101 protein-coding genes, 5 pseudogenes and 2 other annotated features (2 of these 108 only partly in view) are annotated in these 115,343 nt (G+C 38.9%); of the genes and pseudogenes, 67 read left to right on the forward strand and 39 right to left on the reverse strand.

Annotated features, from left to right (window positions below):
- The 9 genes from NSS70_RS01575 to rhaB form a co-directional block, all read left to right on the forward strand.
- Window positions 1-511, forward strand: the final stretch of a protein-coding gene (locus NSS70_RS01575) for a sensor histidine kinase (protein ID WP_066250437.1). 1,310 nt of this gene lie to the left of the window's left edge; only the last 511 of its 1,821 coding nucleotides appear in the window; its start codon lies off the left edge, out of view; its stop codon occupies window positions 509-511.
- Window positions 511-2,115: a response regulator transcription factor gene (locus tag NSS70_RS01580; RefSeq protein WP_340880828.1), complete on the forward strand. Its 1,605-nt coding sequence runs from the start codon at window positions 511-513 to the stop codon at window positions 2,113-2,115. The genes NSS70_RS01575 and NSS70_RS01580 overlap by 1 nt, the downstream gene beginning before the upstream one ends.
- Window positions 2,116-2,396: 281 nt before the next feature.
- Window positions 2,397-3,077, forward strand: coding sequence for a ribulose-phosphate 3-epimerase (gene rpe / locus NSS70_RS01585; protein WP_311067313.1), 681 nt, complete (start codon window positions 2,397-2,399; stop codon window positions 3,075-3,077).
- Between the two features lies 1 nt (window position 3,078).
- Window positions 3,079-4,014, forward strand: a complete 936-nt coding sequence (gene rbsK / locus NSS70_RS01590) for a ribokinase (protein WP_340880829.1) — start codon at window positions 3,079-3,081, stop codon at window positions 4,012-4,014.
- Window positions 4,015-4,029: 15 nt separating this feature from the next.
- Window positions 4,030-5,559, forward strand: a complete 1,530-nt coding sequence (locus tag NSS70_RS01595; protein ID WP_144596907.1) for a sugar ABC transporter ATP-binding protein — start codon at window positions 4,030-4,032, stop codon at window positions 5,557-5,559.
- Window positions 5,556-6,539, forward strand: a complete 984-nt coding sequence (locus NSS70_RS01600; protein ID WP_063386514.1) for an ABC transporter permease — start codon at window positions 5,556-5,558, stop codon at window positions 6,537-6,539. The genes NSS70_RS01595 and NSS70_RS01600 overlap by 4 nt, the downstream gene beginning before the upstream one ends.
- An 11-nt stretch (window positions 6,540-6,550) precedes the next feature.
- Entirely contained in the window at window positions 6,551-7,519 is a 969-nt protein-coding gene (locus NSS70_RS01605) for an ABC transporter permease (RefSeq protein WP_117017010.1), read from the forward strand.
- 59 nt (window positions 7,520-7,578) lie between these two features.
- Window positions 7,579-8,628 carry an autoinducer 2 ABC transporter substrate-binding protein gene (locus tag NSS70_RS01610; RefSeq protein ID WP_094244946.1) on the forward strand — a complete coding sequence of 350 codons (1,050 nt, stop codon included), beginning with the start codon at window positions 7,579-7,581 and terminating at the stop codon, window positions 8,626-8,628.
- A 376-nt stretch (window positions 8,629-9,004) separates the two neighbouring features.
- Window positions 9,005-10,450 (forward strand): rhamnulokinase, encoded by a 1,446-nt coding sequence (rhaB, locus tag NSS70_RS01615; protein WP_340807395.1) that lies wholly within the window; start codon window positions 9,005-9,007, stop codon window positions 10,448-10,450.
- A 475-nt stretch (window positions 10,451-10,925) separates the two neighbouring features.
- On the opposite strand, the gene NSS70_RS01620 is transcribed toward rhaB, so the two are convergent.
- The 7 genes from NSS70_RS01620 to skfA all read right to left on the reverse strand — a co-directional run bounded on the left by NSS70_RS01620 (window position 10,926) and on the right by skfA (window position 17,197).
- The gene (locus tag NSS70_RS01620) at window positions 10,926-11,348 is read right to left on the reverse strand and encodes a TlpA disulfide reductase family protein (protein WP_066250455.1); all 423 of its coding nucleotides are present in this window, start codon (window positions 11,346-11,348) and stop codon (window positions 10,926-10,928) included.
- Between the two features lie 13 nt (window positions 11,349-11,361).
- Entirely contained in the window at window positions 11,362-11,868 is a 507-nt protein-coding gene (locus tag NSS70_RS01625; RefSeq protein ID WP_063386519.1) for a HEAT repeat domain-containing protein, read from the reverse strand.
- Between the two features lie 43 nt (window positions 11,869-11,911).
- The gene (gene skfF / locus NSS70_RS01630) at window positions 11,912-13,360 is read right to left on the reverse strand and encodes a sporulation killing factor system integral membrane protein (protein ID WP_066250457.1); all 1,449 of its coding nucleotides are present in this window, start codon (window positions 13,358-13,360) and stop codon (window positions 11,912-11,914) included.
- On the reverse strand, window positions 13,353-14,075 hold the full coding sequence (locus NSS70_RS01635; protein WP_066250460.1) for an ABC transporter ATP-binding protein: 723 nt from the start codon (window positions 14,073-14,075) through the stop codon (window positions 13,353-13,355). Before NSS70_RS01635 ends, skfF begins: the two co-directional genes overlap by 8 nt.
- Before the next feature lie 15 nt (window positions 14,076-14,090).
- A complete protein-coding gene (locus tag NSS70_RS01640; protein ID WP_339193954.1) occupies window positions 14,091-15,590 on the reverse strand; it encodes a CPBP family intramembrane glutamic endopeptidase in 1,500 nt (499 codons plus the stop codon).
- Window positions 15,587-16,822, reverse strand: coding sequence for a sporulation killing factor system radical SAM maturase (gene skfB / locus NSS70_RS01645; RefSeq protein ID WP_117017014.1), 1,236 nt, complete (start codon window positions 16,820-16,822; stop codon window positions 15,587-15,589). Before skfB ends, NSS70_RS01640 begins: the two co-directional genes overlap by 4 nt.
- A 207-nt stretch (window positions 16,823-17,029) precedes the next feature.
- The gene (skfA, locus tag NSS70_RS01650) at window positions 17,030-17,197 is read right to left on the reverse strand and encodes a sporulation killing factor (protein WP_063386524.1); all 168 of its coding nucleotides are present in this window, start codon (window positions 17,195-17,197) and stop codon (window positions 17,030-17,032) included.
- 544 nt (window positions 17,198-17,741) lie between these two features.
- Between skfA and NSS70_RS01655 the strand changes: the two genes are divergently transcribed.
- The 4 genes from NSS70_RS01655 (at window position 17,742) to NSS70_RS01670 (ending at window position 22,816) form a co-directional block, all read left to right on the forward strand.
- Window positions 17,742-17,885: a hypothetical protein gene (locus tag NSS70_RS01655; RefSeq protein ID WP_339210820.1), complete on the forward strand. Its 144-nt coding sequence runs from the start codon at window positions 17,742-17,744 to the stop codon at window positions 17,883-17,885.
- Window positions 17,886-18,819: 934 nt separating this feature from the next.
- Window positions 18,820-20,031 carry an MFS transporter gene (locus tag NSS70_RS01660; protein ID WP_340880832.1) on the forward strand — a complete coding sequence of 404 codons (1,212 nt, stop codon included), beginning with the start codon at window positions 18,820-18,822 and terminating at the stop codon, window positions 20,029-20,031.
- Between the two features lie 411 nt (window positions 20,032-20,442).
- Window positions 20,443-21,816 carry an IS1380 family transposase gene (locus tag NSS70_RS01665; RefSeq protein WP_339211605.1) on the forward strand — a complete coding sequence of 458 codons (1,374 nt, stop codon included), beginning with the start codon at window positions 20,443-20,445 and terminating at the stop codon, window positions 21,814-21,816.
- A 583-nt stretch (window positions 21,817-22,399) separates the two neighbouring features.
- Entirely contained in the window at window positions 22,400-22,816 is a 417-nt protein-coding gene (locus NSS70_RS01670) for a GRAM domain-containing protein (RefSeq protein ID WP_033013771.1), read from the forward strand.
- Between the two features lie 287 nt (window positions 22,817-23,103).
- Here the strand turns inward: NSS70_RS01670 and ltrA are convergent, their stop codons facing one another.
- On the reverse strand, window positions 23,104-24,363 hold the full coding sequence (ltrA, locus tag NSS70_RS01675; protein ID WP_094245397.1) for a group II intron reverse transcriptase/maturase: 1,260 nt from the start codon (window positions 24,361-24,363) through the stop codon (window positions 23,104-23,106).
- Between the two features lie 694 nt (window positions 24,364-25,057).
- Between ltrA and NSS70_RS01680 the strand changes: the two genes are divergently transcribed.
- Complete coding sequence (locus NSS70_RS01680) at window positions 25,058-25,486, forward strand: SRPBCC family protein (RefSeq protein ID WP_066250478.1); 429 nt, start codon at window positions 25,058-25,060, stop codon at window positions 25,484-25,486.
- A gap of 171 nt (window positions 25,487-25,657) precedes the next feature.
- Here the strand turns inward: NSS70_RS01680 and NSS70_RS01685 are convergent, their stop codons facing one another.
- Genes NSS70_RS01685 through NSS70_RS01695 form a run of 3 tightly spaced genes read right to left on the reverse strand, consistent with a single transcriptional unit; the run spans window position 25,658 to window position 28,987 of the window.
- Window positions 25,658-26,749, reverse strand: coding sequence for a hypothetical protein (locus tag NSS70_RS01685; protein WP_063386529.1), 1,092 nt, complete (start codon window positions 26,747-26,749; stop codon window positions 25,658-25,660).
- On the reverse strand, window positions 26,730-27,947 hold the full coding sequence (locus tag NSS70_RS01690) for a glycosyltransferase family 4 protein (protein ID WP_117017019.1): 1,218 nt from the start codon (window positions 27,945-27,947) through the stop codon (window positions 26,730-26,732). The genes NSS70_RS01685 and NSS70_RS01690 overlap by 20 nt, the downstream gene beginning before the upstream one ends.
- Complete coding sequence (locus NSS70_RS01695; protein WP_339210830.1) at window positions 27,944-28,987, reverse strand: NDP-sugar synthase; 1,044 nt, start codon at window positions 28,985-28,987, stop codon at window positions 27,944-27,946. Before NSS70_RS01695 ends, NSS70_RS01690 begins: the two co-directional genes overlap by 4 nt.
- Before the next feature lie 372 nt (window positions 28,988-29,359).
- On the opposite strand from NSS70_RS01695, the gene NSS70_RS01700 reads away from it, so the two are divergent.
- The 22 genes from NSS70_RS01700 to NSS70_RS01805 all read left to right on the forward strand — a co-directional run bounded on the left by NSS70_RS01700 (window position 29,360) and on the right by NSS70_RS01805 (window position 57,096).
- The gene (locus NSS70_RS01700) at window positions 29,360-30,760 is read left to right on the forward strand and encodes a zinc ribbon domain-containing protein (protein ID WP_158640151.1); all 1,401 of its coding nucleotides are present in this window, start codon (window positions 29,360-29,362) and stop codon (window positions 30,758-30,760) included.
- The gene (nagZ, locus tag NSS70_RS01705; protein ID WP_340880837.1) at window positions 30,757-32,070 is read left to right on the forward strand and encodes a beta-N-acetylhexosaminidase; all 1,314 of its coding nucleotides are present in this window, start codon (window positions 30,757-30,759) and stop codon (window positions 32,068-32,070) included. The genes NSS70_RS01700 and nagZ overlap by 4 nt, the downstream gene beginning before the upstream one ends.
- 103 nt (window positions 32,071-32,173) lie before the next feature.
- Entirely contained in the window at window positions 32,174-33,013 is an 840-nt protein-coding gene (locus NSS70_RS01710) for a zinc ribbon domain-containing protein (protein ID WP_339198402.1), read from the forward strand.
- 362 nt (window positions 33,014-33,375) lie between these two features.
- A complete protein-coding gene (locus NSS70_RS01715; RefSeq protein WP_066250491.1) occupies window positions 33,376-33,852 on the forward strand; it encodes a flavin reductase family protein in 477 nt (158 codons plus the stop codon).
- 322 nt (window positions 33,853-34,174) lie between these two features.
- Window positions 34,175-35,530 (forward strand): branched-chain amino acid transport system II carrier protein, encoded by a 1,356-nt coding sequence (brnQ, locus tag NSS70_RS01720; RefSeq protein ID WP_340880839.1) that lies wholly within the window; start codon window positions 34,175-34,177, stop codon window positions 35,528-35,530.
- Window positions 35,531-36,000: 470 nt separating this feature from the next.
- Complete coding sequence (locus NSS70_RS01725) at window positions 36,001-36,474, forward strand: PCYCGC motif-containing (lipo)protein (protein WP_063386536.1); 474 nt, start codon at window positions 36,001-36,003, stop codon at window positions 36,472-36,474.
- Between the two features lie 499 nt (window positions 36,475-36,973).
- Window positions 36,974-38,050 (forward strand): dimethylsulfone monooxygenase SfnG, encoded by a 1,077-nt coding sequence (gene sfnG / locus NSS70_RS01730; protein WP_063386537.1) that lies wholly within the window; start codon window positions 36,974-36,976, stop codon window positions 38,048-38,050.
- A gap of 266 nt (window positions 38,051-38,316) precedes the next feature.
- The gene (locus NSS70_RS01735) at window positions 38,317-38,649 is read left to right on the forward strand and encodes a hypothetical protein (RefSeq protein ID WP_340880841.1); all 333 of its coding nucleotides are present in this window, start codon (window positions 38,317-38,319) and stop codon (window positions 38,647-38,649) included.
- A 66-nt stretch (window positions 38,650-38,715) separates the two neighbouring features.
- On the forward strand, window positions 38,716-39,900 hold the full coding sequence (locus tag NSS70_RS01740; RefSeq protein ID WP_340880843.1) for an acyl-CoA dehydrogenase family protein: 1,185 nt from the start codon (window positions 38,716-38,718) through the stop codon (window positions 39,898-39,900).
- A gap of 42 nt (window positions 39,901-39,942) precedes the next feature.
- Window positions 39,943-40,485, forward strand: coding sequence for an NADPH-dependent FMN reductase (ssuE, locus tag NSS70_RS01745; protein ID WP_063386539.1), 543 nt, complete (start codon window positions 39,943-39,945; stop codon window positions 40,483-40,485).
- A 443-nt stretch (window positions 40,486-40,928) separates the two neighbouring features.
- Window positions 40,929-42,317 carry an LLM class flavin-dependent oxidoreductase gene (locus tag NSS70_RS01750; protein WP_066247175.1) on the forward strand — a complete coding sequence of 463 codons (1,389 nt, stop codon included), beginning with the start codon at window positions 40,929-40,931 and terminating at the stop codon, window positions 42,315-42,317.
- Between the two features lie 214 nt (window positions 42,318-42,531).
- A complete protein-coding gene (locus tag NSS70_RS01755) occupies window positions 42,532-43,908 on the forward strand; it encodes an LLM class flavin-dependent oxidoreductase (protein WP_340732507.1) in 1,377 nt (458 codons plus the stop codon).
- Between the two features lie 106 nt (window positions 43,909-44,014).
- Complete coding sequence (locus NSS70_RS01760; RefSeq protein WP_339193974.1) at window positions 44,015-45,247, forward strand: acyl-CoA dehydrogenase family protein; 1,233 nt, start codon at window positions 44,015-44,017, stop codon at window positions 45,245-45,247.
- Window positions 45,248-45,269: 22 nt separating this feature from the next.
- Window positions 45,270-46,478 carry an acyl-CoA dehydrogenase family protein gene (locus NSS70_RS01765; RefSeq protein WP_144596892.1) on the forward strand — a complete coding sequence of 403 codons (1,209 nt, stop codon included), beginning with the start codon at window positions 45,270-45,272 and terminating at the stop codon, window positions 46,476-46,478.
- A 983-nt stretch (window positions 46,479-47,461) separates the two neighbouring features.
- Window positions 47,462-48,487, forward strand: a complete 1,026-nt coding sequence (locus NSS70_RS01770; RefSeq protein WP_130157495.1) for a methionine ABC transporter ATP-binding protein — start codon at window positions 47,462-47,464, stop codon at window positions 48,485-48,487.
- The gene (locus tag NSS70_RS01775; protein WP_066247161.1) at window positions 48,477-49,139 is read left to right on the forward strand and encodes a methionine ABC transporter permease; all 663 of its coding nucleotides are present in this window, start codon (window positions 48,477-48,479) and stop codon (window positions 49,137-49,139) included. The genes NSS70_RS01770 and NSS70_RS01775 overlap by 11 nt, the downstream gene beginning before the upstream one ends.
- A 31-nt stretch (window positions 49,140-49,170) precedes the next feature.
- Window positions 49,171-50,061: a MetQ/NlpA family ABC transporter substrate-binding protein gene (locus tag NSS70_RS01780; RefSeq protein WP_063386546.1), complete on the forward strand. Its 891-nt coding sequence runs from the start codon at window positions 49,171-49,173 to the stop codon at window positions 50,059-50,061.
- A 108-nt stretch (window positions 50,062-50,169) separates the two neighbouring features.
- Window positions 50,170-51,540, forward strand: a complete 1,371-nt coding sequence (locus NSS70_RS01785; protein ID WP_327873205.1) for an LLM class flavin-dependent oxidoreductase — start codon at window positions 50,170-50,172, stop codon at window positions 51,538-51,540.
- Between the two features lie 48 nt (window positions 51,541-51,588).
- Window positions 51,589-52,581, forward strand: coding sequence for an aldo/keto reductase (locus NSS70_RS01790; protein WP_327873204.1), 993 nt, complete (start codon window positions 51,589-51,591; stop codon window positions 52,579-52,581).
- A 360-nt stretch (window positions 52,582-52,941) separates the two neighbouring features.
- Window positions 52,942-54,201, forward strand: coding sequence for an acyl-CoA dehydrogenase family protein (locus tag NSS70_RS01795; RefSeq protein WP_339198420.1), 1,260 nt, complete (start codon window positions 52,942-52,944; stop codon window positions 54,199-54,201).
- A gap of 42 nt (window positions 54,202-54,243) precedes the next feature.
- Complete coding sequence (locus NSS70_RS01800) at window positions 54,244-55,458, forward strand: acyl-CoA dehydrogenase family protein (protein WP_063388388.1); 1,215 nt, start codon at window positions 54,244-54,246, stop codon at window positions 55,456-55,458.
- 615 nt (window positions 55,459-56,073) lie between these two features.
- The gene (locus NSS70_RS01805) at window positions 56,074-57,096 is read left to right on the forward strand and encodes an LLM class flavin-dependent oxidoreductase (protein WP_339193979.1); all 1,023 of its coding nucleotides are present in this window, start codon (window positions 56,074-56,076) and stop codon (window positions 57,094-57,096) included.
- Window positions 57,097-57,815: 719 nt separating this feature from the next.
- Here the strand turns inward: NSS70_RS01805 and NSS70_RS01810 are convergent.
- The 7 genes from NSS70_RS01810 to NSS70_RS01840 all read right to left on the reverse strand — a co-directional run bounded on the left by NSS70_RS01810 (window position 57,816) and on the right by NSS70_RS01840 (window position 63,981).
- Complete coding sequence (locus NSS70_RS01810; protein ID WP_339194000.1) at window positions 57,816-58,649, reverse strand: extradiol ring-cleavage dioxygenase; 834 nt, start codon at window positions 58,647-58,649, stop codon at window positions 57,816-57,818.
- A 22-nt stretch (window positions 58,650-58,671) separates the two neighbouring features.
- On the reverse strand, window positions 58,672-58,905 hold the full coding sequence (locus NSS70_RS01815) for a 4-oxalocrotonate tautomerase (RefSeq protein ID WP_257790172.1): 234 nt from the start codon (window positions 58,903-58,905) through the stop codon (window positions 58,672-58,674).
- A complete protein-coding gene (locus NSS70_RS01820; protein WP_063388384.1) occupies window positions 58,906-59,691 on the reverse strand; it encodes a 2-keto-4-pentenoate hydratase in 786 nt (261 codons plus the stop codon). It lies immediately after the preceding gene.
- Between the two features lie 14 nt (window positions 59,692-59,705).
- Entirely contained in the window at window positions 59,706-60,752 is a 1,047-nt protein-coding gene (dmpG, locus tag NSS70_RS01825; RefSeq protein ID WP_063388383.1) for a 4-hydroxy-2-oxovalerate aldolase, read from the reverse strand.
- Window positions 60,745-61,629: an acetaldehyde dehydrogenase (acetylating) gene (locus tag NSS70_RS01830; RefSeq protein WP_339210850.1), complete on the reverse strand. Its 885-nt coding sequence runs from the start codon at window positions 61,627-61,629 to the stop codon at window positions 60,745-60,747. Before NSS70_RS01830 ends, dmpG begins: the two co-directional genes overlap by 8 nt.
- A 20-nt stretch (window positions 61,630-61,649) precedes the next feature.
- Window positions 61,650-62,435, reverse strand: coding sequence for a 2-keto-4-pentenoate hydratase (locus NSS70_RS01835; protein ID WP_063388381.1), 786 nt, complete (start codon window positions 62,433-62,435; stop codon window positions 61,650-61,652).
- 85 nt (window positions 62,436-62,520) lie between these two features.
- Window positions 62,521-63,981 (reverse strand): aldehyde dehydrogenase, encoded by a 1,461-nt coding sequence (locus NSS70_RS01840; RefSeq protein WP_063388380.1) that lies wholly within the window; start codon window positions 63,979-63,981, stop codon window positions 62,521-62,523.
- A gap of 211 nt (window positions 63,982-64,192) precedes the next feature.
- Here NSS70_RS01840 and NSS70_RS01845 point away from each other — a divergent pair, with 211 nt between their 5' ends.
- Together NSS70_RS01845 and NSS70_RS01850 are read left to right on the forward strand one after the other, a co-directional pair.
- Window positions 64,193-64,972 carry an IclR family transcriptional regulator gene (locus NSS70_RS01845; protein WP_311066782.1) on the forward strand — a complete coding sequence of 260 codons (780 nt, stop codon included), beginning with the start codon at window positions 64,193-64,195 and terminating at the stop codon, window positions 64,970-64,972.
- A gap of 20 nt (window positions 64,973-64,992) precedes the next feature.
- Window positions 64,993-65,931, forward strand: a complete 939-nt coding sequence (locus NSS70_RS01850) for an amidohydrolase family protein (RefSeq protein WP_117017460.1) — start codon at window positions 64,993-64,995, stop codon at window positions 65,929-65,931.
- Between the two features lie 190 nt (window positions 65,932-66,121).
- Here NSS70_RS01850 and NSS70_RS01855 read toward each other — a convergent pair whose 3' ends face one another.
- Window positions 66,122-66,889, reverse strand: coding sequence for an inositol monophosphatase family protein (locus NSS70_RS01855; protein WP_066247136.1), 768 nt, complete (start codon window positions 66,887-66,889; stop codon window positions 66,122-66,124).
- 316 nt (window positions 66,890-67,205) lie between these two features.
- Between NSS70_RS01855 and NSS70_RS01860 the strand changes: the two genes are divergently transcribed.
- The 3 genes from NSS70_RS01860 to NSS70_RS01870 are packed head-to-tail and all read left to right on the forward strand — an operon-like array spanning window position 67,206 to window position 70,101.
- Window positions 67,206-67,922, forward strand: coding sequence for a FadR/GntR family transcriptional regulator (locus tag NSS70_RS01860; RefSeq protein WP_063388391.1), 717 nt, complete (start codon window positions 67,206-67,208; stop codon window positions 67,920-67,922).
- Window positions 67,923-67,941: 19 nt separating this feature from the next.
- A complete protein-coding gene (locus NSS70_RS01865; RefSeq protein WP_066247132.1) occupies window positions 67,942-69,150 on the forward strand; it encodes a CaiB/BaiF CoA transferase family protein in 1,209 nt (402 codons plus the stop codon).
- Complete coding sequence (locus NSS70_RS01870; protein WP_340880847.1) at window positions 69,151-70,101, forward strand: hydroxymethylglutaryl-CoA lyase; 951 nt, start codon at window positions 69,151-69,153, stop codon at window positions 70,099-70,101.
- A 725-nt stretch (window positions 70,102-70,826) separates the two neighbouring features.
- Here NSS70_RS01870 and NSS70_RS01875 read toward each other — a convergent pair.
- From NSS70_RS01875 to NSS70_RS20725, 7 genes and pseudogenes are all read right to left on the reverse strand, one after another.
- Window positions 70,827-71,756: a response regulator gene (locus NSS70_RS01875; RefSeq protein ID WP_339229996.1), complete on the reverse strand. Its 930-nt coding sequence runs from the start codon at window positions 71,754-71,756 to the stop codon at window positions 70,827-70,829.
- Window positions 71,757-71,789: 33 nt separating this feature from the next.
- A complete protein-coding gene (locus tag NSS70_RS01880) occupies window positions 71,790-73,055 on the reverse strand; it encodes a sensor histidine kinase (protein WP_144596868.1) in 1,266 nt (421 codons plus the stop codon).
- Between the two features lie 61 nt (window positions 73,056-73,116).
- A complete protein-coding gene (locus tag NSS70_RS01885) occupies window positions 73,117-73,767 on the reverse strand; it encodes an amino acid ABC transporter permease (protein WP_117017463.1) in 651 nt (216 codons plus the stop codon).
- A 122-nt stretch (window positions 73,768-73,889) separates the two neighbouring features.
- Entirely contained in the window at window positions 73,890-74,543 is a 654-nt protein-coding gene (locus NSS70_RS01890) for an amino acid ABC transporter permease (protein WP_340732552.1), read from the reverse strand.
- A gap of 63 nt (window positions 74,544-74,606) precedes the next feature.
- Window positions 74,607-75,473, reverse strand: coding sequence for a glutamate ABC transporter substrate-binding protein (locus NSS70_RS01895; protein ID WP_066247116.1), 867 nt, complete (start codon window positions 75,471-75,473; stop codon window positions 74,607-74,609).
- Window positions 75,474-75,494: 21 nt separating this feature from the next.
- A complete protein-coding gene (locus NSS70_RS01900) occupies window positions 75,495-76,223 on the reverse strand; it encodes an amino acid ABC transporter ATP-binding protein (protein WP_340880849.1) in 729 nt (242 codons plus the stop codon).
- A gap of 350 nt (window positions 76,224-76,573) precedes the next feature.
- Window positions 76,574-76,820, reverse strand: a pseudogene (locus NSS70_RS20725) (IS256 family transposase); the annotation flags it as partial.
- 120 nt (window positions 76,821-76,940) lie between these two features.
- Between NSS70_RS20725 and NSS70_RS20730 the strand changes: the two are divergent.
- A pseudogene (locus tag NSS70_RS20730) lies at window positions 76,941-77,353 on the forward strand (transposase); the annotation flags it as partial.
- Window positions 77,354-77,950: 597 nt separating this feature from the next.
- Here NSS70_RS20730 and NSS70_RS01905 read toward each other — a convergent pair.
- Complete coding sequence (locus NSS70_RS01905) at window positions 77,951-78,130, reverse strand: SE1832 family protein (RefSeq protein ID WP_063388738.1); 180 nt, start codon at window positions 78,128-78,130, stop codon at window positions 77,951-77,953.
- Window positions 78,131-78,351: 221 nt separating this feature from the next.
- Here NSS70_RS01905 and NSS70_RS01910 point away from each other — a divergent pair, with 221 nt between their 5' ends.
- From NSS70_RS01910 to NSS70_RS01920, 3 genes are all read left to right on the forward strand, one after another.
- A complete protein-coding gene (locus NSS70_RS01910) occupies window positions 78,352-78,555 on the forward strand; it encodes a hypothetical protein (RefSeq protein ID WP_063388739.1) in 204 nt (67 codons plus the stop codon).
- Between the two features lie 93 nt (window positions 78,556-78,648).
- Window positions 78,649-79,509: a fructosamine kinase family protein gene (locus NSS70_RS01915; protein ID WP_144596863.1), complete on the forward strand. Its 861-nt coding sequence runs from the start codon at window positions 78,649-78,651 to the stop codon at window positions 79,507-79,509.
- 573 nt (window positions 79,510-80,082) lie between these two features.
- Window positions 80,083-80,607 carry a type 1 glutamine amidotransferase domain-containing protein gene (locus tag NSS70_RS01920; protein ID WP_063388741.1) on the forward strand — a complete coding sequence of 175 codons (525 nt, stop codon included), beginning with the start codon at window positions 80,083-80,085 and terminating at the stop codon, window positions 80,605-80,607.
- A 120-nt stretch (window positions 80,608-80,727) separates the two neighbouring features.
- Here NSS70_RS01920 and NSS70_RS01925 read toward each other — a convergent pair.
- The 3 genes and pseudogenes from NSS70_RS01925 to NSS70_RS01935 all read right to left on the reverse strand — a co-directional run bounded on the left by NSS70_RS01925 (window position 80,728) and on the right by NSS70_RS01935 (window position 84,159).
- Window positions 80,728-82,211: pseudogene (locus tag NSS70_RS01925) on the reverse strand (peptide MFS transporter).
- 280 nt (window positions 82,212-82,491) lie between these two features.
- On the reverse strand, window positions 82,492-83,490 hold the full coding sequence (locus NSS70_RS01930; protein WP_063388743.1) for an LLM class flavin-dependent oxidoreductase: 999 nt from the start codon (window positions 83,488-83,490) through the stop codon (window positions 82,492-82,494).
- A gap of 24 nt (window positions 83,491-83,514) precedes the next feature.
- The gene (locus tag NSS70_RS01935; RefSeq protein WP_340732557.1) at window positions 83,515-84,159 is read right to left on the reverse strand and encodes an SDR family oxidoreductase; all 645 of its coding nucleotides are present in this window, start codon (window positions 84,157-84,159) and stop codon (window positions 83,515-83,517) included.
- A gap of 235 nt (window positions 84,160-84,394) precedes the next feature.
- On the opposite strand from NSS70_RS01935, the gene NSS70_RS01940 reads away from it, so the two are divergent.
- Entirely contained in the window at window positions 84,395-85,594 is a 1,200-nt protein-coding gene (locus tag NSS70_RS01940; protein WP_063388745.1) for a CynX/NimT family MFS transporter, read from the forward strand.
- 299 nt (window positions 85,595-85,893) lie between these two features.
- Here NSS70_RS01940 and NSS70_RS01945 read toward each other — a convergent pair whose 3' ends face one another.
- Window positions 85,894-86,124, reverse strand: coding sequence for a hypothetical protein (locus tag NSS70_RS01945; protein ID WP_066247105.1), 231 nt, complete (start codon window positions 86,122-86,124; stop codon window positions 85,894-85,896).
- Between the two features lie 22 nt (window positions 86,125-86,146).
- The gene (locus tag NSS70_RS01950) at window positions 86,147-86,335 is read right to left on the reverse strand and encodes a hypothetical protein (protein ID WP_340880853.1); all 189 of its coding nucleotides are present in this window, start codon (window positions 86,333-86,335) and stop codon (window positions 86,147-86,149) included.
- Window positions 86,336-87,206: 871 nt separating this feature from the next.
- Between NSS70_RS01950 and NSS70_RS01955 the strand changes: the two are divergent.
- Window positions 87,207-87,739, forward strand: a pseudogene (locus NSS70_RS01955) (IS4 family transposase); the annotation flags it as partial.
- 180 nt (window positions 87,740-87,919) lie between these two features.
- Here NSS70_RS01955 and NSS70_RS01960 read toward each other — a convergent pair.
- Together NSS70_RS01960 and NSS70_RS01965 are read right to left on the reverse strand one after the other, a co-directional pair.
- A complete protein-coding gene (locus NSS70_RS01960; protein WP_339230004.1) occupies window positions 87,920-88,591 on the reverse strand; it encodes an ABC transporter ATP-binding protein in 672 nt (223 codons plus the stop codon).
- A 17-nt stretch (window positions 88,592-88,608) separates the two neighbouring features.
- On the reverse strand, window positions 88,609-90,045 hold the full coding sequence (locus NSS70_RS01965; RefSeq protein ID WP_063388211.1) for an ABC transporter permease: 1,437 nt from the start codon (window positions 90,043-90,045) through the stop codon (window positions 88,609-88,611).
- 175 nt (window positions 90,046-90,220) lie between these two features.
- On the opposite strand from NSS70_RS01965, the gene NSS70_RS01970 reads away from it, so the two are divergent.
- The 6 genes from NSS70_RS01970 (at window position 90,221) to NSS70_RS01995 (ending at window position 97,102) form a co-directional block, all read left to right on the forward strand.
- Window positions 90,221-90,919, forward strand: a complete 699-nt coding sequence (locus NSS70_RS01970; RefSeq protein ID WP_063388212.1) for a response regulator transcription factor — start codon at window positions 90,221-90,223, stop codon at window positions 90,917-90,919.
- Window positions 90,909-92,318 carry a sensor histidine kinase gene (locus NSS70_RS01975; RefSeq protein ID WP_063388213.1) on the forward strand — a complete coding sequence of 470 codons (1,410 nt, stop codon included), beginning with the start codon at window positions 90,909-90,911 and terminating at the stop codon, window positions 92,316-92,318. The genes NSS70_RS01970 and NSS70_RS01975 overlap by 11 nt, the downstream gene beginning before the upstream one ends.
- Before the next feature lie 29 nt (window positions 92,319-92,347).
- Window positions 92,348-93,211, forward strand: coding sequence for a VOC family protein (locus NSS70_RS01980; RefSeq protein WP_340880856.1), 864 nt, complete (start codon window positions 92,348-92,350; stop codon window positions 93,209-93,211).
- A gap of 123 nt (window positions 93,212-93,334) precedes the next feature.
- Window positions 93,335-94,531: a Ger(x)C family spore germination protein gene (locus NSS70_RS01985; protein ID WP_340880859.1), complete on the forward strand. Its 1,197-nt coding sequence runs from the start codon at window positions 93,335-93,337 to the stop codon at window positions 94,529-94,531.
- Window positions 94,532-94,557: 26 nt separating this feature from the next.
- A complete protein-coding gene (locus NSS70_RS01990; protein ID WP_153028100.1) occupies window positions 94,558-95,694 on the forward strand; it encodes a GerAB/ArcD/ProY family transporter in 1,137 nt (378 codons plus the stop codon).
- Window positions 95,687-97,102, forward strand: a complete 1,416-nt coding sequence (locus NSS70_RS01995; RefSeq protein WP_340880861.1) for an FMN-binding glutamate synthase family protein — start codon at window positions 95,687-95,689, stop codon at window positions 97,100-97,102. The genes NSS70_RS01990 and NSS70_RS01995 overlap by 8 nt, the downstream gene beginning before the upstream one ends.
- Window positions 97,103-97,108: 6 nt before the next feature.
- On the opposite strand, the gene NSS70_RS02000 is transcribed toward NSS70_RS01995, so the two are convergent.
- Window positions 97,109-97,588: a ferritin family protein gene (locus NSS70_RS02000; RefSeq protein WP_066247086.1), complete on the reverse strand. Its 480-nt coding sequence runs from the start codon at window positions 97,586-97,588 to the stop codon at window positions 97,109-97,111.
- Window positions 97,589-97,776: 188 nt separating this feature from the next.
- Window positions 97,777-98,026 (forward strand) — a binding site (T-box leader).
- 54 nt (window positions 98,027-98,080) lie between these two features.
- Window positions 98,081-98,333, forward strand: a binding site (T-box leader).
- A 185-nt stretch (window positions 98,334-98,518) separates the two neighbouring features.
- Between NSS70_RS02000 and NSS70_RS02005 the strand changes: the two genes are divergently transcribed.
- Together NSS70_RS02005 and NSS70_RS02010 are read left to right on the forward strand one after the other, a co-directional pair.
- Complete coding sequence (locus NSS70_RS02005) at window positions 98,519-99,589, forward strand: branched-chain amino acid aminotransferase (protein WP_063388219.1); 1,071 nt, start codon at window positions 98,519-98,521, stop codon at window positions 99,587-99,589.
- A gap of 141 nt (window positions 99,590-99,730) precedes the next feature.
- Window positions 99,731-100,525 carry an HAD family hydrolase gene (locus NSS70_RS02010; RefSeq protein WP_339199943.1) on the forward strand — a complete coding sequence of 265 codons (795 nt, stop codon included), beginning with the start codon at window positions 99,731-99,733 and terminating at the stop codon, window positions 100,523-100,525.
- Window positions 100,526-100,748: 223 nt separating this feature from the next.
- On the opposite strand, the gene NSS70_RS02015 is transcribed toward NSS70_RS02010, so the two are convergent.
- The gene (locus NSS70_RS02015; protein WP_063388220.1) at window positions 100,749-101,069 is read right to left on the reverse strand and encodes a thioredoxin family protein; all 321 of its coding nucleotides are present in this window, start codon (window positions 101,067-101,069) and stop codon (window positions 100,749-100,751) included.
- 160 nt (window positions 101,070-101,229) lie between these two features.
- Here NSS70_RS02015 and NSS70_RS02020 point away from each other — a divergent pair, with 160 nt between their 5' ends.
- Window positions 101,230-102,327 (forward strand): D-alanine--D-alanine ligase, encoded by a 1,098-nt coding sequence (locus NSS70_RS02020; RefSeq protein WP_339198457.1) that lies wholly within the window; start codon window positions 101,230-101,232, stop codon window positions 102,325-102,327.
- Window positions 102,328-102,383: 56 nt separating this feature from the next.
- Entirely contained in the window at window positions 102,384-103,748 is a 1,365-nt protein-coding gene (locus NSS70_RS02025; RefSeq protein WP_339198460.1) for a UDP-N-acetylmuramoyl-tripeptide--D-alanyl-D-alanine ligase, read from the forward strand.
- A gap of 63 nt (window positions 103,749-103,811) precedes the next feature.
- Here the strand turns inward: NSS70_RS02025 and tnpB are convergent, their stop codons facing one another.
- Window positions 103,812-104,933, reverse strand: coding sequence for an IS200/IS605 family element RNA-guided endonuclease TnpB (gene tnpB, locus NSS70_RS02030; protein ID WP_339210888.1), 1,122 nt, complete (start codon window positions 104,931-104,933; stop codon window positions 103,812-103,814).
- Between the two features lie 88 nt (window positions 104,934-105,021).
- Between tnpB and NSS70_RS02035 the strand changes: the two genes are divergently transcribed.
- The 4 genes from NSS70_RS02035 to NSS70_RS02050 all read left to right on the forward strand — a co-directional run bounded on the left by NSS70_RS02035 (window position 105,022) and on the right by NSS70_RS02050 (window position 108,949).
- Complete coding sequence (locus tag NSS70_RS02035; protein ID WP_339198465.1) at window positions 105,022-105,165, forward strand: ribbon-helix-helix domain-containing protein; 144 nt, start codon at window positions 105,022-105,024, stop codon at window positions 105,163-105,165.
- A 371-nt stretch (window positions 105,166-105,536) separates the two neighbouring features.
- The gene (locus NSS70_RS02040; protein ID WP_063388241.1) at window positions 105,537-106,916 is read left to right on the forward strand and encodes a DEAD/DEAH box helicase; all 1,380 of its coding nucleotides are present in this window, start codon (window positions 105,537-105,539) and stop codon (window positions 106,914-106,916) included.
- A 136-nt stretch (window positions 106,917-107,052) separates the two neighbouring features.
- On the forward strand, window positions 107,053-107,532 hold the full coding sequence (locus tag NSS70_RS02045) for a PH domain-containing protein (protein ID WP_063388223.1): 480 nt from the start codon (window positions 107,053-107,055) through the stop codon (window positions 107,530-107,532).
- On the forward strand, window positions 107,522-108,949 hold the full coding sequence (locus NSS70_RS02050) for a PH domain-containing protein (RefSeq protein ID WP_063388224.1): 1,428 nt from the start codon (window positions 107,522-107,524) through the stop codon (window positions 108,947-108,949). Before NSS70_RS02045 ends, NSS70_RS02050 begins: the two co-directional genes overlap by 11 nt.
- Before the next feature lie 172 nt (window positions 108,950-109,121).
- Here the strand turns inward: NSS70_RS02050 and NSS70_RS02055 are convergent.
- Window positions 109,122-109,706: pseudogene (locus NSS70_RS02055) on the reverse strand (rhomboid family intramembrane serine protease); the annotation flags it as partial.
- 97 nt (window positions 109,707-109,803) lie between these two features.
- Here NSS70_RS02055 and acpS point away from each other — a divergent pair.
- From acpS to ndoA, 5 genes are all read left to right on the forward strand, one after another.
- Entirely contained in the window at window positions 109,804-110,166 is a 363-nt protein-coding gene (acpS, locus tag NSS70_RS02060) for a holo-ACP synthase (RefSeq protein ID WP_063388226.1), read from the forward strand.
- Window positions 110,167-110,289: 123 nt separating this feature from the next.
- A complete protein-coding gene (locus NSS70_RS02065; protein WP_165381955.1) occupies window positions 110,290-111,306 on the forward strand; it encodes a LolA family protein in 1,017 nt (338 codons plus the stop codon).
- Between the two features lie 113 nt (window positions 111,307-111,419).
- Window positions 111,420-112,574 (forward strand): alanine racemase, encoded by a 1,155-nt coding sequence (alr, locus tag NSS70_RS02070; RefSeq protein WP_144596845.1) that lies wholly within the window; start codon window positions 111,420-111,422, stop codon window positions 112,572-112,574.
- A 147-nt stretch (window positions 112,575-112,721) separates the two neighbouring features.
- Entirely contained in the window at window positions 112,722-113,003 is a 282-nt protein-coding gene (locus NSS70_RS02075; protein ID WP_063388229.1) for a CopG family ribbon-helix-helix protein, read from the forward strand.
- Window positions 113,004-113,007: 4 nt separating this feature from the next.
- Window positions 113,008-113,358 carry a type II toxin-antitoxin system endoribonuclease NdoA gene (gene ndoA, locus NSS70_RS02080; RefSeq protein ID WP_063388230.1) on the forward strand — a complete coding sequence of 117 codons (351 nt, stop codon included), beginning with the start codon at window positions 113,008-113,010 and terminating at the stop codon, window positions 113,356-113,358.
- 169 nt (window positions 113,359-113,527) lie between these two features.
- On the opposite strand, the gene NSS70_RS02085 is transcribed toward ndoA, so the two are convergent.
- Complete coding sequence (locus tag NSS70_RS02085; protein ID WP_003352762.1) at window positions 113,528-114,643, reverse strand: IS4 family transposase; 1,116 nt, start codon at window positions 114,641-114,643, stop codon at window positions 113,528-113,530.
- 502 nt (window positions 114,644-115,145) lie between these two features.
- Between NSS70_RS02085 and NSS70_RS02090 the strand changes: the two genes are divergently transcribed.
- On the forward strand, window positions 115,146-115,343 hold the 5' end (the start) of the coding sequence (locus tag NSS70_RS02090) for an STAS domain-containing protein (protein WP_144596843.1). 636 nt of this gene lie beyond the right edge of the window; 198 of the gene's 834 nt are visible here — the first part of the coding sequence; the start codon lies at window positions 115,146-115,148; its stop codon lies off the right edge, out of view.

Raw genomic sequence — 115,343 nt, forward strand, 5'->3', positions numbered from 1 at the left:
TAACAAAGATAAATTAGTCACGATACGGAATGAACTGCAGCATATTGAAGATTATTTACGCATACAGAAGTTCCGGTTTGAAGAACGACTGCACTTTGAAATTGAAAAAGAAGAGAAATTACTAGAATACTATATTCCTAAATTTGTGCTGCAGCCAATCATTGAAAACTCAATCAAATACGGACTTGAAAAACAGAGAGAGCTAAAAGTGAATATTTCAGTTTGTGAAGAGCATCCGGACCTCATTTTAACTGTTTTGGACAGCGGTCCTGGAATCGCCAAGGAAAAGCTGGAAGAGTTAAATGAAAGATTGATGGCTGATCCAATGTTAGGAAGGGATTCCGGCATAGGAATTATCAATGTAAATGCCAGAATTACAATGATTTTTGGGGATCATTACAGATTATCGATTACTAGTCATGTAAATAAAGGTACTATGATTAAAATTCGAATACCAAAAATAAACGCCTATCAAGCAAACCAGCTTCTTTTGAAAGGAGGAGGTGATTAATGATCACGGATCAGATAAAGGTTGTAATTGTCGATGACGAGCCGCGGATTAGACAGGGGCTGGAAAGACTAATTAAAAAGTTTAGGCCAAACTGGCACATTTGCGGGGTATTCTCAGACGGAGATGAAGCTTTTAGAGAAATTCATGAAAAAATTGGCGCCTTCGATCTTATATTTACCGATGTGCAAATGCCGGTTATAAACGGATTGGAATTAATTAGTCTACTGAAAGAAAAAGGGTATAACTTTTATTCCATTATTGTCAGCGGGTATGATGATTTTAAATATGTCCAGACAGCGCTGCGGGAAGGGGCAATTGATTACATTTTAAAACCGATAGATCGAGAGAATTTTGAATCCCACTTACAAAAAGTAGAGGAGCTTATAGTAACTGACAAGAAAAACAAAAGACTAATCGAAGAGGCTGAAGAAATTCAAACAAAATTGACGTATGAAAAGCAAATCCAATTATTAAGCGATACAACGGCAGTTGAAAATATGGATGTGTCGTATTTGGACTGGACACGTGATTTTCCAGATGGAAAGTATAACTTGCTTTATATCGGTATAGATAATGCGTTTTCTAGAAACGGCTTCGAAAATAAGGATGAATGGAAGAAATGGGATGTCACCATCAAAGAATCGATTCGAAAATCGTTTATGCAGGAACGCAATTGGATTTGGAAAAACAACCAATATTCGTATTGGGTGCTTATTTATAACGGGGAAGAAGCGAAAATTGAACAAAGCTGTTTGTCGCTCAAAACAACCATTCAGAGGACAACGCCTTTTACGGCATCGATTGCTTTAGGACAGCCATTTGTGGATTTATCAATGTTAGTGGATGTGAAGAACGAGCTGCGAGAGGCAATGAAATATAGGATGATTCAAGGAGGGAATAAGCTTTTTAAAACGGAATCTTTAAAGCACCTTACCTATAATAAGATTACGGATGTTCCGCCGGCAGTGTACAAATGGGCTGAACAAACGGTTGAAGCAATGAAATATGAAGAGCAAAATGCTTTAACAGCAATCAACTCATTTTTTGACGAGCTTAAAAAAATGACCTCACCTTTTTTGCTTCAAGAATCAGTTCGTTATTTGTGCATCCGGGTCATAAACCAATGGATACAGGATGATGGGATTAGCGAGCTTCCTACACTGCTTAGCGAGGCGTTTTCGATTACGGATGAACCGGCTTCCTTTTCTGTTTTGAGACAGGAAATGATTAACTGGATCATGAAAATTAGAAAAATGAGAGAATATTATCGGAAAAATACAATTGACCCAATTGTTAAAGCAAAAGAATGGATTCATTCTAATCTTGGCGAAAATATTACCATTAAACGTATTGCGGAACATGTTCATTTAAACCCAACCTACTTTTGCGAATACTTTAAAAATCAGACAGGAGAAACAGTTCTGGATTATGTAACGAATGCGAGAATTCAAAAGGCGAAACAATTATTGGCTGCTACGGAAATGAAAATTTATGATATAGCTGTTCATGTCGGATATCAAGATGCAAAATATTTCAGCAGATTATTTAAACAATGGACCGGTTTATTACCGTCGCAATACAGGGAAAAACGGGGGAGCTTTTAAGAGGACGCACTGAAGGCGTTGAAAACTGATCGTTGAAATACAAAAATACTTGAAACCTTTTTAAAAGAACGTACTGAAGACGGTTGGCACATACCGAACTTTGTATCGGCAGCTGTGCTGAATTTGTTTTCAGTACGTTTTTTATTTTTTTAAAATTTACTGAATATTGTCACACCAATCCGAATTTTAACCCCTATCCATAAGTAAGCGATTTCATTAATATGTTTATAAAAAGATAACACTTGAATTTATCTGTGAAAACGGGGGAATTTTCAGTGACGATGATAGGGCCGTCGCTAATGTGTGCAGACATGGGAAATTTAAAAAGGGATGTGCAAGAACTTGATCAGGCCGGGGTCGATTTTTTTCACATTGACATTATGGACGGTTCGTTTGTTCCGAATTTTACGATGGGGCCGGATATGGTCAACGTCATCCGTGCGGCAACGGATAAGCCGTTAGATATTCATCTCATGATTATGAGGCCGGAGGAGCATATAAATTTATTCGCTGATGCCGGTGCAGATATGATTTCGGTTCATATTGAATCAACTATTCATTTGCAGCGCGTTTTGCAAACGATCAAATCTAAAGGCATAAAAGCGGGAGTGGCCTTAAACCCCTCCACTCCAATTGAATCGATTGAATATGTGATGGATGTGATTGATTATGTCACATTGATGACAGTGAACCCCGGTTTTGCCGGTCAAAAATTCATACCGACGATGTATAACAAAATCAAGAAACTTCATCAATTGATTGAAAAAGAAAGCTACAATATTTTAATTCAAGTTGACGGCAATATAGGTTATGAAACGATCCCAAAGGTTTTGGAAAATGGAGCAAAAATGCTCGTTTGCGGCACATCCAGCTTGTTTAAATCCAAAGGGTCTCTTCATGATGCTGTTATTCATCTTCGTCAATTTATTGAAGGAACAGCCAAGGTAAAAACGGGGGATTAATATGTCTTCAATTACAGTAGTTGGCAGCATTAATATGGACATTGTTGCGATGACAGACAAATATCCGAGCCATGGTGAGACAGTTTTCGGGAACAGCATGGTTTTGTTTAGTGGAGGAAAAGGCGCCAACCAAGCAACAGCTTGTGCAAAGCTTGGAAAAAAAGTTTATTTGATTGGTGCGATCGGAGAAGATGCTTTTGGCGCCGAACTAACAAAAAGACTAGTGCAAAACTGTGTCGACACGACATTAATCAAAATAGTGCCGAACGTTCCTACAGGCAGCGCCTTAATTACAGTTGATTCATCAGCTGAAAACACAATGCTCGTTATAAAAGGCGCAAATGATTCATTAACCGCTGAAGATATATTGGAAAGGATCAATACGATTGAGGACAGCAAGGTGCTTCTCATTCAAATGGAAATACCTGTTGAAGCCGTTATCCAGGCGATGAAAGCAGCAAAACGAAAAGGGATGTTTGTTATATTAGATCCGGCTCCTGCAGAAGGCATAGTACTCGAGGCTCTCCAGTATGCCGACATTATAACGCCGAATTTACAGGAAACCTATACATTGACAGGCATTAAAGCTGATTCAGAAGAAAGCGCAATCAAAGCAGTAGAACATTTCCACCTTCATTTTGGAATGAAAAAGAGCATTATTAAAATGGGCGGAAGCGGTCTTTTGCTTTATGATGAAGGCAAGACTTTATTCATACCTCCGTTAAAGGTAAAAGCTATTGATACGGTTGGAGCTGGAGATTCCTTTGCCGGGGCTCTTGCATGCGCAATTGCTGATGGAAAAACATTAGAGGAAGCTGCCAAATTTGCTGTTATTGTTTCCGGCATCAAAGTAACTAGAAAGGGTGCGCAAGACGGCATTCCGACACTTGAGGAAGTAAAGCAATATTGCAAAGAAAATGGAATAACAACTGGTTAGAAATAAGGTGATAGCATGAGTGAATACTTGCTTCAAATGTTAAATATCAGCAAAACATTTCCTGGTGTAAAAGCATTAGATGACGTGAAGCTTGAAGTAAAGAAAGGGGAAGTTCATGCCCTTATTGGAGAAAACGGCGCCGGTAAATCCACACTCATTAAAATACTAGCTGGAGTTTATCAGCCTGATCCAGGAGCCCAGTTTTTCTTTGAAGGAAAGGAAGCAAAAATACGAAGACCAATTGATGCCACTATGCGCGGCATATCAATTATTTACCAGGACTTAAGCTTATTTCCGAATTTATCGGTAGCAGAAAACATTTATATAGGAAGAGACAGCGATAAGCATTCTTGGAAAAAAGTTGATTGGGCTCTTATGGAAAAAACGGCCAAAAAGGCTTTAAAAGAGCTTGATTTTGAGATTGACGTTTCAACACCGGTAGAAAAACTGAGCATAGCCCAGCAGCAGATGGTCGAAATAGCGAGGGCGCTTGCGTTTGATGCGAAATTAATCGTCATGGATGAGCCGACATCATCACTTTCCGCCGGTGAAGTAGAGAAGCTGTACGAAGTTATATTTTCTTTGAAAAAAAGAGGGATTTCAATTATTTTTGTAAGCCATAAATTAAAAGAACTTTTTACAGTTTCTGATCGATTCACCGTTCTAAGAGATGGCAAATATGTCGGTACGTATCATGCAAATGAATTAACAGAAGAAAAACTAATTACGTTAATGGTTGGCCGGAAAATTTTATATGAAAAAAATAAAGAAAAGGCAGCCTCAGGCAAAACATTGCTTGAAGTAAGAAACCTTGCGAAAGAAGGAAATTTCAAAGATATTTCATTTGAACTGAGGGAAGGGGAGGTTCTTGGAATTACAGGGCTTGTAGGCTCTGGTCGCACCGAGCTGGCGCAAGCTATTTTCGGCATTAATCGTCCTTACAAAGGGGACATCATCATTAACGGTCAAAAGACTGTGATCAAGTCTTCAGAAGAGGCAGTAAAAAAAGGAATTGCTTATATTCCTGAAAGCCGGAAGACACAAGGGCTTATTTTAAGGCAATCAATCATTAACAATATTTCGCTTCCTGTGTTGAAAAAATTAAAAAATAAATTTTTGCTGATTAATCGAAGAAAAGAAATAGAATTAGCTGAGCATTATATACAATCATTAGATGTCAGACCGCCGCTGCCATACAGGGCTGCCGGCGATTTGTCAGGTGGAAATCAACAAAAGGTAGTCATAGGAAAGTGGCTGTCAACAAATCCTAAAATTTTGATTATCGATGAGCCGACTAACGGAATTGACATCGGTGCCAAGTCAGAAATCCATAAGCTTTTAAGAGGATTAGCGGCAAATGGAATGGGAATCATTGTGATTTCTTCTGAACTTCCTGAGGTGCTTGCTGTTAGCGATCGCATTATCGTTATGCGCCATGGACGAATTGCAGGCGAACTCGGGATTCATGAAGCGACACAGGAAAGCATCATGAACCTTGCATTGCTTGGGCAAAAGGGTAAGATCCGCGAGGAGGCACAATTATGAAAGCGTTTTTAAAATCAAAAGAAATGAGCGTTGCTGTCATTATTTTACTTCTATGCATCATATTGGCCTTCATTAGCCCGGTATTTTTAACAGCAGATAATTTGTTGGATGTTGTGAAAGGAAATGCAGTATTAGGCATTTTGGCTATTGGAATGACGCTTGTCATCATTACAGGGGGGATTGATGTATCTGTTGCAGCAGTGACAAGCGCGGTATGTGTCGTTTTGGGCAAGACGATGATGTTTTTGCCTGATAGCCCACTGACCATTGTGTTAATTTTTGTCATTGCTCCGCTTTTCGGAGTGCTGTTAGGCTCCATCAATGGAATTTTAGTTGCAAAAATTCAAATTCCGGCGATTGTCGTTACTTTAGGGATGATGAGTATTATTAACGGACTTGTTCTGTATATTACAAACGGCCAATACTTGAACAGCAGCAACTTCCCAACTGTTTTCTTAAAATTTTCGAATTTCTCTGTTTTTGGAATATCCATTATTATTTGGCTTTTTATCATTACAGCAGCTTTGACATGGTACATTCTTAAATACACATTAATCGGCCGCGAAGTAATGGCTATTGGCGGAAACAAAGAATCGGCTGTCCGAGTCGGAATTAACTACAGCAAAGTTCAAATATTTGTTTTTTCTTATATGGGCTTTTTAGCAGGGATTGCTGCGATTGCTCAAACTTCTTATACAAAAGCGGTAGATCCGAACGGAATGCTTGGCTTGGAATTAATGGTTATTGCTGCAGTGGTGCTGGGAGGAGCCAATATAATGGGAGGACGCGGAACAATATTTGGAACGATATTAGGTGTTCTTCTGCTAGGAATTATACAAAATGGATTAATATTAGCGAAAATTGATACTTTCTGGCAAAAGGTTTTTACAGGGGCAATTATTTTAATCGCTGTATCGTATGACCATATTCAATATAAACGCTCGCAAAAGCAGCTTTCAAAAATTGAAGTGGAAGCATAAGGGGGGAGAGGATGAAACAGGTTACGCTTTCAAAAGAAAATATACTCGGACTCATTGCCATCGGTCTATTTGTTTTGATGAGCATAAGTGTTCCGGGATTTTTATCAAGCAATAACTTGACAAATATGATGTTTCAGCTGCCTGAGTTCGGTTTGTTTGCTTTAGCCATGATGGTGGTGATCGTAACAGGCGGAATCGATTTGTCGATCACGTATACGGCAGCGCTGGCAGGGGTAGCAATTGCGATATTATCAAGCAATGGATATCCGATGATCATTGCGATTTTAGGAGGCATTGCAGTTGGACTTCTTTGCGGTTTTATGAATGGATTTATTATAGCCAAGATCGGAGTATCACCGATTCTTGTAACCCTTGGGACAATGGTATTGTTTGAAGGGCTTATTCTCAGCATTACAAAAGGAAATTCAATATCCGGATTCAGCCCTGAGTACACGCTGATTGGAAATGGTTATTATCTGGGGCTCATTCCGCTTTCGATTATAATCTTTCTCTTTGTCGCTATTTTGACTTCCGTACTGCTGAATAAAACAGTATGGGGAAGATCAGTTTATATGGTTGGAAGCAATCCGGTTGCATCCTTGTTTTCAGGGGTTAATAACAGCAAGGTTTTAATGAAGGTGTATTTATATAGTGCTTTGTTAGCAGCAATTGCTTCTATCATCATGACATCAAGATATAACACAGTAAAAGTTGATCTTGGATCATCCTATTTATTGCAAAGCGTTGCAGCAGCCGTTCTTGGCGGTACTGAAATCCAAGGAGGCTATGGGAAAGTGATCGGCACGTTATATGCAGTTATGATTTTTCAAATGATATCCAGCGGCTTAAATCTAATGGGAGTGCCGAGACCGATTGTGACAGTGATTATGGGGGTTATTTTAATCGCGGTGTTAATTATTAACTTTATTAAAGTAAAGGCTGATGAAAACAAGCAAAAAAAGCTTGCAGAAACAGCATAATGACTTTTCTTTAATTGGTTAAAAGATTTATAAACTATAAATTTACAAGGAGGAACAGTATGAAAAAAATTGCAGGTTTATTTGTCGCTTTATTGCTTGTATTTGGTCTTCTTGCAGGATGTGTTTCTCAGCAGGGTGCAGGGGGGAATTCAAATTCATCTAAAGATGGAAAAGATGAGGCTGGCGGGGGCGATGGAAAAATCAAAATTGCCGTTGTTCCTAAACTAATTGGCATTCCTTATTTCAATGCATCTGAAAAAGGAGCAATTCAAGCGGGAAAAGATCTTGGAGTCGAAGTGATTTATACAGGTCCAACAGAGGCAGATGCTGCCCAGCAGGTTAAGGTGATTGAAGATTTAATTAGTCAAGATGTGGATGTAATTGCTGTTGCACCGAATGATGCAGCTGCATTATCGCCTGTATTACAAAAAGCGAAGGATAAAGGAATTATCGTGATGGACTGGGATACACCAGCAGATCAATCTTTAGTTGAACTTTCTGTCCACCAAATTGATGACGAAGCTTATGGCCGTCATATCGCAAAATCATTAATTGAACAAATGGGGACTGAAGAAGGGGAAATCGCCATTCTCACAGGTGGTCTTGCGGCAGCAAACTTAAATTCATGGATCGATGCAGCGAAGAAGGAGCTTGAAGAAAATTATCCAGGAATAAAGCTAGTAACAGATAAAATTGCGACTGATGAAAAGCAGCAAGTGGCATACCAAAAAACGCTGGATTTAATTAAATCATATCCGAACCTTAAAGGGATTATGGCATTTTCAACTCCTGCTCCTCTTGGCGCAGCTCAAGCTATTCAAGAGAAAGGTCTTCAAGACAAAATCGCTGTTGTCGGAACAGCACTTCCGAAGGATTCAGCTCCATTTTTAGAGGATGGCTCATTAGATGTAGCAATCCTTTGGGAGCCTGACAAATTAGGATATTTGACAGTCGCTTTAGCTAAAGATCTTGTTGATGGCAAAAAGCCTGAAAACGGCCAAAATATAGATGGTGTAGGAGAAGTGGAAGTTTGGGAGGATGGTAAAACGGTCATTATGGGACCGCCTACAGACTTCACAAAGGATAATGCTAAAGACTATGACTTTTAATTTTCGTTAAAGAGATTACCCCTCTCACATTTTTGCAATTGGAGAGGGGTTTCGTTATTTTAGAAAGTATTGCTATTTTTGCAGATCCGGTAAGTTCTTTGCCTTGCAATAAAAAAGTGAAGGCTAAAATATCAATATTTTTATTGGCAGGAAACGTAAAGAGATTTTTCTTGCTTTGTGGAAAGGGAAAACTTTTTTAATGGTTACTGCCAATGAATTTTTTGAAGAATGGAAGAAAAGTTGTTTGCAAATGTTTACTCAGATTTTGACCTGCTGCATGAGCAGCAAGAAAATGTCTAGTTATGGAACGCTATCCTAATTTTTAAGCGAAACATTTAGCAGCTTCATAGATTGTGTGAATTTTAGGAGGGATAAAATGACACATATCGCAGTTGACATCGGTGCATCAAGCGGACGGCTTGTCATAGGGGATATAAAAAATGGAAAATTGACAATTGAAGAAATACACCGATTTGCCAATGGTTTTACGGAACGAAATGGAACGTATTATTGGGATATTGATCATTTGCTGACGGAAATTGTAAAGGGATTGGCATATGCCAAAACATTGGGAGTGAAAAGGTGTACACTTGGAATCGATACTTGGGCTACAGATTATGTGCTGGTCGATCAAGAAGGAAAAAGGGTGCAAGAGGTCATAGCATACAGAGATAAAAGAACAGAACGGACGATTGAGAAAATTACGAAGCATATTTCCAAAAAAGATATATATGAAAAAACAGGCATTCAGTTTTTATCCTTCAACACCTTATACCAGTTATATGAAGAAAAAAAAGAAAATCTTGAAAAAACGAAAATGATTATGACAGTTCCTGATTACTTAGGATACAAACTGACTGGATGTGCAGTGACGGAAGTGACAAGCGCATCTTGTACTCAGCTTTTAAACGTGAAAGAAAAAGATTTTGATCAAGATTTGCTTCAGCTGCTGTCAATTGAGCGTGAGCAGTTTCCGCCGTTTTCTTACCCCGGGGACATGCTCGGATATGTTAGAAACGAATATTTTCCTGATTACGATCTTCCCGAAACAAAAGTGATTATAGTTGGTTCTCATGATACTGCTTCCGCAGTTGCAGGAGTACCTGCTGCTGAAAAAAATTGGGCGTATTTAAGCAGCGGAACTTGGTCTTTGATTGGGATTGAATCGGATGCGCCAATCATTACGGAAAAATCATTATTTTACAATTATACAAATGAGTGGGGAGTGTTTGGGACATACCGTTTTTTAAAAAATATTATGGGCATGTGGATTATTCAAGAAGTGAGAAGACATTTAACGAAAGATTACAATTTTGCCCAAATGGTTGATGAGGCAAGAAAGGCGCCTCCGTGCATACAATTTATCAATTTTAACGATCAGCGATTTTTTAATCCGGACAATATGGTAGAAGAAATTCAGAAATATTGCAGGGAAACGCTTCAGCCTGTGCCGCAATCAACAGGAGAAATTGCGAGATGTGTATTTACAAATCTGGCTATACTATATTCCTTGTCAATGGATGAAATTGAAAGTATATCGGGCAGAACAATCGATTCATTATATATTGTCGGAGGCGGCTCGCAAAATGATTTCATAAACGAAATGACCGCTGCTGTAAGCGGAAAAACGGTTTTTGCCGGTCCCTCTGAAGCAACGGCTGTAGGAAATATTTTAATTCAGCTAATAGCGGAGAAAAAGCTTGCAAATTTACAGGAAGGACGGAATCTAGTCTTGAACTCTTTTTCTATTAAGCGTTTTGATCCAAGAGAAAGCGGAAACGATGCATTAAAAGAACAATTTAAACAAGCTGTTTTCTCCTAGATATGTACAGAGTACCGGCTCCATAAGAAAAATTGATCATAACACAATAACTCATAGTGCCTATGTTACATCAGGAATGAGCGGCGCTCCAATTTGTGTTCACCAGCAATTGGAATGCATTATCATTAAAAAGTACATCGAGTTGGGGAATAGCATTTCCAACAGCCTCAAAAAATTTCATTTAAACTTGGGAGCGCAAAATGAAACAGAATATGGAAAGGTTCCTTTTGATGGTCTTAATAGATTAGCTGCTGTTTTATCGGATCATGTACAATAAAAGAGATTTTAGAATAAAGACACTATTCCAAAAGGCAAATAAATGAACTTCAAAAGGAACCAAAAAAATTTTTCTCTCAATTTATTGCTCCAAGAAAAATGTTAACGGAATGTTGAACATAAGTTTTAATAGAGAAATATTTGAAAAAGGTAAACCGATTCTTTACAGTGAAAAAGTCAAGAAAAAAGCGGTAAGACTTTACTTTAGCTGTTTAATTTTTTTCATCATTTTGTGAAAACCTTCCTCTCCCATTGTTAATAATTCTTTCTTCATTTGTTGATTGACTAGGCAAAAAGCAGGGATTCCTTGAATACCAAAAGATTGTGCGATTTCATAGTTTTGATCTAAAACTACAGGAATTGTAATCTTTTTTTCCTCTACTCGTGTTTTCACAAGCTCCAACGATTTCTCTTCAACTGTATAAGGTACATGAACGGCAATGACATGAAAGGTTTCAAGATTAACTGTTTCTTCTAATAACTGATCCGTTAATTCACTGCAATACGGGCAGCTAATTGACCAAAAATAAAACAAAAGCCGATTGGATGATGGGAAATCATGGCCGTTTTTTGGAACGTTCAGCCACGGCAAGTCTTTTGTCATTGTTTGTATTAAATCCATGTGCTGTTCCTCCTCATTGATCCTTTAGTTGCATAGCGATAATTTTACCAATTGCTTCCTCCGCGGCAAAAGGACTGACCATTCCGGACGGCTTATCCAGTTCTTCTTTTAGACACTTCAACATAAGAGGTTCAATTTTAGACGGATCGATCAAGGAGATTGCCCATGATGCCCAAAAACGCGGTTTTCCTTCTGTATTTCGTGCAACTTCAACGAGGGCGTTCAGACTGTGATGTCCGATTCTCATTAAGGATAAAGCAGCTGACATTCTTATATCTTCGTCGTCATCTTTTAAAAGCGAAGCGAGTTCGGGAACTGCTTCCTTTGCATCTGCACCAAATTCCCCCAGCACAACGGATGAAATCATTCGGAGGGATTTCTCATCTTTTAAGGCTTTTATGAGTATTGGGACAGCGGCTTTTCCCGTTTTTTTTAGCTCTTTCACTCCTTGAAATACCGTTGCTTCATCGCTGCTTTTTAGTTTCGTTAAGGCTTGAGAGATTATTTCATTTGAACTCATGAAAATTCATCTCCTTAAGAAAAAGTATTAAATCCCTTCTGATTCAACGTTCATATTGATAGAAAGATAAGAATAAAATCGTGCTTAACACGATCATGAAAAGAGGCAGCCAATAGAAAAGAAGGTTTTTGAAAAGAAAAAACAAAAGGATGTAACAAAGGGTGCTCCCCATACAAATGAAAGCAAAATTTTTATAGTATGAAATCAGGCTGAGAGAGGGGTCTTTTTTATATGTTCTAACAAATGCCGCCCAGCGGATGGAAAGCATGAGCATGTATCCTCCAAGCCCGTACAAACTAAATGAAAGGAAATCTGTAAAAGCAGTGTTGAAATGGAAATGCCACATACCCACGCAATAAAGATAAAATAGAAAGATCCAAGCGGTATTCGATCCTTCCAGCAGCAATGCTTTTTTCCATAGTTTTCCCGGCAGCAAAAAAAGATCTCCAGACTTTGCATGTCTAATTAATCCTGAATAGTAGGAACTGCTGAAAAAAGCTCCGATTGTAAAAACGACCAAAATATAAAACCAATAAATGTTTTTTGCAATGAAAACGGGAACTAAGATGAGAAGAACAAACAAATGAGTAGCATGAAAAAAAATGTATTTCTTGGCAAGCAATATTTCGAGCCAAAGGAAAGAAAAAATACCGTTTAATCCTTTCAGCCCCCACCATGTGTGCATCTCTTTCAGGCTGTTTTTAAAAAAATCGGTTTGATGATCTTGAAACTCCGCCCAAAAATCAGCTTCTTTTACCAATTTTTCTTTGCATTCCGATTTTTTCGTTGTTATTCGAATAATCATGAACGAAAGGGCGATCATGATTAGAAAGGCAAGAAACCCTTGCAGCAAAAAGCTGTTTGTAAATAAATAGCCGATAAAGCCGATATGGTAGCTAATATACTTCTGCCAAATCAATTCATTGGCTTGAAAAAAAGAACCATAGAGAGCAATACCATATATAACGGTGAGAATGAAGGCAACAAAGGAGAAAGCAATTTTTGTTCCTTTTACAGTTCTGGCACAGGACATAGCCATTATCCATGATTCTAATAAAACAATGAGACAAAGTAATCGGATTGATTGTGCTGTTAACCGGCCAAATGGATTTCCTGCCAAAAAATAAACGGCATCAGCTGTGATTCCTGAGAGAAGACAGAGCAACCCTTTCCAAGACAATCGCCATAATAATATGGAATAAGCGATTTTAGTGAAAGAATAAGGGGCGGTATAAAGCCATATGACGTCTTGCATGAGCCCAGGTATGCGGTTGGAAAGCAGCCCAAAAATGGTCATGACAATAAAAATTCCTGAGCAAATCCATCCTGTATAGGCAATGTCCCAACTTCTGGAATTAGCCCCCCATTCAAGTTGAAACAGAAAAAACCATATAAATAAAACAAAAATGAACAGAAAGAATTTTATCCCGTGTTTTTGGCTATCGATTTCTCTTTTCGCTTGAAGGAACAAAAATGACCAAATATTAATCATTTGACCAATCCCCTAAACTGCGTATGACTTCTTGCTTCCAGGCTGGATATTCTTCGTTGTTTTTTGGTACGGCCATTTCTTTTACAATACGGCCTTCTCGAATTAATAAAACTCTGTTAGCCGTTTCCAATACAAATTCGAGGCTGTGGGTGGATATGAGAATGGCGCTATGATGTTTTGATTTACGGACAAGCCAGTTGGCAAGCCATTGTTTGGAAGAAATATCCAAACCGATTGTTGGTTCATCCAATATATATATAGAAGCGTTTTGTATAATGGCGCCAGCCAAAATAACCCTTTGCTTTTGTCCCCTTGACAATTGCCCGCTTAATCGATCCGCCAACGATTCAATATTTACCTCTTTTAAAGCTTCATAAACTTTTTTTTGAAGGTCTTTTTTTTCAACTTTGAAGGCTCTGGCGCGAAATTGCAAATGTTCCGCTACGGTTAAGGTAGGGTACAAATATGGGTGATCCGGAATTAGCGAAGCGGATTGCTGCGCTTCAACCGTACCAGGGGTATGCCCCGCAATTTTGATCGTCCCATCATCAGGGGTGTATAATCCAGCGAGACACCTAATGGTTGTTGTTTTACCTGCCCCGTTTGGCCCTAATAAGGCTACGATTTCTCCTGAATGAACGGAAAAAGTTATATCTTCTACACCATCGCCGTTACGATATTTTTTCTTCAAATTGGTTACTTGGATGATCTTCATGCCTCTCCTCCATTGTTATACTGAGGGTTGTTTGAAGGTTTCACTGGCCTTCAATTTTTTCTGGAAAGTGTAATCCCAAAGCGGCTTCATGACAAGAATAAAATTATAAATAAAATGAATGGTTAAGGAGGACAGAAAACCGAACTGGATGAAAAAGAATCCCAGTATAATGCCAAAGATTACTAATTGGATCCATCTGATCCATCTGGGATGAAATCCTGTTCCTTGGTGCATAATGGCCCATAGAATGGAGGAAATGATGATCGCCAAAGCCCAATTGCCGCTCAACCACCATATCGTCGGAATGATCAACAAACGGTAGACTGTTTCCTCTGCAATGGAGCTTTGCAGGCCGATGCTTAATCCTTGTTTAAATGTAAAGCCTGACAAGTAAATGGTACGATTGGACAACTCGGGAGAAATTCGCAGCCAATTTTTCTCTTCCAGCCATGAAAAAATTGCTGAAAAAAAACCTAAGCAGCCGATGCCGACACTTAAGCCGACGAAAAACTGCCATACAGCATTATCAAAAAAAGCTATTTGGAGAACATTACTCAAAGAGTGCCCTGCCAATGAACATATATATACGACGAAACCTGTGGCCAATCCTGCTAAAATTGCCGATAAGATTCCAAGAGCATAAACCGTTTTTATGCTGAGGCGGGAATCATAAGTATTGACGATGCTCAGTTGAATGTCTTCTTTTATTGTTATGATGTTACAAAAGAATAGAACCGCCCCCAGCAAGATGCTTGCAGTGATGCCGGCATTTTGGCGAAGGTTGATAAGGATGATGATCGCTGCAATAACGGCCAGGCATGACGCTAATACTCCCGTCATATTTAAGGTAGATTCCATTTGCTCTTTCTTAACCGCTGTTTCGATGTCTTCTGTCAATATCTCTTGTTCTGAACCGATATAGAATATTTGCCCGTTATGGATTTCAACCGTTATTTTCATTCTTACTGGTTGAGATTCGGCAATATACCAGTACGTTTCAATATTTTCCAAGTCTTCTTCTTTTCTGCCTGCACCTGTGAATTGAGATGCAGCCCATAATCCATTATCTGAGACGGCAAGCTCTTTTTTTAATTGTTCCGGAGAGGAAAAAGCGCCTTTATGTTTCGCCATTTCTTTCTTTGACAGGTTCGCGGTGTAAAACGTAATTTCTCCATTTGAATTGATGCCAATGATGACTGATCGGTTTTCTCGAACGAATCTAATTCTCCATGATTCGACTAAACCCCAATGATATAAAATATGGCGAACTTTGTTTAACAATCCTAGGTGATGCAGCATATTGACGGTATTTCGGTCGTACCAATACATCGCATAAAAATCCCAATCTGATACATCAATGCCGGAATACCGTTTAATGAATTGCACTGCCAATTCCCGAGCTTCTTTTTTATGTAATAATAGCGATTCGTACGTTTTTGGTTTGAATTTGTAAAACAGAAAGGTTCCTGCAATAGGAAGGATGATCCATAATAAATGGATGATGGTCGTCATCATGGTTTAACCTCAGCTTCTTTTTGAATGGTAAAAGGCAAATCGGCTTCAGGTAATTCTATCTTTCCTATACATCTACATTGTTTAGCAAGTCGCTTCGCTTGCATTAGCCTTTCCGGTGAACCGATCTCCTGCATGCTGTTTTTTAAGACGTTTCCAAGGGATGTATCTTCAATTTGACAAGGTGTAACTTGTCCATCCGCACGAATATACCATGACAAAAATCCCGGCGTGCAGAAATCTGTAAGACTATCATTTTGATGGTGGTCTTCCCAATCCATAATAATGATTTGATCACTCCATCTTTTTTTGGCGTCTGCCAACTGCTGCTTTACTTTCTCCTTCATTTCGCTTGTCATGTCTTGATATTCAGATGCTCTGCCTACGGGAATAGTTTGACCCGCACGAAATACAACTGCGCCAACTTCCACCGATTTTTCGATTACTTCATAAACTTCTTTGTAGTTGAGTTGGTTAACAGTCATAGCAATGAGGACGGGAACCGATGATTGAGCAAAACGTTCGGCATTTTTCAAGCTTTCGGAAAATCCTCCTTCTCTCCCTCTTAACTTGTCATGGGTGCTGCTGTTTCCATCTATACTTATTTGGACACTGACATTTCCCAAGTGGCTGATCAGTTCAATCTCATCGTCGCGCCAATTTAGGCCATTGCTAAAAAGGTTGACGTTCGTAAATAAAGAACTGGCTGTGGCAATGATTTTCAAGAAATTTTTTGTTAGCTTTGCTTCTCCGCCTGTAATGGTGATGTCAGCTACACCGTGAGATGCGAGTTTTTGCAACACTTTTATCCATTGGGAAGATGATAGTTCATCTGGATACGGTTTTCCTGAGCTTGCATAACAGAAAGGACACTTCAAATTGCACATATTTGTTAATTGAAGGGTGCAGCTGATTGGCAAATAGTACTCTGTAGATCCGGTGATCATCAAAGGGTGATTTAGCAGGCCTTTTTTCCACGCTGATGTAAATGGATGTGAATCTAGCTCGTTATTTAATTCTTCCTCACTTACCTTTTCTTTTGAAAGAATCTCCCAAATTCTTGCCGTTTTTTGAACACTGTTATTTTTGGCAAGCATTAAGGCTAATTCTGTTCCCCTGCCGCTAAGTCTAAAATAGAACATGCTTTTTCTGTCAAGCAAAATGGCCCCATGAGGTTGGAAGTGGATCGCAAATTCTGGTGAAGTGTTAGTTGCCGTTTCTAACAATTTTGACATAAAATCCTCCCTCTATAAATGTTGATATATCAATGGTTGTAGCCATTTTAAGGGGTGTCAAAAAATTTTTTTTCGACACGTTTTCTAACTTTGTTTCTCAAATCTGTATATATATGACATTGGATGGGTGCGCTTCACTGCCACTACTCCTTTACTTTAGGGAGCAGTTAAAAAACTGCTCCATTGCAATCCTTTTGAATATAATGGTTATAGCAGGCGCATTGCCGGATGTGGGAGCCAGCAGACTCTAGTCATCGAGATACTTTTTGAGGCCCAGCAGCTCATACATCCAGCCGCTTTCACAATCGAGGTGCCTGCTGGCTTTTTCAGTTCCTTGATAGCTGTTGGCTCCCACTGTTTTTTTTGCTTCTCCATAATCCCATCTCCTTCCAATTAAAAATGGTCATTATTGGAATAAAATATAACTGTTTAAAATTTAGCATAGCGATAATGTCGAAGTAAGAAATAAATTGTCATTTTGTTATAATTTTTTGAAAATTTAATATAAAGATTTCATAACAGCTTGTATTGGTGCAAGAGCTGTTTATTATTGATACAAGTTTCATGCTTATTAGCCTTTTGATACAGGATGTCCGTTTCAGCAACCGGTAAGCCTTATCATCCAACCAGCGATTAGCGATTTACGCTACGGTTTTTGTATAAACTCAAATCCATATGAAGACCTTGCCACTTCCTTCACCTCAGCCCTTTCAGTTACAAAGCGTTTCATTGATGAAAGGCATTTAGAGCGCCGCATCAGGAAAATGAAAAAAATATATAAAGCGCGGCGTGACTATGTAAAAAAATGTTTGACTGAACAATTTGGCGACACAGTTAAAATTTTTGGCGATTCCACCGGTTTGCATTTAGTCGCAGAATTTCAAAATATCGTGTTTTTAATCAAGTAGTAAATGAAATAATGAAGAAGCATAAAGTGAAAATTTATCCTGTAGAAGTTCATGCTATTCAAAAAGGAATCCATCAAAACAAAATTATTTTAGGATATGGAAATTTAACAAAAGAAGAAATTGCGGAAGGCATTTTTAGATTAAGGCAGCTCTAAATTAGGAGGTGTTCATCGTGGGGCATCTAAACGTTTGATGAAGATGAAAACATGTAGGATATTCATTTTAAATGTCGATAATAAAATTGTCCAAACATGCCCATGAAACGATAATATTGACCAAATACAAAATTTGATGAGAGCGCTGTTTATGGAGGTAAGTTTGCTGGGACTTTAAGTCATGCAGGGTTTTAATCAAACGTTTGTTTAAGGGGTTAAACTCTCTCACAACTTTGAGGGGGTTTTTTTATGTGCTAAAAATTCGTTTCAAATGAATCAATTTCAGAGGATTTTATTTCATCAAATGAATTATCATAGACAGCCCCCGAACAAAACGGGGAAAAAGTTGGTATCATGCAAAACCACATGTATTTTGCCCTTTTGAGTTTTCGCTGGATCTTCAAATTCTAAGCGAATACATTTTACTTCAAGTAGAATGAAAGACAGCGGATCTTAAAGCATGCCGGATAGTGCGTCTGCTAAGTTTAAATGCCTGTATTGATTATAATATACGTTAGTTTTTATGTTGATGGCACATCATTTTGCTTTCATTCGTACCGTCTATGCCGAGTTTCTTTTTCAACGCTCGGATTTTTTCCTCAGGCTCTCGGTCGGGATTTCTGTTTTTTCCCTTTTCAGCATTATGTTGCCTGCATTGAATTTAAATTTTTATTTGATTTGTTTGATGTTATAAGATATTATAAATCTGTAAAAAAGCGGAAGGATGATGGTTTGGATATGACTAACTAATTCTATCTTTAAGCTGCATTTTTAAGGAAGCGAATATATTTTCTGGATAGGATTAGTATGTGTTTGAAAATGCTAAATACAAATCACCGCAGTATGCCTGTAGAATAAACCTGCTGTCCAGAAAACGGAATAGCAGGTTTTCTATGTGCTTGAAATAGACCGGAAGAAAGCGTAGGTACTCACTATGTCAATGTCTCAGTGGAGAAAAATGGTTATTTTAATGATTAACATGTTTATAACTATTGGAAGCTTCGGCATTATTATCCCCATATTGCCTGCTTATTTGGAGTCCATTGGTCAAGGCGGTACGGCAGCTGGTTTAATGGTCGCAATATTTGCAGGAGCCCAGCTTGTGTTTTCTCCAATTGCAGGGAAATGGACAGATCAGTATGGACGGAAAAAAATGATTGTTTTAGGATTAATCGGTTTAACTGTTTCTATGTTTATCTTTTACGCATTTGATTCCATTTGGTGGCTGTACGCTTCGCGTGTAGTCGGAGGGATAGGCTCCGCGCTTCTGGTACCCGCTATTTTTGCTTATATTGCCGATATTACGACAATTGAGCAGCGGGCTAAAGGCAACAGTTTCATATCAGCAGCCATGTCGCTTGGGATTGTAATAGGACCAGGGGTTGGTGGTTTCTTTGCTGATTTTGGGTTGAAAATGCCTTTTCTTGTTGCAACGATCGTCTCTTTAGCTGCTGTTATTTTTTCATTAACAGTTTTAAAAGAAAGTGTTGAACAACAACATACCCCGGAACAAAAAACGCAAATCAATGATGAGCCGATGTTAAAAAAATTGGTTTCGTCCGCTCATAAGCCGTATTTTATGCTGTTGATTATTACTCTTGTTATGAGCTTTGGTTTAATGGCTTATGAATCTGTCATCGGGTTATATATGGATGATCAGTTTGGGGCAACACCGCAAGAAATTGCTTGGATGGTTACATTAACTGGACTGATAAGTGTGATTGTGCAGTTGTTTGTGGTCGATAAGCTTGTCGGCCGCTTTGGGGAAGGAGCCGTTTTAAATTTCTTTTTAGGCGTAGTTGCAATTGGATTTTTCCTTTCATTGTTTGCCGACAGCTATTCTCTGTTTTTTGTCATCACCCTCTTGATTTTTCTTGCAACATCCATCTTGCGTCCTGTTTTGAACACTCTTATTTCAAAGATGGCTGGAAATGAACAAGGCTTTGCCATGGGGTTAAACAACGCCTATATGAGTATAGGAAATATATTGGGGCCGATGTTGGCGGGAATATTATATGATATTCAAATTTTGTATCCTTTCATTTTAGGATGTATTTTATTAGTGTTTACACTTTTTATTACTGTCTTTTGGCAAAACAAGTCATTGAAAAATACGAAACTGGCCAAATCCAAGTCGTCTAGTTAACGCTAAGAACTGTTGTTATTTCTCACCTTTTTTAGACCGAAGTGACAAGATGAATAGGCTTGTAAAAATCTATTCTCGTTGGGAAAATTGATTCCAACCTGTAACTTTTTTAAACAGTGCGGGAATGGATCATTTGCTGGCGCCGAAGTTCAATTGAAGCCGTCGTACAAGGAAAATAAAGCGCGATCGCTTGGGCGTTTACGGATTTTTGGACAGCCTCTTTAATCAAAGGCTGTCCTTTTTTTGTATTTTGGCATGCCATTCGCATGAAACGTATTCGACCAGCTTGAAATAATTGGTATTAGAAATTAGTTACCTGAATCCGTGACAAAACATCTTTACAATGGTCGCAAACCGTTGATACGATAAGGGAAAACGACGTTGACGATTCTTCATCAAGTAGGTGATGTGATGAAAGATTTCCCGATTCGGTTTGTATTGACAGATGAAGCGATTACCCCAAGTGCTGGGCTTGCTCTCGTTGGCTACTTACTCCATCGAACGAAACTGGATAAACGGGTAAACGCACTTCGGCTTCCAACGGTTCGTCGAGAAGTGCACATTTCCCATAGCGATGTCATTCGCTCGATGATTGGCTTGCTTGCCACAGGAAAAACGGATTTCGATCATATCGAAGCGTATCGTCAGGACGATATCTTTTCGGCATCGATGGGGATTCAGCACGTGCCTTCCTCTCCAACCTTGCGACAACGACTCGATCAGCTCGCTTGTCTTCCGATGACCGAAACGATTCTTTGGGAGGAGTCCATACGTCTGTTGATTCAACGACATGCCACTTTGTCCCCTTGTTGGACCAAAGGAAAGACGACATGGCTTCCCCTTGATATAGATGGTTCCCCATTTGACAACTCCGATACGAAAAAAGAAGGAGTCAGTCGAACGTATAAAGGATTTGACGGTTTTACACCGTTGTTTGCGTATGCAGGGAAGGAAGGGTATCTCGTTCATGCCGAGTTGCGTCCAGGGAAACAACATGTGCAAGACAACATGCCCTCGTTTTTAGTCACCGCTATCCGTCGAGCTCGTCAACTGACTTCATCTCGTCTGCTTGTTCGCATGGATGCAGGAAACGATGCAGAAGCGAATGTGCACGTATGCCTAAAGGAAGACGTGGACTTTGTCATCAAGCGAAACTTACGCCGAGAATCGACAGCGCTTTGGTTCCAGATCGCTTCGCAAAAGGGCAAACGTGTCGATGATGGACAAAGCGAAGGAGTACAAACCTATGAGCTATGCCTTCCACAGAAGGCAGCGATCGATGGAAACACGTATACGTACGTTCAAGTCACCCAAGTGACGGAACGGACGATGGAACGCAATGGACAGCTGATGCTCGTTCCTGATTATGAAGTGGAAAGCTATTGGGTGCGGCTCAAAGGATACGAGCATGTTCGAATGAGCGATGTGCTCGCGTTGTATCATGACCATGCGACATGCGAACAGTTTCATAGCGAACTGAAGAGCGACTTAGATTTAGAGCGGCTTCCATCTGGGAAGATGAAAACGAATGCGCTCGTGTTGGTCATGGGAGCCTTCGTTTACAATCTTCTTCGTCTGATTGGACAAGATCTATTAAGCGATCCGAGACATCCGTTGCACCACAAAGTGAAACGCCGCCGCATCAAGACGATTATTCAGACGGTGATCACGATGGCAGGGCGACTCGTCCGTCGATCACGACAGATCTGGATGAAACTGACGCGAAGGAGTGGCTATAGCGAGCCCCTACTGAACGTCTATCAGAAATGGAGAGAGGTAAGATAACGAACGAATGTTCGATCACTGATGTCCAACGTCACTCCCTGGGCTTTTTTGTCTATTTTTTTGGTTCGTATACCTAAAACAGAGATTTGTTCCATTTTCGGAAATAGAGATGACATAGGTCATAAGCATAAAAGGGGTTTATGGATTATCAATCCATCAAAATTACAACAAAATCAAAGTCGATTTCAATTCATCACGGATTCAGGTAAGAATCTATTAACCATTATTTTCCAACCTCTTTCTTCATAGATAGGAGTATCTCCTAAAAATCAAGATAGCGTGAACGCTTTCTCGATGTAAAAAAGAATAATTTACATATTTCAATTTATTTTTATAAAATTTTATATAAGATAGTTTTCAAAACCAGACATTTCAAATAGGGGTTCTTTTGAAACAAGAGGGCATTCTATCACAAAGTTAGAAGTCATAATCATACCCACTATTTGAATTATTTTTTGTTAATTTATGATTTTTTCAACACATTATATTTAAAAATAATACCAAAATTGGATACGTATATTAGTAGTTAATGCTATAATTATATTATGTAGAATAAAGAATATACGAGAGAGGTATCAGTAAGATGATCACAAAAGAACAAGGGTTACAAGCAATTCAAGAGTACCTAACAGAAAACGAGATAGTTGAACACACAGCTATTGCGCATTATAAATACGAGAATAGTCTTGCTGGTCTAGCTGGTATAGGTTCCACTTATGGTGTTCCAGTTCAAGGAATTCTTGTATCGACGAATTCGAGATTACTATTCTACGGAGAAGTAATAAAATCTATACCTGTTTTTGTTGACATTAAATATACAGATATCAATCGTATAGAAGAAAAGAAGATGAATTATGGTTTATTGAAGTCTATCCCTGCAATTATTGTTTCTCATAAAGAGACAGAAACATTTACAACCCAGGGAAATCCCGACGAATTTTCTAAGCTAAAATCCTTCTTTGAATTAGTCAAAAAGAAAGTAGCTTCTCAGCAAAACTGAAGTGTTTATTGTCAACAAAAATGTACAGTTTGACAATTAAGCGTATGTATCTATTCTACATAATTATAAATTTGTCTTGACAATCATAATAAACTAGCTTACGTACAAAACCACATCGCTTGCTCTTTTAAGTAAAATCTTAACAGGTTCCGTGTCAAGTAACGTGATATATGCGTTAATATTCATTCAAACACTCCTCTATTCTATCACGAAATCGAGTAGGAGGGGGTGACTAACCCCCGACCTCTCACACCACCGTACGTACCGTTCGGTATACGGCGGTTCAATTAAGTATGACGTAGTGCTTGATATCTTTCGAATAGACTTCTTAACCCTCGACGCTTCCAATAGGAGTTGTCGAGGGTTTTGTGTAGAATGGGACTGCAGGCAATCCGCCAATATTTCTTGCGTGTATTGCCCCATTCGAATGCTTTATGGCTTGGAACTTCTAATCCTCTGAGTTTCCGAATTCTTGTTTTCGGGGTTTTCCATTCTTTCCACAAACACATCCGAAGCCTTCGTCTAATCCATTCATCAAATTCTTTGAACTTACTTGGTGTTTCTGCCAAGGCAAAATATCCGCACCATCCCATTAAATACTTATTCAGTTTCTCAATCCTTTTCTCCATTGGATACGGTTTCGACCTTGATGTAATTTCACGGATCTTGTTCTTCAAACGTTTCACACTTTCGTTCGCAATCCGTACCTTTGGAGTCTTATTGAGTGTGAAGCTGAAACCGAGAAACTTCCGTTTCCAAGGACGGTCTACCGCCGATTTCTCTTTATTTACCTTGAGCTTTAACTCCTTCTCTATAAAGTTCGTAATGGAGTTCATGACACGAATTCCTGCTTTCTTTGTTTTCACATAGATGTTACAGTCATCCGCATACCGAACAAACTTATGTCCACGTTTCTCAAGCTCTTTATCCAATTCATGAAGCATGATGTTTGATAAAAGTGGACTAAGCGGGCCGCCTTGAGGCGTTCCCATGTCCGTTTCCATTACCACTCCATTGATCATCACGCCTGATTGAAGATACCGGCGAATTACCTTCAGTAGAATTCGATCTTTGATCGTTTTCGCCAAGATCCCCATCAGTTTGTCGTGATTCACCTTGTCAAAGAATTTCTCTAGGTCTATATCGACTACCCAACGATATCCTTCTTTGATATAACCCTTTGCTTCCCTAACCGCATCATGTCCCCTTCTACCTGGTCGGAAACCATAGCTATGGTTCGAGAAGGTCGGATCAAAGATTTTCGTCAACACTTGGGCAATCGCTTGTTGGATGAAACGATCCGTCACGGTAGGGATCCCTAGAAGTCTTACTCCACCGTTCGGTTTCGGGATTTCGACTCGACGGACGGGTAAGGGCTTGTAGGTTCCTTCTCTCAACGACTGTCGAATGGAGTCCCAATTTTCGTAGAGGTGTCTTCGTAGGTCTTTTACGGACATGCCATCTACTCCGTGACCTCCTTTATTCTGTTCGACTCGTTTCAGTGCCGCCAGGAGATTTTCCCGTGACAAAATCATTTCCATCAACATTGATATCCTCTCCACGTGAACGAATTCTTCTATTTGTGCCATCTTCTGCTCCACCCTCTTGAAGTCCCCCGTGGGATTCACCACTTCCTCCTTCAAGTAAGTCCTATCGGATTGTCTGCTTCCACACAGAAGGTGAACGCCTAGCGATTCGTTCTCCTTAATTGTTCAGTCCTTCCTCTTTCGTCTCGAGCTCGAAAAGAGTACTATGACTTCTGCTGACTTCTGACTGTTCAGTTATCTATCACTAGATAGGTTACCAAGGTTACTTGGCGTGCCAGCCAGACCTCCCCGGGTAAGTACATGCACTTTCACACCATCTATCCGCCTCATTTACTCGATATGACCTTCGACAGAAAGAGCTTTGTTTTGTTTCGCAAACTCACTCAATCATACCTAGCCTTATATGAGGTTCGTGTTCCTCGGACCGGTGTTTTGCCTCCAGCTTCCTTCAGATTCCGCGTCACCACGGACACCCTTGCTCTTGGCTAACCTCTACTTCTGTCTTCGGGGTTCGGGACTTACACCCTATAGTTCATGTACATGCCGGGCGCACAAATATAAAAAACCGTTCTAGTTCGGAACGGTTTTTTTCATTTATATCTAAGAATTTCTATTTCATGAGTCAGTGCATTTGACATAATACCTTGTGGTTTCATATAATTTGAAACTAAATGATGTAAAAAGGAGCAAGACTATGGAAAAAAATCATCAAAATCCATTACAAGACATTCATCAATCAATTGTATTAGAAGCCTTAATTGAAAAAGTTTGGGAGGCGGCGGCTACGTCAGAGGGGATTGCGTCATGGTTCATGCCAAATGATTTTCAGCCAAAGCTGGGACATGAATTCCATCTGCAATCTCCTTTCGGGCCGTCTCCATGTAAAGTGGTAGAACTTGAACCGCCTTACCGCCTCTCTTTCACATGGGATACAGAAGGCTGGGTTGTTTCATTTATTTTGAAGGATTTAGGGGATAAAACTGAATTTACTCTTATTCACAGCGGATGGAAGCATCCTGACGATGTGCTGCCTAAAGTAAATGAAAAAAGCTCTGTTGTTCGTGAACGGATGAATCATGGCTGGATGAACATTTTAAAAAAATTGCAAAAGGTTGTGGAATAACAAAAAATTCATTTACGTTTTCAGATCCAGCTCGAGGAAATAACTTGGAGGAAAAGAAAACAACAAAAAAATTAGGGAGATGATGATCTCCCCAATGCAATCGCCATATCGTCCGAAGAATAGAGGAAAAGGTGGCTGCACTTTTTTGAACACTGAAAAAAAGATTTTTTATTAAATCTTTTCGAATACTTCCAATTTTAGCGGATGTGCTAAAGCTTCAGTCATTAAATAGGAAAGTGTTGATTCCGCGCCCCGATTTTGATTAGGGCCATCGGAGTTCAGACCGTCGCAGCAGCTGCCATCGCTAGGATCGACTAAAGGAATGTGATGGTCATTCCCACCATAAAACCAGTCTCGGCAGCGCAGTACAACTTGTAAGTAAGCAGAATCATCCAAAATATGATAAGCTTCGTTTGCAGCTAAAGCTAGTTTCATAACATCGATGGGCTGCTGATCCCAGTCGGCGCGATTGTGGCGGCTGCACCAACCCCGGTTGCCGATTGGACGAATGGAGGAGCTGTTGAATCCGCCCATCTTTTCGATGAGAAAATCAAGACTCTCTTTGGCAATTCGCAATGTTTCATTGCGACGGTTGTATCGATAGGATAAAAATAATCCCCAAGGCAAAATTCCATTGGCATATGTCATTTGTTTTTCGAACCAATGCCAATCTTCCGTTCGGTGCTCTTTGTATGCTGTTAATAAACTATGTTCGCATGTTTCTGCCAATTGTTTAAGTTCATCTTCTGCTATTTCAAGAGAGGAAATGCTGTTTTTCTTTTCCATGAGCAGTTTGCTGCAGCTGGCCAGCACCCATGCTTGGCTGCGGGCAAAACGAAGCTTGCGGCATGCAGAAAGGGCATTGCGCAAAATTTCTGCTGCCACATAGCGGCGGGCATTGTCATTAAGTTTTAAATAGGCCATTGTCACTGCCCAAACTGATCGACCAAGACAATCTTCAGAACGAGTTTCCGATTCAGGTGTTCGGTCATAATAAAAGTTATTATGAAACCATCCATCATCCCTTTGAGCCCAAAGCAAAAAGGCTAAATACCGATCAAGCATTCCGTAGAGTCTCTTCAATTCAGACGGTTCATCTTGAAGAAGCTCTATCCATTCAATACATAGCCAAAGGGCGCGCGCATTGTCGTCTGTTGAATATCCTTCTTTACGGCGCGGAATCCGGCCGAGGCAATGCTCGATCAACCCTGTATCGTCAGTTAAACGTTCCAAATGATCAAAATTAATATTTGGTTGGGGCAACGTGTTTCACCACGCTTTCGTTCGGCTCTTTCACACCCTTCTCATCCAAGTCCATTTCGCCGATTTTGGCAAACAGCTTCAAATATTGCATCCCGACAGTTGGCCAATGGGTTGCCTTTCCAATCTGCCGAATTCGATTTTCCCATTGGTGCAATGCATTGTCATCCATTAATAGCTCTTTTAATCGCTGTTCCCATGCTTTGATGTCGCCATACGGAAGAAGCAGTTCTTCACAGCCTTTTAATAAATCTTGCGCATGCTCGTATGGCGTGGAGAGAATCGGACGGCCTATTCCAACGGCATAAGCCAGCGTTCCGCTTGTGATTTGCTGCAAGCCCGGATAAGGAGTTACATATAGATCACACGCTGTTAAGTAGGAGACGAGCTCCTCTTCATTAAAGTAACGGTCAATCATTCGGACATTCTCTTCTAATCCGAGCTGACGAATCATGTTTTGCAGCTCTTCACGGTATGATTCTCCTTCCCGCTTTTTCACTTCAGGATGCGTTTGTCCCGCGATAATATATAACGTTTCCGGTACTTCACGGACAACTTCTGGGAGGGCTGAAATTAGAGACTCGATTCCTTTGCCGCGATTCAGTAATCCAAATGTAAGCAATACTTTTCTGCCTTCAAATCCCAGCTGGCGGCGAAGCTGATCCCGCTCGTTATCTCGAGGTTTAGGCGATCCATGTGGAATGTAGACAATTTTATTTTCGGGCAAATTATACGCTCGGACTAAATAAGAGACAGCCTTGCGGTTCATGACGACTATAGCGTCGCTTAAATCGGCAATTTCCTGCTGGACTTGCCGATATGGCGGCTTAGGATCAGAGAAAATCGTGTGAAACGTCGTAACGAGCGGTTTATTTAATGCGCGTACAAAGTCGACTATGTACTCTCCCGCTTCACCGCCGAAAATGCCGAATTCATGCTGCAAAACTACAACAGAAATATCGCTTCGATTGACCCTTTTGGCCATCTTCACATAAGCTGAACGATCTTGCATTGGCAAAGGCCAAAATCTCGGATTATTTTCATATACATTTCTGTCATCATTTTCATTATAAAGTACAATGATTGGATCACGATTACCGCGTTTGCCAGCAGCGCTTACGTTTGTAAATACATGTTCAGTGAAGGTAGCAATACCGCAGCGGCGCGGAGGATATGTGCTGACATATGCAATTCGACTCATGCTTGCATCACCCTCTCATATTGGTTCAAGATCAAGTTATCGTACACTTTACCTTCATTTAAGAATGTCTTGTAAGCCATAATACTGTTGTTGACACGAATATTATCGCTTATGCTTGATTGATCCCAAAGAATAGAGTTTGAAAAATGCACTTTGGAGCCAATGCGGCAATGATCACCAATCACTGCAAACGGACCAATTACTGACTGATCGCCTACCTCGACATTATCCCCGATTAAAACAGGAGGGATAAAGCGGACGCCAGATCCGATTTTGGTGTCTTTTCCTAACCAAACGCTCGGTTGAACTTGATTTCCGCGAGTAGGCAACGGGTTCCGATTTTCAAGAACGTCCCAATGAATTTTCCGGTAACGTTCTGGTGTTCCCATATCAAACCAGTAACCGCTGCTTATTTTTCCGTATACACTTTTGCTTTTTTGAATAAGGGTGGGAAATGTTTCACGTTCGATAGAAACTTCACGTCCTGCTGGAATGTAGCGCATTACTTCTGGTTCAAGAATGTACAAACCAGCATTGATCAAATTTGATGGTGCTTCTTCACGACGAGGCTTTTCAACAAAACGCAAAATCCGGCTGGAATCGTCCAGTTGAACGACACCGTAAGAAGAAGGGTCATCTACTTCCGTCAGTGCAATTGTGGCGATCCCGCCGCTTTGTTCATGAAATTCAAGAAGAGGAATCAAGTTTGGCAAGTGAACAATGTCGGCATTTACAACAAGAAATCTTTCCTTCAAAAATCTTTCAGCATTTTTGATAGCTCCTGCTGTTCCCATTTGATGTGTTTCATCAGAGTACTCAATGTCTACACCGAAACGTTTGCCGTCTCCGAAGTAATTTTTTATGACATCTGAACAGTGATGTGAGGCTATTACGAATTGGTTGATTCCTTGATCGCGAAGATAAGTGATGAGGTGTTCGAGCCATGGCCGGTTAGCAATGGGTGCCATCGGTTTCGGCAAATTTTCAGTTAATGGGCGTAAACGTGTTCCTAAACCACCAGCTAACAGTAATGTTTTCATTTGTCATCCCTCCATTAGTCTATGATTATGAAGTTCATAACAGATGGATGAATGAAAAATGAAAGTGGCGTATATTGTTAGCACTCAAACCTACTGGTTGCTAATAAATATTATAACAAAATTTCTTATATAAGTAAAATGTATGAATTTCAACTCAGTCGGGGGTTTTCCTATACTTAATGAAAAAAGGGACAAATATAACACCCTTTTGTTTAAAGTCTCTACTCCGATTGATAGAAGCTTAAAAAATGTTTGAAAAACCTCTAAGAAGAGTGCTGTTTGTTTTAATGTCTAATTATTCAGAAAATCTATCAAAAGCCTTATGAAATGATATAATCTCCTTGAATTTTATGAAGAAAGCAGGTGATATCGTTGAACTATTGTCAACAATGCGGACACCGATTAGAAGAAAATCAAACATTTTGTACGAATTGCGGCGCGAAAGTCGTAGAATCACAAAACGCCGTACAATCGCAAAATGTAATGAAGGCAGGGGAGGGATCAGGATCAAGAAGACCGGTGCTGGCAACGAAAAAATCTAAGATTTTTGCAAGTATTGGAGTTCTATTAATTTTAGTAATTGCAAGTTCATTTTTTATTGTAAAATCGGTCTATAAACCGACAAAACTGGCGGAAAATTTTATTCTAGCGATCAACAATCATGATGCAAAAAAAGTGGCTCATTTACTAAACTCGAAGCAATCGGATATAAAAATAGATGAAAAAGTGGCCAAACAATTAATTGACCATTATCAAATGAACCCATCGGAATTTTCTGAACTGAAAAATAGCTTGCATAAAGAAGCCGTTATTTATGAAAAAGGGGCATTTCCTGAGCATACAGATGCAGATATTTCGATCAATAAATTAGGAAAAAAATGGTTATTTTTTGACTATTATGCACTCATACCTAAAAATTTATATATTGTCGTAACGGCAAATCATGATAGCCATATTTACATAGATGGGAAAAAATATGAACCTATAAAAAAAGACGAAGAACGGACTTACGGGCCGTTTTTGCCAATCAATCATAAAGTGCAAGCAGTATACAAAGGAGAATACGCAGACGTAAAGCAAGTGGAAGAAGTTTCGCCAAGTGATGCAGAAGAAAATAAAGTGTACATAAATTTTGATTTAACTGGAGATTATGTATATTTATATTCAAATATTGAAGATGCCACTTTATTCGTCAATGGAAAGAGCACAGGTTTAAAAATTTCGGATGTAGAAGAGTTTGGACCAGTTGCAACAGACGGTTCGATGACGCTTCATGCCGAAATAAAAACTGCTGATGGTACGGTGAAAAGCAATAAAAAGACAATTAAAGAAGCCGGGGAAACGATTGATCTATTATTTGAACAAGAAATTCCAATGGAAGATTTCGAAGATGTTGGAGATTCATTAAAAGACTATCATGATGAACAATCGGAGATCGAAAATGTGATTATGAGCCATTATACTAGTATCTCAAGCGGTGACTACGAAACTGCATATGCAATGTTTTCCTCAAGCCGTCGCAGTAAAATTAGCTATGAAAAATGGTCTAAAGGGCTAAAAAACAATTTTAAAAATGAAGTTACGAATGTAAGTGTGGAAAGTATAGAAAATGATCAAGCGACAGTGAGTTTTCAATTAACTTCTTATGACAAACAGGACGACGGCTCCACATTAGTACAAGAATGGGGAGGGAAATGGTATTTAGTGAAGGAATCAGACGGCTGGAAATTAGCAACGCCTGAAATTAAAAAGCTAAATACTAGAACGGAATGAAATGGAAATCTTTGCTTCTCATTTTCGCCATATTTATTTTGAGTATTTTTGCCATTATATCAATCCCGAAATTGCCGCTCTTTCAGGAAAATCAAAAAACAAAGATTCAAGACCAGCATGAAGAACCGGAAGTAAAAGAAGCGGGTAATGTTGCAGCTTTGCAAGAAGAAAAAAACGATAAGAAAGAAGAAACGGTCGAAGAAAAAGCAGCTAGAATAGTGGATGATATGTCTTTGGGCGAGAAGGTCGGCCAGCTTTTGATGGTGGGCTTTAAAAGCACGGAAAAAGACGAGGAAATAACCGATTTAATCGTAAACAAACATATCGGTTCTGTCATTTTGTTTGACCGCAACATGGAGACTCCGGAACAAGTTGCGCAATTAAATAATTCTTTGCAAAGGCTCGCGCTGAAAAAGCGGTTTGGAGTGCCGCTTATGATCGGAGTGGACCAAGAAGGGGGAGACATTTTGCGGATGAGAGAAAAAGTGTCTCCCATCCCGTCCCAACAGAAGCTAGGGCAAGCTGCAAATGAAAAAGCGGTGTACGATATTGCTCTTCTGAACGGAAGGGAATTGGCTGCCATGGGATTTCATCTAAATTTTGCACCCGTTTTGGATTTGTCAGAGACTGACAGCCGATCTTTTGATACAAATCCGGAAGCGGTCTATACGTATGGTGCAAAAGTGGTTCAAGGATTGCATGAAGCGAAGATTACAGCAACGCTCAAGCATTTTCCCGGCAACGGAAGAAGCAGTGTTGATCCGCATATTGACACTTCTTCTGTAAAAGCGGACAAATTGGATTTGGAGAATTCCGATATTTATCCATTTAAAAAGCTCATTGAAAATACAGATCACAATCAATTCTTCATTATGATGACTCACATTAAATATCCAAGTTATGATCCTAGCAAACCAGCAAGTTTATCTTCTGTTATGATTCAAAAGCTGCTTCGGGAAAAGCTGGGGTATAAAGGAATTGTTGTCACGGATGATCTTGAAATGGGCGCAGTAAATAAATATTATTCATATGAAGATATGGCAATCGAAGCGATTAATGCCGGAGCGGATTTGCTGCTCGTTTGCCATGAATATGAGCATCAAGTGGAGGTTTATAATGGCTTAGTGAAAGCAGTGAAAGACGGAAAAATTCAAGAAAAACGCATCAACGAAGCGGTGACAAGAGTGCTAATGCATAAATTATCCACTATTCAAAATCCGATCGTTGATCCGCAATATGCGAAAGAAACAGTTGGAAGCAAGGAGCATAAAACACTGATCGAAAATTGGATGAATACAAAGGAACAGTGATTCAATTAAATTCGTAGAAGACCTTCATTCAATGTTTGGGCAAGCCGATTGTAGGCGGCTGCCCATGTTATACCAATAAATAGAGGAGGAACAATAGAGGAAAATGATTTGTCATCAATGTGGAAATGAACAAGAAAAAGGAAATTTTTGTGGGAAATGCGGGGCAAAATTGAATAATGATCCAAATCTACAAGAAACAGCGGGAGGCGGCGGGGATCAGGTTTCAATTAACAGAAATCCCCAACCGTCTTATGGCCAAGCAGCTTCCACGCAAATGAATGAACATGTAGAAAAGGTTAAAAAGCAGTCGAAAGTGTATGGAAGCTATTTCGTTCATTTTTTGAAACATCCGTCATCCATTTTTGGCAAAGAAAAAAATGAATGGGTGAATGGCTTTATCAGCATTATTTTATTTGTGTTCATTGTCACACTAACGGTTAGCGTTTTTGTCCGCAATCTATTTAAATCGGCAATTCATGGTACTCAAGGACTGATAAATGAGTTTTATGATGGACCTTCGTATGTTTCGGTATTTTTTAATGTTTTTATATTTGTTTTTCTTATTGTTGCGCTCGTGTTATTGTGTATGTTCATTGTTAATAAATTGTTTGGATCAAGTGCATCTTTTAAAGAGGTAACAGCTATATATGGAGCACATCTTACCACCGCGATCATTGTTTCGCTTATCGCGTTATTGCTAGTTTTGTTAAAATCCCATGTTTATGGAAACATTGTGCTGAGCATTTCACTTTTGCTTGCGATCGTTTTAATTCCATATTATTTGATAAGTGTACTGCTAACGAAATATTCAAAAGGAATAGATCCTTTATACTCATTTATTATCTATGTTGCTATATTTTCCATCGTGTTTGCGATTTTTATCGGTATATTGGCTGATTCGGCAATGGGGAGAATTGTTGATCAATGGAGATATTTTTGGTGATGGAGTGACATTGAACATTTTGAACGAATCTAAATATTAGCTGCTTTAATTTTCATACAATATAGACTTACACAATGAGTACCGTTAAGCCTTAAAAGCATCAGATCACCTTCTGCGCTGGTATGCCCGCCGCATACCAGCGTTTCATATGTTAATAGGCTGATTTTCATTCTATTGTATGATATGACGTTTTAAGTTGAGGTCATTATGAGAGAATTGGAAGCAGTATGGAACAATTGGCCGATATTCTAGGCAAACTATAAGCTGAAACTGGACATATTTTAATCGTTTGCCTAAAATGAAGCTAAAGGGAATACCAAAACAATCCAAAAAATTGTTTTCAAAGGAAGGTGATGCTCAACATGGATGCAAAGGCGAAAAAAACGGCTTTACGTGGAATTACATATGGCTTGTACATTGTCGGAACGAAAGATGAAAACGGAGCCAATGGATTTGCTGGAAATTGGTTGACGCAAACCTCTTTTGAACCGCCTTTAGTTGCAGTTGCCGCAAAAGCGGGTACACGTTCACAACAACAAATTGCCAAAAGCGGAGTATTTAGCGTCAATATTTTGGAGACGGGTCAGAAGGACATGGTTACTGCCTTTTTCCGATCCATTGAGCCGGAAGGAAACAAGCTGGCTGGATACGAATTTTATACGGAAGAAACAGGATGTCCGATTTTTAAAGATGCGTTGAGCTTTTTTGAGTGTAAAGTGGTGGAAAAAATAGAAAAAGGTGACCACTATATTTACGTCGGTGAAGTGTTCAATGCCGGAGTGCATCGGGAAGGCGAACCGCTAACATTGAAAGAAACCGGTTTCTATTATGGAGGCTAAACTTTTTATAAGAATAATGTTCTGGTTAAAAAGACCTGCAAATTTTATTATTTGAGACAAAAAATAAGAATATAGTTTTGTTCGGCTAAAGGTTGAAGCAAGATTTTAAAGGATAAGCGATGATGACTTACGATTATTTGAAGCAGGCGTTCATTTCCGCCTGCTTCAAGCGTTTTTTCCAAGTGAATGTACGTAGTATAAGTATATGAATTCATTGAAATTTTCGTAAAAAAATAGTATAATATAATTTATTGTATGAATCGTGTGAATTGTTTTCATAAATCGATTTAAAAAAATTACATCATGGTGGGATCGAAAAATTATGGATCAAAAGCTATCATTTTCTTCGCTTGCTGTCATTGGAGTTATGTTGTTTGCCCTATTTTTTGGGGCGGGGAATTTAATATTTCCAGCTCAGCTTGGACAAAATGCCGGAGAGAATCTTTGGTTTGCTGTGACTGGATTTATTATTACTGGAGTCGGATTGCCGTTTCTCGGGATTATAGCGATGAGTTTTTCCGGAAGCAGTGATTTACAAGAGCTTTCTAGTAGAGTTCATCCGACTTATGCCGTCTTTCTCACATCATTGCTCTATTTAACAATTGGTCCTTTTTTTGCAGCACCGCGGACTGGAACTGTTGCGTATGAAGTCGGTATTGCGCCGTTTGTTGCTGAGGAATTTCATCAAGTTGGATTGTTTATTTATACGCTGCTATTTTTTGCTGTGACTTTTTGGTTTTCTTTATACCCGGCTAAAATTGTTGATAATGTTGGAAAACTTCTAGCGCCTGGAATTGTGATTCTTCTTGCCATACTTTTATTTATGGTAGTTGTGAATCCTATTGGGGATATTGGTTCAGCGCAAGGCGTGTATAAAATTCATGCGTTTTCCCAAGGTTTTATAGATGGCTATAGTACAATGGACGCCCTTGCATCACTTGTATTTGGCATTATTGTGATCAATGCCATACGCAAATTAGGTGTAACATCAAAAAAAGATATTCTGAAAGCTACAGCAAAATCAGGAACTGTTGCCATTTCACTGCTTGCACTGATTTATATTGGAATTGCTTATTTAGGAGCAACAAGTACAGAAGCTTTCGGAATTTTTAAAACAGGTGGACCCGTTCTCAGCAATGCGGCTTCACACTATTTTGGCACATTTGGTTTAATCATGCTGGCTATTATTATCATCCTTGCATGTTTAACGACTGCCATTGGTTTAATAACGGCGAATGCTGAATATTTTCATAAATTGATTCCGAGAATCGGCTATAAAACGTGGGTTATCTTCTTTAGCTTACTTACTTTTGTAATAGCAAACTTTGGATTAACGAACATTATTTCATTTTCTATCCCTGTCTTAATGTTCATCTATCCGCTAGCGATTGTTTTGATTTTGTTAACGTTCTTGTCGCCGCTTTTCCATCACGCACGCATTGTATATGCTTCAACGACTGGAGTTACATTTTTAATTAGTATTTTTGATGGTTTGAAATCATTATGTAATTCACTTGGAATTGATTATTTCGGATGGATGGTACCGATTGTTTCGTTCTATGAACAAGTATTGCCATTTTATAAACAAGGACTCGGCTGGTTTATTCCAGCGATCATTGTCATTATTATTACAGGTATTGTCGGAAGGGTTCAGGCCAAATCAACTGTTAGAGCGTAAAATGTTCTATTATAATAATAGAAAGAATAGTTTGAATTTTTGCAAGCTATAAAAAAGGAACTTTCTTAAGGAAGGTTCCTTTTTTTGATCAAACTTGACCATTGACAATTTTTTAAAACTAAAGGAAGATTCTTTTTATTATTTAGTGATTATGGTATTTTTCTTGTAGAGGTTAAAGTCTATCCACCCTTCGTAAGTTCGGATTTAAAAATAAAAGATATTTAGCAGCTGCTAGAAGTATCCCCTTTACAATATAATGGAATGATATCAGAAGCTTTGAAGATGTATGCCGTTCATTAGACTTTATTAATTGAGAGAAAAACTTTAAGGAAGGGAAATAGGAATATATATTGTAAGGGTAACATCGACCGCTAGATGGTTCTATGTTCGGCAGCTGAATGCAATTGGTGATTAGTTGATGAACAGAAAAGAAGGATTTCATTACACTTTATAAAAGGAAGTGTGACGTTGTGAAAGCCAAACAATTATTGGTATTACTATTTATTACAATAATCATTTCTGCTTGCAGTTCAAATAAAGAACAATCAACCATGGAGCACGCGCCGAATGGCGACTTGTGGGAAACAACTGCTTCAAGGGATGAACTGCCGACCTTTTTAAATGAATATAGCGAAAACATTCAAATCATCTATCAAGCAGCCGGAAAATCAATGGAGCTGCTGCAATGGATTCCTTGTTATTGTGGCTGCGGCGATCATGCCGGACATCGGAGCAGTCTAAATTGTTTTGTTAAGCAAGTAAATCAAAATGGTTCTGTTGTATGGGATGACCATGGAACACGCTGCAACGTCTGCTTAGAAATTGCAGCAGAAGCAATCAAAATGAAGCAAGATGGAAAAACGGTAAAAGAAATTCGCCAATATATAGATGAAAAATACAAAGAAGGCTATGCGAACCCGACAGACACACCAATGCCGTTATAAAGAAAAGGATGAGACCAATTATTGGTTTCATCTTTTCTATGTTTTATGCTTTGTCGAAACTGTTTTTGTCCTCAGGACTTGATCATGATGGAAAAAGGCTTGTGATTAGACATTTAATCTTGAATATCCATCAATACTGTTTTTTGTTATTTTTACATAATAAAATTGTCGGAGAAAGCTCCTTCGGCTTTTTTTTTGACCGATCCTCCACGCTTTCCAACAAAGAATTATTTATAATCATATTCCCTTTCGCTCCATGACCCATTTTCCATTCTGCCTTTCCCTCATGTCTAATTCTAAGGACTGATCTAATAAAACTAGCAAGAAAAGTCGAAATTTTTAAAAACATACTTGACAAATAGGAATAATGGAATTAATATCATACTTAAATCTTTTACTTTTATCCGGTTGCCCACTGGACCGCCAGAGGCTCATATCAGTTCCTAATATTAGGATCTGATATGAGCCTTTTTTATTAAAATTTAAGGAGGGAAAATCAATGGGTTTACAATTTGCTTATTGGGCGCCAAACGTTAGTGGAGGGCTTGTGATCTCTAATCTGCCACAGAAAACAGGCTGGTCATTTGAGGATAACAAACGTTATGCACAAATAGCTGAAGAAAATGGTTTTGATTACGTCCTGCTGCAAACAAGATTTTTCGCCAGCTACGGAGCTGAAAAACAATTAGAAGCCGCTGCGCTTGCTTCTGCACTTGCCGCTAGTACCAAAAAATTAAACATTATTACAGCTGTGCTGCCCGGCCTATGGCATCCAGGTGTCATAGCAAAAATTATTTCAACGATTGATCATATCAGTAATGGCCGTGCTTCAATTAATATTGTCAGCGGATGGTTTAAAAATGAATTTATCGGTTATGGGGAACCGTGGTTAGACCATGATGAACGTTATCGACGGTCTGAAGAATTTATACAGGTTCTACGAGATTTGTGGACAAAGGAAACCACTACTTTTAAAGGAGATTTTTATCGTATAAATGAAGCGCCATTAAAGCCTAAACCTATTAATATCCCGAAAATTTTCCAAGGCGGAAACTCGAAAGCAGCAAGAGAAATGGCTGGACGAGTTTCAGATGTTTACTTCATGAATGGAAACTCGCTGGAAAATCTGAAAAAGCAAATTGATCATGTGAAATCATTGGCTGAATCGAACGGAAGAAACATCCAATTCGGTGTTAATGGCTTCGTGATTGTTCGTGATACAGAAGAAGAAGCAAAACAAGTTTTAAAAGATATTGTTTTACATGCAGATAAAGAAGCTGTGGAAGGCTTTGAAAGTCAAGTGAAATTCGCAGGGAAAGCCTCTCCTGAAGGTGAAGGAATGTGGGCGGAATCCACCTTCGAAGATCTTGTGCAATATAATGACGGTTTCAAAACAGGTTTGATTGGGACGGCAGAACAAGTGGCGGATCGCATCATTGAGCTGAAAAAAATAGGAGTCGATATTGTTTTGACAGGATTTTTACATTACGATGAAGACTTAAAAGCCTTTGGTGAAAAAGTCATTCCGCTCGTAAGAGAAAAAGAAGCAAAATTGGAGGGAATCCTAGCCAACTAAATAAAGAAGCATAAGACTCGAAATGAGTAAGCTTTCGGAACAACTAACAAATGAATATGAATGATGTTGAGCATTCAACATCAAGGAATGAGGAGTCTCTTTCTTTAAATAATACTTGACATATAGGAATAATATGTATTAATTTAGTAATAAACAAAATAGTTTGATGAATGCTGACTGGACAACTAGAGGCTCTCAATTCAAGATCTGTTTCTTGAAATGAGAGTCTCTTTCTTTTTTTACAAACATGGAAAGGTGGATTAGCGGTGGCAAATAGTTATGTGAACATATTGGATTATAAAGCGGAAAAACAAAAATCTTTGCGAGAAAATGAATATTTGAATTTGCCGGATTTACACTTTTTCCTTTGGTGCCAAAAGAATTATCGGATAAATAAAGGTGTTTTCAATACGATTGACAATTGGTTTTATACAAATGGAGTCGTTTCTATTATTCATCGTCGAATTTATATTTTAGCTTTTCTGGAATTTGTCAAAAGAGAAGATGCAGATTTTAAAAAACGCAAATATATCCGTTTTGGAAACGGAGGTCTTTCAAAGAAGCTTCATCAATTTATGAATGAAATAATGGAACAATAGAACGATTATGTCAGTAAACTATTAATCACAAACATTATTTAGATAAAGAAGACAAAGGGGTAACTAATGATGAGTGTTGCAGAAGGAACAGGTCATTACCTTGACACAGCTTTGCAGTTAGCAAAGGAGTTTGCTAAAACTGCAATTGAAAGGGATGAACGAGGAGGAACAGCAAAAGCAGAACGTGACCTGCTTAGAAAAAGCGGATTACTTTCACTTATCATCCCGAAGTCTTTAGGCGGACTGGGGAAGGATTGGAAAGCTGTGCTGCAAATTACACGTGAGCTGGCAAAAGTAGACGGGTCATTGGCTCACTTATTCGGCTATCATTTCTTATGCTTGACATCCGTACATCTATTCGGTTCCCCTCAGCAGAAAGAGAAGTATTATAAGGAAACGGCTGAAAATAATTTGTTTTGGGGAAATACCTATAATCCTCTTGATGAAAGCTTGCTCGTAAAGCGAGAAGGGGATCAGTTAAAGCTAATTGGGAAAAAAAGCTTTTGCTCGGGTGCTAAAGATTCAGAGCGGCTGCTTATATCAGCTAAAAGTCCAAATCAAGATCGCCCTGTTATTGCTGTTATTCCTACTAATCGGACAGGAATAATCATTAATGATGATTGGGATAGCTTCGGCCAACGGCAAACGGACAGCGGCACTGTTGTTTTTCAAGATGTACTGCTGAAGGAAGAAGAGATATTAAATTTCTATGAACAAGAACCTGAAAGCTTTTTCCCTACTATAAGGACGCATACTGCTCAAACCATTTTAGTTCATGTTCTTCTTGGAATTGCGGAGGGAGCATTTGAAGAAGCGAAAAACTATACGAAAAATATCACTCGTCCTTGGCTGACCTCTAAAGTAGATCAGGCGACGAGCGATCCATATACGATTCGCCAGTATGGAGATTTATATGTGCAGTTAAAAGCTGCAGCTGCATTGGCCCAAGACGCTTCAAATGCTCTGCAAGAAGCATGGGATAAAGAAAGGGCATTAACAGAACAGGAACGTGGAGAGTGTGGAATTATCATTGCGACTGCAAAGGTTGCAACAGCAAAAGCAGCTTTAGAGGTTACCAGCCGTATGTTTGAAGTAATGGGGGCAAGGGCAACTTTAGGAAAATATCGGTTTGACCGCTTTTGGCGAAATGTAAGGACTCACACGTTGCATGATCCCATTGAATATAAAATCCGTGATATCGGAGAATGGGCTCTTAACGGTAAATTGCCTGAGATTACACCGTATTCTTAATGTATAAACGATCGAATTTAATTGAAGAAAGGTGATGACATTATGTCAAATATCGTGATTATTTCCGGAAGTCCATCTAAACCATCAAGAAGCTTAGCTATCTCTGCTTATTTAGAAAAAAGGATCAAGGCTGAAGGGCTGAATGCGTCTACCATTTCAGTTCGTGACCTGCCGGCAGAAGATCTTTTATTTGCCAACTTCAACAGCCCAAAAATTCAAGAGGTTTTAGCACAGATTGAACAAGCACAGGCAGTTATTATTGTAAGTCCTGTATATAAAGCAAGCTATCCAGGGGTGTTAAAAGCCCTGTTAGATTTCATTCCTGAAAAAGGATTCGTTGATAAAGTTGTTCTCCCGGTGGTTACCGGCGGAACAGCAGCTCATCTTTTAACATTGGAATATGCTATTAAGCCGATTGCTTCTGTGTTAGGCAGCCAGGAGATTTTAAAAGGAGTGTATTTCGTAGATTCTCAAATTGGCTATCACGAAGATCAGGTTACTTTTATTGATGCGGAAATAGAATCGAGATTACAAACATCATTGAATGATCTATTAAGCCGGTTAAAAGTTGAACAATTAAAATAGTGATTTATATATTGTTTGCACCGAACAGAAAGGATGTTTCATCCTGCTCACGGAGATGAAAAATAATGGTGCCAGAACTGTCGCCAATAAATTGCTTAAGCTGCCGTTGATTCCAACCAAAAAATTCTTACCTTTGTATAGGGAAATATATTACTTTAGCAAAAATTTCATACGATCAAATGTATCATGTTGACTGGACGACCAGAGACATATCATCGCAAGTTTCGTACTTGCAAAGATAGTCTCTGTTTTTTTTCGTTATAAACCTTTAAATAAAACGAAGAAAAAGATGTAACAACAAGTATTTGAGAAAGAGACACGTACCTTTCAAAAATGATCCCACTCCATTTCAGTTTTGATATATAGAATCACAGACATTATCGGTCCATGGAATGATAACTAAACGACAATGTCAAATTTACGGTTAGTCGGGAGGAAATCATATGAAGAAAAAGCGAATTTATTTAAACGCTTTTGATATGAATTGTGTGGCGCATCAATCTCCGGGATTATGGGTGCATCCTGAAGATCAGTCATACCGATATAAAGATATTGAATATTGGGTTGAGCTGGCGCAATTACTGGAAAAAGGGCGGTTCGATGGATTATTTATTGCAGATGTAATCGGCATTTATGATGTGTATGGAAATGATAAAACAACAGCAGTACGTGAAGCAACCCAAGTTCCAGTCAATGACCCTATTTTACTTGTTTCTGCAATGGCGCATGCAACGGAGCATTTAGGCTTTGGGATCACATGCTCTACAACATTTGAGCATCCATATACATTTGCACGCAGAATGTCGACTTTAGACCATTTAACAAAGGGCCGAGTAGGCTGGAATATTGTTACTTCCTATTTGGAAAGCGGAACGAAAAACATCGATATTGGTGATCGGTTCCTCCATTCAGAACGATATAATATTGCGGAAGAATATTTGGAAGTTTGCTATAAATTATGGGAAGGCAGCTGGGAAGACGATGCTGTTATAAAAGATAGAGATAGAAAAATTTTCACAGACCCAGCGAAAGTTCATGAAATAAATCATCACGGCAAATATTTTAATGTGCCAGGCATTCATTTGTGCGAGCCGTCGCCGCAAAGAACACCTGTTTTATATCAAGCAGGCGCTTCAGCGAGAGGGCGTCAATTTGCAGCAAAACATGCTGAGTGCACATTTGTTTCGATGCCAGGAAAAGAGCCTATCGCTTCATATGTTAAAAATTTAAGAGCCCAGGCTGCTGAATTTGGCAGGGATCCGCAAAGCATAAAAGTATTCGCTTTGTTCACACCGATTGTTGGGCGGACGGAGGAGGAAGCGTGGGCGAAATATGAAGAATTATCGCAATATATCAGCTATGAAGGGGCCCTTTCTTTATTAGGCGGCTGGTCAGGTGTTGATTTTTCAAAATATGATCCTGATCAAGAAATTGAATACATTGATACTAACGCCATCAAATCAGTGCTCGAATCATTAACGAAAGCAAGTCCAAATAAAAAATGGACTGTCCGCGAGCTGGCGAATTTTGCTGGAATAGGCGGAATGGGTCCTGTAGTAGTCGGAACACCAAAGCAAATAGCTGATACGTTTGAGGAATGGATTGAAGATACGGATATCGATGGATTTAATCTCGCCTATGCAATAACGCCGGGAACTTTTAAAGATTTTGTTGATCTTGTCATTCCGGAGCTTCAACAACGTGGAGTCGTGAAAAAAGAATATGAAGAAGGAACTTTGCGGGAAAAATTGTTTGGCAAAGGCCAGTCCCGTTTACCGGAAGACCATATTGGAGCTAAATATAGAAATTTAAGCTATCAACTGCAGGATTAACCTTACTTTTTTGTATCAAAAGAAGCTTTGAACTTCGTATGATCAGCCTTGAAAAAAGGAAAATGTAGGTTAGTCGTTAGTCAGTATTACTTTTGCATCTTTATTTGACTTGTTGCCAATTTTGCTGCGGATTCATAAGTCCTTTAAGTCGTTTATGAAATGAATTCTTTTTTTGGTTAAACAAATTTTTAGGATAAATGGAGATATGGGGAATATGACAAAGCCATTATCATTTTCTGCTTTTGTTATGAATACACCTTCTCACATTCTTCACGGGATGTGGCGTGATCAAGAAGGTCATCAGCTTAACTTTAATGACGTAAATCTTTGGGTTTCTTTAGCGAAACGGCTGGATGAGGGAGGTTTTGACGTCATCTTTTTCGCCGACGTCGTCGGGCTGTACAATGACTTTCGAGGAGGATGGGATTTCCATATTGAAAATGGCTTGCAAGTACCTAGTAATGACCCAATGGTACTGCTTTCAGCACTTGCAGTAAATACAAAACATTTGGGCTTAGCTTTTACGGCGGCTCCGGTTCAAGAACCTCCCTTTAACTTTGCACGCCGTGTATCAACATTAGATCACATCACCAAAGGACGAATTGCCTGGAACATGGTTACCAGCTACTCAGCAAATGCCTTTCGCAACTTTGGCTATGACGGCTTAGTTCCGCATGATGAACGATATGAGTGGCTGGATGAATATGTTGATGTTTTATATAAGCTTTGGGAAGGTTCATGGGATGAAGGAGCGCTTTTGCAGGACCGTGAAAGCGGAATTCATGCGGATCCGGCGAAAGTCCATAAAATTCATCATGTCGGCAAGTGCTACAAGGTGGAAGGACCGCACTTAGTGGCTCCATCACCGCAGCGCACACCGTTGCTTTTTCAAGCTGGTTCGTCCCCTACTGGCAGAGATTTTTCGGCTCGCAATGCTGAAGCGATCTTCATTGGAGCACCTGATCCTGAAAATGCCCGCAAGCTGATCGATGAAACACGAAGGTTGGCGGTTGAAAATGGCAGAAAGAGTGAGGATATCCACTTTTATCAGGGATTGTACTTTGTGATCGGAAAGACGGAGGAAGAAGCTCGGCAAAAAGAATATGAACTTGAAAATAAGATTGATTTCGATATGATGATCGCTCATTCCGCTGGGGGGATGGGAATTGATTTAGGGAATGCTACTTTAGATACTCCATTGGAAGATATCAAAACTGAAGGGATCAGAAGCACATATGAATGGCTAAAGCAAAGCACGCCGGGAAGGACTCCTACAGTTAGAGATCTTGCTAGGCTCAGGAGCAAAACAAACCGTATTGTCGGCACTCCTGAAATGATTGCAGACCAGCTTGAGCTTTGGAGGGATGCAGGTGTTGACGGCATCAATGTCATCAATGCGACGATTCCCGGTTCCTATGAAGAATTTATTGATCAAGTCATGCCTGTGCTTCGAAAGCGAGGTTTAGCGCGCAATGGATATGGAAAGCCAGGAACATTGCGGCGCAAATTGTTTGGGACAGATCGTCTCAATGAGCGTCATCCTGCTGCAAAATACCGAGGTGCATTTGCAGCGAAAAGCCCTGTAAATTGATCTGAGGTGCTAGTAATTGCTGTTTGGCTCTTTTTTTTACAAATAAATATTACTAAAAAGATGTGAATAGTGAAATTTAAAATACGATTAAAGGAGTGCATAAAAGATGTCAATTCAAAATCAATTAAATGAAGCAAGCTCTTTGACTTTTAACGGTCCGGTAAAAGTTGATTCGCCTGAATTAGATCAATTGATTGATGTAATTGCTAAAGACGCTGAGGAACGAAGAAATGCCGGCAGTGAAGAACTGCCTTATCACGCCTTCGATTTAATTCGGCAATCTCGATTGGGTGCTTTACGTCTGCCTGTTGAACTAGGCGGTGGAGGAGCTAGTATTCGTGATCTTTTCTATGTCCTAATCCGTTTAGCTGAAGCCGATCCGGATGTGGCGCACAGCCTTCGTGCCCATTATTGGCAAGTAGAAGAAATACTTCGAAATCCGGATAAAGAACGACGTGAGCAATTGTTGGGAATCGTGGCAAAAGGAGATATTATTGGGAATGCCTTTACGGAAATTTCATCAAAAAATGTTGGTCATTTGATTTTTGAAACAACTTTGACTCAAGATGGCGAAGGGTACCGATTAAACGGTACGAAATATTTTAGCACCGGTACCATATATTCCGACTGGGTAATCGTTATGGCATCAACCCCTGAAGGAAAACCTGTTTCCGCGTTTATTCCGACAAATCGTGATGGCGTCATCATTGAAGATGACTGGGATGGTATCGGACAAAAATTAACAGGAAGCGGTACAACACGCTTAAACAATGTATATGTCAATCGAGAAGAAGTAACATTTATTGATGAGACGAAGACGCCTTTCAATTCATTTTTACAGCTCTATCTGCAAGGAGTGATAGCGGGTATTTTGCGGAATGTGGTGACAGACGCTAAAGCTTTAGTTCATGGAAGATCCAGAACCTTTACTTTTGCATCGGCAGATACGCCAGCGGCTGATCCGCTGCTTCAGCAAATTATTGGGCAGCTTTCAAGCAGCGCGTTTACCGCAGAAGCACTTGTGCTGGCTGCCGCAGATGCATTAGACATAGCAGTGAATGAGGCGGTTAATGGAGAAATAGACTTTGATTTAAGTCATGAGGCTTCCCTGCGAGCTGCTCAGGCGAAAGTTATTATCGATCACCTTGCATTACAAGCAGCTACACTTCTCTTTGAGGTTGGCGGCGCTTCAGCTACGAGACAATCCAAGCATTTTGACCGCCACTGGCGCAATATTCGCACACTTGCTTCCCATAATCCGATAGCCTACAAAGCAAGAGCTATTGGCGATTATGTTGTGAATGGTACGAAGCTTCCGATAAGAGAGGTTTACTTCTAAGGATTTTATTGGAGGATGCACAATGGATTTTAACGCAAGCAATCAGACGATTCGAAATGAACGAGATGCAAGGCTCGTAGAATATGCGGAGCGCATTGCAGAGAAAATTCGACAGACAGCTGATAAATATGATGAAACAGGAGAATTTCCGTTTGAGCATATCGAAATCCTAAAAAAAGAGGGTTATCATAAGCTAACAATCCCTAAAGAATATGGCGGTGAAGAACTTTCATTATATGAAATTTTGCTGGTACAAGAACGATTAGCGAAAGCCTGTGGTTCTACGGCACTGGCGATAGGATGGCACTTAATGGCATTCTTTAGCCTTAGGGATTTCCGGCCTTGGAAAGAAGAAATTTTTGCGAAAATATGCAGAGAGGCCGTTGAGGAAGGTTCATTATTAAATGTTTTTGTCACGGAGCGGACATCAGGCAATATTGTAAGAGGCGGAACCCCATCAACAATTGCGAGAAAAACGAAAGACGGATATATCATTTCAGGAAGAAAGGCATTTGCAACATTGGCGCCAATTGTGTCGCATTTTACGATTTTGGCATATGTCGAAGAAGAAGATAAAACGGCCGAATTTTTAATTAAAAAAAATGATTCGGTACAATTGATAGATACATGGAATGTTTTGGGAATGAGAGCAACAGGCAGCCATGATATCGAACTGCATGATGTGTTTGTGCCGGAAGAGGCGTTATTGTCTTACATTGACAAGGGGAAGAACAACCGCTTTAAGGGCAACAGCAGTGCCTACACGCTGCAGTTGCCAGCCATTTATTTAGGGATTGCGATTGCTGCCAGAGATTTTATTTTAAAGTATGCGGCTGAGAAATTTTCACCAAGTCTAGGAGATGTTATTCTAGAGGCGCCGCATGTTCAGGATAAAATTGGAGAAATCGAAATTTTAATCGCTGTATCAAGATACCTGTTATACGGTTTAGCTGAAAAATGGGACCGAAATTTACATGTTCGAGACAAGTTAAGCAATGAAGTCTCTATTACAAAATATACAGTATGTAATAATGCGATCAAAATAGTAGAGCTGGCTATGAGAATCGCAGGCGGTCATTCGTTATCGAAAGATTTGCCATTAGAAAGATATTTTAGGGATGTTCAGTGTGGTTTATATAATCCTCCTTTAAATGACATGGTCGTGAGTCAAGTTTCGAAATCCGTGATTGAAGAATATCGAAATAGCTTGAAAGAAGTGCAATTTAAATAGGAGGATGCTGGAGACTGTGGGAGCATTTTCTGCTGCTGAGCAGAAAAGTTCATAATATTTGCTGACTGGAACACCAGAGGCCTTAATTTCATGAAAAATGAAATTAAGGCCTTTCTTGTGCGCCCGGCATGGGTGTAATCTATAGGGTGAAAGTCCCGAGCTGCGAAGGCAGAAGTAGCAGTTAGCTTAACGCAAGGGTGTCCGTGGTGACGCGGAATCTGAAGGAAGCGAGCGGCAAACTTTGGGTCTCTCGGAACACGAACTTCATATGAGGCTAGGTATCACTGGGTGAGTTTGCAAGACAAAACAAAGCCCTTTCTGCCGAAGGTGATACAGAGTAAATGAAGCAGATGGATGGAAGGAAAGATTACACTCTTACCCGGGGAGGTCTGGCTGGCACGCCAAGTAACCTTGGTAACCTATCTAGTGATAGATAGCTGAACCGTCAGAAGTCAGCAGAGGTCATAGTATTAGTTGGTCTAGAACAACTAAGAAGGACCGAACAATTAAGAGAGAATAGCCCTTGGCATTCAGTGAGTCATGATGAACACAGAAAACGTAGTACCTCACTTGAGGGAGGAAGCGGTGAATCCCGTGGGAGATCTCTTGGAGGGTGGAGTGACCACTGGCATAAAGAGAACAGCTATTCACGGAAGTTATAAAGACTTGCGTCAATTATCTTAATTGAACCGCCGTATACGGAACCGTACGTACGGTGGTGTGAGAGGACGGGAGTTAATCGCTCCCTCCTACTCGATTTTCACAATATGACAAGGAAAAAAATTTTTTGCATTGCACAAATGTGTCAAAGTATTATGGTTCATCGCCATTTTTCCAAGTTAAACAAATTAAATTAAACATAAAGAGTTAAGATGGGAGAAGCACCATCCCCAAACGCTCGAGTAGTTCCCGCATTAAACGTTTTGAACAAAGGGGATATTGTATATAGATCTGGATAAATTTTCGGTTGGTGGAGGAAATTGATGATTAGGCTAGAGAGAGTTAGTAAAATATACGAGTCTGGTGGGAAAAAAGTAGAAGCTGTAAAAGATGTTTCGCTTCACATTAAAAAAGGCGACATTTTTGGAATCATCGGCTTTAGCGGAGCCGGAAAAAGTACACTGCTTAGGTTAGTGAATTTACTCGAACGTCCGACAAAAGGAAATATTATAGTCGATAATTATGATTTGAATTCCATATCTTCGAAAGATCTGCGGCAATTAAGAAGAAAAATTGGAATGATTTTTCAAACATTTAATCTATTTAATTCTCGCACGGTATATGGCAATATTGCTTACCCTTTAAAATTGGAGAAAAAATCGAAGGAGGAAATCCACCAACGAGTTACAGAGCTATTACAATTTGTTGGTCTTGAAGACAAAGCTGACAAATTTCCAGAACAGTTGTCTGGAGGTCAAAAACAAAGAGTAGGGATTGCACGAGCGCTTGCAACTTCACCAGACATTCTGTTATGTGATGAGGCTACCTCGGCTTTAGATCCAGAAACCACTAATGAAATATTAAATCTATTGAAAAAAGTGAATGAAGAATTCAATATTACGATTTTATTAATAACACATGAAATGAACGTGATTCGAAAAATTTGCAATCGCGTAGCGGTTATGGAAAACGGGAGAATCATTGAAGAGGGCGAGGTTTTTAATATATTTTCAAATCCTCAAGAAAAAACGACGAAAAATTTTATCAGTTCGGTTGTAAATGAAAAATTATCTTCGAGCTTGCTTGAAAAGTTAAGGAAGGATCATGAAAGAAAGCTTTATCGAATTGTATTTTCAGGAGACACTGCGAGTCAACCTATATTATCGACATTAACAGCTAAACATAATATTCACTTTAATATCATTTACGGAAGCATCAATGAACTTCAAAATCAATTGTTTGGCAATTTAATCGTGGAATTCATTGGAGCTGATTCTCAAATTGAAGAAGTATTAAAAGAGTTGACAGAGATAGTTGAAGTAAGGGAGGTCACAAACGGTGAAAGTTGATTGGACGACGTTTTGGCCTAGAATACTTCAAGCAACAGGTGAAACGATTACAATGGTCATTTTCACATTGATTTTTGCTAGTATTTTAGGAATTATCATGGGACTACTGCTATTTGTCACCCGTAAAGGCAATATTTTAGAAAATAGATTCATCTTTTCATTTTTGAATTTATTAATCAATATTATTCGACCTATACCGTTCATCATATTTTTAGTTGCCATCAGCCCGCTTACGCGATTCGTTGTGGGAACTACAATTGGAACGACAGCGGCTATTTTTCCGATGACCATTGCTGCAGCTTTTGCCATTGCCAGGGTGGTAGAAAATAATTTAGTCTCAATTGATCCAGGTATTATCGAGGCTGCAAAGGCGATGGGGGCATCACCTATTCAAATAATATTTGGGGTACTAATTCCCGAAGCATTAGGGCCTTTAATTTTAGGAATTACATTTATCACCGTAGGACTTATTGATTTTTCCGCCATGGCTGGAACGGTTGGCGGAGGGGGCCTTGGGGATCTTGCGATGACATATGGTTATCAGCGGTTTGATACATCCGTCATGATTGTTACGGTTGTCATATTAATTATTCTTGTTCAAATTGCTCAATTTATTGGCAACATGCTTTCACGTTTCTTTTTACGCAGATAGATCAATCATATATTAGGGGGATTATTATTTTATGAAAATCAAACTATTCCATTTACTAGTTACAATTTTGGTGATTGGCCTCCTGGCGGGCTGCAACAGCAATTCAGCATCTGGGGATAAAAAAGAAAAAGTCGTTACTGTTAAGGTGGGGATTACCGGATCAGATGGACAGTATTGGGACATCATTAAGAAAAAAGCGTTAGAAAAAAATATTAAGGTAGAATATGTCGAATTTTCCGATTATGTGCTGCCAAATACTGCACTTGTCAATGGCGAGGTAGATGTGAACGCCTTCCAGCATCTTGCATTTTTAAGCCAATTTATCGCGGAAAATAATGTGAATATTGTGCCGATTGGCTCAACTGTTGTTGCTCCTTTAGGATTGTATTCGGAAAAATATAAAGATGTATCCGAGATCCCAAATGGTTCAAAAATTGCGGTTCCAAATGATCCGGCTAATTTAGGCAGAGGGCTAAAGGTTCTGCAGCAAGCTGGATTAATTGAGTTAAGGGAAGATGTCGGTCTTTATCCAACAGTAAAAGATATCGTTAAAAATCCAAAAAATATTGAAATAGTAGAAGTCGTTGCCCAACAGACTCCTAGAGTACTGCCTGATGTAGCCGCATCAATTATTAATGGCGGAATAGCTGGTCAAGCCGGCTACACTTTAGCAGATGCCATTTTTCATGATGATCCAAACAGCAAAGATACACTGCCGTATGTTAACGTTTTTGCCACTTTAGAAAAGAATAAAGACAATGAGGCATATAAGACCATTGCGGAAATTTATCAGACAGAAGAAGTAGCTAAAGCAGTAGAAGAAGATACGAAGGGTGCAAGCATTGTCACAAAGGTGCCAGTACCAGAACTGCAAAAAGAATTAGATCGCTTAGTTGAAAATATAAAACAAGGCAAAGAATAACATAAGGAAGGAATTGTTTATTTGCGAGCAAGGCTGCATTTGAATTTGATGACAATCGACTGATAGAATCGGAATTTGTACTTTTGAAAAGATGCTGGAGTGAGAAATATGGCAAAGCAGATAATATTAAATCTTTTTGATATGGCAGGAGCTATGCATAATTCTCACGGATTATGGAAGCATCCTCAAAATAAACGTCATCTTTATTATAATGATCTACATTATTGGATTGAGTTAGGAAAATTGTTGGAAAAAGGGAAGTTTGACACCATTTTTTTTGCAGATGTAGCCGGAGTGTATGATGTCTATCAAAATAGTAAAGATGCTGCGATTCGAGACGGCGTTCAAGTTCCGCTAAATGATCCGGCCTTTATTGTACCAGCGGTGGCAGCTGTTACAGAGCATTTGTCATTTGTAGTAACGGTCAGCACAACGTATGAACATCCGTTTTCAAATGCACGTCGTTTCTCCACATTAGATCACTTTACAAACGGCAGAATTGGCTGGAATGTTGTCACCTCATATTTGCCAAATGCTGCGCAAAACTACGGCCATAAAGAAATTGTTAAACATGACGAGCGTTATGATATTGCCGATGAATTTATGGAGGTTTCCTATAAGCTTTGGGAAGGCAGCTGGGAGGAGCATGCGTTTGTTGGCGATGCGGAAAATGAAATTTTATTTGATCCCGAAAAGGTTCATGAAATAAACCATAATGGGCGATATTTCAGCGTAAAAGGCCCGCATTTAACATATCCTTCTGCACAGCGGACACCTGTTATTTTTCAGGCAGGTTCTTCTGAACGCGGCAGAGATTTCGCCGCCAAGCATGCAGAGTGTGTGTTTGTTGGCGGGTCGACGCCCGAAAAATTAAGATTTTATATTCAAGATATTAAAGAACGGGCTGAAAAATACGGACGGAATCCTGAAAATATTAAAGCATTTACGTTTTTAAATGTCATTGTGGCAGAAACGACAGAAGAAGCTGAATTAAAATATGAGGAATACAATCGATTGTGGAGTGCTGAAGCGGCAAAAGCTCAATATAGCGGTTCAACAGGCTATGATTTATCTAAATATGAAGATAAAGACGCTTTTTTTGAATATAAGCATACGGAACATGGTCAGTCTCGAGCTGCTTCATTAACGAAAGATGCGCCAAGAAAATTAACTGTTCGAGAAGTGTTAAACAAGTTTGAAACGATCGGAAGGAGTAATGTATTAGTCGGCAATCCCGTTGAAATAGCTGACAGCATTCAATTCCAGATCGAACAAACTGGAATCGACGGGTATAATCTTGCACATCTTATAACGCCTGGAAGCATTGAAGAGTTCATTCATTTCGTTGTTCCGGAGCTGCAAAAACGTGGAATCTATAAAAAAGAATACGAGAAAGGAACACTGAGGGAGAAGCTGTTTGGTACAGGGAAAAAGCTGCTGCCAGATGATCATACAGGCGCAAAATATCGGAATTTTTAACAATTTTAAAGTTTGCTTCTCCTTCAGCTCATAATGTTGGAGGTAATAATGGAATTTCGTACAGTTGGAAGGACAGGCATTCATGTTTCAAATTTATGCTTTGGAACAATGTCATTCGGCGGCATTGCAGATGAAGAAACTTCCATTATAATGTATAAGCAATGTCGAGAAGCCGGGATAAACTTTTTTGATACAGCGAATGTTTATAATGATGGACGTGCTGAAGAAATTCTTGGAAAGTGTATTGCCGGTCATCGAGATGAGATTGTTTTAACCTCTAAAGCAGGCTTGCCTACAGGCAAAGATTTAAATAGCGGCGGTTTATCGAGAAGAAATCTTTTTTTATCAGTTGAACAAAGTTTAAAAAGATTGGGCACTGATCGGATTGAATTTTATTTTGTTCATCTGTTTGACGAGTATACAGATATTGAAGAAATCGTTAGAGCTTTAGATGATTTACAAAAACAAGGGAAGATTTTATTCCCCGCTGTAAGTAACTGGGCTGCCTGGCAAATTGCAAAAGCTCTAGGAATATCTGAAAGAAAACAGCTAGCACGATTTGAGTTAATTCAACCGATGTATAATCTCGTAAAACGGCAAGCGGAGGTAGAAATTTTTCCGTTAGCTCAATCAGAGCAATTAGGTGCCATAACTTACAGTCCGCTCGGCGGAGGCTTATTAACCGGAAAATATAACAGTACAAACAAGCCGGAGCAAGGAAGATTAGTAGAACAAAAGAATTATGAGAAAAGATATAGTCATCAGTATTATTTTACTGTTGCACATCAATTTACGGAGCTGGCGAAACAATTTGGATATCATCCTGCTTCTTTAGCAGTTTCATGGGTATTACATCATCCTGCTGTAACTGCTCCAATTATAGGAGCGCGTAATCCGGAACAACTGGCCCTATCGATTGCTGGGGCAGAAATCCCTTTAACTGCCAGTGAAAGAGAACAGATATCCGCATTGTCAGATGAGCCTCCATTACCAACGGATCATAGTCCAGATGAGGATTTATTTAGCAAATATAGAAAGTAATCCAGAGGAAACGGTGCTAGTGTTTTAAAAATCTAGCATAAGAATCGATTTCACACTTTGACAAATTTGAAATCAGAGAATGGTTATGCTGTCTTTTCCTTTAATGGCAATTTGTGAAAAGCTGTTGGAGCAATCTTTTCTTACGGGATGGTGGACTTAAGTATTCTAATGATGAACATCAGAGCTTGGTAAATGGACATCCATTTCCTGAATCAAAACAATCGTGGTGTAAGCTGCGGTGTAAAACAAACGGATTGATGAAACAGTTGAACGTTTGAACTTTCACATTATTTTTTGCGGTAATACAGCGAAAAAGATGTGGTTGGTAAATTTAAAAAACAAAACAGGAGTGTTTGATGAATGTCAAGCCAAAAACCATTAAATCAAAGGATTAACTTCAAAAATAAAGATGAATCAAATTCTCTAACTTTTACCAGCCCAGTAAAAGTTGATTCACCAGAATTAGAATACTTAATTGCTGCAATTGCAGAAGATGCTGAAAAACGCAGAAGTACTGGGAGTAAAGATCATCCATATTATGCCTTTGATTTAATCCGAAAATCTCGATTGGGTGCATTGCGATTACCTGTTGAACTTGGCGGCAGCGGTGCAAGTATTCGTGATCTTTTTCAAAGTTTAATACGTTTAGCGGAAGCTGATCCAGATGTCGCACACAGCCTTCGTTCACACTTTTCCCAAGTGGAGAAATTTTTGCTGCTTACGGATGAAAAACTCCGTGAAAAGTGGCTGCAAAGAGTAGCCAATGGAGAAATCATCGGCAATGCTTCTGCTGAAATTTCATCAAATAATGCTGGAAATTTGGTTTTTGAAACAACTTTATCACCGGATGGTGAAGGCTTCCTATTGAATGGCAAAAAATACTTTAGTACCGGCACACTGTATGCAGACTGGGTAGTTGTTACGGCATCAACTCATGAAGGAAGGCCTGCATCGGTAATAATTCCGACAAATCGTGAAGGTGTCATCATTGAAGATGACTGGGACGGCATCGGACAAAAATGGACAGGAAGCGGTACTACACGTCTTCACAATGTGTATGTCAATCAAGATGAAATTACATATATTGATGGCTCCAAAACGCCTTTCAACTCTTTTCTGCAGCTCTATTTGCATGGAGTGATAGCGGGCATCTTGCGGAATGTGGTGACAGACGCTAAAGCTTTAGTTCATGGAAGATCACGGACATTCAGTTTTGCTGCTGCGGATACACCTCGACAAGATCCGCAACTTCAGCATGTCATTGGACAGCTCTCAAGCAGCGCGTTTACCGCAGAAACTATTGTCCTAGCTGCCGCAGATGCAATTGATGCTGCTCTGAAAACAGCAGTTAATGGAGTGATCGATTATTCTCTGAGCCATGAAGCTTCCCTGCGAGCTGCACAGGCCAAGGTTATAATAGATCAACTTGCCTTACAGGCCTCGACGCTTCTTTTCGAGGTTGGAGGGGCATCCGCAACGAGACAATCAAAACATCTTGACCGTCACTGGCGTAATATTCGCACTCTTGCTTCACATAATCCAACAGTTTACAAAGCTAGAGCTATTGGCGACTACGTTGTGAACGGTACAGATCTTCCAATAAGAGAGGTTTACTTTTAAGGATGTTTTAAAAATTTTATATATAAAAAGGAGCGTTTAAAAATGAGTAACTATGAAACAATTAACAAAAAGTATTCAAGAGCATTTATTGAGGAAATTAGGGAGAAAGTTAAGCCAATTATTGAAGAAGTCATTAAACCAAGTGCTGAACGAATTGACAAGAGTGGGGAGTTCCCGCGTGAAAGTTTGTTAGCCCTTGCGAAAGAAGGATGGAATTCAGTAACATTTTCTGAAAAATGGGGAGGATTAGATTTAGGATATTTAGGATTTTCCATCGTGGCTGAAGAAATCGGGAAAGTTGATGCGTCAACAGCTTTAGTATATGCTATGCATGTTGGAGCAGCACAAGTAATTGTTTTATATGGAAACGATGATCAAAAGAAACGGTGGCTGCTCCCTATCAGAGATGGTGCGATCGGAACCTTTGCTGTTAGTGAAAAAGCTACAAGAGGTCATGTATGGTTTAGCTTAAGCCAGGCTGAGCGCGATGGCAGCGATTATATCATTAATGCTGAAAAATCCTTTACGACAAGCGGAGGCCAAGCAGATTTTTATATTTTGCAAACGAGAACACCTGATTCTGACGACCCTAGTAACATTAGCTTCTTTATCGTTGACGGCCATAATGACGGTATAGTTGCAAAGCCATGGAATGCATTAGGTGTAAGAGGAAGCCACAGTGGTCCAATTACGTTTAACAATATAAAAGTAAGCGGCCGCGATCTAGTGGGATACGAAGGGTTAGGAAGAGAAATCATGGATGAAGGCGCAAACCCTATTTATATACTGGGTATTGCATCTGTTTGGCTCGGTGTTGCCCAAGGTGCACTAGAACTGGCTGTTAAACATGTTAAGAATGCAGTTAACAAAGGATTTAATAATAGTTTGGCTGACCATCAAGTCATTCGTGAAAAATTGGCAGAAGTGAAAATAAGAATTGCAGGTTTAAAAGCATGGCAGATAGATTTAGCAAGACATTATGATGAATTGCTGGCAGAAGGGCAACCTATAAGCTCATTGGCATCCGAAGTCATAGAATTTAAAGTGAAAGCATCCGAAACAGCAGATTTTGCTGCACGAATTGCGATGGATGTAGCGGGCGGTTATGGCTATATTGAAGGACCTTTTGAACGGCTTTACCGCGATGCCCGGGCAGGAATCCCGATGGCTCCATCTAATAATATCGCCCGCGACCAAGTGGCAAAAATTTTATTAGAATTGCCGTTGAATCTTTGGAATGAGAATGAAAGAAAATAAACCAAACCAGCAATGCATTTTTATTTGGAGTCTGAAATCTGTAAGAACTTTACTGCCTATTTAGGATAATGATGAATGGATGAATCGGTAGGTCAATTGTCTGTAACGCTGTTAGAATAATTATGAATTAATGAATAAATGACCAATTGCTCAAAAAATCTGTTGTTTTTTACAATGTTTTAAAGACTTATTTTGCCAAACTTTAAAAACTCTAGATATAACCATTTCGATGAACTATATGAATAAGCCTCACACTTCTTTTTTATAGTAGGTGTGAGGTTTTATTTTGTGAAAAATAGAGGACATTCGCAATTTTAAGTGGCTGATCATTTACAAGGGAAGTAGACGAGAGTTTTGCCTGTCAGGGAAGCGTATAACAAACAACATTTCAACTTTAAAACAGAAGAAGCATTGGAAAACTGAAAGCGCGAGACTTAAAAGTTTTTTTTCAACGTTTATGGGAAAAGACAGATTTTCACGTTAGACTTCAATGAAACATAAAAAATCAAAAAGCATTTTTCACTGTGAGAAGTTGTGCGGCAGGCAAATTCCTTGTAATACCATTGAACAGTTTTTTACAATCCTTATAAGGAGAGTTTAAAAGGAGTTGAAAAAATGACGAATTCTCAGAAAAAAAGACTGGAAGAGATTGAATTCTCAGTTTTGGATTTGGCTCCTGTTTTATTAGGGAAAACGCCGGCTGACACATTCAAAAACAGTTTAGACCTTGCGCAAAATGTTGAACGATTTGGATATAAACGTTATTGGCTTGCAGAGCACCATAATATGGAGGGCATCGCAAGCTCAGCTACTTCTGTATTAATAGGCTATATTGCAGGAGGTACGAAAACGATTCGTGTAGGATCTGGAGGCGTCATGCTTCCGAACCATGCTCCTCTTGTGATTGCTGAACAATTCGGGACATTAGAGTCGTTGTATCCAGGTCGAATTGATTTAGGGATAGGACGTGCTCCTGGAACAGATCAGGTGACATCCATGGCATTGCGAAGAAATTTACATGGGTCAGTATCAGAATTTCCAAACGACGTCCAAGAACTCATCAATTATTTTGCTCCGAAAGAGAAGCGGAAAGGGTATGTACGCGCAGTTCCTGGTGAGGGATTAAATGTTCCTGTTTGGCTGCTTGGATCAAGTACGTATAGCGCTCAGCTTTCAGCAAAGCTTGGACTTCCTTTTGGGTTTGCAAGCCATTTTGCACCGAATCACTTATATGAAGCACTGAAAATATATCGTGACCAGTTCCAGCCGTCAGAACATTTGAAGGAGCCGTATGCGTTGGCGTGTGTGAATGTCGTGGCAGCAGATACCGATGAAGAGGCGAAGTATCTTGCAACCAGCTTGTATCAAATGTTTTTGGGCGTGATCCGAGGAACTTCTAGATTGTTGCAGCCTCCTGTTGAAAGCATGGATGGAGAGTGGAATGAATTTGAAAAAGAAGCGGTACGCCATCAGCTTTATTTTTCGTTTGTTGGATCTAAGCAAACAATAAAAGAGAAGCTTCAAAAATTTTTGGATGACACTCAGGTAGACGAAATAATGGTTGTTTCATATATATACGACCATTCGGCTCGCGTGCATTCGTACCGTATTTTATCTGAGATAAAGAATGAAATGTAGTTCTTTTATTTTAAATATGTTATTTTCGGCAACTATCAATACTGTTTAACTTTTCCAGTTCGGGAAGAGATCTGAGAGCGGCAGACTCCTTTTTCAGAAATGTTATTTATGCTGTCATAAAAGCAACGATGTTTATGAATTGCGGATTCTCGAAACAGGCTATCAGCTTTGCTGACAGCTTGCTATTATTTCTCTGATAGCAGATATTTGATGTAGTTATAACTTTTCTGAAATGGGCTGCCCGATGAGTTCCTAAAATGAAGGATTTTGGAGCAATACTACTGTGAAGGACAAAAAAATCCTGTCCTTCATAGAGGCATGAAGTCAACTAGAAGCAATTGTATGTGCTGAATGTCTGTCATAAAACTTTTGAAGAACGAATTCAGAAAGAGAGCATAAGAAAAGTCCTTCATAGACTTCTGAAGGATATAAACAAGATAGAAAAAATGACCTGTCCGATAAGTTCCTAAAATGAAGGGGCTCCAAAAAGTCAGTTAATCCTGACTTTTTGGACAGCCCCGCAACATTTTTTATATGATGCGATTTTAAGAGAATTGCTGAAACTAGGCAAAAAAAGATGCCATTTCAGGGAATATTCCAATTCTAATAGCCTTATAAAATAACAGTAAACGCTTACAAAACAGGAGGTTCAAAATATTTTTTTTCAAAACGTTGTTGTTTTTTAAACGACGGCATGTTTCTTTATTATTGATTGAATGTTAGTTCTTAACTTTTGGGGCTGCCGGCTGACTTACTTTCTCAAATGTGATCAGTGCGTTCCAGCTGCCGGAAGATTGGCCGTCTGCCCAATATTTCGGTTGGTCATCGTCTTCAAGCATGCTTAATAGCATGGCGAGATGTCTTCCGCCTGATTCTACCTTTGCCAGACGGGCGTATTGAGGAAGCATTTGATAGGCTGCATCATATTCTTTGTTTAATATATAACTAATGAATTGTTTATCTAGTGCATGTTCTGAAGCGGTCGGTTTATTGTGTCTGCCGCGGACTAAATTGTGGGAAAGTGCGCCGCTTGAAACAAATACAATTTTCTTTTCGCTTTCTTTTAATACTTTTGCAATCAGCTGTCCCCATTTATACGTTTCATCTAAATTGGCAGCCAACGTCACGGACAAATTCACAACAGGTATGTCTTCATTCGGCACAAGGTATCTAAGAGGCACAACCGTTCCGTAATCCCAAACATAGTAAGGGTCTTCTATTCCTACAACTTGCAGTCCAGCATCTTGACCGATTTTTACTAGTTCATCACCAAGCTGTTTATCTCCGGGATATTCATATGGAACATCACGAATTAAATCAGGACATTCAAAAGCGGTTAAAATGCCCTTATGGACAGGAGTGCAATCAACATAATGGAAAAAAGTCGACGGCCAATGGCAGGAAACAAGAACGATGGCATCCGGTTTTAAATCATAAATTGTCTTTGACATCTTTTGCATCTCAATGGCCATATTCTTTTGAAAGTCGGGGACTTGGTCAAAATGGCACATGCTTGGCACATGAGGCGCTAACAAAGCCAGCTCAATCGTCATAGCTACTTCTCCTCCTTTAAAATTATTTTCTTACTTCAGATGCGGGTTTGCCCGCAATTCCCCAATGGGTTTTTGGCACCTCTGTCACTAAAACGCGGATGTTTTCTTTTGGTGAATCGAGCGTTTCCGATACAGTATTTGTTACATTTTGAATTAACTCCTTTATTTTCTCTGGCGGCCTGCCCTCCATGATTTGAATAGTAACAAAAGGCATGTCATCCCTCCTATCAGGTAAGAAATTTTTTTCTTTCGCTATTTAAACAACATGGAAGCTTACTTCGCCCAATCCGTCAAATTTTCCTGTGACATAGTCGCCTTTGTTTATCAAGACGGCGCTCGTGATTCCTCCTGTTAGAATGACATCACCTGCACGCAGCTTTTGTCCTTTTCGTGATAACATATTGGCAAGCAGAGCGACGGAATGGGCAGGATGGCCAAGCACAGCGGCTCCGGCTCCTAACTCTTTTATTTCGCCGTTTATGGAAAGAGTCGATCCAACTAAATCAAGTTCTAATCCTTCCGGCTTTTTAAAAGACGTTCCGAATACAACCCGGGATGTTGACGCATTGTCAGCGATTACATCAGGAAGCGTAAAATCAAAATTTTCATATCGGCTGTCGATGATCTCAAGAGCCGGCATCACGTATTCTGTTTTCGCAAGCACCTGTGCACCATTGACACCAGGTCCTTCAATATCTTCTTTTAATACAAAAGCGATTTCCGCCTCCACTTTTGGGTGGATTAAGTCATGAAAAGGCAATGCTCCGCCGTTATTGATCACCATATAATCGAATACATAGCCGTAAATAGGCTCATTGACCTTCATTTGCTTCATCTTAGCAAAACTTGTCAAACCCATTTTTGGACCGATGATACGGTGACCTTCATTTATTTTCATATTGACAATCTCTTGTTGAATGGCGTAGGCTTCTTCGACGGACAAATCCGGTTTTAATGAGGCCGTTACCTTTTTTGCTTCACGTTTTTCCTTTTCCGCTGTTACTAAGTAGTCAGCAATTTTTTTTATATCTGCGCCAGCCATTTGCTGCATCCTCCTTAAGTATGTGCCGTTTGTTTTTGTTTTGAAATTTCAGCAGCTACATCAATAATCATATCCTCTTGACCGCCAACAACCTTTCTTTTGCCAAGCTCAACTAATATGTCGCGCGAATCAATTCCGAATTTTTTGCTGGCAGCTTGTGCATGCAACAGGAAGCTTGAATATACTCCAGCATATCCGAGTATTAGTCCATCTTTTGTAATTTCTTGCGGCTTTTCCAAAATGGGGGCTACTATGTTTTCGGCTACGTCCATAATTTTGTATAAATCGATTCCGGTGTTGATTCCTAAACGGTTGAGCACCGCGATTAATACTTCCGTTTGAGTGTTGCCTGCACCGGCGCCTAAGCAGCGGATGCTTCCGTCAATCCGCGTCGCTCCTTCTTCAATGGCTGCTAATGTATTGGCCATTGCTAGGGAAAGATTGTTATGGCCATGGAATCCGATTTCAATTGACAAGCTGTTTTTTAAAGCTTGAATCCTTTCTTTTACTTCATGCGGCAGAAAAGCGCCAGCTGAATCGACAACGTATACAACATCAGCTCCATAGCTCTCCATAAGCTTTGCTTGCTCAACCAGTTTTTCTGTTGGAACCATATGGGCCATCATCAAAAAACCGACAGTTTCCAATCCTAATTCTTTTGCGAAAGCAATATGCTGTGCTGAAATATCCGCTTCTGTTACATGAGTGGCGATTCTCGCCATTTTTACCCCCAGCTGTGCAGCTTGTTTTAATTCTTTCATTGTCCCGATTCCCGGCAAAAGCAAAACAGCAATTTTGGCATTCGTGACAGTAGATACAGCGGCTTCGATCAATTCCATTTCATTTGTTAAAGAAAGTCCGTATTGCAGAGATGAGCCACCTAAACCGTCTCCGTGCGAAACTTCAATATAAGGTACATTGGCATCATCCAACCCTTTTGCGACGGCTACGACTTGATCCACAGTATATTGATGTCGAATCGCGTGGCTGCCGTCTCTTAAAGCGACTTCAGTAATCAGTATGTTACGTTCTCCCACGATATTCACTCCTTCCTTAAACATTCACTTTAGAAGTAATATTTTTCGCCCATTCCTCCGCCACTTTCACTGCTGCGGCTGTCATGATATCCAAATTGCCTGAATAAGTCGGCAAATAGTCTCCAGCGCCTTCCACTTCAATAAAAACTGTTATTTTATTTCCGTCAAAGAGAGGTTCTTGTCTTAAGCGATAGCCCGGTACATAAGATTGGACTACTTCCACCATATCTTTGACGGATTGAGTAATCTTTTTTTGATCGACAAAATCATTTTCTACAAGGCAATATATCGTATCTCTCATCATAATCGGCGGTTCAGCAGGGTTTAAAATAATGATAGCCTTCCCTTTTTTAGCGCCGCCGATTTCCTCGATTCCGCGCGCTGTCGTTTCGGTAAACTCGTCAATATTTGCTCTAGTTCCGGCACCGGCGCTTTTGCTTGAAATCGTTGCCACAATTTCTGCATATTTGACAGGCTGAACTTTGTTGATGGCATGAACGATCGGAATCGTCGCTTGGCCTCCGCATGTAATTAAATTAATGTTGTCGGCATCCAAATGTTTATCAATATTTACAGGAGGTATGACAGACGGACCGACGGCAGCAGGTGTTAAGTCAAGAACTTTTTTCCCTGCTTGCTTCAGCAATTTTGCATGGCGTATATGAGCTTTTGCGGAGGTGGCATCAAATAGAATATCCGCTAGATCGGGATTTTCTAAAAAACCTTTAATGCCGGTATCAATCGTGTAATATCCGAAATCTTTTGCTTTTTTTAATCCGTCCGATGAGGGGTCAATTCCGATGACCGTTGTAAGCTCCAACACATCTGATCGACGGATTTTGTACATTAAATCTGTTCCGATGTTGCCGGACCCTAAAATTCCAACCTTTACTTTATTCATAAAATTCTCCTTTCAATCTATTATTCTGTAAATGATACCGTTACATGCCCGAGATGAGCGAACCGCGCCGTAAAGACGTCTCCAGCTTGTGCATCAGCGGCTCTGGATAGAGCGCCTGATAAAATGATTTCTCCGGGACGTAATGAAATATCAAAATCAGCCAGCCTGTTGGCGAGCCATGCGACACAGTTTGCCGGATTGCCTAATGCTGCTGCGCCGACACCGGTATTGACTAGTTCCCCGTTTTTTGTCAAGCTCATTCCAATTAATTCGAGATCAACATTTTCTATTTTTTCCGGTTTTCCTCCCAATAAGAAATATCCGGATGAAGCGTTGTCGGCAATGGTGTCAGCCAGCTTGATTTTCCAATCTTTAATGCGGCTGTCGACAATTTCTAATGCCGGAACAATATAGTCAGTTGCTAAGATCACGTCTAAAGCGGTTACGTTTGGACCTTTAAGCTCCTTTTTTAAAATGAAGGCAATTTCAGCTTCTACTCGCGGCTGCAAAACTTTTTTCATGGAAATGCTTCCGCCGTTTTCAACGACCATGTAATCTAATAAATGTCCATAGTCCGGTTCATCGACTCCAAGCAGCTTTTGCATTGCTAAAGATGTTAAACCGATTTTTTTTCCGACAATTTTTTGACCTTGATCGACCTTTCTTTTTATATTTTCCAGTTGTATAAGATAAGCTTCTTCGGCAGTCAGATTCGGATCAACGGAAGTAAGAGGATCTGTCGCCCTGTTTAAAGCTTCAGCTTCCTGCAGTTGATTGGCAAAGTTGGCAATTTTCGTTGTTAACATTTTTTCCTTCCTTTCTCATTCAGACAGAATGATTTGGTAAGCAGGCTATTTTAACATACTCCTTATGTTTCAACGGCACCTGAAATTATAGCTTTATCGTTATGTTTGAAAGCTCTGTATAAAAATCTAAGCTGTGCATGCCGCCCGTTCTGCCAATTCCGCTGTGCTTCATTCCTCCAAACGGCGTTCGTAAATCACGCAGGAACCAGGTGTTGACCCAAATGATGCCTGCTTCAATTTGATGTGCCACCCTGTGTGCACGCCGTAAATTATTTGTCCAAATAGTTGCGCTTAATCCGTAATGTGTATCATTGGCTTGGGCTATAACTTCCTCCTCCATGTCAAACGGAGAGACAGTTACAACTGGGCCGAATATTTCTTCCCGTACGCAGCGGGAATTTCGATCCAAACCAGTTATGATTGTAGGTTCGAGATAATAACCCTTATCTAATCCGTCTGGACGCTTTCCGCCTGTTAAAATTTCTGCCCCATCTTGCTTGGCTATGTCGATGTAGCTGTTGACGCGTTCGTAATGTTCCTTGCTTACGAGTGCGCCGACATCTGTGCCATTTTCAAATGGATCGCCAATCTTTAATTCTTTTGTTTTCTTTACAAATTTTTCTAAAAACTCTTCATAAGCTGGGCGCTCTACATAAATTCTTGAACCGCAAAGACAAACTTCGCCTTGGTTAATAAAGCTTGATTTGATGGTAGTTTCAATGACTTCATCTAAATCTGAATCGGCAAAAATAATGTTTGGATTCTTGCCGCCCAATTCATATGAAAGTTTTTTCAAGGAATTAGATGCTGCTTTCATAATGGCTGCTCCTGTACCCGGTTCACCGATAAAGGAAATGGCGTCAATGTCAGGATGTTCGGCAATTGCTGCCCCAGCGGAGTTTGGACCGAAGCCATGAACAAGGTTGACAACTCCGTCCGGAACACCGGCCTCTTTGCAAATTTCCATTAATGCAGTAGCGGTTAAAGGAGTCCACTCTGCAGGTTTAATAACAGCTGTGTTGCCCATTCCTAAACATGGAGCCAGCTTCCAAGTCAATAATAAAAGAGGTAAATTCCAAGGCTTGATAATTCCCACTACTCCGACTGGGCGCCTGTGTGCATAATGAATGGCCTGATCATCTTGCTGATAAGCTTCATTCGTAATCGAAATGATGTAGTCAGCGAAGAAGTGGAAGTTATAGGCAGCACGGGGAATGTCAATTTTTTTTGCAAGAGATAGCGGTTTTCCTGTATCCAATGATTCCAATCGTGCCAGCTCATCCTGTCTTTCTTGGATTAAATCGCCAATGCGCCGCAAAATTTTTGAACGCTCCGTTAATGTTATGTTTTTCCAAGGGCCGTTCAAAGCCCTTTTGGCAGCGGAAACGGCATAGTCGACTTCTTTTTTTCCTCCTTCAGCGACTGTTCCGATTACTTCCTCAGTTGCAGGATTAATATTGTCAAAGGTCCTTTTGTTATCGGATTCAACAAATTGTCCGTTAATAAAATGCAAGCAGTTAATCGTTCCGTTTGAGTTGATTGGCATGATTCACCCTCCCGAATATCATCATAAATTTCAACTGTGACTTTAATGGTAGTTTCCCTATGTTGCACTTTCAACTTCTAAATTGCTATATATGCAACAAATATAAAAATTTTTAAAAATATCGAAATATTTAATTTTTTACTTTTCAGTTGTTCATATATTTGATATATTCTCGTATAAAGAAAATTGATGTAGAGGGGGAGGGTGTACATTGAATGGAAAAGACGAGAAAAATCAGCTTTCTTCCATCAAAAATGCGCTGAAAATATTGAAAAGCTTTACAATGGAAGAGCCAGAAAAAAAAATAAGCGATTTATCCAATTCTCTAGGATTAAATAAAAGCACAGTCAGCAGGACAATGAAGACGTTGGCAAGTGAAGGATTTGTTTATAAAGATTCAGAAACGAAGAAATACAGATTGGGATTATCCATTTTATCTTTAAGCGGCGTGCTATTCAGCAATATGGATATTTACAGAGAATCGCAGCCTGTACTAAATAAACTGGTCGAAGCAACCGGTGAAACTGCCCATATTTCTGTATTGGACAATTTAGAAGTTGTTTATTTGCAAAAAGTAGAGTGCAATCACCCCGTAAGATTTTTAACCCATATCGGGAGACGCAATCCGCCTTATTGCACGAGCTCTGGAAAAGTTTTAATTGCATTTTCGGAAAATGAAACGGTCGAAAAAATTATATCTAAAGGGTTAAAGCGTTTTGCTAAAAATACGATTACGGATCCTGAGAAGCTGAGAGATCATTTAAAAAAAGTAAGGGAGAATGGGTATGCCGTTAGCATTGAAGAATTGTCCGAGGGAGTTAATTCCATTGCCGCCCCGATTTATGATTATACCGGAAAGGTTATTGCAGCACTTTCTGTAGTCGGTCCAAAACAACGAATCAATTCTTACAAGCTTAAAGCGATGGCGAAACAAGTGATCGCAGCCAGCAAGGAAATTTCTGAAAGAATGGGGTATTTGAATTTTTCTTAATTTGGTGGGAGAGTGGAGAGATGTATGATTTTCATACACATTTCATCCCTGAAGGCGTGATGGAATGGGTAAAAGAACATAAAGAAACTATTCATGCTGAATGGGTGAAAAAAGAAAAGGATAAGGAAGAGTTTTTGATTGTTAATCAAAAATGGGGATTTGAATTAAAAAAATCTTTTTTAGATTTAACCCTTTTTTTAAACGAACAATTGAAAGCGGGAGTTCATCATTCCGTCATTTCACCGATACCGCAGCTTTTTATGTACGAGTTTCCGGAAGAAATCACTGCTGAACTATCCGGCGTGTATAATGATTCATTAGCGCGGCTTGTGCAATCGTTCCCGGAAAAATTGTCTGCGCTGGCAACGGTTCCGTTAAATAACCCGGATAAAGCTGCACAAATCTTGACAGATGCGATGGGAAAAGGGTTAAAAGGAGCCATTATCGGTCCTGGGGCAGCTAATCATATGCTGTCAGATGAATTTTTTATCCCATTTTTTGAAGAAGCCGATCGGTTGAAAGCGATTGTTTTCATTCATCCGTTATTGAGCGAAGATCCTCGCTTGAAAAGAAGAATGATGCCAAATTTAATCGGTGTTCCGTGGGAAACAACGATTTGTGCTACAGATCTTTTATTAAGCGGATTGATTGATCGATTTCCAAATGTGAAAATATTATTTGCCCATGGCGGAGGATTTTTGCCTTACCAAATCGGCAGAATAGAAAAAGGATACGAAGAATGGGAAGCGGTTTCAAAAAATTTAACATCCTCTCCGAAAGAATACTTAAAGCGTTTTTGGTATGACAATGTTTTGTGGGAGCAAGCAAGCATTGACTATTTAGTGCGAATAGTGGGAGAAGATCGAGTAGTGCCTGGCTCCGATTTTCCGTTCGACCTTTCTGTCTGGCCTCCAAATGAAAAGCATTGCAAAGGGGCAAGTTCATTAATAGATTTTTAAAAGCTTTTCGTCTTTTAAGCCAGCAGGCTGGACAATCAATCGCTAAATGATTTATCTTTTGAATCATCGTTCCGGTTTTTGTTAGCAAAACGTTATTTCACGAACGGGCCCAGCATCATGAAAACGGAAATGTCGTTGTATTATATGGCAGCAGAAAAGCATAAAAGCAGTCTAGACTTGCGGACTGCTTTTATGCCGTTGTGTGCTGAACAGGCAGTAAAGGTGCTATCTCGTCTATTATTTTTTGATCAGCAATGACAGTATAATTTCCGATCGTTTGTATAGCTCCGCCCGCTTCGCACACAAGCAGCTGTCCAGCAGCAATATCATAAAAATTAGGCTTATAGTAGACTGCGATATCAAGTTTGCCACAAGCAATGTAGGCTAAAGTGACAGCAGCTGTTCCGATCATTCTGACTCGGTAAACGTCGTTTACAATGTTTTCAAGCAATGAAATGCGCTCTTTATTCGTTTGTTTATTGGCGTCCTTTGCAAAATCGCCAATGGAAATAAAAGCTTCCGCCAGGCTGGCATTTCGAATGTTTATAGCATTTCCATTTAAATAGGCTCCTTCTCCCTTTGCTGCCCAATACGTTTCCCCAAAAGCAGGCAATGATATAGCAGAGACGACTGGATCATTTTGATAGGTTAGGGCGATGGAAACTCCGTAAAGCGGAACGCCGAAACTGTAGTTGATGGTCCCGTCAATAGGGTCAATCACCCATTCAAATTCATCCTTTCCCCCAATGCTGCCGGCTTCCTCACTGAATATGCGGTGATCAGGATATGTCTCCTGAATGCGATCAATGATCAGCTTTTCAGCTTTCAAATCCATTTCAGTCACAAAATCTTTTGCTGACTTTAATGTTTGCTGCCCAGCTTTTCCTGCATACGGCCGAATCAATTCACCGGCCTCTTTAGCTAACTTTATCGCAAAAGGCAAATATTGCTTATACATTGCGTTCCTCCTTCGGAAAAGTGAATCAATGATTGATTGCTATTAATTAATCATAATATATTTCAAGAAATTTAGGAATAGATGGAATGTTAACACACACTTGCTTTAGAAGTGTAATGAAAGGTTTCCACATGAGAAATGAAATGCCCTGGATAAGAAAAATCATCTTACATCTTGCATTGAACGCTTTTCTCTTCATATCTTCCGGTGTTTTACATGTTCGATGGTGCAGCGGCTTGACGATTTAATGACAGAATATTATAATTTTAATAAAATTGGACTGCCCAACAGTCCAAAAAATGAAAGGAACATGTTTATGAAATCCAATATATTTAATGAGCTCACCAATACGAGAGTTTACGAAAAAATTGTTGATCAAATTAAGCAGCTGATAGAAGAAGGAAAACTAAAACCAAATGACCGCCTGCCTCCGGAGCGTGAATTGGCGAAAATTCTCGGGTGCAGCAGGACTTCTTTGCGGGAAGCATGCAGAGTTTTAGAATCGGAAGGAATCATTATTTCAAAACCAGGCGGCGGACGGTTCGTTCAAAAAGTCGATCAAAGCTTGATTCTGAAATATCAGATCAACCCTATTGATGTACTCGAAAAAACAACAGTGATTCAATTTTTGGAGGCCCGGGAAGCATTGGAGCCAAAAATTGCTGAAATAGCATGCGAAAGGGCAACGAAAGAAGATATAGAAAAGATGGAAAAGGCATTGAAATTAATGGAAGAAAAGTTGAAAAATCCGGAAGAGGAAATAGATGCAGACAGCAACTTTCATTTATCTCTCGCCCAAGCGACACATAATTTTGTGTTCATCTCATTTATGGATACGAATTTGAATTTATACCGCCAAGTGCGAAAGCAAACGTTGCAGTCGCAAGCGCGTTATTCTGAATCTTTTTTTGAACATGAAGCGATTTTGGAAGCCGTGAAACAGAAAGATAAAGCAAAAGCATCGGAAGCGATGAAAGTCCATTTAAGCAATTTGCGAAGCAATGTATTAGGCATGCTGCCAGAGAAAAATTAATGTTTTGGAGGGGGATACGATGGAAAAAGGAAAATATGGTCCGTTAACAGGAGTAAATATTTTGGATATATCGACTATGATCGCTGCTCCTTTTGGGGCAACGCTGTTAGCTGACCTTGGCGCCGAAGTGACGAAAATTGAATTGCCCAATAAAGGTGATACTTTGCGGACTGTAGGCCCTTGGAAGGGGAATGAGCCGCTCAGATGGCCAGGGCTTGCCCGCAACAAAAAATCAGTTACTTTAGATATACGGAAAGAAGAAGGAAAAGAAATTTTAAAAAAACTTATAAAAAATACGGATATTTTAATTGAAAACTTTCGCCCCGGTACTCTTGAAAAGTGGGGGCTAGGGTATGAAGAATTGAAAAAAGCAAATCCTAAATTGATTATGGTTCGAATCTCCGGCTACGGTCAAACAGGACCGTATCGCGAAAAAGCCGGGTTCGGAACTCCGTGCACCGCTTTCAGCGGCCATACTTATATCCAAGGGTATCCGGACAGACCGCCTGTCAGCCCATCTTATTCATTGCTTGATTATATCACTGGTGTATATACTGCATTTGCTGCGGTCAGTGCATTATATTACCGTGATAAAACTGATGATCCAGAAGGGCAAGTAGTCGAAATGGGATTATATGAATCGATTTTCCGAATGCTCGAATTTTTAGTAGCTGAATATGACCAAAACGGTATAGTAAGAGAAAGAACACCCGGGTTGGCCGGACATTCAAGTCCAGCAGGAACATATGAAACGAAGGATGGAAAATATGTTGTTCTTGTTTGCAGTACTGATTCAACTTTTAATCGGCTTGCAGAAGCAATGGAACGAACAGATATGCTTGAGGATGAACGTTATTATACAAATTCACAACGTTTAAAACATGACGATGAAGTACAAAAGATTGTCTCTGACTGGATACGCCAGTTTACGCTGAAGGAGCTGCAGGAAAAATTGGATTTGTACGGTGTGCCTGTCAGTCCGATTTTAAGTATTAAAGATATTTTTGAAAATGAACATTATCAAGCTAGGAAAAACATAGTAGAAGTTGAGCATCCTCGGCTTGGAAAAGTAAAAGTGCCGGGCGTCGTTCCTAATTTTTCAAAAACTCCTGGAACCATTCGTTACCGCGCTCCTGAGCTTGGAGAGCATAATGAAGAAATATTAGGAGGAAAATTAGGGTTATCAAAACAGGAGCTTGCCGAGTTAAAAGAGAAAGGAGTCATTTAAATGAGTGATGTCATGTTTCCTGCAAGGGTCATCATTTGCGAAGTTGCGCCGCGCGACGGGTTTCAATCAGAGGATCAATGGATTCCGACTGAACAAAAAATAAAAATTATCCGTGCGCTTGCGAACACAGGAGTTCAATCGATAGAAGTGACATCGTTCGTTCATCCGAAAGCAATTCCGCAGTTGAAAGACGCCGAGGAAGTTGTGAAAGGGATAGAAGATTTAACGCATATTAAATTTCGGGCTTTAGTGCCAAATGTAAAAGGGGCCCAAAGAGCAATTGCGGCTGGAATAAAGAAATTGAAGCTTATGCTCTCGGCAACAGATTCGCATAGTTTATCAAATGCAAACTGCCTTGTGGAAGAAGCGCAAAGAGGATTTGAACCTATTGTCGATTTGGCGCAAAAACATAATGTTGAAGTAGGAGGATCAATTTCCGTTGCATTTGGATGTCCATACGAAGGAAAAGTGCCTTTAGAAAAAATAGTAACAATTGTAGATCGATATAAGAAAATGGGGATAACTGAAGTTTCGCTTGCTGACACGACAGGAATGGCTAATCCAAAACAAGTCTATCAATATCTTGGCGTATTAAAAAAGGAATTTCCTCACATGACTTTCTCCATGCACTTCCATAATACGCGCGGAATGGCGTTGGCGAATGTGGTTGCCGCTTTGCAGCAAGGTGTCATCCATTTTGACAGTTCTGTCGCAGGTCTCGGCGGATGCCCATATGCACCAGGAGCAACGGGTAACATTGCAACAGAGGATTTAGTTCATTCACTAGAAGAGATGGGGATTGAGACTGGAATTCATTTAGATCGCATAATTGACATTGCAAAAGATGTAAGAAACATGCTCGGTCATGATGGAGGAAGCTACATGCTTCAGGCAGGACCTTGTTCGAAATTGAGTCCAAAACCAACTGCTCAGGAAAAATTAGAAAAGTAAAATGATTGATATGGAAAACATATTTTTGGATCGATCTAATAAGATCGATCAATTTTTTGCCGTCAAAAAAGAGCCAGTTGAAATGCGTAAACCCAATCTGTTAGGCATTGAATAAAGAGTCGTAGCAGGGCAGAAAAGTGACAGGAGCTAAAGGCGGTTGTTGAAAACGAAAGAGCAAGAAACTCGAATGGTGAATTCGAAAACTCTGGCGATGGAAAGAGTAGGATAACTCATTTGCTGTATCAAGGAGAACGTGGAATTCTGGGCAAGATCCCTGCCGCAACGTTCCTTGACAACATGATCATTTGTCCGGGAAGACGACCGACAGGAAGACTTGCCGGATTTACCTGCCACGTCAAGCCATCAGATTCATGTTTCTATCAAAGAGGGAAATTTACAAAAAAATTTGGACTTAACCGATTGTTATATTATATGTTATCGAAGGCTTTCCACATAAAAATCCCTTTCATGAGCTTTCATTTTTCGGTCAACTATAAAGGGTATCATATCATTCGTGCGGTGGTTAAGTTTTTTATTGTGCAGTAGACATAGTATGATGATCATTGCTTTCTTACAACTTTATATTCGGCGGATCATTTCCCTTATAAAAGAAAGGATTAAGATATAACATGTGTCAACAGATTGCCGGGAATAGATTCCAATTCATCGGTGGAGGTGGACAAGAGATGCTGATGAAAAATAATTTTTACTATATATGTAAGAAACTAGTGAAAATTCATTTCTTCTTTTGTCTCTAAATAAAGTGCAGTTATAAATTTTTTTATGCTCAATCGGCATTTTGTTGTCTTTTCTCCATTTTTTAGTTCCTCCATTCGTTGGCGGATTTCTTCAAAATCAAATAAACGGGGGGCGTAATGTTCGAAATTAGGATTTGTATAATCAGTTAATCCAATTGAAGCTAAATTGGTGAATGTTTGTAAAACTATTCGGCGAATACGCTGTTCCATGGCACGCAATTCCTTTTGTAGAGATTCTTCATCAAAATGATTTCCAGATTGCAGCAAAATTTGTTTGTATAAGTCTTTCAATTGAGGAAGGTCGTGTATATTTTTTCCATTCTGTTCTCGAGCCTCTAGCCATTTTATCACTGCTAATATGTCAGAAGTTCCCGTCTCGCCAGCAATGCCTAAAGTGAGAAGGAGATGGCAAGCTTTTTCCTCAATCGAATGCTTTGCAGAATATGTAGAAGCTTTTAAAAATGGTTGCTGATCTTTATCATCCATTACTTCTAATAAATTGCGAATAGATATAAGTGAAGAAGATAAGGCAAGATGGTTGGCAACTCGTTTTAAAACGGAAACGACTTCGTATTTGTTAATAGGTTTTTGAATGTATGTGTCGACACCCTGCAAGTATGCTTCACCGACCATTTCTTTATTTTCAACCTGAGAAATCATAATAAAGGGACCGGTGAATCCTTCGCTTCTCAATTTTTTCATTGTTTGAATGCCGTCTAGTCGAGGCATCAATAGATCAATTAGAATAACATCCACATTTTTGAGTTGATCGATTGAAACATTAATCCCATCATCTGCTTGTCCGATAACTTTTCCAAGCCCGCTGTCTGTTATTATTTTTTCCAACATTCTTCTAACAACAGGATCGTCTTCAATTAGGAAGAAGCGAAGGTACATCATGTTCCCCCCCTTTCTTTATTATGAAAATACCTATGTAAGCGTTTTAAACAGCTGATCTTTTGGTATCGTTACTATAAATTGAGTAGGTGGTCCTTTTTCATTTGATAATTGTATTGAACCATTTAAATTTTGTACAATTTTTTGGGCGTGTGTCAAACCGATTCCTGTTGATGGATTCCCGTTTTTGTCAAATTTTGTTGTAAATCCGGGTTCAAAAATCCAGTCTTGATCTTCCTCGGATATACCAATACCGGAGTCGGTTACGAAAAATTTTATGCTGTGATTATCTTCCACTACACGCAGTTCAACCCAACCTGAATGATGTATTGCTTCGACTGCGTTTGAAACAAGGTTGTTTAATACAGATAGAAGAGCATATACATGGTTAGTACATGAGTCAATATCACATTTTTTTTGGAATTGAATTGACTTTTCTAAAGCTTCTGCATATTTTTGATTTGTTTTAATAACTAAATCGCAAATATCTGTAATGGAAATATGAAGGTTTAGTTGCTCTTGACTCATTAGTTTAGATAATCCTGCCAAAATCTTTTGTGAATCTTTTTTCACTTCATGAACATGTTCAGCAATATAAAGGGCTGTACTTGCCTCTTTATTTTCTAATTCCATTAAACGCATATATAGTTGATAGCTTTTTCTAGTAATATCTTCTAGATGGCTCATTGATTTCCGCAAAAAAAATGTTTCTTCATAAAGGCTTGTATTGATCATAACGAGACGTTCGAGTTCATGTTGTCGCGCTTCGCTTATGGCTTTTAATTGAGAAAGATTTAAAATATTGTAAAGCCCTACTGCGCAAAAACTTCTTAAAATCCCAAATAATAGTAGCATCCAAATAGTTTCTAACGTGAGGGTAAATTGTTCTTGTATTAGTATGCGAAAAGATAATTCCACCATATTAGATGAAAAATCAATGCATGCTCCAATGATTCCTACACGAATGGGAGTTTTTAAATATTTTTGAATTTTTGTAACATAAACGAGTAAAGTAAAATTAAAATAGTAAAAGGCAGCTGGTAAATGGATAAAGAAACTGTCGATCCAAAAGACTCGCCCTAATATAAGATCGATCATCATCCGAAACAGCAAAACAAAAATGCCAGTACTAAATCCAGTTACAAGGATAGGAGCAGATCGAAAAGATAGTAATCCAAAGAAGAAAATTGCACTTCCTAATGAAAATCGAAAAAAATTATCAAAAGGATTGATTTTCATTTCTCCCAGAAGTGCAGTAGTGAAAACAAGGACAACAAGTGTCCAAAGGCGGTTATTCATCGCATTCTCCCTCATAGACAATTATAATACCATTATGGCCAGAAACCTACGAAACGTCTATTTAGATATATTTGTTTTCCAACCGTCTTGAAACTAATGATAATAAATAATTTACAGTAAAATACATGAGAGCAACTAAAATAAAGATCGGAATGACATAGTTGATATTTTTGCCATTAATGATTTGTGCATGATTCATTAATTCTGGTAAAGAGATCACGACAGCAAAAGAAGTATCCTTTAGTAGTGAAATGAATTGACTGACAATTGGCGGAACCATCCGGCGTAAAGCTTGCGGCAGTATAATATACCATAAAGTTTGCAAATAATTTAATCCAGAAGAACGAGCAGCTTCTATTTGACCTTTTTCAATGGAATTTAATCCACTTCGAACAATTTCTGACAACATAGTAGATTCAAAAACTACTAATGCTAAAATGGCAGCGGCCATTTTATCTAATTTTAACCCTATTTCTGGAAGAGCAAAAAACGTAAAGAAAATAATTAATAATAACGGTAAGTTTCGAATCGTTTCCACCCAAACGGCCAGTAGGTGACTAATGACCGGAACTTTTGTGTAACGCAATACACCGATCATGATGCCGAATATAAAACTAAGGGTAATGGATATAAAAGCAACAAGTAGGGTGACAGAAAATCCTTTCAAGAGAAATATGATATGACTGGGTGAATAAGCACCAATAAAATCCATTTTGTTTTCCCCTCCCTCTATAATTTCTCCCAATTCTTTAACACCTATAGATTCTTAACCTCATGTTAGTGGATACAAATTGAATTTATTCAATATATTTACATGGTAGAGGGCTATCCTCTTTATCTATTTTTTGCTAGTCTGCGTTCAAGAAAACTGACACTTAAGCTTAAAGGAATAGTTAACAGCAAGTAAAACATAGCAACAAAAATATATACATCAAATGTTACCAATGTTTCAGAAGATATTAAATCACCGAAATACATGAGATCTAAGCCAGCAATTACACCGAGTACAGACGAGTTTTTTACAAGATTTAGAAATTGATTTCCTAATGGAGGGATAACAATTTTAATTGCTTGTGGCAAAATAATATACCACATCGTTTGTACGTATGTTAAACCGGAAGAACGGGCAGCTTCCATTTGACCTTTCGGTACTGCTTGAATACCTGCACGTATCGACTCGGCGATAAATGCGGCTGTATAAGTTGTAAGACCTAGTGTTCCTGCCAAAAAAGAATTAATGCGTAACCCCAAAGCGGAAGGAGCGAAAAAGAATACAAATACTATTAACATCAACGGGATGTTTCGGATAAATTCCACATACATCGTGCCAAGCCAATTGAGTGGTCGAAAGGGAGCTATACGGAAAATAGCGATAATTGTTCCTACAACTAAGCTTGCAATCATAGCAAATACACTAGCTTTTATTGTATTAAAAAAGCCTTCTATATACATATCCCAATGATCAATGAGTATGGAAAAATTCAACAAATATAATCACTCCTTTCAGGAAGAAACAGATGAGGGTGAAAAACCGCTCATCTGTTTATCAAATTATTTTTCATTTTTTGGTACGTCTCCGATCCATTTCTCATAAATTTTGTCATATTCGCCGTTTTCTTTAATTTCTTTTAAATATTCATTAATTGTATTTACAAATTCTGTATCACCTTTGCGGACAGCAATTCCATAAGGTTCTTCTGTAAATGTTTCATCAACGACTCGGAAATTAGGATCTTGCTTTGCCATTCCTAGTAATAAAGCATTATCTGTTGTCAAAGCATCTCCTTGACCAGCTTTTAAAGCAGTAAAGGCTTCAGCATAATTTTCAAATTCTAATACAGTTGCTTCTGGTGCTTTTTCACGAATATTTTGAGCGGAAGTAGATCCTTTTGCCGTTAAAACGGTTACACCTTTTTTGACGTCAGAAATACCGTTGATTTTGCTGTCTTTCTTCACAAGTAAAGATTGTCCGGCCATAAAATAAACATCTGAAAAATCTACTTCTTTTTTGCGCTCTTCCGATATAGTCATTGTGGCAATGATACAGTCGATATCGCCATTGTTTAAAAGAGGAATTCGGGTTTTAGAAGTTACTTCTTTCAGTTCGATTTTATTTTCATCTCCTAATATTTTTTTAGCTAAACCTTTAGCAATATCGATATCAAACCCTTCCACCTTTCCGGTTTTAGGATCTTTAAGTCCGAAAAGATTTAAATCATATTTTACGCCGACAATCAATTTGTCCCTTTCTTTTATTTTTTCTAACGTATTTTGATTGTCGGAAGAATTTTCTGTTTTTTCTTGTTCTGCAGTAGTATTAGTAGTAGTTTTTCCGCCGCAGGCTGACAAAATAGATATACATAAAATAGAAATTAAAGAAATGGAAAGTATTTTCTTACAGAATGATCGAAAGCTCATATATAACATCCCCCTTCATATTTAATGATTTAATATTCTGTTTAGGAAATTTTTTGCTCTTTCTTCTTTTGGATTGGAGAAAAATTCTTCAGGTGTTGAAACCTCCAATATTTTCCCTTGATCAATAAACACAATTCGGTCTGCAACTTCTCGGGCAAAACCCATTTCGTGTGTTACAACCACCATGGTCATCCCTTCTTTCGCCAGCTTTTTCATGACGTCTAACACTTCTCCGATTGTTTCTGGATCCAGTGCAGAAGTTGGTTCATCAAACAACATGATTTTTGGTTTCATTGCAAGACCACGGGCAATTGCAACACGCTGTTGTTGTCCTCCGGATAGAGAGGATGGATAGGAATTTGCCTTATCAGGTATTCCTACTTTTTCTAAATAGTACATTGCAGTTCTTTCAGCCTCTTCTTTTGCAACTCCTAACACTTTTATAGGAGCCAGCGTAATGTTTTGTAGGACGGTTTTGTGAGGATAAAGATGAAAATGTTGAAATACCATCCCGATGTTGCGGCGTAATTTATTTATATCTGTTTTTTTGTCATGAACTTTTACATTATCTACTATTAATTCTCCACTAGAAATTGTTTCAAGCCTGTTAATACAACGAACGAGTGTACTTTTCCCGGATCCTGAAGGACCGATAATGACGACAACTTCCCCTTGTTTAATATGCAGATTGATATTTTGCAGAACATGGAATTTTCCGTAATGTTTATTTACTTCATGGAAAATGATCATTAATCAACCCCCTCCTTTCTATATGTAAATAATTTTTAAAATATTTAACAAATTCTAAATTAATATTAAATTAAATCTACGAAAATCTACAAAAAATTACAAAAACCAAATAAAAAACCTTGTCATATTTTTTTACAAAAGTAGAGAATGGTATAAATGGGTATACTGTTAAAAAATTTTATGTAATGCGGGGCAGATACAATATTTCTGAATGAATTTGGAATTGATAGGGAACCGATTTCCTTTGCAGGAGACTGTCTAGGGAGTCAAATTCTAAAAATATTAACGTTTTTAAACCATAAAAAAGAGGCATCAATAAGCAGTAAACGCAATTAATCTGCCATATATGATTAATTGTTACGTTCTTCGAATTTTCGCTGGAGGGCTTCCTGCGCTTCTGCAAATCTTCGCAACTTTTCGTTCTGCCTATTTCTCGCTAAAAGTTTGAAAGGTCAAATATACTGCTTTTTCAGCGGATTCTTAACTGCTTAAACTGTTCATCGGCTTTAGACGTTTCCGAATCTCCTTGATCGCTCATTGGATGGTATTTATCGTGTACATCACACTTCGATTACTGCTTAGGTTCATGAAGGCGAGACTCAAGATCGGGCTTCTCTTTTAAAATTTACTCAATTATTCCGATGCAAACTGCCGAAACGACTTCCATGCGTTTTCTTTACCCGGAGATCGATTAGACTGATGCCCTTTTGGTGCTAAGATCGAAACTCGGAATTTCAAACGCGAATTTCCCTTTTATAAACATTATACGGGCTCGCTTTAGGAAGCGATCATCAAGACACGGGAAATTAGCATGTGGATGGAAAGTCCCTATTCTCCTGACGATCAGTTGTATGACCAGAAAGAGAAGACATCAAAAATGGCGCAACTGTCCACTATCCAAGCGTTATGCTGTTTTATATTTGGACTACGACGGTTGAAAAAAAGTCATTTATGTAGTGTTAGGAGTAAACGAAAAAGGATATCGCAAAATTTTGGATTTTTTCGTAGGTGGACAAAATTCTGTAAAACCTTTACACAAGAGGTGTCAAGAAGTGCTTTAAGCGTATTCGATGATTGCCAGGACTGGAGGAGCGCTTTATCCGAAAGGCGACGTACAGCGTTGTGTCGTTACGTTGTCTGTCATACTCTTAGCCGTGTAAATTAGAAATAAAAAAGGATCTGGAAATGAAAGTATATGGATTTCTTAGAAAAAATGAAAGCATTTACGAAATCCTAAAAAATGATCGCAACAAACATAAATGCTTTATCAATAATATGAAACCGATCGGCTTTTAGGGCCACTTCTTCCCGTATAGATTTGGACGGCGCTTTTTAAGCAAATCGACTTGTGCTTTCTTCTTCTAAACTTTTAAATTGCATGTGTTTTCATACTTCCCGCCGATCGTAAAAACGCATCAAAAAGCCTCTACATTTTGACATTTCTTAAATTTTGCGTATGCCGCTTAATTCCAAAATGTTCATGAAGTTGCCGATAAGGGAGCCTCCTTTCATTTCAAACGAACGATTCACGCTTCAGATCTTCTGAATATGAGTTACATGTTTGATTTTTCACCATAAAAAATCCCCTCTCCGGCAGACTCCTAAGAACACTTTTTTTACTTTCCACCTGGAGGGGATAAAACCACACAGAACCTTCTTTTTTCCCATCCAATGGATCAATGAAAATGATTATGAAAGGAAACGGACAGCGGAATTTGATCTTGGTGTTAACGCTGCTTGTTCAGCGCCGTTCTAAGATTGGCCAACTCGTTTTCAATTTCCGTAAGCTGCTGTTCCGCTTTTTCTATATTTCCTCCGACTGATTCAAGCTTTTCGATGTCCCCTTGAATGCGGATATAGTCAGATTTTAATTCGGCGATTCTTTGTTCAATTTCTTGTTTTGTCATCAATATTCACTCCAATGTATCTGATTTCCTTTTTACCATTTTATCATGAATGTCGGAATGACGCCTTACACGATATGAGTGATTCCAACTAAAAATGTATGAGAAGTAACTATTATTTATGAAAGAGTCGAAAATATAATTATTTTTTCCGAAATAAAATAAGGAGAATTTTTGCGCCGTCTCTTTTAAGGGGTTTTTGGAAAAGGAGTAGGAAAAGGAGAATGAAAAATGTTTTGGTGCTGATGGAAAAAAATTTTGACCGAATCTACAAAAACTTTAACGATTTGTGCACAATGTTTGAAGAAAATCATCATTTAGACTACCAATCTTTTGAAACATATCAACAATTACGGAGAAAATTAATAGAAGATGTAAAAGCTCTTGAATATTTTATTGTTGGAACAATGAAATCTAAAGAAAAATAACTTTTCAATTAATAAAGGCTGCTTTGTTGATTTCGTTGCAAAAGATATATGATTTATGAAAAGATAAGTAAAAAAAGAAAAAGAGGAGGCAGGATGAAAAAAATTATAGCGGAAGCATTAAGGACTGCTGGAGATTTTGGAGTAATCGAAAACATTCGGAAAGTAAGCGGAGGTGATATTAACGAAAGCTATTTTGTACAGACAGAAAACCAAACGTATTTTTTAAAGTACAATTTAGAAGCTCCCGAAGATTTTTTCCGTCTGGAAGCGGAAGGGCTTCAACTGATTAGGGATACTAACACCGTGCGCGTACCGAAGGTGTTTGCTTACTCCGAGAATTCCAACGAGGGATTTTTGATCATGGAATGGGTGAACGGTAAAAAAGATGATAATACAGAAAAGCTGTTAGGCCAAAAGCTGGCAGCTTTACACAAAAGCCATTTTGTATATCACGGATATTCGAAAAATACATATATTGGAACGCTGCCTCAAAGAAACCGCCTTATGTCATCTTGGCTTGAATACTATCGGGACTACCGTTTAAGCGGACAAATGGAAATAGGAATCAAGAAAAATTATATACGTGGTGAACGTGGAAAAAGATTGGAAACTCTCCTTAATCGCTTGCATGAATGGATTCCAGCAAACGTGGAGGCTTCTCTTTTACACGGCGATTTATGGGGAGGGAATTGGATAGTTGGACCGAATGGGGAACCATTTTTAATTGATCCGTCCGTAATGTATGGAGATCGCCATTTTGAAATTGCCTTTACCGAATTATTTGGCGGCTTTTCCCAAGATTTTTACCGCTCATATGAAGAATATTACCCTCTTTCCGAAAGATATGAGGAAATCAAGCCTTTGTACCAGCTTTATTATTTGCTTGTCCATCTGAATTTGTTTGGGGAATCATATGGTGGAGCAGTAGACCGCATATTAAAAATGTATGTTTAAAAAAGATGAGGACTGAGAACCGTTAGTTTTTTCGGTTTAGACAACTGTTTCCCTTCGTTTTAAGAGCTTGCAGCTCCCTAATTGTGCAAACGATCAAATGTTTTCTTCCAGAAAGAAAAGGATAGTTGTCGTCCCTCCCCGAAATTCTTATTTAAAAGCCCGCTCTTCTCAAATAAATTTATAAACGAACGTTTTCATTTTCTAATTCAACTGTAATGTCAAAGCTTCGCTGCCCGGCGCATTCGGTTTATTAGCTGAAAGAGGTTGGAATACTGAACTCAGCATCAAAATGCAAGGACTTGAAGCTGACAGCATTTCTATATTGAAGACAAATGGAACAGGCTTAATAGCTTGCTTGGTCCATTTTGTCTCGGTTGATTCGATTTATCTGAAAAATTCCGCCTCTAAACGCCGATGAAGGCAGCCGCATTGCGAGACTGCTGATTTTGGCAATCATATTTGTTGTTAAACAAACGTTTGATTAGTAATATAGGTAATTGATAATAATATATGAAGCAAATAAATGTTTCCACAAAATTTTTTATGATAATCTAAAATAAAGGAGTTGATCACATGGCAAAAGTAGCTACTCTTATTACAGACTTGTTCGAAGACAGTGAGTTCACAAGTCCTGCAGAAGCATTTCAATCAGCAGGTCATGAAGTGGTCACAATTGAAAAAGAAGCTGGCAAAAAAGTTAAAGGAAAAAAAGGTGAAGCGGAAGTTAGAATTGACTACTCGATTGATGATGTAAAACCGGACGATTTTGATGCACTTCTTTTGCCGGGAGGTTTCTCGCCGGACATTTTGCGTGCGGATGACCGTTTTGTTTCTTTTGTAAAAGCTATGATGGATGCGAAAAAACCGGTATTTGCTATTTGTCATGGACCTCAGCTGCTAATTTCGGCAAAAGCATTGGAAGGTCGGGATGCAACTGGCTATAAATCAATTCGCGTAGATATGGAGTATGCAGGCGCCAACTATCATGACGAAGAAGTTGTCGTGTGCCAAAACCAATTGGTTACAAGCCGCACACCTGCTGACTTAGAAGCATTTAATAGAGAATCATTGAAGCTTTTGGATAAAGTATCAAAGTAAGCGGAGAGAAATTCAAACTTTTTTGCTGAGTGATTTTGGCAAAAACAAACTTCATATATGGCAAAAAACCTGCCTGTTTATGTTTGAACAGGCAGGTTTTTATCATGCAGCAAGACTTTATTATAGAACATCTTTCATCAAACGTTTAATCATAGGTGCCATGAAGAATAAAATAAGGCCAAGAATAATTGAAATCATGCCGATAATGCCAAAATAAACAATTTCTGTTTCAACTGTGTAGTATTTTACAAGCTGGGCATTAATGGCTTGAGCGGCTGCACTAGTTAAAAACCATAGGCTCATTGTTTGCGCTGAAAAAGCCGCTGGAGCAAGCTTTGTAGTTGCTGAAAGTCCTACTGGGGACAAGCACAGCTCTCCGATTACAACAAGGAAGAAGCTTAGTACGAGCCATAAAGGGCTAACTAATGACTCAGTACCGTTTACATAAGCAGGAATGATCATAACTAGAAATGATAGACCGCCAAAAATAAGTCCGAATGCAAACTTGCTCGGTGTTGATGGCTGACGCTTTCCAAGCTTCACCCAAAACCATGCAAAAACCGGCGCCAAAAAGATGATAAATAAAGGGTTCAATGATTGAAACCATGATGATTGCAGTTCAAGTCCTGCATAGGATAATTGGGTGCGCTTATCTGCATAAGTGGCTAAAATAATAGCCCCTTGTTCTTGAATAGCCCAAAAAACTACTGCGGCAATAAAGAGCGGAATGTAAGCAATTACACGCGAACGCTCCACTTCTGTTGTTTTAGGACTCCGGTACATAAATATAAAATAACATGCAGGTATTACAATTCCGAGGATGCTGACAATCATAGTAAAGCTATTTATAGTCAAAAGTCCTGCAGGGATGGTGACAGCTAAAAAGGCGATAATTACTAAAGCGCCGATGCCGAAAATAGTGAATACTTTTTTTCGTTCTTCCGGTTGTAATGGGTTAGGCACCTGTGTTCCGGCGAGACCAAGGTTTTTCTTTTTTGTTAGGACAAATGTCAAAAGCCCAAAAAACATACCAATAGCAGCAAGAGCAAAGCCAAGATGGAAATTATATCCTTGTCCTAAAGTTCCAACAATAATGGGAGCTAAAAATCCACCTAAATTAATACCCATATAAAAAATACTAAACCCTGAATCGCGGCGGGCATCGTTATCTGCATAAAGATCGCCGACCTTGATACATTCGGCTTTAAAAGTCCAGTACCAAGAACAATCAGCGTCATGGAAATGAATAAAGCTTCAATATTTCCAGGGAAGGATAAGACGATATGGCCGAGCATGATTAAAATTCCGCCGTAAAAAACAGTTTTGCTTGTCCCTAACAGGCGGTCTGCAATCCATCCTCCAATCGTTCCCGACATATACACGAGAGAACCGTAGATCGCCATAATCGATGCAGCGGTAGCTTCATCTATTCCCAAACCGCCTTTAGAAACTTCATAATACATATAATAAAGAAGTATTGCTCTCATTCCGTAATAGGAAAAACGTTCCCAAAACTCCGTAAAAAACAGCGTAAATAATCCTTTTGGATGTCCAAAAAAACCTTTTTGCGGAAGGCTTTGGACAATCTGCTCTTTTGTTATCATAAAAATAAACCTCCATTATTTTTATATAATTTTTAAGATGTTTTGAATTGTCCGAAAATAAAAAATAACCGTCCTACCGCTCTTTAAATAATATTTTAATATAATTAAAACGTCAACTGTTAAATGCATAAAATTATATACATATAATATTTGAAACAGTTGTAAGTTAGGGAATTTTTAAAAAAAGGGGAGGATACAATATGAAATGGGGGATTGGAAAAAGAAAAAATCGGTTCCCATATAGGTTAAACCGATTTTATCCATGGTCATATTGATTATATTAACGATAAGATTTCTTTCTATTTATTTCCTCTGCTATCAATTGATACGATTTTGTGCGTTCTTCATAGCTTCCAGTTATTGTTATGATCATCATTTCATCTGCTTCATACCAATTTTTTAATTCATATAAACGGTGAACGACAAATGTTGGATCGCCAATGATCATATTCTTTTGAAACTGTTGAAATTCATCTGAATTCAGCAATTGCTGCTTTGCTTCTTCTTTTAATGGAAAATCAAGTGTTTTTCCTTTATGATGCTGAAGATTCCATAAAAAGCTGCTGAAGGCAATTTGCTCCGCTTTTTCGCTAGTTTCAGCGCATATTGCCGAGACTGTGACAATTGTCTTTGGCTGCTGTTTTCTTTTTTTCTGGAACTGATTTTTATATGTTTGAATAATTTGCCGCCCGTCTTCATTGCTCATAAATTGGCCAAATGCATAGGAAATGCCGTTTTCAGCTGCTAAAAAGGCGCTCTTTATGCTTGTGCCAAGGATCCAAGGTTCAGGAGGAATATTTGGCAAAGGAGAGGCTGAGATGCTCGAAAATAATTCATTTTTTGGATAGTCATTATATAAAAAATGAAGCAGCTCTTGAACGGTTTTCGGCATGTTTTTTACATTTTCGAGATAATTGCCGGATAACGCAATGCTTGATTGAGCGTCTCCTCCGGGGGCGCGCCCGATCCCAAGATCAATGCGGTTAGGAAATAATGTTGCCAGCATATTAAACATTTCCGCAACTTTATACGGCTTATAGTGGGGGAGAAGCGTTGCGCCTGACCCGATGCGAATCGATTTTGTTTTTGCCCCTATAACTGGGAGCATAATTTCTGGAGCGGAGCAGGCAAGTCCAGAAAGATTGTGATGCTCCGCAATCCAGTAGCGGGTATAGCCTAGTTTTTCCGCCAATACGGCCAGTTGAATGGATTGCTCCAACGCCTCTTTTGCTGTTGAGTTGTTCAAAATCGGTGCTTGGTCTAAAATGCTAACCTGCATTATTCGCCAACCTTTCTTCGTATATTAAAAATTTTTTAATGCTTCGCGAATCGGGGTGTTTCCTGAGACAAGATCAAATGAGCGGCGAAAAGTGTTTTTCTCCGTTATTGATGCAAAAATAACCGAAGCCACATCTTCTCTTGGAATGGCGGCTCTTTCAAGATTTTCGGCAATTTTTATTTCTCCGGTTCCTTTCTCATCCAATAGCGCCCCCGGCCGGACAATTGTATAGTTTAAACGGCTTTGGACAAGGAAACGGTCGGCATAATGCTTGGCAACATAATAATGTTTAATCTTTTCGTTCCAATTTTGTCTATTATGGGCTTGCAAAGCGCTGACCATTATAAACCGTTGAACGCCTGCCTTTTCTGCTGCTTCAATTGTTTTTACGGCACCGTCTAGATCGACTAAAAGAGTTTTATCTGCACCTGTATGTCCGCCTGAACCAGCGGTAAAGACGATCCCTTCCGCACCTTTGATCGCCTCGGCGATCTGATCGACTGTGCCTTCCAAATCAGCTAAAACCGTCTTGACTCCGATCGAGTCAAAATATTCTTTTTGGTTTTCGTTGCGGATCATTGCTTTCACTGTGTGCTCGTTGCTTTCTTTTAATAACTGAACAAGAATTTTTCCGATTTTTCCATTGGCGCCAACTACAACAATTTCCATAAACGGACTCTCCTTTCAAACATCGTTTATTAACATTATTCCAGAAGCTGTCTGTTTTCTCAAATGATCGATACATGGTATGTGGTTGATTTTCCCATCGATGGGGATTAGTATATTAATAATTGACTTTTAAGATGTTCAAGGGGGGTGTGCTGGCATATCAAGATATCGATGGGTATGAGGTATATTAATAATTGACTTTTAAGATGTTCAAGGGGGTAAAGGAGGGGTGAGTATGGAACGCTATACGGTAAGGGCAGAAAAAGAAATTTCTATTAAAAAAATGCTCTTGATAGTTGGAATCATCTTTGCTGCTTTTAATTTGCGTCCTGCTATTACTTCGGTCGGACCGCTCATCGGTTATATTCGTGAAGATCTCGGAATCTCCAACGGGGTTGCGGGTTTACTAACGACTATCCCGTTAATCGTTTTTGCGGTTCTTTCGCCATTAGCTCCGAAATTTGCAAGCCGATATGGAAATGAAACGGCGATTTTTGCTGGGTTAGTCGTGCTTCTTGCAGGAATGATTATTCGAACATTCGGAGCGATGATCGGTCTGCTTTTAGGAACTGTATTGATTGGAGTAGGCATTGCCATTGGAAATGTGCTTCTTCCGGGTATTGTAAAAGAACGGTTCCCGGATAAAATCGGACTGATGACAAGCGTTTATTCAACAGCTATGGGTATGCTTGCAGGGATCGCTTCCGGTTTAGCAATTCCGTTGTCGGAAGGATTAAAATTTGGATGGAAAAATGCCTTATTATTTTGGGCAATTTTAGCAATTGTGGCGATATGTTTATGGTTTCCATTAATTAGTGGAAAACAGAGATCCGCGAAACCGCCAATTGAACATATTTCAAATGGTTTTTTGCTCCGGTCGCCGCTGGCATGGCAAGTCACATTTTTTATGGGTCTTCAATCGTTCTTATTTTATAGTATGGTTGCATGGCTTCCTGAAATTTTGCAGGCGGACGGATTAAGTGCTTCAACAGCTGGTTGGATGCTGTTTCTTGTGCAAATTGCTGGCTTGCCGGCAACATTTGTCGCTCCGGCACTGTCGGACAAATATGCAGATCAAAGGCGAATTGTAGCGGTTTTAGGAGCTATTTATTTAGCAGGTCTCGTTGGATTATTGTATGGCGGGCCTCTTTTACTGATTGTCTTTTGGATTATCTTAATCGGTATTGGACAAGGGGCAAGCATTGGGCTCGTATTAGCGCTATTTGGTTTAAGAACAAGAAGCTCCGAGCAAGCTTCCGCTTTATCGGGAATGGCGCAATCAATTGGTTATTTGCTTGCTGCTTTTGGGCCCATTTTAATTGGCGTTTTGTATGACAAAACTCATTCGTGGGTGGCGCCCATTTTATTGTTTATTGCTGTCTGTGTTTTGATGATCATTGCTGGTTTGAATGCCGGACGAAATAAGTATGTGTAAAAAGAAACTAAATAAAAAGCCGGGGCAGTTCAAAGTCGTTTTTTCGGCTTATTGACTGCCCCTTTTAATGTTTTAGAAACGTTGATATATCGGTGTTTGTGATTGTTTGTTTTCAATGGGGATTTGACTTTTTGGACAACCCCAAGCTTTTTATTGTATTTGGAAGGTTCCATTTGATAAATGAATGTTCACATCGGCGATGGATGCAATGTTTAAGAAGGGGCTGTCAAGAAAGTCAGTGAAAAACGATTTTCTTGACAGCCCCATTCCAGCTTGTTGATAGTGATTAATAATATTGTTTATTCTTCCTCATAATTAACACCTATTGTAACCTCTGTATTTTCAATTGAAAAGTTTACATTCCATCTAGGATGTATTTTAACTTTATTTTCTTCATCAAGTTCTAGGACCCCGTGTATTTCATCATTATTTTTAGAAATGAAAATAACTTGCTTTGTTTCTTCATTTACATAAACATTAATTGATTCATGATAATTAAGTGTAAAACCGTTAAAAGTCATTTTCTTCATAAACTAAATCTACTCCTATTCTTTATTTGGATAACACTTTCCCATTTTTATCTAAAGAAGCTATTCTTTTTTCATCTTTCTTTAATTTCCATACACGTCCACCACGTCCTGCTGTATCTTTTTCTACTGACCACTTCCCATTTTTAAAAGTACCAGAATTTTTAGTTAGAGGTGTATTCCCGTGTTTATCTTTAAAAGAACCTAATTTCACTTTTCAGTTTGAATCTAACAATGATTGTGGTATTCCATAATTAGAAGCAATTACTCTTTTAGGATCATTAAAATAGTTAGAAATAGTTTTATAGAGCCAACTTCCAGCCTTAATAGTAACCCCACCAACTACTATTGCACCAGTCGCTAGTAATGCAACTTGACCAACACCAGGAACAAAATAAATAGCGGGAGCCAATGCAAAGAAAGGTTAAATAGAAGAACCACCATTACCATCACTTAAAACAACAATCTCAGGTGATTTTAAATACTCCTCAAATTCCTCTGGACTATAAAATTTTCCATCTATCAAAACACCATCTTCCAAACTTCAAAATTAGGAATATCTTGGTTATAAATGATCTCCTCATCTTTAAATTGAGAAGCTTTTAGAGTAGATATACCTGCAGTTCCTACAGATGAAAAAATTAAAGCAAAACTAAAATACATTTCATGCGGTTCATATCAAACGTTGCCTTTCAATTTTTGGTTCTTAAAATGTTTAAACAGGTAGAGAAATCACATATCCGATAAAAAACAGCATTGTTAAAAATATTTTTGATTTTCCAACCTTTTTAGCTGTTCTATAAAATCCCCCCTTTAAACTTCCAATTTTATGTAGGTTTTTAGCGATTGGGATACATTTCCATTAATGTTATTATAGTATTATGTTGTTTTCAACCCCTCTATATAACATGAGTCAGTCAAGACTTTGTGGGAACTTTTTGATTCGCTGAAAAAAGAAGTAAGTCATAGGTTAGCGAACCATTTTTTTGAATCATCCGTAAGCGCTTTTGGACTCTCATCTCTTGCCATGACGGACGAATATGTATACCTTTTTTTACCATCCCTTGAATTCAGACAGGGCATGCCTTTTTGTCATTGGCATGGTCAAACAGCTAAAACAACGGTATCTCTTCAACGGAGAACGTTTAACCTTGGAACAACTGTATCGAAAAGCGAAACGAGACATTGGCAAAAAAGAAACACTCGGCTCGATTCACGTAACCCTTCATACGGGTTTACCAGTGAAAATCGTGTTTGTGCGGAATCGAAACAACCAAAGTGAATGGCTGGCCATTTTGAGTACAGATACCACGCTGTCTAATGAAGAAATCGTTCGAATCTATGGGATGCGTTGGGACATCGAAACCTTTTTTAAATTCAGTAAATCGTTTTTACATTTAGCCAAAGAGTTTCAAGGTCGTTCCTATGACATGATGATTAGCCATACTACCATTGTCTTCACTCGGTATATCTTGATTGCTTGGCAACTTCGGAAAGAAGAGGATCCAAAGACCATGGGGGCAACTTATTCTTGTTTCTATGTGACGAAGTAAAAGAGATGGACTTTAAAACGGCTTTACTACAATTGATTTCTCTTTTCCAAACTTTGGCTGAAGCTATTGAATGCCGGACGAAATAAGTATGTGTAAAAAGAACTAAATAAAAAGCCGGGGCAGTTCAAAGTCGTTTTTTCGACTTATTGACTGCCCCTTTTAATGTTTTAGAAACGTTGATATATCGGTGTTTATGATTGTTTGTTTTCAATGGGGAATTGACTTTTTGGACAACCCCAAGCTTTTTATTGTATTTGGAAGGTTCCATTTGATAAATGAATGTTCACATCGGCGATGGATGCAATTGTTAAATCGTGCGTCACCATGATGACGCATTTTCCCTCTTGATGTGCTAAATCTTGAAAAATGCGGACGATTTCTTTAGATGTTTGCTCATCCAAGTTTCCTGTTGGTTCATCCGCGACAATTAACTGCGACTCGCAGCAAAGAGCGCGGGCAATGGAAACTCTTTGCTGTTGTCCTCCGCTTAGTGTCAGTACTTTTTGCTTTGCTTGGTCCTGCGAAATCCCCATTTGTTCTAATGTTTTTAGTGCAAATTGTTTATATGGCTTTTTAGAGGATTTCGTTATTTCCATTGCCGCAACGACGTTTTGCAATGCTGTCATATAAGGAAGCAAGTTGTATGATTGAAAGACGATTGAGACGTATTGATTGCGAAATTTGGAATAGCCGATTTTTTTTAAATCCTTGCCCTCGTATAAAATAGACCCTTCTTTTGGAGAATCAAGAGCACCGGCAAGAGCTAAAAATGTGGATTTTCCCGCACCGCTTGGACCAGTAATTGTGTAAAATGTACCTTTTTCAAAATCAATATTGATCTTTTTTAAGATTTCTACTTTTTTTTGATCTCTGCTATACCAATAGCTAACATCTTGAAATTTCAACAATGCACTCATTTGATCCCCTTCTTTTCTTAGTCTTGTTTAGTTAAAATCACCTTCGGATGCAGCCGCAAAACGGACAGCGATGGAATAAATGATGATAAAACGGCAATTAACATTCCGATAGACGACAGCATGCCTAAATCTTTCGGTGTTATTGCGATTTCTAAGTCATCAATTGTTTCCACGTTAGCTGCTTGCCCTCTCATTCCTACACTGCCTCCCATTCCTGGTCGAAAGGATGGAGGTGTATTCATCTGCTCTTGCTGGGCCAGCTCTTGCGCTAATAATTGATCGCTGATCTTGCCGGCCACCACATTTCCGCATGCGCTTGAAATTCCGATGGCGAGAACGGCTACAATCAATATTTCTGCGACAAATTGACCGATGAGCTTCCATCTTTTCTCCCCAAGAGAAAGAAGAACACCCATCTCGTATTTCCGTTCGCGGATTGACAGCATGACAATCAGTCCAAGAATGACAGCCCCCGAAATCGTCACTAAGTAAACGACATTTTTTGAAAATGACGCGACATTGTTGATTGGTCCGACCATTTGATTGTATAGCTGATCATTTGCATCAAGCTTGAATGTATCGAAGTCTATGCTCGAATTTTTCTTCGCTTTTTGAATAAACGAGTCTATTTCCGCGGGATCTTTCATGTAATAAACAGCGCGGTCAATGGTATTTTCATAGTCTTCACCTTTCAGTGTGTTCGCGACAGTATATGGAACGTACAATTTGTTGTAAGGGTTCATAAAAGAAAAATTCATTCCTTGATCTTGTTCGTTTGTGGTTGTCTCATAAATGCCAATGATTTTTAATTCAATCGTTTTTTCCTCTTCATTGGCACCTTTTACCGTAATCGTATCACCGACAGTTAAGTCGTTTTCATCCGCCAATGTTTTTTCGATGACCACAACATTTTTTCCTAATGATTGATCGGTAATATGTTCACCTTCTACCAATGTAGAATCTCCGTTCATAAATTCTTCGACAGCATCAGTAAAAACGACGCCTTGCAGACTGACATCAGATTGAAACATTGGATTTCCATTTTCCCCAAAGGGACCTCTGTTTTCTGTTTCCTCATCCGAATCACTTGTGTCTTCATTTTCAATTGGATCAAAGTCTTCAGCAATTCCGTTTGTCGACGAATATAAGTTATAACCTTTTACTTCTGAGTATGTAGATAATTCTTCTGCCGATTTTACCGGAATGGGTTCAAGCTGAAACCTCGTCCGTTCACCTTCCGATTGCTGCTGATTCCGCATTTTTTCCATATCCATCTGCAAGGTCACTTCTCCTCCCAGCTTTTCCTTCGCTAAATCACTGGCTTTCTTTGCTGCACTTTCGATCGCCAGACCGGAAAGGACAAGTAAGCAAATGATGGTGAAAATAAACAGTTGTAAAAGGCTCTTTCCTTTTCTAGCCCATACGCTTAACAACGACCTTTTAAAAAAATTCATCTAATCTTACCTCCTTCGTGATTGTCAACGATAAGCATATTGGAAACATATGAACAATTTATGAAAAATCTATGTTCGAAAGTTTAATTTTTTAAAAGAGAAGTTGAAGTAGTTGCTTCCCTTTCTTTACTCGTTTATCTTGAAAATAAGAGTTGTTTTAGCGGGAGGAAGAGAAATGAAAATTTTAGTGATCGAAGATAATGAAAGCGTCTGTTCGATGCTAAATATGTTTTTTATAAAGGAAGGGATTGAAGGGGAATTTGTCCATGATGGACTTGAAGGCTACCAATCCGCTAAGAGTGGCAATTGGGACTTGCTCATCATCGATTGGATGCTTCCCGGAATGGATGGAGTCACGCTTTGCAGAAAATTAAGAGAAGAAGAACACTCCGTTCCGATCATCATGCTGACCGCTAAAGACAGTGAATCCGATCAAGTGATCGGACTTGAAATGGGAGCCGATGATTATGTCACGAAACCGTTTAGCCCGATTGCACTAATGGCGAGAATAAAGGCAGTGGCGAGAAGATATAACAAGCAAGAACCTCGTCAAAAAAACATTGTGACAACCAAACACTTTAAAGTGGACAAAGATGCAAGAGAAGCGTATTTTAAAGGACAATCGATTAATAACCTAACTCCAAAAGAGTTTGACCTCCTTTATCATTTTCTCACACATCCGCGCCAAGTATTTACGAGAGAGCAGTTGCTGGAAAGTATATGGGGGTATCAATTTTACGGGGATGAAAGAACGGTTGATGTTCATATGAAAAGGCTGAGAAAGAAGCTCGGGCCTGAAGCGCAAAACTTCCTTCACACGGTTTGGGGGGTGGGATATAAATTCGACGAATCGGTGAAGCACGATGAAACTTAAATATATGTATCAGCTGCTTATTAGCCATATAGGAGTTTTAGTCATTGCATTCTTGATTTTGAGCTTTTCCTTTGCAAAATATGTTGAAAACTATGTTTATCAAAATAAAGTAGAAGAATTGATTGCCTACGGCCAAAACATTTTACATGATTATAGCCGCGATAATTGGGGTGGAAACCGGATTTTGGATCAGTACCGGCAGGTGCTGAGGACACGAAATATTATGTTCAGTGTGTTTAATCAACAAGGCGAAATTTTTTATCCGGAAGCTGGCTTTTTCCCGCGGTTCACAATGTCAGAAAAAGAATGGGAGAGTTTGGAGGATGGCAAAATTGTCGTGGTCAAGCAAGATTTAAAACGGTTTGATCAGGCGGTATCCTTCGTTTCTTTGCCATTCATCGTGAACGGGGAGCTGATGGGAGGAGTTCTCCTAGTTTCGCCGATAAGCGGTTCAAGAGAGACCATCAGCGACATTAATCAGTTTTTATTTTATACAATTTTAATTTCGTTGACGGTTTCATTTTTGCTAAGCGGTCTTTTATCGAAGCTGCATGTTCGGAGAATTCAGAGGATTCGTGAAGCAACGTCAATGGTGTCATCTGGAAACTATGACGTCCAGGTGAATGCCTCCAAAATCGATGAAATTGGTGAGCTGGCAAGCGACTTTAATGAAATGGTAAAAAAGCTTAAAGCTTCTCAGGAGGAAATAAGCAGGCTTGAAAAAAGAAGGAGACAGTTTATTGCAGATGTTTCTCATGAGTTGAAAACTCCTCTTACAACGATCAGCGGTGTCATTGAAGGATTAAAAAGCGATATGATTCCTGAAGAAGAAAAAGAAAGAGGCATTCAATTAGTAAGCCAAGAGGCAAAAAGGCTGATTCGGCTAGTTAATGAAAATTTGGACTATGAAAAAATTCGGTCGAATCAAGTAAAGCTAAATATAGAACCTATACAGTTAATTGATGTGTTTGAAATTGTGAAGGAACAGCTTCTTTCACAAGCGGAGGAGAAAAATAACATTATGATCATTGAAGCGGATGAAAATGAAATCATTTATGCTGATTATGATCGCCTCATTCAAATTTTGATCAATATTGTTAAAAATAGCATTCAGTTTACACAAAACGGAAAAATATTTTTGCGGGGGAAACCTGGATATAAGGAAACAATCATTGAAATCGAAGATACCGGGATCGGAATGGACGAAAAAGAAATTGAAAACATTTGGCAGAGATTTTACAAAGCAGATCTGTCAAGAACAAACAATAAATACGGGGAATTCGGGTTAGGACTCTCAATTGTGAAGCAGTTAGTGCTCCTGCATCAAGGAGAAATCAACGTGACAAGTAAAAAAGGCAAAGGAACGAAATTTGAGATTAAACTGCCTGTCAAAAGCTAAAGAATCTTGTAGAAGGGATTGGATAATACATGGAGCTTGCATTTCATCGTTCGCCCAATAAATATATCGGGGGAGTATCGATCAAAGTGGAGGATCTTAAGAGATCTATTGCGTTTTACCACAATTTATTGGGGTTTAAAATATTAGAGCAAAAGGAAAATAAAGTCGTTTTTTCTGCTGATGGAAAGAAGCCGCTATTGATTGTCGAACAACCGGATAATGTAATAAGAAAACAAGTTCGGACGACAGGGTTATATCATTTTGCCATTTTATTGCCGGAAAAGAAAGATTTAGCTAATGCCCTTTATCATCTCATTCAAATGAACTATCCGCTGCAGGGTGCTTCCGATCATTTGGTCAGTGAAGCGGTCTATTTGGCAGACCCGGATGGAAACGGCATTGAAATTTATGCTGATCGAAAGTCGGCGAATGGGGAATGGAATCAAAATCAAGTTGTGATGGACACGATTCCGTTAGATATAAACGATTTATTTTCTGAAAGAGATCCAGAGGGCTGGCAAGGGATGCCTGAAGCAACCATTATTGGTCATATTCATTTGCATGTTGCCTATTTAGATGAAGCAGAACAATTTTATTGTAAAGGCCTCGGTTTTCAAATGACATCAAAATATGGATCTCATGCATTATTTATTTCTAGCGGCAAATACCATCACCATATTGCGTTAAATACTTGGAATGGTATAGGGGCTCCAAAGCCTCCTGAGAATAGTGTCGGGCTTAAATGGTTCACAATCATTTTGCCGAATAAGGAAGAAAAAGATCAGATGATCAAGAGATTAAAAGAAATAAATGCACGTATAACTGAAAAAGATGGAAAAATATACACGATCGATCCTTCCGGAAATCAAATTGAAATAACGACAGCTCATTAAAAATCGATCATGAACATGGACGCATTGGCGTCTTTTTTTTGTGCAAATTTTTCTTGCATTAAGAATAAAAAAACGAAAAATGCAAATATTAACAAGAAATAAAAATGCTGGAGTTAAGCAAAAATGAAATTCAAAAAGATGCTTTTATTTGCTGTTGTTTTGTTGTTGTTATCCGGCTGCTGGAACCGAAGAGAATTAAACACGATTGCCATTCAAGTGGGTTTAGGGATCGATAAAGAAGGAGACCAGTATGTGGTGACCTCGCAAATAGTAAACCCTAGTCAAATTGCCATGCTGATGAGTAAAGGGGATAAAACTCCTGTTATGACTTATCAAGAGAAAGGTCACACCATCATTGAAGCTATACGACGAATGACCACTGCTGTTCCAAGGAGAATTTACTCGTCTCATTTGCGGATTTTAGTAATCGGTGAGGAATTAGCAAAAGAGGGAATTGGGGAGGTGCTTGATCTTTTGTCACGCGATCATGAAATGAGAACAGATTTTTATATAACTGTTGCAAAGGATGCCAAGGCAGGGGATATTTTAAAAGTTTTAACAGCGTTAGAAGATATCCCGGCGAACCAGCTTTTTAATTCTCTTGAATTATCAGATAAGCAATGGGCGCCGACAATATCTGTAACTCTTGATCAATTGTTATCGGATTTAAGCAGCGAAGGGATCGAAGTGAAACTGACAGGAATATCAGTAGAAGGCAATCAGCAAGTCGGTGAAACGAAAGCCAATTATGAACAAATTGACCCTGAAGCAAAATTAAAATTTAAAGGAATCGCTTTGTTTCACCAAGACCGATTAATAGGCTGGCTGGATGAACAACAGAGCAGAGGACTTCATTATATTATCGGCAAAGTACATCGGACGATCGAAGAAATTTCATGCAAGAATGACGGAAAGATAAGCATTGACATTTTTTCTGCAAAAAGCCAGCTAAAAACAAAAATGCATAAAGGCAATCCCGTTGGTGAAGTTCATATAGAGGCTCAAGGAAATGTAGCGGATGTACAATGCAAGCATCTCACAATAACAAATACAAAAACGATAAGAAAGATAGAAAAAAAGACGGAAGAAGAAATAAAACAAGAAGTTGAAAAAGTTCTTTCGAATGTTCAGCAAAATTACCGAGTCGATGCTTTCGGTTTTGGAAAATCATTGTATCGGGACGATTATAAAAATTGGAAAAAAATAAAAAAACATTGGAGGGAAACGTTCACTGAACTTCCAATAAAAACTACTGTTGATGTCAAAATTCGAAGAACAGGCACGATCAACAATCCTCCGCTTCACAAGCTGGAGGATTGAGAGCAGGGAAATGGAAGGAATTTTATATGGAAAAAGCAAAAATCGATGGGTTACAGATGTTTTCATTTATGTTTTTGTTTCAATTTGGAAGTCTGATTGTCACAGGGCTAGGATTGGAAGTAAAGCAAAATAATTGGATCGCCGTGTTAGTTGTTTCCGGAATTAACATTCTCCTTATTTTAATGATTTACGGTCCAATTTATAATCGTTTTCCAAACCTAACCTTGACAGGAATATTTTTGGAAAACACAGGGAAAATTGTTGGTACAGTGCTTTCAATCATATATAATTTTTATTTTATCTTAATCGCCGGCTTTATATTGCGGGATACTGGGGATAACATCATTAAATATCTTTTGCCTGAAACGCCTCTTGAAGTTGTTTTATTGATTGGAGTTTTACTTATTTCTTATTCATGCTTTTTAGGAATTGAAGTGTTCGCAAGAGTTGCCCAGCTGCTTTTCTTTATCATGATCACTCTAGGGATAATGGGAAATTTTTTAGTGTTTGCCTCCGGAATTGTTGATCCGATACATCTTTTGCCAATTTTAGAAGATGGCTTATTTCCTTTAATCAAAGCGGTGTTTCCGTCTATCATTTCTTATAGCGAAATGGTTGTCTTTTTCATGATACTTCCATACTTAAACAAACCTCAGAACGGTGTGCGAATTGGAACGTTATCGGTTTTATTCAGCGGTTTGGCCGTCTCATGGACTTTTGCATTAACTATTGCAGTGCTTGGGGTGTACGGAACGGAATTAGCCGATCTTCCTTTGCTTGATACAGCCCAAAAAATCAATGTCGGCGACTTTTTTCAGAGAATGGATCCGATTGTCATTTTAACTTTATTTATCGGCCTTTTCATAAAATTAAATATTTTTTTTTATGCAGGAGTTGTAGGAATGGCGGAGCTGTTTAAAAAACAAAAGCACCAGCCTTTTATACTACCTGCAGCGATTATGATTTTTGTCATTGCAATTGTAAGTGCGGAAAATGAGATCGAGAAAAAAGAACTTTTAAAGGAAAAGCTTCCATTGTTCATTGAGCTGCCGATTTTAATTATTATTCCTTGTATATTGCTGGTGATCATAGCCATTCGCGGCAAACGGCAAAAAAGAAAGCATCTACAACCTTATTCAAAAGGATCGATGAAGGATGAATGAATTTTTGGTAATAGGCGCATTATTATTAAGTCCCTTGCTGACATATGTGATCGTGTTATTAACTATTCGCCCTCTTATTAAAAGAGCTACTTCATCGTTTACAAAAATTCTCATGGGTGATCCCTATATGGAAAATGTATGGGAAATGGTCAGTGCCTTTACGCGGATAAGTCCAAGGATTGTCGTTGAGAACAGCTTGAGGGCTGCAGAAGGGAAAATTATTGACCGCCCGTTTGGTAGCCCGCGAAAATTTCTAAACTTTGACGGACTTGTTTTTTCACCCGCTCAGCTCGCTGTTTTTCCAGCAAAAGAGGACGCAAAAGTGGAAATGAAAACGGTTATTGGTCCCTTGGCCAAAAAACCTCTCACAATTGATATACCTGTTTTGCTTGGCGGGATGGCATATGGTCTTGGCGTAAGCGAACAAGTTCGAATTGCCCAAGCCTGGGGAACAGCCGTTGTCGGAACAGCCTGTAACATCGGTGAAGGGGGATTTTTACAAGAGGAACGTGAACGGGCAAAGCATTTGATCGTTCAATACCACACTGCGAATTGGGGGAAAAATGCAGATGTATTAAAACAGGCAGATGCTGTGGAAATCCATATTGGGCAAGGAGCTTCAGCTGCTGTCCCGGCAAGAATTTCACCTGAATTTTTGCAAGGAAAAGCCCGTGATATATTAGGTTTAAAACCGGATGAGACCGCAGTTATTCCAAGAAGATTCAATGAATGGAACAGTCCGAACGATTTAAGAAAGGTTGTAAAAGAATTAAAACAACTCACTGGAGGAGTCCCGATCGGAATCAAAATTTGTGCAAGCAACAGGCTTGAAGAAGATATTGAATACGGACTTTTGGCAGGTGTGGATTTTATTTCGATTGATGGCGGTCAGGCAGGTACAAAAGGATCGGCGCCGATCATACAAGATGATTTCGGATTGCCGACGATTTATGCATTGACTAGGGCTGTCCACTATATAACAAAAAGAGAAATGAAAGGAAAAGTGAGCTTATTGATTGGCGGCGGAATCAATACACCCGGGGATGCATTGAAGGCTTTGGCGCTTGGAGCAGACGCTGTTTATATAGGAACTGCTGCTTTATGGGCAATGACGCATACACAGGTCGTAAAAACAATACCATTTGAGCCACCGACGGTATTGGCCTTTTATAGCGGAAGAATGGCGGATCAATTTAATAAAGAGGAGGCAGCATATTATTTATCTAATTTTTTAACGTCATTTTCGGAAGAAATGCAGGTCGCTGTCAAAGGTTTAGGGAAAACAAATGTTCATGATGTGAACAAAAGTGATCTTGTCGCACTTGATGAAACAACAAGTAAAATTACAAAAGTCCCTTTAGCATTTGACCCAAATGAGACCGCTCATATGACTGGAAGCAAAAATTGATTTCGACTATTTCTTGTTTAGTACGTGGCTAAATCTTAACGCATGTTCAATTTCATCAGTCATGGCTCTAAAAAAAGCATCTCGAATCATTGGATCTTGTGTAGATAAATAATTATCGCGGTATGTCTCATATGCTTCCAATTCTTGTTCATAAGCGATCCGCAGACCTTCTTGGAAATTTCGGAATCGAGTTATTTTTGTTTGATAAACCGGTTTTTTTCCTGTTAATGTTTGATAAAGCTGCGTGAATGTTCGTAAATGTATTTTTTCGTCTTCTAGCGCATGTTCAATTGCCTGTCTCTGTTCAGAAGTTTCCGCCGCCTTTGCCAATCTTGTGTAAAAATCAATAGCACTTGCTTCAGAAGAAATTCCGTTTAAGATAGCCTTCAGTATATTGTCAATGGAGCTGTTGTTTCTATTTTGTCTAATGAAGCTGTGGTCGTAAACTGGATAATAGTAGTTTACATAATGTGTATTAGCATACATGCAAATATCCCACCTTTCATTTTTCTTATGTCAGTTTATTCAGATATAGAGAAAAAGTGATGAATTGGGTGAAATCGAGACGTGTCGGAAACAAATTTTTTATAAAAACTAAATTCTTATTGACTTAAAACGAAAGAGGTTATATAATCATTTTCAAAATTATTTACTAAATAAATTATTTTCAGATAAGAAAAGCAAAGAAAAGGAGCAGTAAAAGAGGCCGGTGGCGCATAGAGAGCTGACCCGCAGGCTGAAAGGTCGGTCGTTCACCACTCTTTGAAGGTCACCTTGGAGCTTTGTTTTAGAAATAGCGCAAGCTAAAGTATAAAGCAACGGTTCTTCCGTTATCAAGAAAAGTCATGTACGTGACTTGCTGAGTCTGTATTTCGCGAGGAATACAGAAAAGTTGAGTGGTACCGCGAAAAACTCGCCTCAACAATCCAATATTTCTTTTTGGATTGGGGCGAGTTTTTATTTTGATAATTTCATATGAAAAAGGTGAGGAAAAGGAGCAGTAGAAGAGAGCGATGACGTATTAGAGAGCTGACCCATAGGCTGAAAGGCCAGCCGTTATCTCTCTTTGAAGATCGCCTTGGAGCCTTGTTTTAGAAATGGCTTTTTGCCAAAGTATAAAACAACGGATCTTCCGTTACGAAGAAAGTCATCTATGTGTGACTTGCTGAGTCTGTATTCTGTGAGGAATACAGAGAAGCTGGGTGGTACCGCGAAGCATCTCGCCCCAGCAATCAACCGATGTTTTATGCGTTGGTGATTGCTGGGGCATGTTTTTTTAATTGGCTATTTCGCCATGCTGCCCGCTAAAAGAAAAGCCCGATTTAGCCAATCAAGCATTCAATAAAAATTGGCAACCAAATAGGTCTAGTCAGCAGCGCACAATAAAATTAAAATAATGAGAAAGGATGGATGAACATGAATCAAGTTATTGAATTTATTAAATCGGACCGGTTAAAAGAAAAGCCTGATCTTGAATCGTTAGGATTTGGAAAACATTTTACAGACCATATGTTTATATTGGATTATAATAAGGTGCAAGGGTGGCATTCCCCTCGTATAGTGCCGTTTGAACCGTTGGTGCTCTCGCCGTCAGCAATGGTATTTCATTACGGGCAAGCAATTTTTGAAGGGCTGAAAGCTTATAAAACGAATGACGGTCGCACATTGTTATTCAGACCGGATAAAAATATAGAGCGATTGAACCGCTCTTGCGAACGAATGTGTATTCCGCCCATTGACCCTGATTTAGTATTGGAAGCCATTGTGCGGCTTGTTGAAGTGGAAAGAGATTGGATTCCAAATAAAGAAGGCACTTCTTTATATATCAGACCGTTCATCATTGCAACGGAACCATATTTAGGAGTTAGACCAGCAAGCGAATACAAGTTTATGATTATCCTGTCGCCAGTTGGAGCTTACTATTCAGGCCGTCAGCTCGTTCCTGTAAAAATTTATGTTGAAGATGAATATGTTCGCGCTGTACCGGGAGGAGTTGGTCATGTTAAAACATCCGGAAACTATGCAGCTAGCTTATACGCCCAAAAAAAAGCGGAGGAATTAGGATACGATCAGGTGCTCTGGCTCGATGGAAAAGAAAATAAATATGTAGAAGAAGTTGGAAGCATGAACATTTTCTTCAAAATCAACGGTGAAGTGTACACGCCAAAATTAAACGGAAGCATTTTGAGCGGTATAACAAGAGACTCCGTTATCCAGCTAGTGAAAGATTGGGGAGTACCGGTGCATGAAGAACGCATTTCAATAGAAGATATCTTCAATGCCTACAAAAACGGGGAATTGGAAGAAGTTTTCGGAACAGGAACAGCAGCGGTAATTTCGCCGGTCGGAGAGCTGAAATGGAATGAGCATAAAATGCTATTGAATAATTCTGAAACAGGCGAGTTTTCTAAAAAGCTTTATGAAACGATCACGAACATTCAATACGGAAAAGCGGAAGACAAGTTCGGCTGGACGAAAGAGGTATAATTCAATTTTATATTGATTTCAAATAAAATTTATTAAGGTGCCATCCATCTTTATTTGCTTTCGAATCAGAAATATTGGCAGTGTCAAAAAATTGTTTTTAGGTAAGAATGGAACAGAATATGGAGAGGAGATAGATGATTGATTAAAGCTGTTTTTTTTGACTTAGATGATACACTTCTTTGGGATGAAAAAAGCGTCAGCGACACATTCCAATATGTTTGCACCACAGCCGAAGAACAATACGGGGTTGATTCAAAACAGCTTGAGGAAGCGGTTCGTCAAGAAGCGAGAAAATTGTATGAATCTTATGAAACATATCCATTTACAAAAATGATTGGCATCAATCCGTTTGAAGGCCTTTGGGCAAATTTTAGCGAAATCGTGCACGAACAGTTTGGGAAGCTTAATCAATTGGCGCCTGTTTACAGAAAAGATGCTTGGACGAACGGTTTGAAGGCGGTCGGTATAGATGATGCTGAATTCGGGGAAAAGCTGGCTGAGCTTTTTCATGCAGAACGGCGCAAAAGACCGCTCGTATATGAAGATACATTTGAAGTATTAGAACAGCTGAAACAAAACTATCGTTTGCTTCTTTTAACAAACGGGGATCCAAGCCTGCAAAAAGAAAAGATTGCTAGTGTTTCTGCTCTCTCATCGTATTTTGAGCATATTGTCATTTCAGGTGAGTTCGGCAAAGGTAAGCCTGATCCGTCAATTTTTGAACACGCACTAAACTTAATGGGTGTTCAAAGCAATGAAGTGGTAATGGTTGGAGACAAACTGAGCACTGACATACTTGGGGCATCACGGACAAATATCCGGTCTGTTTGGATAAATCGAAAGCAGTTGGAGCTTAGCGGAGATGTCACTCCAGACTATGAAATCAGCCAATTAAGAGATTTATTGACGGTTTTAGAGGATTTAAAAAAGGAATAGAAATACTTTGATAGGAAAAGAATGAGGCTGGACTGGATGAAAAAACATCCGAAGTCCAGTTTTTTTAGATTCGTGCTTTTTATGAAAGGGCTGTCTTAGAAAATCAAATCGCCATTGAAAACAAAAAATCATAAACACCGATATATCAACGTTTCTAAAACATTCATGGGGGCGTCAATAAGCCGTAAAAACGACTTATTAGACACCCCCAGCGGCTTTTTCTTTATTTAAGATGCGAGCCTAAAAATTCTTTCACTTCCTCAGGTGTTTTTGCGTATGCGCTGTGCAGATGAGCGATTTTTTCGTTGTTTTTAAAAATTAAAATGCTTGGAATTCCCATTACTTGATATTTTTCAGCTAGGTCGGGGAATTGATCTTTATTGATCTCATACCATTCATATTGACCGTATTCTTCTAAAATGTCGCCGATAAACATGTCCATTCTTTTGCAATCAGGGCACCAATCGGCAAAAAACTTGATGATGGTTTCTTGATTGCTCTGAATCACTTGTTCAAACTGTTCTGCTGTCTCTATTGGCTTCATTGGATAACCCCTCCTTCCTTCGTATTTATTTTAATTCATGGTAAAGAAGAAGTGAATTTTTTTCTCCCGCAAATAAATTGTTCGGCAATGATAACAAAAACAACCTATATAATGATAAAATAAAACAGATGATTTTTTTCAAAACGGGAGGAAAAAATAAATGGCAATCAAACTGGCGCTTGTATATGGGGGCAAATCTGCCGAGCATCAAGTATCATTACAAACAGCTCGGGCAGTAATAAACGCTCTCGATAAAAATAAATTTGACATACATCCAATTTACATTACGGAGCAAGGGCAATGGGTAAAAGGAAAGCAATTGAACGGTCCAGTTGAAAGAGTAGAAGACTTGAAGTTTCTAGCGGGAAATTCCGAAGCTGGAGAAAAAGGTGAACATTTGCCGGTACCTTTCAGTCAAGAGCTATTTAACGCTCCAGGAAGCGCTGATCCAGTCCATGTCGTATTTCCGCTATTGCATGGACCGAATGGTGAAGATGGAACGATACAAGGAATGCTGGAATTGCTGAATATACCTTATGTTGGGAATGGAGTTTTGGCTTCAGCAGCGGGAATGGATAAAATCATTATGAAAAATTTATTTGCCCAAGCAGGACTTGCTCAGGCAAAGTACGTTTGGTTTACGAGCAAAGACTGGGAAAAAGATAAAGAGAAGGTTTTTCAAAAAGTCGAGGAGCAGCTCGGGTATCCTTGCTTTGTAAAGCCAGCCAACCTCGGCTCAAGCGTAGGTATCAGCAAGGCAAAAGATCGGCAATCGCTCATTCAATCTATTGAAGAAGCGTTTCTGTATGATCGGAAGCTGATTATTGAAGAAAGTATTGATGGAAGGGAAGTTGAAATCGGAGTAATTGGAAATGATGAACCGATCTGCTCTGTTGTTGGGGAAATTGCTCCGAAAAAAGAGTTTTACGATTATAAAGCGAAATATGAAGACGGAGATACGGAACTCATTATTCCAGCTGACATAACGGAAGAGCAATATGAACAAATCAAGAAAATGGCGCTGAAAGCATTTAAAGCTATCGATGGTTCTGGACTTGTTCGGGCAGACTTTTTCTTGAGAAAAGACGGAACACCGTTGATCAATGAAGTGAACACAATGCCTGGATTTACGCCGTTTAGCATGTTCCCTCTTTTATGGAAGCACAGCGGCATCGATTATCCGGCGTTGATTGAAAAATTGGTTCAGCTTGGAATCGAGCGATATGAACTAAAACAGAGAATCAAGTATACTATTTAAAGATCGTTCTTAGGGCGGCTGTGTAAAGCCGCCTTTTGAAAGGAGAACAAAAAAGCATGATAAAACGGCAATTATCAGCAATTAAGCAGATGGCAAACAACGCAGAATTAAAAGAGGAATTTGAGAAGATTACCATCGAAGGAGTAACGACTGATTCGCGGAATGTCCGTAAAGGAAACTTATTTGTACCCATTATTGGCGAAAAGTTTAATGGACATGACTTTGTCGAGAAAGCGTTCGAAAATGGTGCTCATGCCTCCTTATGGTCTAGATCAGTCCCGAATCCGCCGCAAGACAAACCATTGATCATTGTCGACGATACCTTGGCAGCATTGCAGCAGATTGCTTCTCACTATTTGTTGGCAGTAAACCCAAAAGTAGTAGGGATTACAGGCTCTAATGGCAAAACAACGACAAAAGATATGATCGCATCGGTTGTGGGCACTCGGTATCGCGTGCATAAAACGAAAGGGAATTTCAACAACCATATCGGTCTGCCTTTAACAATATTAGATATGCCTGAAGATACAGAAGTGGCCGTATTAGAAATGGGCATGAATGCTAAGGGAGAAATTGAATTATTATCATCAATTGCACGTCCTGATATAGCCGTCATTACCAATATCGGCGATGCTCATTTACAAGATTTAGGCTCTCGTGAAGGGATTGCGGAAGCAAAGCTTGAAATTATAAAGGGTTTAAAAGAGAATGGAACGCTCATTTATCATGGTGATGAGCCTTTGTTAAAAAAAGACTATTCATGTCAAACCGTAACGTTTGGAGAAAATAAAAACAATAATCTTTTTCCGACATCAATGGAGCTGTTGGGTGAAGGAACACGGTTTCGCGCCAATATAGCTGAACAGCCTTTTTTTATCCCTGTTTTAGGCCGTCACAATGTTTTAAACGCATTGGCAGCGATCGCTGTTGGAGAACTGCTAAAGATCGGACTGGATCGTATTGAAAAAGGGCTTCGCGATTTGAAAATAACAAACATGAGACTTGAATTGATTCAAACGAAGAACGGTCTGTCCATCATAAATGATGCATATAACGCGAATCCTACAGCGATGAAAGCAGCCATTGATCTAGTCCATGGTCTAAAAGGATATTCGCAAAAAATTCTTGTCTTAGGGGATATGCTGGAGCTTGGCGAAAGAGAAGTTGAACTTCATCAAGAAGTAGGAATGATGCTGTCTGATCAAGAAATTGATCACCTCTTTACATTTGGAAAACTCGGAAAAGAAATTGCCGTTGGTGCAAAGAAAGTTATAGATGAAAGAAAAATTCATGTGTTTTTTGACAAAGATGAACTCATTCATGAATTAAAGAAAGCTCTAGGCTCAAAAGATCTTGTGTTAGTGAAAGCGTCCAGAGGAATGAAGCTGGAAGATGTTGTTCATGCATTAATGAAAGATTGAACTACCACTAGGCTAAAGCCGCAGTGGATTCTTAGGTAGAAGGTTCTAACGAACCTTAATTTACTAAGCTATCCCCGTAGTTCCTACGGTTAGAAGCCTTATGGCTTCATTTTTGATATTGATACTTGCGTTAATATCTCGGTCATGATGGGTATAACAATTAGGGCACTCCCATTCACGCAACGCAAGATTTTTAACGTCTTTGTTTTGGTAGCCACAACACGAACAAAGCTGACTAGATGGAAAATTTTTCGCCACCGTTACAACTTGCTTTCCGTACCACTTTGCTTTGTACTCTAACATGGTTCTGAACTGTGACCATGATATTTCACTGATTGCCTTTGCAAGATTACCATTTTTAAGCATATTACTAACAGACAAATTTTCTATCCCGATAATGTCGTGGTTTTTGACAATCTCGGTTGAAATTTTGTCTAAATAATCCTTACGAGTATTGGCAATCTTTTCATGGATGCGAGCAACTTTAATTCGTTGCTTATTCCAATTAGAACTACCTTTCTTACGTCTTGAAAGAATACGTTGTGCTTTTGCTAATTTCTTTTCTAGCTTACGAAACCATTTAGGGTTTGTATATTTTGTTCCATCAGAAAGAATAGCGAAGTCCTTTAAGCCAACATCTATGCCAACGGCTGAACCTGTTTTCGGCAACTCTTGTACTTCTGTTTCAACCAAAATGGACACAAAGTATTTGCCACTTGGATTTCGTCTAACAGTCGCACTAAGAATACGACCTTCTACTTCTCGACTTTTGGCAAACTTAACAAGACCAAGTTTAGGTAGCTTAATTTTGTTATCTATAATGGCTATATTTCCGTTTGTATACTTAGTCGTGTAAGATTGAACCTTATTCTTCTTAGACTTGAAACGTGGTTTATCGTTTTGTTTCTTGAAAAAACGATTGTACGCATCCACAAGGTTTTTGAGTGATGATTGAAGAGCGATGCTGTCTACTTCTTTTAACCACACTAATTCCTTTTTTAGTTGTGTTAATTGAGAAGAACAAGCGTTATAAGTTAATCCTTTACCTGTTTCCTTGTAAATATCATTCCATTTTGCTAAAAAATGATTAAATACAAATCGACAGCAACCAAATGTTTTATTAATTAATATTTCTTGTTCTTTGTTTGGGTAGATTCTAAATTTATACACCTTATTTATCATCATTGATTTTCACCTCCCTGTTTGTGTATTATTATAATATACATTGATTATATCATGTATTATTTTAATACACAATGGGGGTTTTAAAAAAATGTCGCAAGTTTTGAATATGCGTTATCCAAAAGAGTTACTGAAACGAATTGACGAATTCAAAGAAAAGAAAGGTTTTACAACTCGTACCCAAACAATTATTTATCTCATTCAATATGCACTCGAACAGTTGGACAAAAATTAGGGCTTACATCCCCTAACCTAAAGGTATAGGGGTTTTACGCCCACCTTATAAAATAAAATAAAACATCATTTTGCTTGTGCTTTTGTTTTTATGCTTTTTTATCTATAGTGCGGTAAGTTGAAATAGATTGATGGAAATGGTATGATAACACCTGCGGTGAATGGATAAAAATCCCTATGCGTACTTTCCAGCAAAAATCGGAGTTTACACTATTCTCACGACTATGATAAGCTTACAGTTTCTAGAAAATACGCACAAGAGCCTTTTTATCCAGCAGCGCTTAATAAAAGTCTTAAAGGAGTTTGGAAAAATTGACAAATTTGTTTCACCAGTTCGGGTTGAGTCCGGAGCTGTTAAAATCAATAAAAAGAATGGGCTTTGAAGAAGCGACTCCCATTCAAATGCAGGCGATCCCTTTAGGCTTGAACAATAAAGACATCATTGGACAAGCGCAAACAGGGACAGGAAAAACAGCAGCTTTTGGCATCCCTTTAGTAGAAAAAATTAATGTTCATGATTCAGCTGTTCAAGCGATTGTGATAGCCCCAACACGGGAACTTGCTATACAAGTATCAGAAGAGTTATATAAAATCGGCTATGATAAACGGACAAGAGTATTGCCGATTTACGGAGGCCAGGACATTTCCAGGCAGATTCGGGCTTTGAAGAAGCCTCCCCACATCATTGTTGGAACACCTGGAAGGTTATTGGATCACATACGGCGCAATACGCTGCGGCTTGATTCTGTGCACACTGTCGTTTTAGATGAAGCGGATGAAATGCTCAACATGGGGTTTATTGATGATATTGAGCACATTCTTTCAAATATTCCTAGGGAGCGTCAAACCCTTCTATTTTCTGCGACAATGCCTGGTCCAATTAAATCAATTGCAGAACGCTTTATGAAAAATCCGACTCATGTCCGTGTAAAAGCGAAAGAAGTAACGGTTCCAAATGTGCAGCAATATTATTTAGAAGTGCCTGAAAAACAAAAATTTGACGTTTTGACAAGACTTCTTGATCTGCAATCACCGGAGCTTGCGATTGTGTTTGGCAGGACAAAGCGCCGAGTGGACGAACTTTCTGAAGCATTAAATGTCCGCGGCTATTCAGCAGAAGGAATTCATGGCGATTTAAGCCAAGCGAAACGCTTATCTGTTTTGAACAAATTTAAAAATGGAGCCATTGATGTACTTGTTGCAACAGACGTAGCAGCCAGAGGGCTTGATATATCTGGTATCACCCATATATATAATTTTGATGTACCTCAAGACCCTGAAAGCTATGTGCATAGAATTGGAAGAACAGGACGGGCTGGGAAGTCAGGAAAAGCGATGACGTTTATAACCGCAAGGGAACGCGGTATTTTGGAAACCATTGAGCATACAACAAAAAGAAAAATGGATCGAATGCGTCCTCCTACTTTAGATGAAGCACTAGTAGGAAAACAAAAAATGACGGTCGAAAAAATTTGCTCTGTAGTGGAAACTGAAAATTTAGATCAGTATAAAAATTTTGCTGCGGAGCTATTGGAAAAATATGATTCCGTCCCATTGCTTGCAGCAGCTATTAAAATGTTAACGAAGGAGCCGGATACGACACCTGTAAAATTGACGGAGGAACCTCCTCTCCCTATGAAGAAAGAAAAAAGCAGAAATAAACGAAAGCTTGATTTAAAAAACAAACGGGTTGGACGGAAACGCTCCTTTCATTCAGCAAGATCGACAAAAGGATCGGCTAGCCCAAAATAATTGGAATGAAAAAGAATAATCAGACATGGAAAAAGAGGCATTCCAAAACTTGGAGCTGCCTCCTTTTTATATATTTGAAACTTTTTGCCTAAATGAAACGTAATTTTTTACAGAAGGAGACAAGGGAGGGAAAAACTTGCGGCGCGAACCACAAAATCGCATTAGTCCTAAAGCTGTTACTGTATGGAAGATCACTGCGGCTATTTGGAGCATCGTTGAGTTGCTGGTGATCATAGGCATATCTTTATTGATATTTTTTTTCAACTGGCCGAAATGGATTATTCCTATATTGGCAATTATTTGGTTGGTGTCTTCTATTTGTTCCATTTTCATTTTTCCAAATATTCGGTTGAAAATATGGCGATATGAAGTTCATGAGAATGAACTGGATTTGCAGCATGGATTGTTTACAGTTACCCGTGTGCTTGTTCCAATGGTGAGAGTTCAGCATGTAGATACCTCACAAGGACCGATTTTAAGAAAATATAACTTGGCGACTGTAACTATTTCCACTGCAGCAACGGTTCACGAGATTCCTGCCCTGGAAATGGAAGAAGCGGATCAGCTTCGCGATTATATCTCGAAATTGGCACGGGAGGCGAAGGATGATGTATGATCAGAAAAGATTGCATCCCGTAGCTGTTTTAGTGAAAATTGCGAAGGCGATTAAAGAAATTATAGTAACGAATATTTTCTTGTTTGTCACAAACATAGGAAACATCCGGTCGTTTTTATTGATCGGAACGATTCTAGCACTTATACTCACGATCATTTCCAGTGTGTTAAATTGGTTGAAATTTACTTATCGCATTGAAGAAAATGAATTTCGTGTTGAGCAGGGCGTTTTTTTAAAAAAAAATCGATATATACCGATTGAAAGAATTCAATCCATAAATGTAACCGCCGGTTTCATCCAGCGCCTCTTCGGTGTAGTGAAGCTTGAAATCGAAACAGCGGGCGGCATGGGCGAAGCAGAGGTTGAACTTAGCGCCATACGGAAAGAAGAGGCAGAACAGATTCGGACAATCATCAAGGAGCAAAAAAGACAAATAGCACAAGGAGAAGCAGAGCAAGACAAACTGGAAGAAGGAAGGGTTCTTTACAAAATAAGCTTTAACGAACTGCTTATTACTGCAGCAACTTCAAGCGGCTTAGGGGTTGCTCTGTCAATCGTAGCCTTTTTAAGCCAATTTGATGAAATTATTCCGTACGAAAAAATATTTGACAAGCTGGAATGGATTGTCCATGCAAGTGTGACGATGATTGTCATCTTATGTTTGATTGGTTTGATCATTGCGTGGATTATAAGCTTTATCGGGGTTTTACTCCAGTACGGAGATTTTACAGTTCGAGAAGAAGCCGGACAAATTATTATTTCAAGTGGCATTTTTGAAAAAAAACAGATTTCTATACCAATAGATCGTATTCAAGCAATTAAAGTAACAGAAAATTGGCTGCGCCAGCCTTTTGGATATGCAACTGTACATATTGAATCGGCGGGAGGAGGAAGTGACAAGGATGTCGAGACCATTTTGTTTCCGTTAATTCGGAAGAAACAAGTTAAAGAAAAGGTTGAAAGCTTTTTCCATTTGACGATAAACGAGACACTGCACCCGGTTCCGCGGCGTGCGCTGTCCAGATTTTTGCTCCGTATGCTGATTTTATCACTTCTCATAGCCGTCCCTTTATGCTTGTTTTTTAAACCATGGGGCTACTTATCACTTATTCTCATTCCTTTTGCACTGGTGCTCGGATATTTTCAATATAAAGATACAGGTTGGTATTTAAATGGAAAAGAATTGACGCTGTCTTTCCGCGTGTTGAATAAGACAACCGTCTTTTTCGAAAAAAAGCGGATTCAATCATTGGAATTGAAACAATCCTATTTTCAGAGACAAAAAGATCTGACTTCTGTTCAGTGCAGTATTATTTCCAAGTCTACTGGAAGCTTTTTTGCTGTTAAAAACCTCGAGGAAAAGGACGGAATGGAAATTTATAAATGGTTTTCAAGAAGAAGTGAAGGACAAGTTTAGAAGCTCCCATCTCTCATGTGGATGGGAGTGATTTAAATTTTTACAACACATATAAAATAGCCGCAAGTATAAAAACGAAAACAAAAATCCATATCGACCATTTTTTGAAAAATAATTTCATTCCTTCCTGCCGAACCGGTTGATGATAATACGTATAATGAATGAAGCTTGGTTTTTTACGGACAAACACTTTACCTAGCAAAAATCCAGCCAGAAGTCCTGTTACATGTGCAACTACATTGATATGGGCATCAATAAAAGACAGTACGAGAGCTATGGCTGTAACCGTTAAGATCATTTGAGAGTTTTTTTGATCCATATATTCCTTTCGGAAAAAACAGATGAACATGTACGTGCCCAAAATGCCAAAAATCGCCCCTGAAGCTCCTGCATGAGAATAATCCATTGGCATGATCAAATAGGTTGCAATGTTGGCTATAATGCCTGATGCACTGTAAATGACCAGAAAATAAATTGACTTTACCATTCGTTCCAGCGGCGGGGCAAAAATAATAAGTGTGATTGTATTAAACAAAAGATGGGAAAAGCTAGTATGCAAAAAAATTGGTGTAATGAGCCGCCACCATTCCCCTGAATGAACCCCTGCATTGTATCCGGTTAAAAAAGAAAATAGAAGCGTAAATATTGGGAAAGAAAGTTTCATCATAATCCATAACACAACATGTATGCAGCTTATGATCGTGACAGCAGGATAAAGGCGAATAAAAGTGTGAAGGCTTTCTGTTCTGCGAAACATGTGAATTCTCCTTTTCAACAGGACAAGTATTCTATAATCATTTGTATGATTTTCAATTTATAAATAGTACAGTAGAAAATTAAAGGGATGTGATGGTGTGATCGTTGGGATTGGACTTGATATCGTTGAAATGGACAGGATGAAAGATATTATGGAGCGGAGATCCAACATTATTGACAGAATCTTATCGTTTCGCGAAAAGGAAATCTTTAATAAATTGCGGGATTCAAGACAATTGGAGTTTTTGGCAGGCAGATTTGCCGCTAAAGAAGCATTTAGCAAAGCATTAGGGACAGGAATCGGAAAGACAGTGGGCTTTTTAGATATTGAAATTTTACATGATGAAAAAGGGAAACCGATCATTGTGCAAAATATTACATCAGACCGGGTGTTTGTGACAATCACTCATTCAAAAAATTTTGCTGCTGCACAAGTAATCATTGAAAGCCTGTCAAGCTAGTCTGCATATTTGCTGACCTTGCCTCATATAGTTGTAATGCGGTAGGGGAGACAAGTCAGAAATTGTTCACTGACTCTTCAAAACTTCCTAGTGACGCTAATTGAGGCAAAGGGGTTGAAAAATTTGACGAGAGGCGTAAAGCTCGTGATTGTCTGTCTGCTTTTTGTGGGATTAATATCTGCATGTGGCGTAAAATCAAAAGAAGACGTTTCAAGTGCATTGAACAAAAAAATTGAAGAATTAAAAGGCTATAAGGTGAACGCCAAAATGACGATCAAAACAGCGGAAGAGCCGCATGTGTATGAAGTGGAAATTTGGCACAAAAAGCCCCATTATTATCGAGTGCTATTAAAAAATGATGACAGGGATCAAAGCCAAATTATTTTAAGAAATGATGATGGGGTATTTGTTCTGACTCCTGCTTTGAACAAAAGCTTCCGTTTCCAAAGCAATTGGCCGCAAAATTCGAGTCAAGCTTACCTGTATGAATCGCTTGTCCAAGATATATTGAAGGATAAAGAAGCGAAATTCGAAGTCGGGGAAAAGAACTATGTATTTGAAACAAAAACCAATTATCAAAACAATCAAATGCTCCCATACCAAAAAATTGCATTTCATAAGAAAAATTTGACACCTTCATATGTGAAAGTGATGGATGTTGATCGGAATGCGCTTGTTTCTGTTGAATTTTCCAATTTTGAATCGAATCCAAAATTTGATAAAAATGCCTTTGAAATAGAAAAAACGATGTCCAATGCCCAAGTGGATATTCCTGTTTTGGCTCAATCAGCGAACAAACAATTTGCTGTTCTTTATCCGCTTAAGGAAGACTTGCCGGAAGGTGTCGATCTCGTCCAAGAAAAAGAGCTGAATACAGATAGCGGAAAACGAGTAGTATTAACTTACGGAGGCGAAAAATCATTTACTCTTATTGAGGAGCTTGCGGAAGTTTCACCAGTTACCTCTTCAGAATTTGTCAGCGGAGAGCTGGTCGATTTAGGGTTTGCAGTTGGAGCGCTGACCGACAATTCTTTAACATGGACATATAATGGTGTGGATTATATGCTCGCTTCAAACGAACTGACGCAAGAAGAAATGATTGCAGTTGCTCGTTCTGTACAAAGCCAATCAGGGAAGTAGTAAAATTGAGCGGCAAAAGAAACGATCTTCTGCCGCCTTTTTTATGTACTATTGTTTAAAAAGAAACAGTGATATAAAATAAACAAAACGATATCGTTGGAGATGAAATTAAGATGCAGAACTATTTCCGAGATACATGGGCAGAAATTAATTTAGATCATATTGAAGCGAACATTCATGGATTAAAGGAACATTTGCCGAATGAAACTGAAATTATTGCTGTTGTGAAAGCTAATGCTTATGGTCATGGAGATGTGGAAGTTGCCCAAGCAGCATTGTCAGCAGGTGCTGCTAAATTAGCAGTCGCTTTTCTAGATGAAGCATTGAAATTGAGACAAGCAGGAATAAAGGCCCCTATCCTCGTTTTAGGAGCGGTAAGACCAGAAGATGTTACAGTTGCAGGAGAAAATGGGATAAGTGTGACTGCCTATTCAGCTGAATGGCTGGAAAGTGCTGGGAAATATTTAGGGAAAACATCAGTCAACATCCACTTGAAATTAGACACAGGTATGGGACGGATCGGAATAAGAGATAAAAAAGAACTCGAACAAGCCATTTCGCTCATAAAGGGACAGCAGTTATGTCGATTAGAAGGTATATTCACTCATTTTGCCACAGCAGACGAACACGATACAGCATATTTTGAACAGCAATATGAACGTTTCCTGGAATTATTGCAAATCGTGGATACAGACGGTTTGATTATTCATTGTGCTAACAGTGCTGCGACTCTTCGCTTTCCAACAAAAACTTTTAATGCGGTTCGCTTTGGCATTTCCATGTATGGTTTGGCGCCGTCGGAATTTATCAAAAGCACGCTGCCTTTTCCGTTATATGAAGCCTTTTCTTTACACTCAAAGATTGTTCATATTAAAAAAATAAAAAAAGGGGAAAAAGTAAGTTACGGAGCAACATACGCAGCGAAAGAGGAGGAATGGATTGGTACGGTTCCAATCGGTTATGCTGATGGATGGATTCGAAAATTGACTGGTTCGGAAGTTCTTGTCGATGGAAGGCGCGTTCCTATTATCGGGCGCATTTGCATGGATCAACTGATGATTAAGCTTCCGGAAAAAAAACCTGTCGGGACAAAAGTGACACTTATCGGTTCACAAGGCAATGACATGATTTCAGTCGATGAAGTGGCCAAACGGCTGGAAACGATTAATTATGAAATTCCATGCATGATCAATTGGCGGGTTCCTCGGATTTATATAAGAAATGGTGGCAAAACAAACGTAAGAAATCCTCTGCTTACTGAAAAATGAAGAAACTTGAATAAAATATTCATATCAATGCCGATAATATTGAAGAAATTATTTGAAAAATGGCTTTGCTTCAACGAATATAAATGTTAATATTAATATTGGAATAAAATGATTTCGGCTTTGTAGGAACGGTGGAGGTGTATTTTGGTGTCTGAATCCAGCTCAACAACGGAAATTATTGTTCGATTGCCACAAGCACTTGTTTCTGAATTAGATGGAATCGTGAAACAGGAAAACGGAAACAGAAGTGAATTTATTTATCAAGCAATGAAAATGTATTTGAGAGAGCGTAAAAAACGCCAAATTCGCGAGTCAATGAGACGCGGTTATATGGAAATGGCGAAGATCAATCTAAATATTGCATCGGAGGCTTTTCTGGCAGAGTATGAGGCTGAACACACCGTTGAACGCTTAGTTAGCGGGGGGTAATCTTTTGATTGTTAAACGCGGCGACGTTTATTTTGCTGATTTATCCCCTGTAGTTGGTTCAGAGCAAGGCGGCGTTCGTCCAGTTTTAATTATCCAAAATGATATAGGGAATCGTTTTAGTCCAACGGTGATCGTAGCCGCTATTACAGCACAAATTCAAAAAGCAAAATTGCCGACTCATGTTGAAATTGATGCGAAAAAATATGGATTTGAACGGGATTCGGTCATTTTGCTTGAGCAGATTAGAACGATTGATAAACAACGGTTAACGGATAAAATTACCCATCTTGATGATGAAATGATGGATAAAGTGGACGATGCCTTACAAATCAGTTTAGGCCTGATCGATTTCTAATATTTTTTACGTATATTTCAACGCATTAGCATTGCATAAATATAGTTAGAATTTTCTGTTAATTAATTTTTGTGAATTTGTGCCAAAAAGACAAAACCTAAAGAAAGGTGGCACTGCCCATTTGGTAAATATATACAGTTAAACCAGAGCGACAACGACAAAAGGGAGATTATGGACTGGCTCGCCCATCAAATTTTCGCAACCAAACATAAGCTGGTTTCCACAGAGCTCTCTTTAACCAACGAGTAATTCGAAGTAGGGATTTCTTACTTTTCATCTCCAATTGAATGAGAACATGTAAGCAATACGTGATCAGGGCTAAGAAAATTTGATTTTGAATAGCTGTTTCACTCATTCCATAAAAGTGCTTAATTTCTACGTGTTGCTTGAGCCATTTGAAAAAGAGTTCAATAGCCCAGCGAGATCGGTAAATATCACTTATCTCTTCTGGTTTTAAATCAAATCGGTTGGTGATGAAACGAAGTAAGTTCCCTTTTGTGTCCATAACTTCTAGTAGACGAAAGACATTTTCAGTACGATTTTGTGTGGTACCAATGTAGACCATTTTATCGGATAGAACGTGACAATCATCAGGAAGTGAAAATGTATAGACTTCACGAATGACTGCGTTTTTCTTCAGTCTTGAAACGAAGAAATAGCCATCATCTGTCATCCGATCAAAACGTTCATAGTCCACATAACCGCGGTCAAACACATACATGGCTTCTTGATCATCCACTAGGACTTCGAGTTGATTTCGGTCATGTTCTTTTGCTGTCGTAATCACTGCTTTTTCAGGATAGACGGTGTCTTTATCCATGAAAACGAGCCGTAAGTGTAGCTTTACACCAGCTTTTGTTTTCCGGAATTTTGCCCATTTATAATGGGTCAAATTCAACGGGAGTGTACTTGAATCAATGATTTTCAGTGGCATATTCTTTCCGTTTTTATAATGGTACCGTTGAATTTTCCAAACAAGATCCAAGAACAAATTTGCAAGAATTAGTGGGTGGATCTGATTGTTTTTTCGGGATAGCTGAGAGGCACTTATCGATTCAAATCCGAGTGCTTTTTGAAGATCTTCGTCTACAAGTGCATCACTCATTTCCTCTAAGCTCTTAAATTCGAGCAGCTGGGCTACCAATAAAAGTTTAATATAGGCTTCTGTTGTCAGCTTTTTTGTGTAATAGTCCTGTTTCAATTCTTTGACTTGTTCGCTAAGTTTTTGAATATTTATGGGTGAAACCCATTTACCAAATGATGAAATTAGTGTATTCTTGTCCATAATGGTTATCCTTTACGATTGGATTTGGGCAGGAACCACCTGTACTTCCATTGTAAAGGATTTTTTTGTTTCGAAATCAATAAAAAATTGAACATTCTTAGTATTTTGAATCATCAGATTTAATTACTGCAATGCTAGTGATTTCAACGATCTTTTCAAAAGGACTGCCTGCAGGTAGAATGTTTAAGATAAATAAGATTGAAAAAATGTCCACAGTTGCGAAACTGTGGTATTTTTGATTTTTGCGCAAAAATGAACAGACGTGCTGACAAGCTGCATTCGCTTTTTTAAACGACGAAGCATTTAAAAACAGCATCTTCCATAGTCGAGAAGCGAAAGGAAGATTTGCCGCGTTCCCTTTATAAAATAGCTGTAAGCAATGAATGCGACAGCTTAGCAGATATTGTGGAAGAAAAATGATAAAAACGGGAACATATCTATAATTTTTTTTATTTTTCTATAAAAGTTGAAAAGGCCAAGTTTTTGAAAGGAGACATGCAACATGTCACTGAAAATTTCTGGAATAGTTGAATTTATCCGAATGCATCGAGACGAGATTATGAAGGATTGGATTGATCGCTTCAACAAGGCTGATGCTCAATCAATTTCCGCTGAGTCTGATCAAATTGATCAAGCAATTGCTGCAGAATATGTGAATATTCTCATCGAATGGAGCAAAAACAAAGAAGATGAATTTTCC

This window comes from Aeribacillus sp. FSL K6-2848 (assembly GCF_038004325.1).
In the GTDB taxonomy this organism is placed as follows: Bacteria; Bacillota; Bacilli; order Bacillales; family Aeribacillaceae; genus Aeribacillus; species Aeribacillus composti.

Bases quoted from the DNA above. Each gene is read 5' to 3' on its own strand.
- NSS70_RS01755 (WP_340732507.1), top strand. From the start codon at position 42,532: ATGACAAAGCCATTATCATTTTCTGCTTTTGTTATGAATACACCTTCT.
- NSS70_RS01770 (WP_130157495.1), top strand. From the start codon at position 47,462: ATGATTAGGCTAGAGAGAGTTAGTAAAATATACGAGTCTGGTGGGAAA.
- NSS70_RS01635 (WP_066250460.1), bottom strand. From the start codon at position 14,075: ATGAAGATCATCCAAGTAACCAATTTGAAGAAAAAATATCGTAACGGC.
- NSS70_RS01885 (WP_117017463.1), bottom strand. From the start codon at position 73,767: ATGGATTTTATTGGTGCTTATTCACCCAGTCATATCATATTTCTCTTG.
- ssuE (WP_063386539.1), top strand. From the start codon at position 39,943: ATGTCAAATATCGTGATTATTTCCGGAAGTCCATCTAAACCATCAAGA.
- NSS70_RS01625 (WP_063386519.1), bottom strand. From the start codon at position 11,868: ATGAGTTCAAATGAAATAATCTCTCAAGCCTTAACGAAACTAAAAAGC.
- NSS70_RS01785 (WP_327873205.1), top strand. From the start codon at position 50,170: ATGGCAAAGCAGATAATATTAAATCTTTTTGATATGGCAGGAGCTATG.
- NSS70_RS01870 (WP_340880847.1), top strand. From the start codon at position 69,151: ATGAGTGATGTCATGTTTCCTGCAAGGGTCATCATTTGCGAAGTTGCG.
- NSS70_RS02020 (WP_339198457.1), top strand. From the start codon at position 101,230: ATGGCAATCAAACTGGCGCTTGTATATGGGGGCAAATCTGCCGAGCAT.
- NSS70_RS01960 (WP_339230004.1), bottom strand. From the start codon at position 88,591: ATGAGTGCATTGTTGAAATTTCAAGATGTTAGCTATTGGTATAGCAGA.
- NSS70_RS02050 (WP_063388224.1), top strand. From the start codon at position 107,522: ATGATGTATGATCAGAAAAGATTGCATCCCGTAGCTGTTTTAGTGAAA.
- NSS70_RS01865 (WP_066247132.1), top strand. From the start codon at position 67,942: ATGGAAAAAGGAAAATATGGTCCGTTAACAGGAGTAAATATTTTGGAT.
- NSS70_RS01750 (WP_066247175.1), top strand. From the start codon at position 40,929: ATGAAGAAAAAGCGAATTTATTTAAACGCTTTTGATATGAATTGTGTG.
- NSS70_RS01855 (WP_066247136.1), bottom strand. From the start codon at position 66,889: ATGTATAAGCAATATTTGCCTTTTGCGATAAAGTTAGCTAAAGAGGCC.
- NSS70_RS01905 (WP_063388738.1), bottom strand. From the start codon at position 78,130: ATGACAAAACAAGAAATTGAACAAAGAATCGCCGAATTAAAATCTGAC.
- NSS70_RS01580 (WP_340880828.1), top strand. From the start codon at position 511: ATGATCACGGATCAGATAAAGGTTGTAATTGTCGATGACGAGCCGCGG.
- NSS70_RS01780 (WP_063386546.1), top strand. From the start codon at position 49,171: ATGAAAATCAAACTATTCCATTTACTAGTTACAATTTTGGTGATTGGC.
- NSS70_RS01980 (WP_340880856.1), top strand. From the start codon at position 92,348: ATGGAGCTTGCATTTCATCGTTCGCCCAATAAATATATCGGGGGAGTA.
- NSS70_RS01820 (WP_063388384.1), bottom strand. From the start codon at position 59,691: ATGGCTGGCGCAGATATAAAAAAAATTGCTGACTACTTAGTAACAGCG.
- NSS70_RS02005 (WP_063388219.1), top strand. From the start codon at position 98,519: ATGAATCAAGTTATTGAATTTATTAAATCGGACCGGTTAAAAGAAAAG.
- rpe (WP_311067313.1), top strand. From the start codon at position 2,397: ATGATAGGGCCGTCGCTAATGTGTGCAGACATGGGAAATTTAAAAAGG.
- NSS70_RS01660 (WP_340880832.1), top strand. From the start codon at position 18,820: ATGTCAATGTCTCAGTGGAGAAAAATGGTTATTTTAATGATTAACATG.
- NSS70_RS01620 (WP_066250455.1), bottom strand. From the start codon at position 11,348: ATGGATTTAATACAAACAATGACAAAAGACTTGCCGTGGCTGAACGTT.
- NSS70_RS01795 (WP_339198420.1), top strand. From the start codon at position 52,942: ATGTCAAGCCAAAAACCATTAAATCAAAGGATTAACTTCAAAAATAAA.
- NSS70_RS02085 (WP_003352762.1), bottom strand. From the start codon at position 114,643: ATGGACAAGAATACACTAATTTCATCATTTGGTAAATGGGTTTCACCC.
- NSS70_RS01835 (WP_063388381.1), bottom strand. From the start codon at position 62,435: ATGTTAACAACGAAAATTGCCAACTTTGCCAATCAACTGCAGGAAGCT.
- NSS70_RS01990 (WP_153028100.1), top strand. From the start codon at position 94,558: ATGGAAAAAGCAAAAATCGATGGGTTACAGATGTTTTCATTTATGTTT.
- NSS70_RS01810 (WP_339194000.1), bottom strand. From the start codon at position 58,649: ATGACGATTGAGCTGGCTTTGTTAGCGCCTCATGTGCCAAGCATGTGC.
- NSS70_RS01975 (WP_063388213.1), top strand. From the start codon at position 90,909: ATGAAACTTAAATATATGTATCAGCTGCTTATTAGCCATATAGGAGTT.
- NSS70_RS01715 (WP_066250491.1), top strand. From the start codon at position 33,376: ATGGATGCAAAGGCGAAAAAAACGGCTTTACGTGGAATTACATATGGC.
- NSS70_RS02015 (WP_063388220.1), bottom strand. From the start codon at position 101,069: ATGAAGCCAATAGAGACAGCAGAACAGTTTGAACAAGTGATTCAGAGC.
- NSS70_RS01985 (WP_340880859.1), top strand. From the start codon at position 93,335: ATGAAATTCAAAAAGATGCTTTTATTTGCTGTTGTTTTGTTGTTGTTA.
- NSS70_RS01915 (WP_144596863.1), top strand. From the start codon at position 78,649: ATGAAAAAAATTATAGCGGAAGCATTAAGGACTGCTGGAGATTTTGGA.
- NSS70_RS01800 (WP_063388388.1), top strand. From the start codon at position 54,244: ATGAGTAACTATGAAACAATTAACAAAAAGTATTCAAGAGCATTTATT.
- skfB (WP_117017014.1), bottom strand. From the start codon at position 16,822: ATGTCAAAATTGTTAGAAACGGCAACTAACACTTCACCAGAATTTGCG.
- skfF (WP_066250457.1), bottom strand. From the start codon at position 13,360: ATGATTAATATTTGGTCATTTTTGTTCCTTCAAGCGAAAAGAGAAATC.
- NSS70_RS01995 (WP_340880861.1), top strand. From the start codon at position 95,687: ATGAATGAATTTTTGGTAATAGGCGCATTATTATTAAGTCCCTTGCTG.
- NSS70_RS01610 (WP_094244946.1), top strand. From the start codon at position 7,579: ATGAAAAAAATTGCAGGTTTATTTGTCGCTTTATTGCTTGTATTTGGT.
- NSS70_RS01600 (WP_063386514.1), top strand. From the start codon at position 5,556: ATGAAAGCGTTTTTAAAATCAAAAGAAATGAGCGTTGCTGTCATTATT.
- NSS70_RS02000 (WP_066247086.1), bottom strand. From the start codon at position 97,588: ATGTATGCTAATACACATTATGTAAACTACTATTATCCAGTTTACGAC.
- NSS70_RS02040 (WP_063388241.1), top strand. From the start codon at position 105,537: ATGGGCTTTGAAGAAGCGACTCCCATTCAAATGCAGGCGATCCCTTTA.
- NSS70_RS01930 (WP_063388743.1), bottom strand. From the start codon at position 83,490: ATGCAGGTTAGCATTTTAGACCAAGCACCGATTTTGAACAACTCAACA.
- NSS70_RS01895 (WP_066247116.1), bottom strand. From the start codon at position 75,473: ATGAGCTTTCGATCATTCTGTAAGAAAATACTTTCCATTTCTTTAATT.
- NSS70_RS01665 (WP_339211605.1), top strand. From the start codon at position 20,443: ATGAAAGATTTCCCGATTCGGTTTGTATTGACAGATGAAGCGATTACC.
- NSS70_RS01765 (WP_144596892.1), top strand. From the start codon at position 45,270: ATGGATTTTAACGCAAGCAATCAGACGATTCGAAATGAACGAGATGCA.
- NSS70_RS01595 (WP_144596907.1), top strand. From the start codon at position 4,030: ATGAGTGAATACTTGCTTCAAATGTTAAATATCAGCAAAACATTTCCT.
- NSS70_RS01900 (WP_340880849.1), bottom strand. From the start codon at position 76,223: ATGATCATTTTCCATGAAGTAAATAAACATTACGGAAAATTCCATGTT.
- NSS70_RS02025 (WP_339198460.1), top strand. From the start codon at position 102,384: ATGATAAAACGGCAATTATCAGCAATTAAGCAGATGGCAAACAACGCA.
- brnQ (WP_340880839.1), top strand. From the start codon at position 34,175: ATGGATCAAAAGCTATCATTTTCTTCGCTTGCTGTCATTGGAGTTATG.
- NSS70_RS01655 (WP_339210820.1), top strand. From the start codon at position 17,742: ATGAAGAAGCATAAAGTGAAAATTTATCCTGTAGAAGTTCATGCTATT.
- skfA (WP_063386524.1), bottom strand. From the start codon at position 17,197: ATGGAGAAGCAAAAAAAACAGTGGGAGCCAACAGCTATCAAGGAACTG.
- NSS70_RS01965 (WP_063388211.1), bottom strand. From the start codon at position 90,045: ATGAATTTTTTTAAAAGGTCGTTGTTAAGCGTATGGGCTAGAAAAGGA.
- NSS70_RS01640 (WP_339193954.1), bottom strand. From the start codon at position 15,590: ATGATGACGACCATCATCCATTTATTATGGATCATCCTTCCTATTGCA.
- rbsK (WP_340880829.1), top strand. From the start codon at position 3,079: ATGTCTTCAATTACAGTAGTTGGCAGCATTAATATGGACATTGTTGCG.
- NSS70_RS02035 (WP_339198465.1), top strand. From the start codon at position 105,022: ATGTCGCAAGTTTTGAATATGCGTTATCCAAAAGAGTTACTGAAACGA.
- tnpB (WP_339210888.1), bottom strand. From the start codon at position 104,933: ATGATGATAAATAAGGTGTATAAATTTAGAATCTACCCAAACAAAGAA.
- NSS70_RS01940 (WP_063388745.1), top strand. From the start codon at position 84,395: ATGGAACGCTATACGGTAAGGGCAGAAAAAGAAATTTCTATTAAAAAA.
- NSS70_RS01805 (WP_339193979.1), top strand. From the start codon at position 56,074: ATGACGAATTCTCAGAAAAAAAGACTGGAAGAGATTGAATTCTCAGTT.
- nagZ (WP_340880837.1), top strand. From the start codon at position 30,757: ATGAAATGGAAATCTTTGCTTCTCATTTTCGCCATATTTATTTTGAGT.
- NSS70_RS01680 (WP_066250478.1), top strand. From the start codon at position 25,058: ATGGAAAAAAATCATCAAAATCCATTACAAGACATTCATCAATCAATT.
- NSS70_RS01970 (WP_063388212.1), top strand. From the start codon at position 90,221: ATGAAAATTTTAGTGATCGAAGATAATGAAAGCGTCTGTTCGATGCTA.
- NSS70_RS01760 (WP_339193974.1), top strand. From the start codon at position 44,015: ATGTCAATTCAAAATCAATTAAATGAAGCAAGCTCTTTGACTTTTAAC.
- NSS70_RS01830 (WP_339210850.1), bottom strand. From the start codon at position 61,629: ATGAATAAAGTAAAGGTTGGAATTTTAGGGTCCGGCAACATCGGAACA.
- NSS70_RS01910 (WP_063388739.1), top strand. From the start codon at position 78,352: ATGAAAAATGTTTTGGTGCTGATGGAAAAAAATTTTGACCGAATCTAC.
- ltrA (WP_094245397.1), bottom strand. From the start codon at position 24,363: ATGTTGATGGAAATGATTTTGTCACGGGAAAATCTCCTGGCGGCACTG.
- NSS70_RS01605 (WP_117017010.1), top strand. From the start codon at position 6,551: ATGAAACAGGTTACGCTTTCAAAAGAAAATATACTCGGACTCATTGCC.
- NSS70_RS01740 (WP_340880843.1), top strand. From the start codon at position 38,716: ATGATGAGTGTTGCAGAAGGAACAGGTCATTACCTTGACACAGCTTTG.
- alr (WP_144596845.1), top strand. From the start codon at position 111,420: ATGCAGAACTATTTCCGAGATACATGGGCAGAAATTAATTTAGATCAT.
- NSS70_RS01840 (WP_063388380.1), bottom strand. From the start codon at position 63,981: ATGCCAATCAACTCAAACGGAACGATTAACTGCTTGCATTTTATTAAC.
- NSS70_RS01920 (WP_063388741.1), top strand. From the start codon at position 80,083: ATGGCAAAAGTAGCTACTCTTATTACAGACTTGTTCGAAGACAGTGAG.
- rhaB (WP_340807395.1), top strand. From the start codon at position 9,005: ATGACACATATCGCAGTTGACATCGGTGCATCAAGCGGACGGCTTGTC.
- NSS70_RS01670 (WP_033013771.1), top strand. From the start codon at position 22,400: ATGATCACAAAAGAACAAGGGTTACAAGCAATTCAAGAGTACCTAACA.
- NSS70_RS01695 (WP_339210830.1), bottom strand. From the start codon at position 28,987: ATGAAAACATTACTGTTAGCTGGTGGTTTAGGAACACGTTTACGCCCA.
- dmpG (WP_063388383.1), bottom strand. From the start codon at position 60,752: ATGTTTAAGGAAGGAGTGAATATCGTGGGAGAACGTAACATACTGATT.
- NSS70_RS01945 (WP_066247105.1), bottom strand. From the start codon at position 86,124: ATGAAGAAAATGACTTTTAACGGTTTTACACTTAATTATCATGAATCA.
- sfnG (WP_063386537.1), top strand. From the start codon at position 36,974: ATGGGTTTACAATTTGCTTATTGGGCGCCAAACGTTAGTGGAGGGCTT.
- NSS70_RS01935 (WP_340732557.1), bottom strand. From the start codon at position 84,159: ATGGAAATTGTTGTAGTTGGCGCCAATGGAAAAATCGGAAAAATTCTT.
- NSS70_RS01880 (WP_144596868.1), bottom strand. From the start codon at position 73,055: ATGAATAACCGCCTTTGGACACTTGTTGTCCTTGTTTTCACTACTGCA.
- NSS70_RS01690 (WP_117017019.1), bottom strand. From the start codon at position 27,947: ATGAGTCGAATTGCATATGTCAGCACATATCCTCCGCGCCGCTGCGGT.
- NSS70_RS01850 (WP_117017460.1), top strand. From the start codon at position 64,993: ATGTATGATTTTCATACACATTTCATCCCTGAAGGCGTGATGGAATGG.
- NSS70_RS01710 (WP_339198402.1), top strand. From the start codon at position 32,174: ATGATTTGTCATCAATGTGGAAATGAACAAGAAAAAGGAAATTTTTGT.
- NSS70_RS01875 (WP_339229996.1), bottom strand. From the start codon at position 71,756: ATGTACCTTCGCTTCTTCCTAATTGAAGACGATCCTGTTGTTAGAAGA.
- NSS70_RS01790 (WP_327873204.1), top strand. From the start codon at position 51,589: ATGGAATTTCGTACAGTTGGAAGGACAGGCATTCATGTTTCAAATTTA.
- NSS70_RS01860 (WP_063388391.1), top strand. From the start codon at position 67,206: ATGAAATCCAATATATTTAATGAGCTCACCAATACGAGAGTTTACGAA.